A 110,573-nucleotide genomic window follows, 5' to 3' on the forward strand; every position below is an offset into this window, starting at 1 on the left:
GCCCGAGCCGGAGGCCACGATCAGCATCGCGTCCGGGTTGGCCGAAACCAGCTTGAGCGCCTGGCCGGTCACGGCGGTGTCGCTGCGGGCGAAGCGCTCGGTGGCGACGATCTTGATCGGCAGCCCCATCGCGGTGGCTTCGGCCTGGAAGTCCTTCAGCCAGCTCTCGCCGTAGGCGTCGGTGTAGCCGAGGAAGCCGACCGTCTTCACGCCCAGCTTGCTCATGTGCTTGAGCATGGCGTGCGACATCACGGCGTTGGATTGCGGCAGGCGGAAGGCCCAGCCGTCCTTGCCGGCCTGCAGCACCGCGGGCGACAGCATGAAGTGCGGCGTGCCCGATTCGGCCACCGTGTCGGCCATCGCCAGCGCCGCCGGCGTGGCCACCGAGCCGACCACCAGGTCGACCTTGTCGTCGCTGACGAAGCGCTTGGCGTTCTGCACCGCCTTGGTCGGGTCGGTTGCGTCGTCGAGCACGACGACGTTGAGCTTCTCGCCGCCGATGTGGGTCGGCCAGAGCTTGACGCCGTTGTTGGCCGGGATGCCCAGGCCGCTGGCCGGGCCGGTCAGCGGCAGGCTCACGCCGATGGTGATGTCGGCCAGCGCGGCGGTGCCGCTCAGGGTCAGCAGCGCGGCGGCGGCGATCTGTTTGAACACGGTTTTCATCTTGTCTCCTCGGGTGGCGGCAATGTGCCGGTGAAAGGCCAGGGTGGCTATTGGTGTATTTCCGACCGATCGGTCGAATTTGTTGCGTTGGCTCAACATGCGCGGCCGCTTGCCGTGGCTGACGAGCCGGTGATCGGGCATCAGCGCGGCGCCAGGCGCAGTGCGCCGTCGAGCCGGATCACCTCGCCGTTGAGGTGGCCGTTGATCACCACGTGGGCAGCCAGCGCCGCAAATTCTTCCGGGTGGCCGAGCCGCTTCGGGAACGGGATCGAGGCCGCCAGCGACTGCTGCACCGCCTCGGGCAGTTCCTTCATCAGCGGCGTGGCGAACAGCCCCGGCGCCAGCGTGACCACGCGCACGCCCCACTGCGCCAGGTCACGCGCCAGCGGCAGCGTCAGGCTGACCACGCCGCCCTTGGACGCCGCGTAGGCCTCCTGGCCGACCTGGCCGTCGTAGGCCGCGACCGAAGCGGTGTTGACCATCACGCCGCGTTCGCCGTCGGCGAGCGGTTCGAGGCCGACCATGCGTGCGGCGGCGAGCCGGATCATGTTGTAGGTGCCGATCAGGTTGACGCGCACCACGCGCTCGAAGTCTTCGAGCGGCGCCGGGCTGCCGTCGCGGCCGACGATGCGCTTGGCCCCGCCGATGCCGGCGATGTTCATCAGGATGCGTGCCGGGCCGTGGGCGGCTTGCGCTGCATCGAGCGCGGCGGTGACGCTGGCGCTGTCGGTGATGTCGCAGCGCATCGCCACGCCACCGATCTCGGCCGCGACGGCTTGCGCGCCGGCCTCGTTGACGTCGAGCACCGCCACGCGGGCGCCCAGCCGTGCCAGTTCACGCGCCACCGCGGCGCCGAGCCCCGATCCGCCGCCGGTCACGAGTGCGGCTTGTCCCTGAATCTGCATGGTGTCTGTCCTCAGTTCTTGTTGGGCAGGATCACGAACGGGTCGCTCTCGCGGCCTTCGTAGAGCGCGTCGACCAGCGCGGCGCGGTGTTGCAGCACCGCGCGCTGGTTGATCGAGCCCTTGTCGGTGATTTCGCCCTTGTCGATCGACGGCGGCTCGGCCAGCACGTGCAGGCGGGCGACGCGGTTGGCGCTGCCGGTGCCGGCGCGCCACAGCTTGTCGGCCAGCGCCTGGAAGAACGCGCGCACCGTCGGGTGGTGCAGCACCTCGGGCGCGGGCGTGCTGGCGGGCAGGCCGGCCAGGCGGCGGCATTCGTCCAGGCGCGGGATCAGCAGCAGGCCGAGTTCGTCGCGGTTCAGGCCGGTGACGACGGCGTCCTGCACGCACGGATCACCGGCGGCGACCACGCGGCCACGCAGCGGGCCGACGCTGACGAAGGTGCCGGTCGAGAGCTTGAAGTCCTCGGCGATGCGACCGTCGAACACCAGGCCGCGGTTCGGGTGTGCCTCGTCGACGAACTTGACCGCGTCGCCGGTGCAGTAGAAACCTTCGGCGTCGAAGGCCTCGGCGGTCTGCTCGGGCGCGCGCCAGTAGCCGGGCATGACGTGCGGGCCGCGGAAGCGGACCTCGACCTTGTCCCACGGCCCGTCGCCGGTGGGCACCAGCTTGACCTCGCAGCCGGGTGCCGGCAGGCCGATCTGGCCCGATCGCACGTCGGTGCCGAGCGCGAACACGCAGGCCGGCGCGGTTTCGGTCATGCCCAGGCTGGTGATCATGCGCACGCGCTCGCCCACCGTGGCCTGGCCGTGTGCTTCGAGCTTGTCCCAGATCGCCTGCGACAGGCCGGCGCCGGCGTACATGAACAGGTTGACGCGCTCGAACAGGCGCTCGCGCAGGGCGGCATCGCTGTCCATCGCGGTGGCGATTTCCTCGTAGCCCTTGGGCACGTTGAAGTAGACGGTGGGCGAGATCTCGCGCAGGTTGCGCAGGGTTTCGGCGATGCCGGCGGGCGTCGGCTTGCCCTCGTCGATGTAGAGCGTGCCGCCGTTGTAGAGCGCGATGCCGACGTTGTGGTTGCCGCCGAAGGTGTGGTTCCACGGCAGCCAGTCGACCAGCACCGGCGGCTGCTCGGCCAGGAAGGCCAGGCACTGGCGGATCATCTGCTGGTTGGCGCAGAGCATCCGGTGCGTGTTGATCACGCCCTTGGGCTGCTTGGTCGAGCCGGAGGTGAACAGGAACTTGGCGATGGTGTCGGGGCCGACGGCATCGTGTGCCGCCGCACCGCTGGCGCCGGGCGTCGTTTCGAGCAGGGTCGTGAAGGGCGTGACGGCGCGGCCGTCGAGCGTGCCTTCGGTCAGCACCACCTCGACATCGGTGCCGACGCAGGCGGCGATGGCGCGGCCATACGCCGGCCCGCTGGCGAACACCAGACCGGGTTTCAGCGTGTCGAGGATGTGGCGCAGCTTGCCGAAATCCTGCGAGACCAGCGAGTACGCGGCCGAGATCGGCGCGTAGGCGATGCCGGCCCACATCGCACCGAGCGCCAGGCTCATGTGTTCGAGGTCGTTGTCCGACAGGATCACCACCGGCCGCTCGGCGCTCAGGCCGCGATCGGTCAGCGCCTGGCCGACCGACTGCGCGCGCTGCAGCATCTCGCGGTAGCTGACGCGCTGCCAGTCGCCGCGGCTGCCGTCGGCGAGACGCTCGCGGCGGGCGACGAAGGTGCGGTCGGGCGCCTGCTCGGCCCACTGCACCAGTGCGTCGGTGATGCGCTCGGGAAACCAGCGCAAGGCTTCGGTCGAGCGCAGCACGCGGCTGCCGTCCGGGCGCACTTCGAGCGTGGCTTCGAGAGCACCGCCGACCTGGGTCGGCCTGTAGATCGCTTCACTCATGACTTCACCACCTTGCCGGCGCGTTTTTCGAGGAAGGCGCGCAGGCGGTCCTGCGCGTCGGGGGTGCTTTCGGCCACCGCGGCCATCAGCGATTCGGTGAACAGGCCGTCGCTCATCGACTGGTCGGCGATGCGCGGCAGCGCGTGCATCACGGCGTAGTTCGACAGCGGCGCGTTGGTGGCGATGCGCTGGGCCAGCGCGATGGCGCGGTCGACCGAGGTGCCTTGCGGCACCAGGTACTGCGCCAGGCCCGCGGCCACGCCCTCGGCGGCGTCGTAGACGCGGCCGGTCAGCATCAGGTCGGTCATGCGCGCCACGCCCATCAGGCGCGGGATGCGCACCGAGCCGCCGCCGCCCACGAAGATGCCGCGCTGGCCTTCGGGCAGCGCGAAGTAGGTGCTTTCGTCGGCCACCCGCACGTGGCAGGCCGACGCCAGCTCCAGCCCGCCGCCGACCACCGCGCCGTGCAGCGCGGCCACCACCGGCACTTGGCCGAACTGGATCAGGTCGAAGGCGGCGTGCCACATGCGCGAATGCTTGACGCCCGAGCCGATGTCGCGCTCGACCAGCTCCGACAGGTCGAGGCCGGCGCAGAAGTGCTCGCCCGCGCCGCTGATCACCGCCGCGGCCACGCCGTCGGGCAGGTTGACGAAGGCGGTGTGCAGTTGCTGGATCAGCGTGTCCGACAGCGCGTTGCGCTTGGCCGGGCGGTTGATGCAGATGTGCAGCACCTTGCCGTTGCAGCTGATCTGCAGCAGATCGAGCGCGGCCAGCAGGCCGGTGACGGGGGCGAACGGGGCGTTGGAGGGCTGGGTCATGTGCGTGATCGGCTGGGCTTATTTAGTTGCGAAATATAAGTAAATCGTGGCCCGCATCGATCCATGTAAACCCGGATATTTGTGTAATAACGAGTCGTGATTGAGGGTTAACCCTGGATCGAGGCTGCTTATTTACTTTCAAAATGCAATCATCTTGAAGGGCCCCATCATGAACACCGACGACCTCATCGCGATCGACACCCACACCCACCTCGAGGTGTCGTGCCGCAACCCCTTCGACGCCTACGGCGAGGAGTACGACCGCGCCGCCGACAAGTACTTCCGCTCCAGCCGCCGGCCGACGATGCAGGAGACCATCGACTTCTACCGCGAGAAGAAGATCGGCTTCGTCAACTTCACCGTCGACGCCGAGTCGCAGATGGGCCGCCAGCGCATCAGCAACGAGGAGATCGCCGACGCCGCGATGGCCAATCCGGACATCATGATTGCCTTCGGCAGCATCGACCCGCACAAAGGCAAGATGGGCGGGCGCGAGGCGCGCCGGCTGGTCGAGAGCCACGGCGTCAAGGGTTTCAAGTTCCACCCCACGGTGCAGGGGTTCGAGCCGGCCGACAAGATGGCCTGGCCGATCTACGAGGTGATCAACGAGCACAAGCTGCCGGCGATCTTCCACAGCGGCCACTCGGGCATCGGCTCGGGCATGCGTTGCGGCGGCGGCCTGCGGCTGCAGAACAGCAATCCGATGCTGCTCGAAGACGTGGCGATCGCCTTCCCCGACATGCAGATCGTCATCGCCCACCCGAGCTGGCCGTGGCAGGACGAGGCGCTGTCGCTGGCGATGCACAAGCCCAACATCTGGATCGACCTGTCGGGCTGGAGCCCGAAGTACTTCCCGCAGCAGCTGGTGCAGTACGCCAACACCTTGTTGCGCGACCGCATCCTGTTCGGCAGCGACTACCCGCTGATCACGCCCGACCGCTGGATGAAGGACTTCACCGAGGCCGGCTTCAAGCCCGAGGTGCAGCCGCTGATCCTCAAGGAAAACGCCAAGCGGCTGCTGCGGCTGGCCTGAGCCAGGCCTGAACACGCAGCGCTCCGCGCTGGAGCAGGGTTGACCGCACGAGCGTGCGCTGCTCGGGGTTGACCCGCGGCCGCAGCCGGTTTCAAGGCGCTGTCGAGGGCGCTGAGCGTGTCTCGGGGCCGGGCATGTGCATTGCGTTGTGGCAGGTCACCGGGGCGATGTCGCCCCCACAACGGAGCCTCCGATGACCCTTGTTCGCCCCGCCCTGATGGGCCTGTTCGCCGCCGCCTGCCTGACCACCGGTGCAGCCCAGGCCGCCGACGGCCTGACGGTCTACAACCAGAACTGCGCGATGTGCCACGTGCCCGGCCTGGCCAACGCGCCCAAGTTCGGCGACAAGGAGGCCTGGACGCCTCGCGTCAAGACCGGCCGCGACGCCTTGCTGCAGGCGGCGATCAAGGGCAAGGGCGCGATGCCGCCCAAGGGTGGCAACCCCAAGCTGAGCGACGACGAGATCGGCGCCGCGCTTGATCACATGCTGGTGGCGGTGAAGTAAGCGCCTTTCACGCGCCCATGAAAAAACGCGGCCTCGAAGCCGCGTTTTTTGTTTCCCAAGCTCGTTGACAACGCTGGCGTGCCGAGCGCCGGGCCGCCCCAAGCCGGCACGCACCCCCGCGGGGGGTGGTCACGCGTACCCGCGTGACCGGGGGCTGTCATCTACTGCTCGGCAAAGGCCCGCTCGATCACGAAGTCGCCCGGGGTGGTGGTGCTGCCTTCGGTGAAATGGCGCTCCTCGAGCATGTGCTTCAGGTCGCGCAGCATCGCCGGGCTGCCGCAGATCATGGCGCGGTCGCGCGCCGGGTCGAGTGCGGGCAGGCCGAAGTCGTTCCAGAGCCGGCCGTCGTTGATCAGGTCGGTGATGCGGCCCTGGCGCTCGAAGGGCTCGCGCGTGACGGTCGGGCAGTACAGCAGCTTGCCGTTGACCAGCTCGCCGAGGAACTCGTGCTCGGGCAGCTCGCGCTTGATCAGGTCCTGGTAGGCCAGTTCGGCCACCTCGCGGCAGCCGTGCACCAGGATCACCTTCTCGAAGCGCTCGTAGGTGTCGGGGTCGCGGATGATGCTCAGGAACGGCGCCAGGCCGGTGCCGGTGCCGAACAGGTAGAGGTTCTTGCCGGGGTTGAGGTAGTCGATCAGCAGCGTGCCGGTGGGCTTGCGACCCACGATCACCTTGTCGCCCACCTTCAGGTGCTGCAGCCGCGAGGTCAGCGGGCCGTCGGGCACCTTGATGCTGAAGAACTCGAGCTCTTCTTCGTAGTTGGCGCTGGCCACGCTGTAGGCACGCAGCAGCGGCTTGCCGTTGACCGGCAGGCCGATCATCACGAAATGGCCGTTCGAGAACCGGAACGCCGGATCGCGGGTGGTCTTGAAGCTGAACAACCGGTCGGTCCAGTGGTGGACGGACGTGACGGTTTCTTCGTTGAATGGTTTCATCGCAGCGGGCGGTGACAGGGACGGGCGGGGCGCTGGCGGATTCGACGGGGCCCTGGAACCATCGCAGCCGCAGCCGGCTGAGCAGGACGGGCCTGCCTGACCGGTCGAGGGTCATCGATGCAACGGGCCGCCATGAAGATTCATGGCAGGGCCGACGATTGCACAACCCTAGAGGATACCCGCAGTCACGATCGCCGCTCAGAAACCCAGGCTGGCGAGCAGGTCGTCGACCTCGCTCTGGTCGCTGACCACGTCGGTGCGGCCTTCGGGGTTGACGACCGGGCCGTTGAGCACCGAGCTGTCGACCTTGTCGCGCTGGTCGGGCGGCACCACCTGCACCAGCAGCTTGACGAGGCTGTCTTCCAGGTCGATCGCCAGTGCGACCACCTTGGCGACCACCTGACCGGTGAGGTCATGGAAATCCTGCGCCAGCATGATGTCGGTCAGGTGCTGGTCGATGCGTGCGGTCGAGGCCTCGACGTCGTGCGCGAAGTTCAGCACCGCACCGCTGGCCACCGCCTTGACCGGGTCGGCCACCAGCGCGGCGGCCAGCGCCCGCGTGTCGGCCGAGATGCGCAGGTGCTCGCTCTTGGCGTGGTCGACCGAGTTCAGCACCTTGTTGGCGGCGTCGGAGGTCTTGTTGGCGATGTAGTTCAGGCGGCTGCGGGCGTCGGGCAGGCCCTCGGCGGCGGTCTGCAGCTTGGGCATCACGCCCAGCTGCTGCAGCGTGTCGTGCAGCAGGCGGGTGATCTCGCCGATCTGCTGGAACACCTCCGGCGACGTGACGACGCCTTCGGGGGGTGCAAACGCGGCAAAGTCTTCGATCTTCATGTTCGCTCTCCCTGAGGGTTCAGGCCGTCGCAGCCAGCTTCTGCATGATCTTGGTGACTTTTTCTTCCAGCGTGGCCTTGGTGAAGGGCTTGACGATGTAGCCGGCCGCGCCGCTCTGGGCGGCCAGCACGATGTCTTCCTTGCGCGCCTCGGCGGTCACCATCAGCACCGGCAGGTGCTTGAGGGTCTCGTCGGCCTTGACCGCCTTGAGCAGCTCGAAGCCGTTCATGACCGGCATGTTGATGTCGCTGACGACGAAGTCGAAGCGGCTGTTCTTGAGCATGTTGAGCGCGACGTGGCCGTCCTCGGCCTCCTCGACGTTGTTGCAGCCCATTTCCTTGAGCAGCCCGCGCACGATGCGGCGCATGGTCGAAAAATCGTCGACAACCAGAAATTTGAGGTCTGATGAAGTGGTCATGGTCGGTCCTTGGCGTAGCGGGTGAGGACGGTGTGAATGGCGGGGAGGCTGGGTGCAACAGCGCGATCGATGCCTGTTTATCGGTTCGCGTGCGGGGCACTTGAATGCGCGGCGGCGTCAGACCCGGTCGTTTCGCCGGTGGGCGCGGGGGCCTCCGGCTCGACGGGCGGGGCATCGCCCGACTGGAAGAACCGGTCCTGCGCCTCGCGTGTCATCACGATGATGCTGATTCGCCGGTTGATCGGGTTGAGCGGGTCCTGCTGGTCGAACGGCACGCTGGCCGCCAGGCCCTGCACGCGCAGCACCCGCGCGTCGTCGAGTCCGCCGGCGAGCAGTTCGCGGCGCGAGGCATTGGCGCGGTCGCTCGAGAGCTCCCAGTTGCTGTAGCCCGCGCCGCTGCCCATCGGCTTGGCGTCGGTGTGGCCCTCGAGCGTGAGCCGGTTCGGCACCTCGGTCAGCACCGAGCCGATGGCGCGCAGGATCTCGCGCATGTACGGTTTGACCTCGGAAGCGCCGCTGTCGAACATCGGCCGGTTCTGCTCGTCGACGATCTGGATGCGCAGGCCGTCGCGGGTCATGTCCAGGCGGATCTGGTTCTTGAACTCGGCCAGCTTGGGCGAGTTGGCCATCACGTCCTGCACCCGCTGGCGCAGGGTTTCGAGGCGCTCCTGCTCGGCCTTGCGCTGCGAGGTCTTGATGGCTTCGGCGTTGTAGGTCTTCTTGCTCGGCACTTCGCCGCGCTTGACCTGGCCGGAGGTCTGCGAGAGGTCGGTGCCGCCGCCCTTGATCACCGAGGTGGCGTCACCGGCGCCGGCGCCACCCGACATCGCCACCTTGAGCGGGCTCTGGAAGAAGTCCTGGATGCCCTTCTTGTCGCCCTCGGTGGTCGAGCCCAGCAGCCACATCAGCAGGAAGAACGCCATCATGGCCGTGACGAAGTCGGCGTAGGCGATCTTCCAGGCGCCACCGTGTGCCGAGTGGCCGCCCTTCTTGACCCGCTTGATGATGATGGGCTGGAGCTTTTTCGCGTCGCCGGCCATGGTGTGCGCCTCCTTATTTCTTCTTCACGTGCGCTTCGAGCTCGGCAAAGCTCGGGCGCTCGGTCGAATAGAGCACCTTGCGGCCGAACTCGATCGCGATCTGCGGCGCGTAGCCCTGCATGCTGGCCAGCAGCGTGGCCTTGATGCACTGCAGTTCCTTGCCGTCCTCGTCGATCTTCTGTTCGAGCAGGCCGGCCAGCGGCTCGGCAAAGCCGTAGGCCAGCAAGATGCCCAGGAAGGTCCCCACCAGCGCCGAGCCGATCATGCCGCCCAGCACCGCCGGCGGCTGGCCGACCGAGCCCATGGTGTTGACCACGCCCAGCACCGCCGCGACGATGCCGAAGGCCGGCAGCGCGCCGGCCAGCCGGGCGATCGCCGCGGCCGCGCTGTGCGCCTCGTGGTGGTGGGTCTCGAGCTCGCTGTCCATCAGCGATTCGATCTCGTGCGCGTTCAGGTTGCCCGACACCATCATGCGCAGGTAGTCGGTGATGAACTCGGTGACGTGGTGGTCGTTGCCGACCACCGGGAACTTCTGGAACAGCGGCGAGCTGTGCGGATCCTCGATGTCCTTCTCGATCGACATCAGGCCTTCCTTGCGCGACTTCTGCAGGATCTCGTAGATCAGCGCCAGCAGCTCCATCGCCCGTGCCTTCGAGTACTTCGAGCCCTTGAAGCACGCGCCCAGACCCTTCATCGTCGCCTTCAGCACCTTCATCTGGTTGTTGGCCACGAAGGCGCCGAGGGCGCCGCCGAAGATGGTGATCATTTCCCAGGGCAGGGCCTTCAGGATGACGCTGATGTTCCCGCCGTGAATGATGTACACGCCGAAGATGCATCCGATGGCGACGCCCCAGCCGATCAGGACAAACATGGTTCTGCTCTTTCCTATGCGGTGATGGCACGTGACCGGGTGGTGCGCGCCGCGTTCACCATGTTTTGCATATCGGTCATTTCGGGCTTGCACTTGAGGTGCGGTGCGGCCGCGAAAGGGCCTCTGTTCGATAGATCCACACGGGCAGATCGCGTCCTTCGCGCAGCACCGCGTGCGGTGTCCGACCGGGCACCTCGAACGCCAGGCTCACCAGCCAGCTGCCCGGCGCCAGTTCGGCCTGCGCCTTGGCCCAGGCGCGCGGCATGCTCTCGGGGCGCTGGAAGACGTAGACCAGCGCGTGCCCCGACCACGGCTGCGCCCACATGTCGCCCTGGCGGATGCGGGCCCAGCGGCAGCGCAGCGCCGTCGCGATCGACAGCGGCCAGCTCCATTCGATGCCGTGCAGCCGGGCGCGCGGGTACTGGTGCCGCAGCGACCGCAGGCCATGGCCGAGGCCGCAGCCGGCGTCGAGCACGCTGGCCTCGTCGACGGGCAGCGGGGCGGCCTGCGCCAGGCCGCTCAGCGCGTTCTGGGGGGTCGGGAAAACCGGCGCGTCGTGCCAGGCGCGCAGCGGGTAGGCCAGCGCTAGCAGCGCCAGCGGCAGCAGCCAGGCCCAGGCCGGCAGCCCGACCGCCGCGCCGCCGATCAGCGCCGACAGCGGAAACCCGCCGGCGAGCATCCACTGGCGCCAGCGGCTGGCGGCCAGCAGCGCGCCGGCTGCACCGAGCGCGCAAGCGAGCGCAAACGCCACCGCTGCGCCGGCACCCAGGTTCAGCAGCCAGCCGTGCAAGGCCCAGCAGGCCGCCCACAGCACGAGGGCCGCCATCGGCCAGTGCAGGCGCTGCGGCATCGGTTTCGATGCCGCGGTTGCGGGCGAGGCAGGATCGAGCGAGTGGCCGGACATGCCACGTTTATCCGTCCTTCCGGCCTCGGTCGGTGCGTGTTGCAACGCCGGCCGGACCGGCCTGTTCCGGGCTTAGCGTCTCGCCGTCGCCGTCGGCGGGTTGTCGCGTCAGATCAGCTCGAGCAGCTTTTCGTGATGGATCCGCACCCGCACGTCGGCCACGGCCACGGCGCCGGTGACGGCGCGGCCCGTGCGGGAGGTGTCGCGCAGGACCGGATCGGCCAGCGGCAGGCCGCTCGTGCCGACCAGCGCAGCCACCATCGGCTCGTTGGCCTTGCCGCCTCGTGCCAGCACCACGCCGATCTCGCCGGTCGCCAGTTGCACGTAGCTGCCCGGCGGATACATGCCCAGCGTCTTGAGCAGGGCCGACCCCAGCTCGTCGGGTCGCCCGTCGGGGCCGACGCAGGCGTCACGTGCCGCGGCCAGCGGCGACATCGGCGAGCGTGAGGCCCGCCGGCTGACCTTGGCGGTGAAGCGGTCGACCACGCCCAGCAGGCGGGCCAGCCGGCTCGACGAATCGAGCCGGGCGAGCGGCGTCTCGAGCAGGCTGCGGTCGTGGTGCAGGCGCACCACCTTCAACCACCGCGGGTCGCGCACGCCGATCGCCGCCAGTTCGGAGGCCGACCGGAGGGCGTGGCTCTGTATCTGCTCGCGCTGTTCGGGTGTGGGCGGTTCCTTCTGCGTCGCGAGCCGGTCCTGCAGGGCCGTCATCGACAGGTTCATCGTGATCGACGCCAGGCTGAGTGCCTGCACCTCGTCGTCGGTCCACTGCAAGGCGGTGGCCACCCGTGTGCAGATCACCGCGCAGAGTGCGGCGTGGTGGCTGCTGTAGTGGCGAGTCTGGTGCGCGGCGTGCTGGATCATCAGGAACAGCACTTCGTTCGGATGGCTCTCGGCCAGGCTGTTCGAGATCGTCACGGCGAGGTAGAGGCGTTCGAGCCAGCCGCTGTCGCGCTGGCCTTCGCGCAGCAGGGCAGTGACCTGCTGCATCTGGCTCTCCCAGCGCTCGATCAGCGAGATGTTGGTGTCCAGTGCGGACGCGCAGCGCTGCCTCGATGGGCTGTCGCCGCCGGCTCTGCCGAGCGATTCGCGTGTCAGGGCGGCGCCGCTGCCGGTGTCGCGCCAGCGCGCCACGGCGATCTGCTGCAGCGGCGCGTCGTCGAGCATCAGCGCCTGCACCGTCTGGTTGGCCCGCTCCAGCCAGCCTTGGGCCTCGCTGTCATCGGCAAACAGGGCCTTGCTGCGCAGCGTCTGCAGTTGCGCCTCGTGTTCGATCGCAGTGCCGCTGGCGAGCATCAGCATGCCGTTGGCGTCGTAGACCCGGAAGGGCAACGCTGCCCGCAGATGCAGGTGTCGGGGTGACAGTGAGATCAGGGCCATGGTTGTCGCGGTGTGCTGACCTGTCGTATCGGCACGTGCGGGCTCGCGCTTGAGGTGCGGGCCGGCAAAAGAAAACGGGCCTGTGAAGGCCCGTTGAAAGGCATCGCGAAGATGCCGAGGAGGAGATAACCAGAAGAAACCGGGAAACGGCCTGGACGATCCAGGTCAGTGAAGCTGCAGGCCGCCGCTGGCCTTGCCCTTGCCGGCCCGCGCCGGCGGGTTGCACAGGCCGCACACGTAGTGCTTGGCGATCTCGTGCGGGTGGGTCACGAAGTGGCCGCCGCACTTGGAGCAGGCGGTCATCGTGAGCATGCCGTTGTCGACGAACTTGACCAGCCGCCAGGCACGGGTCACCGACAACAGGGGCTCGAGACCCTGCGATTGCGTCTGCTCGAGGTAGAGCTGGTAGGCCTTGATGATGGTGTCGATCTCCTCCATCTCGGCGACCTTGTTCAGGTACTCGTGCGTGTTCAGGAACAGGCTGGCGTGGATGTTGGGCTGCCAGGTCATGAACCAGTCGGTCGAAAAGGGCAGCTGGCCCTTGCTCGGCGACTTGCCGGCGACTTCCTTGTACAGGCGCAGCAGGCGCTCGTAGGACAGGTCGGTCTCCGACTCCAGCACCTGCAGGCGTGCACCGAGCTTGATCAGCGTGATGGCACGCTCGATCTGCTTGGCTTCGGTCAGGATGCTCTTGGCTCGCATGGGGACTCTCCGTCGATGGGGTCCGGTGATTGTCCGTTGCCGTCGTCGAGGGTCAAGTGTTTCAGGCGGCTTCGTGATGGCGGCCGGCCATCAGGATGCTGGCGTGCAGGCGCGAGATGCCGTCGTTGGCGGCGCTCTTGCCGTGGTTGGTGAGCAGGCTCCAGACCAGATCGTCGTCGACGCGCATGCGGCACAGCAGCGTGTTGCCCGAAGCGATCTTCATCATCTGCGACGGCGACAGGGTGTCGAGGATCGTGGCGGTCTCTTCCGACACGCCGAGGCGGAACAGCGCCTGTTCGCGGTCAGCGCGGATCAGGCTCTGAGCGAGCATCAGGTAGGACAGGTTGGCTTCGCGGATTTCGGCAAGGATCTGTTCGGTGTTCATGGCGGGCTCCTGGCGGGGTGGGCTGCAGTTCAGCGATTCGTTTCAACTTGAGATGAAGTGTGAACCGTCGAACTGGCTCGCAACATCAGGTCACTTCTGCCGCTTGAGTCCTTCTTTTTCCATCCGATCTGTCAGGCAAATTCCTACACGGCATCAGCACGGATCGACCGCGGTGACGCCTCGCCCCGTTCTGCCGGGGCCAGTGCTGTCGGTGAATTCAGGCCAGCGCGGTGCTGCGCTGCTGTTGCTGCTGGAGCAGGTGGTGCGACTGCCGCGCCGCGATGGCGGCCAGTTCGGGGTGTTCGGTGCGGAAGCTGCGCGCGCAGTCCGCGTGCATCAGCCCGTCGAACAGGCTCAGCGATTCATGCTGCTCGCCCAGCGCGGCCAGGCTCATCGCGAGGGTGAACTGACTGGCGGCGTGCTGTGGCTCGAGCAGCAGCGCGCGGCGTGCCATCGGCACCGCCGTGGCGAGGTCGCCGCGCTGGAAGGCCAGCGCCGCGGTGTCGGCCAGGATCTCGACATCCTGTGGCGCGGCTTGCACCGCCTGTCGCAGCAAGGCCATCGCCCGGTCGGCATCGCCCGCGCTCAGCGCGCTGCGCGCCTGGTCACGCAAGGATTGCAGGCGAGCGGGCGCGGCCGCCTCGACCCGGCGCGCGTGGCGTGGCGCCGGTTCGCCTTCGGCTCGCGCCAGCAGGGCATCGATCGACGCGACCACGCGCGACAGGCTGGTGGCCATCGGCGTGATCGCCTCGGTCGGGCGCGCGAGTGCTTCGAGGCGCACATAGGGCAGGCCGAACAGGTGCAGCCAGCAGCGTTCGAGCACCCACGGGTAATGCGGGTCGGCCCGGCACAGCGTGGCGATCTGGTCGAGCTGCGGCGCGGCGTCGGCCAGCAGGGCGGCGATCGCCCGGCCGCGTACCGCGAACACGCCACCGTAGGCCATCAGGCCGATGTCGGCGTCGGCCGCGTCTTCGGCCAGGCGCGTCAGGCCGCAGAGTTCGTAGAAATGGGCCGCCAGGTTGGTGCCGTCCGGCAGGTCGTGCTGGCGGCGATGGTGTTCGGCGTGGCGCCAGGCCTGCTCGTCCATGAAATGCACCGAGCCCCAGGTGCACAGGCTGTAGCGCTCCGGGCGTACCGCCATCGCGCCGATCCAGTCGCGCGCGTCGCGCTCGGCCAGCCGATGGGGCGGGATGCCGCGGCCCTGCGCGGTGGTCGGGGCGCCGTGAATCGACAGCGGCTGCACGTCGCCCCAGCGGTGCGGCTTGCGCAGCAGTTCCAGGAAGGCCGGCGCGTGCACGAAGGGATTGCCGGGCGTGAAGACGGTGTGATCGTCCGCGCCGGTGGCGCCGACGGTCTTGAGGTGATGCAGATAACTGGCAGCGCTGGCGCCGCCGCCCTGCATCGGGACGACCTGCGTGCCTTCGGGCAGGCGGCCCGGATCGAGCGGTGCGCCGTGGTTGTAGACCCGCACGCTGCATCGGGCGGGCAGCTGATGCAGCCAGGCCAGGTCTTCGGTGTTGCGAGAGACGACGAGGTGGAGCATGGCGTGACAGGCTGGAAGCGTGAGATCCGTGGGGGCTGCATCGGCAGCCGATGACAGAACTTTAGAGGCGCTACTCCAGCCCGATCATCCGAACAGCGGCACAAAGTGCAACCGACTCGCAACGTTCATGACCGCCCGGATACAGACTCAGGTCGGCGCGTTGTCCAGGTCGACGGCGTCGCCGTCACCGTCGTCGTCCGGCAGACCGCCGAAATCGGCCTGCATCGTGCGGGCGGTCATGCGTTCGGCCAGCGAGGTGGTGGTCCTGGCCAGCCGCACGCGCATGAAGTGGGCGCCCTCCTGTCGGCACGGTTGCAGGCGCGCGTCCAGGTAGATCAGCTCGCGCAGCGCGAAGCGGTGCTCGAACCAGCCGAGATACCAGAACCAGTCGGTGTAATAGAGCCAGGAGTTCTCGTTGAGCGCGCGCACGTGGGTCGGGTCCTGCCACGCGGTGGGCGCGCGCTCGTAGGGCACCTCGATGTCCATCACGCCGCCGTCGGCCAGCAGGCGCAGGCAGTTGCCCATCAGGCGCGGCAGGTCGCTCACGTGTTCGAGCACGTTGTTGGCGTAGATGCGCGTCAGGCCGCCGGCATGCAGCTCGGTCGGGCCGGTCTGCGGGCTGTCGATGTGCAACGGCAGCGACAAGGGTTGAGCCAGGTCGAGCAGGGCGTCGGGCTGCGCGCTGGCGAGGATGTCGACGTTGAGCCAGCCCGGCTTGTAGTCCTTGCCCGAGCCGATGTGCAGGCGGGTCGGTCGCCAGGGCTCGCCCGCCATCTGCTGCTGGTGCACCTGCCGGTAGCCGGCGGCGAAGGCCAGCAGCTCGGCGTAGTCGCCGATCACGTCGTGCGTGGCAAAGGCCGCCAGCTGCTGCGCCGAGGCGGCGTGGAACTGCGGCGTGTCGAACTGCGTGCGCAAGAAGTCGTCGATGCGTTCGACGTCGAGCCAGTGCACGCTGTCCTCGAACTGCGCCGGCACCGCGCTGCCGGGGCCGCGCTCGGAGATCACCGGCGTGCCCAGCGACAGGCACTGGAACACCCGCGCCTGCTCGAAACGCGCGGTCGGATAGAAATGCAGGTTGAGCACAGCCTTGGCGCGCATCACCAGGGCGTCGCGTTCCGGGCCGTAGACGGGGCCGTCGAGCAGCGTGACGCTGCGGCCGCTGCGCTCGAGACGCTCGATCAGCGCGCGCCGGCGTTCGTTCATCGAGCCGAAGAACAGCAGGTCGATCGGTCGATCGGCCAGCGGCAGCACCTCGGCGGGCTGCAGATAGGGCGCGTGGGCGAAGCCGAAGATCGGCACGTCGTCGGCACGCGCCTGGTAGGCGGCGACGTTGTCGGCGTGGTAGTCGACCACCGCCGAGCCGGCCAGCAGCTGCAGGTAGGCGGGCTTGACGGCCGCGCCCTCGGCGCCGAGCTGCTCGAGGTTGACGAAGATGCAGCTGTGGCGCTGGCGCAGGCCGGCATCGAAACCGAGGTGCGCGCCGAACACGAAGTTGACCGCGTCGTGGCGCAGCCGGTTCTTGGCCAGCGTGACGCTGGCACCCATGCGGCGGAACTGGTGCCTGAAGAACCGCGCCTGGTCGATGAAACCGAGCGCATGGACATAGCCCGACGGCTGGACGATGCACAGGTGGACGTGGGGGAGTTGCATGCGGGGCGCTCGTGAAGGTGGGGCGTGGATGCCGGCTCAGCGCGCGGCCGGCTCGGCGGCGGCCAGCGGCACAGGGGGCAGGCCGGCGTCCTGGCGCGCGACCATGCGCTCGATCAGGGCCTGCCAGTCGGTGGCGAAACGGGCGCCGTCGAACAGCGTCGAGGCCTCGCTCGCACGGGCCAGACGGTCGCGCAGATCCTGGCGGGCGGCGTCGCTGCGGCTGAGTTCGATGGCGCGGTCGACGTAGGTCGCGAGGTCGTCGCAGATCAGCTCGTCCAGCCCCAGCGTGTGAACCAGGCTTGCGGCCACCCGTGCCGCGAAGTTGCGGCCCGTCAAGGTCAGCACCGGCACGCCCGCCCACAGCGCATCGCTGGTGGTGGTGTGACCGCTGCAGGGGAAGGTGTCGAGGATCAGGTCGGCCTGCGGCAGACGCGCGCGGTGGGATTCGATGTCGACGAACGGCGCAAAGACGACGCGCTGCGGGTCGACGCCGTGGCCGGCGGCCACCTCGCGCAGGCGCGCCTGGGTGTCGGCGTCGGGCACCAGCATCCACAGCAGCGCGCGCGGCTGCGCGGCCAGGATCCGGCACCAGGCGGCAAACACCTCGGGCGTGGTCTTGTACGACTGGTTGAAGCTCGCCAGCACCAGCGCATCGTCGGGCAGGCCGCAGCGCTGGCGGCTCCAGGCGACGGGGCGCGAGCGCTGGCCGTCGTTGGGCTGATAGCAGTGCGGCATCTGGGCGATCGCCTCGGTGAAGTCGCCCTGGTGCGCGAGCGGCGTGACGATCGGGTCGCCGATCAGGTAGTCGATGCCCGGCTCGCCGCTGGTGCCCGGGTAACCCAGCCACGCGACCTGCAGCGGCGCCGGGCGCTGCGCCATCACGTCCAGGCGGTGCCCGGCGGTGTAGCCCTTGAGGTCGAACAGCACGCCGATGCGGTCCTGCCGGATCTGCTCGACCAGCCGCTCGGTCGACCAGCCGCGCACTTCATGCACCCGGGTGGCGGTGGCCAGCACGCGGGCCCGGGTGGCCGAGCGGTCGTCGGGGCCGCCGCTGTAGAAATGCAGCTCGAAGCGGCTGCGGTCGATGTGTTCGAGCGCCTGCACCAGCAGGAAGCTGGTGGCATGGTGGTGGAAGTCGGACGAGATCAGCCCGAGCCGGATCCGGCCGTCAGCGCGTGGCACCGGCTGGGCGCTGCGCGGCACGGCGGCGGTGCGGCCGGTGGCGCCGGAGTTTTCGGCTGCCCAGCGCAGCAGGGCGGCGTCGTCGCTCAGGCCGAGCAGGCAGAAGGGGCTGAAATCCTGCAGCGGCGTGCCCGGTGGCAGTGCGCGCGCCGCGGTCACGGCCAGCTGCAGGCGCTGCAGGTCGTCGGGCAAGGCCGTCCAGTCGCAGGCCCAGGCGGCGTAGTGCGCCGCATACAGGGCGTTGGCGACGGCCAGCGGATCGGCATCGAGCCCCATGCGGAAACACACCGCCGCTTCGGCGTGGCGCTTGAGGGTGGCCAGGCTGTGCCCCAGCATCAGGCTGGCGCTGCGCCTGAGCATGACGACGTTGCCGTCATCGCGGCGCGCCGCGCTGTTGGCGAGCATCAGGGCCTGCAGGCAGGGCTGGACGGCATCGGCTGCGCGGCCCAGGTGGAACAGCGCCTGGCCACGAGCCAGGTGCCAGGCCGCGGGCAAATCGCTTGGCGCGACGGCGGCGGCATGTTCATCCAGTGCCGCGAGCACCTCCTGGTGGGCGCGCGTGGCGTGCAGGCCGTCGATCAGGAACTGGCAGTAGGCCCACTGCGCCGGGTCGAGCCGGGTGGCCCGGCGTGCGGCGTCGGTGCAGGCCTGGCGGGCGCCGAGCGCCTTTTCGCTGCGCGCCAGATTGATCCAGTAGAGCGCCTCGTCCGGGGCATCCTGCACGGCGCGGGTGAAGGCGGCGCGGGCGGCCTTGTGGCGCGCCTTGGCGTGGTGCTCGCAGCCCTCGCGCCAAGCCCGCTGCGCGCGCTGGCTGCGCGCCGCCACGGCACGCGGGTTCGGGCGGGGCGACTGTGCGGCGGCAGGAGCGGTCATGGCGGGCGATGGCGTGGCGGGCATCGCTTCACTGTATTCAAGTCGGGGCCTGCTGGAACCGATGAAATGGCCTGTGCCAGGGCGGCAGTTCGCGCCTGGGCGCCGCCTTGCGCGGCGCGTCGGCGGGGACGGTCTGCAAGATTTTTACGGGGCCCGGCCTAAAGTTTCCGGGCGCCGGGGCCGAAAACAAAATCAACGGGTCGCAGATCAGATCCGTGGTCCGGTAAGCCGGCTGATGCAGAAAACGACCTCCGGGTCAGAGGCTGCACCCAGGCTGACGAGCGCCGGACAACAGTCCAGACCGAAAGGTCTGGGGCAATCTCAACGGCGCTCAAGGCCGGGTTCACCAACGGTTCGCCGCAACCTTCTTAGGAGTTCAAAATGGCTTCCACGATCAATTCGAACATCATCTCGATGAATGCGCAGCGCAACCAGGCCGCTTCGCAAAGTTCGCTCTCCACCTCGATGCAACGCCTGTCGTCGGGCTTGCGTGTCAACAGCGCCAAGGACGATGCCGCCGGTCTGGCGATCGCCGAGCGCATGAACGCTCAGGTCAAGGGCATGAACGTGGCGGTGCGCAACTCCAACGACGCGATCTCGCTGACGCAGACCGCTGAAGGCGCGCTTGGCAAGGTGGCCGATTCGCTGCAGCGCATGCGTGAACTGGCGGTCCAGTCGGCCAACGCCACCAACAGCGACAGCGACCGCGACTCGCTCGACAAGGAGTTCGGCGAGCTGGCCAAGGAAATCCAGCGCGTGATGGGTGGCACCACCTTCAACGGCAAGGCGGTGCTCGGTGCCGATGCGGGTGACCAGGACTTCCAGGTCGGTGCCAACACCACCAGCGACGACACCATCACGATCACCACCGCCGACATGACCGCCGACGCCAGTCTGACGGCGGTCGCGGGCACCGACAACACCGGCGCCGGCCGCGCGGTGATCGACAGCACCACCAACGGCACGGTCGACACGGTGATCGACGACATCGACGCCGCGCTCGACAAGGTCAACTCCGAGCGCGCCACGATGGGTGCCTCGCAGTCGCGCTTCGACTCGGTGATCTCGAACCTGCAGGTGTCGGTGGAGAACCAGTCGGCGGCCCGCAGCCGCATCATGGACGCGGACTTCGCCTCGGAAACCGCCAACCTGAGCCGTGCGCAGATCCTGCAGCAGGCCGGCAACGCGATGATCGCGCAGGCCAACCAGCTGCCCCAGCAGGTGATGTCGCTGCTGCGCTGACCGACACCGCCCCGGGCCGGCCCGGGGTTGCGGATCCGGCCGCGACCGCGGCCCTCACGACGCCACCACGCGCAAGCGCTGGTGGCGTCGGCCGTTGCGGATCTCGACTTTGCCGGTCTCGGAACTGCCGCCGGTTTTGCCTCTTTCTCGGCGAATTGCCGGGGGGTGGTGCTGCCCACAATCGATCCCACAGAAGTTCACACGTGCTTCTGCCGCACCGGGCGGCGCCCGGCAACGTCACCCCAGTTGCTTGGGGCTGCATCGGCAACACGCCATTGCCGCCATCACGTGGGAATCATTCGGAGTGAATCAGCATGGCCCAGACGATCAACACCAACATGGCATCCCTGAATGCCCAGCGCAACCAGGCGGCCTCGCAGATGTCGCTGGCCACCTCGATGCAGCGCCTGTCTTCGGGCCTGCGTGTCAACAGTGCCAAGGATGACGCCGCCGGCCTGGCGATCGCCGAGCGCATGAACGCGCAGGTCAAGGGCATGAACGTCGCGGTGCGCAACGCCAACGACGGCATCTCGATGGCGCAGACCGCCGAAGGCGGCCTGGGCAAGGCCGCCGATGCCCTGCAGCGCATGCGGGAACTGTCGGTGCAGTCGGCCAACGCGACCAACAGCGACACCGACCGCGATTCGCTCGACAAGGAATTCGGCGAGCTGGCCAAGGAAGTGCAGCGCGTGCTGGGTGGCACCACCTTCAACGGCAAGAACATCCTCGGCGCGAACGCCGGGCAGATGGACTTCCAGGTCGGCGCCAACACCACCACCGACGACACGATCTCGATCACCACCACCGACATGACGACGTCGGCCACCATCACGGCGGTCGCCGGCACCGACAACACGGGCGCCGGCCGGGCCGTGATCGACAGCACCGCGGCGGCCACCATCGGCACGACCATCGACGCCATCGACGACGCACTCGACACGATCAACGCCGAGCGCGCCACGATGGGTGCCTCGCAGTCGCGCTTCGACTCGGTGATCTCGAACCTGCAGGTGTCGGTGGAGAACCAGTCGGCGGCCCGCAGCCGGATCATGGACGCGGACTTCGCCTCGGAAACCGCCAACCTGAGCCGCGCGCAGATCCTGCAGCAGGCCGGCAACGCGATGATCGCGCAGGCCAACCAGCTGCCCCAGCAGGTCATGAAGCTGCTGCAGGGCTGAACCCGGCCGCCGTGGCGGCGGCGGTGCTGCCCATCGGGCTTCCTCAAGTCGGCGCTGCGTGCGTCGATACATCAGTCGTCCGCTGTCGAAAGGCTCCGGGCGACTTTTTTCATCTTTACTTTGATGAGGGGCGAGCATCATGGCCAGCATCAGTTCCGCCGGGATCGGCAGCGGCCTGGACGTCAGTTCGATCGTCACGCAGCTCATGGCGGTGGAGAAATCCCCGCTGCAGCAGATGCAGACGGAGGCCAGCAAGATCCAGAGCAAGCTCAGCGCGTACGGCAAGGTCCAGAGTTACGTGTCGGCGCTGCGCGATGCGGCGCTCAATCTCACCAAGTCGGACACCTGGGGTTCCACCACCGCCAGCTCGGGCGACGCGAGCGTCTTCACCGCCACCACCGCATCCGGGGCCACGGCGGGCAACTACAGCCTGACCGTGCAGCAGATGGCCAGCGCGCAGACGGTGGCGTCGGCGGCCTGGCCGGCCTCGGTGTCGACCGTCGGCTCGGGCGTGCTGCGGCTCGAACTGGGCACCTGGGCGGCCGGGCAGACCGGCTTCACGCCCAAGAGCGGCACCTCCAGCGTCGACGTGACCGTGGCTGCCAGCGACACCCTGGCCGACGTGCGCGACAAGATCAACGCCGCCAAGTCGGGCGTGATGGCGTCGATCGTCAACGACACCTCGGGCTCGCGCCTGGTGCTGCGCTCGAGCGAGACCGGCGCCGAGAACGCGTTCCGCGTCACCGCCACCGATGACGACGGCAACAACACCGACGCCAGCGGCCTGTCCGCGCTGGCGTTCGACCCGTCCGCGGGCGCCAACGCGATGGTGCAGAGCCAGGCGGCGGTCAACGCCCGGGCCACCATCAACGGCCTGAGCGTCAGCTCGGCCAGCAACCTGCTGACCGACGTGGTCGACGGGGTCACGATCAAGCTCGGCAAGGTCAGCAGCACGCCGGTCGACCTGAGCGTGAGCAGCAACACCGAATCGGTCAAGACCGCCGTGACGGCCTTCGCCGACGCCTACAACAACCTGTCGAAGTACCTGGCCGAGCAGACCAAGTACAACGCCGCGGCCAAGTCCGGGGCGACGCTGCAGGGCGATTCGGGCACCAACGCCCTGCGTTCGGCGATGCGCAACATCATCGGCGGCACCAGCGGCGTCACGGGTGCGTTCAATCGCCTGGCCCAGGTCGGGCTCGACCCGCAGTCCGACGGCACGCTCAAGGTCGACAGCACCAAGCTCACCAGCTCGCTGGGCAAGCTGGCCGACCTGAAGGCGCTGTTCGCCAACAAGGACGCCGGCAACGAGGCCAACAACGGCTTTGCCGTCAGCCTGCAGAAGTGGGGTGACTCGCTGCTGAGCTTCGACGGCTCGCTGTCGACCCGCAGCAGCAGCCTGCAGCGGCAGATCGATGCCAACGCGAAGAAGCAGGAAGACTTCAACGAGCGCATGACCGGGGTCGAGGCCCGCATCCGCGCCCAGTACACAGCGCTGGACACGCAGATGGCCAAGCTCAACGGCCTGTCGACCTACATGACCCAGCAGATCACCAACATGAACAAGAGTTCGAGCTGAGATGTCCGGGCCGTGCAGAGCCGGATATGCAGGGCATACAGGCCCCGTTTCAGGGTCTGGCGCAGGTTTCAGGGGCTCAAGTAGCGATACCCGGCGTCGATAACTCAAACAAGCAGTTCACATCACCCCAACAGGATTCAGCCATGTTCAGCCAAGCGTCTTCTTACGGTCGTCCTCAGTTCTCGGCTCACCTCTACCACCAGGTCGGCGTGGAAACCGGTGTGAGTTCGGCCTCGCCGCACGCTTTGACGCTGATGCTCTACGACGGCTTCCTCAATGCCGTCAAGCAGGCCCGCCGCGCACTGGCCGAGGGCCGCACGGAAGACAAGGGCCGCCACGTCCGCCACGCTGGCCGCATCCTCGACGAGGGCCTGAAGGCGGCGCTGAACCTGAAGTTCGGGGGTGAACTGGCTCTCAATCTGCGCGACCTCTACGACTACACCCAGGTGCGCCTGATGCAGGGCCATGCCCGCAACGACGACGCGGCCCTGGCCGAAGCCCAGTCGCTGATCGAACCGCTGCGCGAAGGCTGGGCCGGTATAGCGGCACAGATGCCGCGCTGAGCGCAGAAAACACCGCCGTCCACGCCGGGTCTCTTGCTCCAAACGCAGCCTACCGCCATGTTGTCCACCATGAAAACCGCTTCTGCTCCCAACCAGGCCGTCAACCATGCCCTCCTGCAGTACTACGAGGCCATCGAGACCGCCAGCCATGAAATGCTGGAGGCCGCCCGCGCAGGCGACTGGGATCGTGTGGTCAAGCTCGAAGGCGCTTGCGCGGTGCTGATCTCGCAGCTCAAGCATGCCGCCACCGAGCGCCGGCTCGGCAGCGAGGAGGCGCAGCTCAAGGCCCGCATCATGCAGCGCATCCTGGTCAACGACGCCGAGATCCGCCACCTCGCCGAGCCCTGGCTCGAAGACCTCGACCAGATGATGGCCGGGCGGCCGCGCAACGTGCTGCACTGACACGGCGTCCTTGACTGCATCCTTCACTGACACCTCGGGCTTTCACGATGTCGACCCAACCGATGCCTCTGTCGCTCACCGACGCCAAGCCGGGCCAAGGTGAATACCGTGTGCGCGCCGGCAGCGAGATCCGCGCCCTGTTGCGCCGCTTCGCCGACGAGGAGCTGCCGATCACCCTGGCCACGCCCGATGGCGTGAGCTACACCACCTGTCTGTGGGCCGACGACCCCGAGCGTGCCGTGCTGGTGCTGTCGGCCGACGCCGCCGACGCGCGCGTGCAGCGCCTGATCGAGGCCGAGGAGGCGGTGGCGGTGGGTTATCTCGACAGCGTCAAGATCCAGTTCGACCTGAACGGCCTGATGCTGGTGCACGGCCGTGACGCGAGTGCCCTGCACGCCCAGTTCCCGCGCGAGATCTACCGCTTCCAGCGCCGCGACGGCTTTCGCGTGCGGCCGGTGGGCCATGCCTGCCCCGAGCTGCAGCTGCGCGTGTCCGGGCCGACCGACACCGAACTGACGCTGCGCGTGCTCGACCTGAGCCACGGCGGGCTGGCGCTGTTCCTGCCCGACGATCAGCCTGCGCTGCCGGTGGGCACCAGCGTGCGCGCGGCCCGCCTGGCGCTCGACCCGCTGACGCAGGTGCAGGTCGCGCTGCGGGTGGTGCACGTGGCGCCGCTCAAGGAGTCGGCACACGGCAGCCGGCTGGGCTGCGAGATCGAGGGCCTGTCGGGCGTGGCCTCGCGCACCTTGCAGCGCTACATCGACCAGACCCAGAAACGCCGTCGCCTCCTGGCGGTGTCCTGACCCGGGGGCAGGCGCCCGCCGAGCCGGGCACCGGGCTCAGACCTGCATGTTCATGATGTCGCTGTAGGCCTGGACCAGCTTGTTGCGCACCTGCAGGGTGGCCTGGAAGCCGATCTGCGCGCGCTGCATCGCCACCATGGTTTCCTCGAGGCTGACGGTGGGGTTGTCCAGCGCCACTTCGCGCTGCATGCCCTGGGCCTTCATCTGGGCCTGGCTGACGTTGTTGAGCGCCTGGCTGAAGACCTGCGAGAAACCCGCCTTTTCGACGCCGCCGCTGGCGGCCGGGCCCGCCGCGCCGCTCAGGCCGGCGGCCTGGGCGCTTTCGCGCACCCGCTGGGCAACCTGCGGCATGCCGGCCTTGGTGGCAGCCTGGGCGAAGTCGAAGGGTTTGAGCTTGATGTCCATGGCGCTTGTCGTGGCGCACGAACCATGACGCCACGTTGCCAATGTAGGCCGCCGGCGCGGCCGCGATGGGGGGAACTGAGGCCTTAAGCGTCGGCTGTTCGGTGCATGTGGCGAGGCCGGCTTGCGAATAATCGGTTGCGTGGCATGGCGCATTGCGCGCCCTGCCCGGATCGATCAAAGCTCGCCGCCGAACGGACATGGACAACGCCACCCTGCAGCCTCTGACACCGAACACGGTTGCCGCCGAGGCACCGGCACCCGGTTTCGCCGCCCGTCTCGCCGGCCTGCCCCTGGGCCGCAAGCTGGCGCTGGCCGGCGGCGTGCTGGCGCTGATCGGCCTGCTGGCGATGGCGGTGTTCTGGAACACCGGCAACAACGACAAGGTGCTGTTCGCCAATCTGTCGGACAAGGACGGCGGCGCCATCGTCGCCCAGCTGACCCAGATGAACGTGCCCTACAAGTTCACCGAAGGCGGCACGGCGATCCTGGTGCCGGCCGAGAAGGTGCACGACGTGCGCCTGAAGCTGGCCCAGGCCGGCCTGCCCAAGGGCTCGACGGTGGGTTTCGAACTGATGGACAACGCCCGCTTCGGCACCACCCAGTTCCAGGAACGCCTGAACTTCCAGCGCGGCCTCGAGGGCGAGCTGGTGCGCTCGATCACGGCGCTGTCGGCGGTTGAGGCGGCGCGTGTGCACCTGGCGCTGCCGAACCAGAACGGCTTCTTCCGCGACCAGCAGAAGCCCAGCGCCAGCGTGCTGCTGACGCTGCACCCGGGCCGCACGCTCGACCGCGCCCAGCTCGCCGGCATCGTGCACCTGGTGTCGGCCAGCGTGGCCGAGCTCAACCCGAAGGCGGTCAGCGTGCTCGACCAGAGCGGCAGCCTGCTGGCCGGCCCGCCCGAAGGCATGGCCGGCGCCGCCGGCGGCACCAACGGGCTCGACGCGCAGCAGCTGCAGTACGTCAACCAGATCGAAACCGTCTACACCAAGCGCATCCTCGACATCCTGGAACCCGTGCTCGGGCGCGACAACCTGCGCGCCCAGGTCAGTGCCGAGATCGATTTTTCGCAGACCGAATCGACCTCCGAAGAGTTCAAGCCCAACCAGGGCGACGCGCCGGCCGCCGTGCGCAGCGCCCAGTCGACCGAGCAGAGCAACCCCGGCGCGGCCATGCCCGCCGGCGTGCCGGGCGCGCAGAGCAACCAGCCGCCCACGCCGGCCACCGCGCCGATCAACGGCCAGGCCCAGCAGATGCAGGCCGCGCAAGGTGGCGTCGGCAGCAACGGCACGGCCCGGCGCGAGGCCGTCACCAACTACGAGGTCGACAAGACCGTGCGCGTGACACGCGCCGCCAGCGGCCAGGTCAAGCGCCTGTCGGCCGCGGTGGTGGTCAACAGCCGCAGCGTCACCGACAAGAAGGGCAATGTCCAGGTGGTGCCGCTGACGCCCGAAGAGCTCGACAAGCTGACCGCGCTGGTGCAGGAGACGGTCGGCTTCAGCAAGGACCGGGGCGACTCGGTCAAGGTGATCAACGCGCCGTTCAAGGTCGACAAGCCGGTCGAGGACACCACGCCGCTGTGGAAACAGCCCGAGGTGCAGGACATGGTGCGCACGCTCGCCCTGCCGCTGGGCCTGGCGCTGCTGGCGCTGATCATCGTGTTCGGCGCGATCCGTCCGGCGCTCAAGGCGGCGCAACCGCCCGAGCCGGTGCAGCTGGTGGATGCGGTGGTCGACGACGCGCAGGAGCTGCCCGCCCTCGAAGGCAGCGCCGAAGAGGCCGCGCACCTGGCCGCCGGTCACATGAACGCGCTGCCGGCGCCCGAGGACGACGCCCAGCGCCGCCTCGAGCAGGCCCGCAAGATGGCCAAGGACAACCCCGCGGCGGTGGCCAACATCGTGCGCGGCTGGGTCAGTGGCGCCGCGGCCTGAGGCCGCGAGCAGTAACCCGAGATGAACATGGACGACCAAGGCGTTGAAGACGCAGCCATCTTGCTGATGTCGCTGGGTGAAGAAGAGGCGGCCGAGGTGTTCAAGCACCTCACGCCCAAGGAAGTGCAGCGCCTGGGCGAGACCATCGCGCGCATGAAGACGGTCTCGCGCGAGCGTTTCGACAGCGTGCTCACGCGCTTCGAATCGCAGGCCAACACCCACAGCTCGCTGGTCAACGACACCGACGAATACGTCAAGAACGTGCTGCGCAAGGCGCTCGGCGAGGACAAGGCGAACCTGCTGATCGACCGCATCCTGCAGGGCAGCGACGTCACCGGCATCGAGAGCCTGAAGTGGATGGACTCGGCCGCGATCGCCGAGCTGCTGCGCCACGAGCACCCGCAGATCGTCGCCGCGATCCTGGTGCACCTGGAGTTCGACCAGGTCGCCGACGTGCTCAAGGGCCTGCCCGAGCGCATGCGCAACGAGGTGATGGTGCGCGTGGCCACGCTCGACGGCATCCAGCCGACCGCGCTGAAGGACCTCAACGAGGTGCTGTCGCGCGTGCTGGCCGGCGGCGACCGCATGCGCAAGGCCAACCTGGGCGGCGTCAAGAGCGCCGCCGAGATCATCAACATGATGGGTTCGGCGATCGAGACCTCGGTGCTCGACTACATCCGCGAGGCCGACAACGACCTGGCGCAGAAGATCCTCGACAACATGTTCACCTTCGACGACGTGGTGAAGATCGACGACAAGGGCATCCAGGCGATCCTGAAAGAGGTGCAGAGCGAGTCGCTCATCATCGCGCTCAAGGGCGCGACGCCCGAGATGCGCGACAAGGTGTTCAAGAACATGTCCAGCCGCGCCGCCGAGACGCTGAAGGAAGACCTCGAGTCGCGCGGCCCGGTGCGGGTGTCGGACGTCGAGAGCGAGCAGAAGGAGCTGCTGAAGATCGTCCGTCGCCTGGCCGACGAGGGGCAGATCGTGCTGGGAGGCGGCGGCGATGACCAGTTCCTCTAAGAAGCCCGACGCCCCGGCGCGCCCGGGCCTCTACAGCCGCTTCATCCCGCGCGAGGAACTGAGCGGCTTTGCCGCCTGGAAACCCGGCAGCTTCGGCGACGATCCGTCGCTCAGGCCGCAGGCCGAGCCCGATCCGGAACTGCTGCGGCGCGAGGCCGAGCTGGCCGCGCGACGCGAGGCGCAGCGCAAGCTCGACGAGCTGGCGCAGCTCGAATCGGACCGCATCGAGGCGCTGCGGCTGTCGCGCGAGGGCGGCTACCAGGACGGCTACCGCGACGGCCTGGAGGCGCTTGAGAACTTCAAGCAAAGCTTTGCCAGCCAGACCAGCACCCAGGTCGGTGCGATCGTCAAGCAGCTGCAAGGCCAGTTCGACGCGCTCGAGCAGGACCTGGCACAGCGCCTGGCCGGCATCGCGCTCGACCTGGCCCGCCAGGTGGTGCGCACCGAGCTGCGCATCCAGCCCGCGCTGGTGGTGGCGGTGGCGCAGGACGCGCTGTCGACGCTGCTGGTGTCGGCCCGTCACATCACGCTGCGCCTGAATCCGCAGGATCAGGCGCTGGTCGCCAGCGGCTGCGCCGAGCTGATCGCCGCCCGCCAGGTGCGGCTGGTGGCCGATGCCCAGATCGAGCCCGGTGGCTGCCGGGTCGAATCCGACATCGGCCTGATCGACGCCAGCGTCGCCACCCGCTGGCAACGCGCCGCGGCGGCGATGGGCCGCAACGACGTCTGGCAGGCGCAGGCCGAAGCGCCGGATGGAGAGTCGGCATGACCGAGTTGGCGGGGCGCTGGGTGCGCTACCTCGACGATCTGCAGAATTTCGCCAGCGCGCCGCAGCCGCTGGCCACCCACGGCACGCTGGTGCGGGTGTCGGGCCTGGTGCTCGAGGCCGCGGGCATCCGCATGCCGGTGGGCTCGCTGTGCGAGGTGCAGATGGCCGGCCAGCCGCCGGTGCCGGCCGAGGTGGTCGGCTTCGCCGGCGACCGGGCCTACCTGATGCCCACCGGCGAGGTGCAGGGCCTCGTCAGCGGCGCCACCGTGGTGCCGCTGGAGACGCCGGTGCAGGCGCCGGTGCTCGGCCGCACCGCCCACCCGTGGCGGCGCAACGAAGACCGTTCGCGCCACCTGCCGGTCGGCGACGGGCTGCTCGGCCGGGTGGTCGACGCCAACGGCGAGCCGATGGACCGGCTCGGCCCGCTGCAGGACGTGCACCCGCAGCCGCTGGCGCGCCGCCCGATCAACGCGATGGACCGCGATCCGGTGCGCACCCCGCTCGACACCGGCGTGCGCTCGATCAACGCCCTGCTGACGGTCGGCCGCGGCCAGCGCCTGGGCCTGTTCGCCGGCACCGGCGTGGGCAAGTCGGTGCTGCTGGGCATGATGGCGCGCTACACCGAGGCCGACGTGATCGTGGTCGGCCTGATCGGCGAACGCGGCCGCGAAGTCAAGGAGTTCATCGAGGACATCCTCGGCGAGGAAGGCCGCGCCCGCTCGGTGGTGGTGGCCGCGCCGGCCGATTCGCCGCCGCTGACACGCATGCAGGGCGCCACCTACGCCACCGCGATCGCCGAATACTTCCGCGACCAGGGCCGCCACGTGCTGCTGCTGATGGATTCGCTGACGCGTTTCGCGATGGCGCAGCGCGAGATCGCGCTGGCCATCGGCGAGCCGCCGGCGACCAAGGGCTACCCGCCGAGCTGCTTTGCCAAGCTGCCGCAGCTGGTCGAGCGCAGCGGCAACGGGCAGAAGGGCCAGGGCTCGATCACCGCGTTCTACACCGTGCTGAGCGAGGGCGACGACCAGCAGGACCCGATCGCCGACGCCGCCCGAGGCATCCTCGACGGCCACATCGTGCTGTCGCGCGAGCTGGCCGAGAGCGGCCACTACCCGGCGATCGACATCGAGAAATCGATCTCGCGCGTGATGACCAGCGTGGCCGCGCGCGAGCACATCGAGGCCGCGCGGCGCATGCGCCAGCTGCTGTCGCGTGTCAACAAGGCGCGTGACCTGATCCAGCTGGGCGCCTACGCACCCGGCCACGACGCCGAGCTCGACGCCGCCGTGCGTGCCCAGCCCGCCATCGTGGCGCTGCTGCAGCAGGACACCTGGAGCTGTGCGCCGCTGGCTGACAGCGTGGCGGCGCTGCGCAAGATCACCCGCGCCGCCTGAGCCGCATCCCACCGAACCGCCAGGACACCGGAGCCCCCATGACCCACCCGACGCTGCAACCGCTGTTCGTCCTGCTCGAACAGGCCGAAGGCCACCGTGACGAGGCGCTCGCGCGCCAGGCCAGGGCCGAGAAGGCGCTGGCCGCCGCGCAGGCCCAGCAGGCCCAGCTGCACGACTACCGCATCGAATACGAGAACCGCTGGGGCGCGCAGTTCCGCAAGGGCGTGACGATGACGCTGATGCAGTGTTATCAGGACTTCGTCGCCCGCCTGCACGGCGCGGTCGACCTGCAGGGCCAGCAGGTGCAGCGTCTGACGAATGAATTCGAGCGCATGCGCGGCGAGACCCTGGCCGCCGAGCTGCGCGTGGCGTCGGTCAAGAAGCTGATCGAGCGGCGCGAGACCACGATGGCGCGGCAAACCGAGCGGCGCGACCAGAAATCGCAGGACGAGATGGCTTCGCGGGCGGCCTGGCAGCGCCTGGCCGATCGCGGCCACGTCAGCCTGTCGCAGATGTAAGTCACCCAGGAGCCCGGCATGAACCGCGTCACTGCGTCTTCCCTCAGCGCCGAAACCGCCCGTGCCGATCGCATGGCCGGCGAGCGCCGTGGCCGCGACGACGCGCCGGCCGCCGGCACCGGGACGGGCGGATTTGCCGGCCTGCTGCGTGCCGCCGGTGTGCAGCCAGGCGCGCAGCCTGGCGCCGGCGAAGCGGCACGGGCGGCGCAGGCCAGCGCCCGGCGCACGAATCAGGCCCCGGATCCGCAGCGTGCTGCGCCGCCCGCGGCCACACCGGCCCCGCCGGCGCGCCCGCCCGGCAGCAGTGCCGAGGCGAAATCGGCCGAGACGCGCGCCCGCGCCGATCGCCCGCGTGCCCAGGGGGCCGGTGCGGGTGCGGATTCGGGTGCAACTGCAGGTGCCGACGACAGCCGCGAGACCGACGAAACCCGTGCCCGGGAAACGGCGCCGGAGGAATCCGCACCCGCTGAAGCGGCCCCCTCCGGTGGCGCCACGGTGTCGCACTGGATGATGCAGCTGGCGGCGCAGCGCCACGGCGGCATCGGCGCGGCGCTCGGGCGCGGTGCCGGGCTGTCGGCGGCCGGCGCCCAGGTGGCCGGTGGTGGCGACGCCACCGCGGCTGCGGCGGGCGGCGCTGCCGCGGGGCTCAATCTGCCGAGCTGGGCGCGCCCGGAAGACCCGGGCACGGGGGCCGGCACCGGCGTCTGGGCCGGTGGCGGCCAGATGCAGGGCGGGCGCCTCGGCGCGCACGACAACCCGGCCGCCGGCGCCCGATCGGCGGTGCCGCTCGAAGCGGGCGGCGCCGCGGCGACGCCTGACGCGGGCCCGTCCGCAGCGGTCGGCACCGACGCCGCGCCCGGATTCGCGAGCCAGCTCGCGGCGCTGGTGGGGGGGGCGCCGCCGCCTGCCGCCGCGGCCGGCCCGGCACCGGTCGGCGAGGCCTTCGTGCAGACGCCGGTCGGCGCGCCAGGCTTCGGCGACGAGGTGATGGTGAAGGTGGCGGCCTTCTCGCTCGAGGGCATCCAGGAGGCCCGTCTGGATCTGAATCCGGCCGAGCTGGGCCCGATCCAGGTGCGCATCGCGCTCGACGGCAACCAGGCGCGCATCGATTTCGGCGCCACCGCCGGCAGCACCCGCGAACTGCTCGAACAGGCGCTGCCGGCGCTTGCCCAGGCCTTGCAGGCCGACGGCCTGCAGCTGGCCGCCAGCAGCGTGGTCGGCGAGGTGTCCGACACCGACGCGGCCTTCGGCGGTGCCGGCAACGGCCGTGACGAGGCCGGCGCCGGGGCGGGCCAGGGCGACGCGGGAAGCGGTCGCCCGGGCGGCTGGGGTCAGCAATCGGAGTCCCGCGCGGCCCAGGCCGGGCGCGGCGTGCTGCCGGCGGGCTCGCCGTTGCAGCCCGGCCGAGGCGGCGACACGGCGCCGGGCTGGGGCGGACAGCGCCCTTCGGATGCCCCGTCCGGTCTGCGCGGGCTCGATCTCTACGCCTGATGCCGTGCCCGCCGGCGGTGCGGACTGCGGGTGATTGACGGGCTTTTTCGCGGCTTCGCAGATCGGGTGGATTCCGAATAATCGGATCCAGTGGCCGCCGATGTGCACCCCGTGCGCAGGTGGTCGACGAGACCGGGTCGTGGATCGCCCGCCTCGCTGCCTTTCTGGAGAACACCATGTCCGCAGCTGCCGCCCCCGCCGGCGACGCCCCTGCCAAAAAGGGCTCGAAAAAGCTGATCATCATCATCGCCGCGGTGGTTCTGCTGCTCGTGGTGGGGGGTGGTGCGGCGCTGTTCCTGATGAAGAAGAATGCCGCCGCGGAGGGCGACGAGGCCGACGCCGATGGCGCACACGCGCCGGCGGCCGCCCATGCGCCCGCCCCGAAGCCGCGCAAGCACGATTCGGCACACCCGCCCACCTACGTGGCGCTCGACCCGTTTGTCGTCAACCTGGCCGACCGCGACTCGGAGCGTTATGCGCAGATCGGCATGACGCTGGAAGTCGACGACCCGAAGTTCGCCGAAGAGATGAAGGGCTACATGCCCGCGATCCGCAACGCGGTGCTGATGATCCTGGCGCACAAGACCTCGACCGAACTGCTCGAGCGCGAAGGCAAGGAAAAGCTCGCCGAAGAGGTGATGCGCGAGGCGGTCCGGCCGATGGGCATCGAGATCGACGCCGACGAGCCCGACGACACCGGCGGCAAGAAGAAGCGCCGCCGCGCGCCGGTCTACAACCCGGTGCAGCAGGTGCATTTCTCGGCCTTCATCATTCAATGAGTCGGATTGACGCGCGAGCCTCAAGATGAACCAGCAGATCCTTTCGCAAGACGAAGTCGACGCACTGCTGCAGGGCATCACCGGCGAGAGCCAGAAGCTCGAGCAGGAGGACACGCCCAAGGGCGGCATCCGCGACTACGACCTGGCCAGCCAGGAGCGCATCGTGCGCGGGCGCATGCCCACGCTGGAGATCATCAACGAGCGCTTCTCGCGCAACATCCGCATCGGCCTGTTCAACTTCATCCGCAAGACGCCCGAAGTGAGCGTGGGCGGCATCAAGGTGCAGAAGTACAGCGCCTTCCTGCGCGAGACGGTGGTGCCGACCAACTTCAACATCGTCAGCGTGCGGCCGCTGCGCGGCAGCGGCATGATCGTGTGCGACCCGACGCTGGTGTTTTCGGTGATCGATGCGCTGTTCGGCGGCAGCGGCAAGTTCCACACCCGCATCGAGGGGCGCGATTTCTCGCCCACCGAGCAGCGCGTGATCTCGCGCATCGTCGAGGTCATCGCGACCGAATACAAGAAGGCCTGGCAGGGCATCTATCCGCTCGAGCTGGAATACCAGCGCTCGGAGATGCAGCCGCAGTTCGCCAACATCGCCGCACCGGGCGAGATCGTGGTCACGACCTCGTTCACGCTGGAGATCGGCGACGCCACCGGCACGATCCACTTCTGCATTCCCTACGCCACGCTGGAGCCGATCCGCGACGTGCTGTATTCGAGCACGCAGGGCGATTCGGCCGAGCCGGACCGGCGCTGGGTCAAGCTGATGACGCACCAGATCCAGGCCGCGCAGGTGCAGCTGGTGGCCGAGCTGGCGCATGCGCCGGCCACCGTCGAGCAGTTGCTCGCGCTCAAGGCGGGCGACTTCATCGAGCTCGACCTGATCAAGTCGATCGAGGTCAAGGTGGACGGCGTGCCGGTGATGGAAGCGCAATACGGAACCTCGAACGGCAAGTACGCCCTCAAGGTCGATCGCATGTTGACCAACCAGAACATGGGTTGGATAGGAGAAAGCAATGCCGGCTGACAACACCGCCGCGGACCTGACCTCGGAACAGGACGCGATGGCGGCCGAATGGGCCGCCGCTCTGGAAGAGCAGACCCAGCACCCCGGCGGCGCGATGGCCGAGGTGCTGCCGTCGCCCGACCACGGCGCGCCGGCCGCGTTCGCCAATTTCACCAGCAGCGCCGGCAGCGTCAACCAGCCGGGCAACGACATCAACCTGATCCTGGACATCCCGGTCCAGCTGACGGTCGAGCTGGGCCGCACGCGCATCCCGATCAAGAACATCCTGCAGCTGGCGCAGGGTTCGGTGGTCGAGCTCGACGCGCTGGCCGGCGAGCCGATGGACGTGCTGGTCAACGGCTACCTGATCGCCCAGGGCGAGGTGGTGGTGGTCAACGACAAGTTCGGCATCCGGTTGACCGACATCGTGACGCCGAGCGAGCGCATGCGCCGGCTGTCGCGCGGCAATTGAAGGTACGTGATGACGCCGTCCTGGATGTCCCTGTTGTGGTTCGCGCTGATCGTGGCGCTGATACCGGCCGCGCTGTGGCTGTTCAAGCGCTCGGGCATGGCCGGCGCGATGACGCGCTCGCAGGCGCTGGCGTTGCGCCAGGTCGGCTCGCTGGGCCTGGGGCCGCAGCAGCGCATCGTGGCGGTCGAGGTGGGCGAGGGCGAGGCCCGCCGCTGGCTGCTGCTGGGCGTGACGCCGCAGCAGATCAATGCGCTGCATGTGCTCGACCAGTGGCCGGGCACATCGGGCGAGCCGTCCGCCGGCCAGTCGGCCAAGGGCGGCTCAGGCGGCCGCGACGGCGGATTCGGCGCCGAACTGGCGCAGCGCCTGCGCGCGGGCCTGGGTGCGCCGGTGTCGACACCGTCGGGCAAGCCGACGGCAGACCGGACCTGATCATGAAGACTCGACACGACGCCGCCCGTTTCCTGCGCCGCAACGCGCACGCCGGGCTGATGCTGGGCTTGACGGTGATATCGGCCTGGCCTGCAGTAGCTTTAGCCCAGGGCGCACCGGCGGCCCTGCCGCTGATGGTCGGCCAGGGTGGCAGCGGCACGACGTTTTCGGTGCCGATCCAGACGCTGCTGTTCTTCACCGCGCTGTCGTTCCTGCCGGCGGTGCTGCTGATGATGACGGGCTTCACCCGCATCGTCATCGTGCTGGGCCTGCTGCGCCAGGCGCTGGGCACGCAGGCGGCGCCGCCGAACCAGGTGATCGTCGGGCTGTCGCTGTTCCTGACCTTCTTCGTGATGGCGCCGACGCTCGACCGCGTCTATGCCGATGCCTACAAGCCCTACGCGGCCAACCAGATCGGCTTCGAGGAAGCGATCGCGCGTGGCGAGGTGCCGATGCGCCAGTTCATGCTCAAGCAGACGCGGCAGTCGGACCTGGCGCTGTTCGCCCGGCTGGCCAAGCTCGATCCGGCGGTGAAGTCCGAGCAGGCGCCGCTGCGGGTGCTGGTGCCGGCGTTCGTGACCAGCGAGCTGAAGTCGGCGTTCCAGATCGGTTTCCTGATCTTCATCCCGTTCCTGGTGATCGACATGGTGGTGGCCAGCGTGCTGATGAGCCTGGGCATGATGATGTTGTCGCCGGTGCTGGTGGCGCTGCCGTTCAAGCTGATGCTTTTTGTGCTGGCCGACGGCTGGAACCTGTTGCTGGGTTCGCTGGCGGCGAGTTTTGCGGTCTGAGACGGGTCACGACACCCGGTTGATTGGAGTACGAATGGACGCGACCCAGGTTCTCACGCACGGCCAGGAAGGCCTCGGCATCTTGCTGATGGTGGCCGCGCCGATGCTGCTGACGGTGCTGCTGGTGGGGCTGACGGTGAGCATCTTCCAGGCGGCCACGCAGTTGCACGAATCGACGTTGTCGTTCGTGCCTAAGATGGTCGCTGCCGTCACGGTGATGGCGATCGCCGGGCCGTGGATGCTGTCGACGCTGGTCGAGTATCTGCAGCGCGTGCTGCAGTCCATCCCGGGCGCGGTGGGCTGAGCCGGTCGATCCATGATCGGGTTCGACGAAGCCCAGCTGCTGGAGTGGCTGACGCCGCTGCTGTGGCCGTTCCTGCGCACGCTGGCGCTGTTCAGCGCCGCGCCGGTGCTGTCGATGCGCATCGTGCCGGTGCGGCTCAAGGTGGGCCTGGCACTGCTGGTGGCCGTGAGCGCGCAGGCCAGTCTGCCGCCGATGCCGTCGCTGCCGCTCGACAGCCCGGGCGCGCTGATGATGGGGGCGCAGCAGGTGGTGATCGGCGTCACGCTGGGGTTCTCGGCCCGGGTGGTGTTTGCCGCCGTCGAGTTCGCCGGCGAGTTGATCGGGCTGCAGATGGGCCTGAACTTCGCCGGCTTCTTCGACCCCGCCACCGGCAGCCAGGGCACCGCAACGGCGCGCTTCTTCAGCACCATCGGCTCGCTGCTGTTCGTGGTGATGAACGGCCACCTGCTGCTGGTGATGGCGGTGGTGCACAGCTTCAATGCGTTTCCGGTCAGCGACCAGCCCTTGTCGGTGATCACGACGCTGCAGCCGCAGGTCTGGGGCGCCGAGATCTTCCGGCTCGGCCTTTGGATCGCGCTGCCGATCATCGCCATGCTGCTGTTCGTCAATCTGGTGCTGGGCGTGATCTCGCGGGTGGCGCAGCAGATCCAGATCTTCTCGGTGGGTTTCGGCATCACGGTGTCGGTCGGGCTGTTCGGCGTGCTGCTGACGCTGCCGATGCTGCAAGGCCCGCTGATGGCGGCGCTGGAGCGCATGCTGGCGCTGTTCCAGTGACGGCGCGGCCCGGTGGCCGCCGCCATGACCCGCGTCGATAATCCGGCGATGCAATGTCGTTCGATGTCCTGGGCCGCGATGGGGTTGACCGCCTGCCTGATGGTGGCGTGCAGCCCGACGCTCGATTGGCGCGATGTGCGCCTGGGCCCGGACACCCGGCTGCAGTTTCCCTGCAAGCCCGATCGGCTGGAGCGCAAGCTGCCGCTGCTCGAACGCGTGGCAGCGGCGCAGATGCTGGTCTGCGACGGTGGCGGGCTGACCTGGTCGGCCACGGTGTTCGACCTCGGCGATCCCACGCTGGCGCCTGCCGCGCTGCTTGAACTGCGTCAGCGCCTGCTCGCCAACATGCAGGGCACCGAAGAAGCCTCGGAGCACGTGGCGGTGCCCGGCATGACGGTGGGCACGCTGGCGCAGCGCAGCCGCATGCGCGGTGCGCGGCCCGACGGCAGCACGACGGTGGCGCAGGCGCTGTTCGTGGCGCGCGGCCCGCGGGTCTATCAGCTGGTCGTGATGGCACGCCCGGATGCGCCCGAGCAATGGTCGGCGCAAGCGGCTGAATTTCTCGATGCCTTGAGTTGGCGGAACTGATGCGGATGGTCTCGCCGGTCCTGCCGCCATAATTCGCCGCCATGGCCCGCCTGCTGATCCTTGCCCACGCACCGCTCGCGTCCGCGCTGAGGGCTGTCGCGGAGCACACGTTTCCCGAACTGGTGGAGCGGGTGTTTGCGCTCGATGTCGTTCCGCACGAGCCGCCGGAGCAGGTCGAGGCGCGCGCGCGCGAGTTCCTCGCGGCCGGCGCCGATGCGGATCCGGACGTGCTGGTGCTGACCGACGTGTTCGGCGCCACGCCGGCCAATGTCGCGCAACGCCTGGCCGACGGCAGCCGGATCCGCGTGCTGGCCGGCGTCAACGTGCCGATGCTCTGGCGTGCCCTCAACTACGCACGGCTGCCGCTCGACGAGCTGGTCAGCCGGGCCATGATCGGCGCCACGCAAGGCGTGCTGCCGGTGGCTTCGACCCGACCCCAGAACCAGGTGCTACAGACCAAATCCCATGATTCGCTCGACCATCAACATCAGCAATAAATTGGGTTTGCACGCGCGGGCCTCGGCCAAGCTCACCAAGCTGGTCGGCAGTTTCCCGTGCGAGGTGTTCCTCTCCCGCAGTGGCCGGCGTGTCAATGCCAAGAGCATCATGGGCGTCATGATGCTGGCCGCCGGAATCGGCAGCGAGATCGAGATCGAGGTCGACGGCGAGCGCGAGCAGGAAGCCATGACGGCCCTGCGCGCGCTGATCGACGACAAGTTCGGCGAAGGCGAATAGGTCTTCGCACCCCGCACGGCCGCGGCGTGAGCCCCGGCCTGTGGTTTCCGGATCAGGCTGTCGCGGCGCCCATGAAGTGGCGCTGGTAGCGGCTTGGCAGGTCGCACAGGCGCAGCATCATCGGCAGGTCGGCGGTGTTGAAGTCGGGATCCCAGGCCGGCGGGCCCAGCACCTTGGCGCCGCAGCGCAGGTAGCCCTTGATCAGGGCCGGCGTCTCGACCTGCAGGCGCTTGTTCAGTTCGTCGACCGGCAGGGGCAGCCGCGGCTGCACATGGTGTTCGATCGGTGCCAGGTGCGTCTGGCGCAGTTGCTCCCAGACGCTCGCCGCCACATGGCCGCCGTCGCGCATGCTGATGCTGGCGCAGCCGACCATGGTGTCGAGCTGGTTGCGCCGCATGAAGTCACCCAGTGCGGCCCACAGCGTCATGATCACGCCGCCGTTGCGGTGGTCCGCATGAACGCAGGAGCGGCCGAGTTCGGCCATCGTCGCGGTGTGATGGCGCAGGCGCGTGAAGTCGAATTCGGTCTCGCTGTACCAGCCACCCATGCGGCGCGCGGCGGTCGGCGTCATGACGCGGTAGGTGCCGATCACGTCGCCGGTGCTGCTGCGCACCAGCAGGTGCTCGCAGTGGGCGTCGAAGATGTCTCGGTCCAAGCCGGGCGGCGTGCCGGGGATGTTGTTGAGCCGCGCGCCCATTTCTCCGACGAACACCTGGTGGCGCAGGCGCTGGGCCTGTTCGACATGCTGCGGCGTGGTGGCCCATGCGGCGGTCATGGCAGCCTGGGGGACGGGCGCCGGCGCCGGGATGCTGTCCGGGACGATCGGCAGAACCGCTTGACGCGTTGGCATCAGCCGCCGAGGCGGCATCCGCAATTCGGCCAGCGCGAAGGTGGGTTGGGGCAGATCCCTCATGAATGACTCCATGTGTGCATGAAGTCATCGTCGTGGTCGGCCGTGACACGAACGTGTCGTTTCGGTGACCGCTTGACGACGCCGGCGAGGCCGGGTTTCTGGGGTCAGACCCGACCAGGGGCAGGCATGCGGACTGCTAGCATGAAAGCATGAGCCTGCAAGTATTCGGTTTGCCTGTTTCTCGGGGTGTAGCGATCGGGCGCGCGGTGCTGGTGGCGTCCAGCCGCATCGACGTGGCGCATTACTTCATCGATCCGGTTGACGTTCCGGCCGAGATATCGCGCCTGCGACTGGCGCGCAAGCAGGTCAGCGGCGAGCTCGAGGATCTCAAGCGCGACCTGCCCCCCAATGCGCAGACCGAGATCCTGGCGCTGCTCGATGTCCACCTGATGCTGTTGCACGACGAGGCACTTGCGGAGGCCACCTGTGCCTGGATCGTCGAGCGGCACTACAACGCCGAGTGGGCGATGGCCGCGCAGCTCGAAGTGGTCGCGCGCCAGTTCGACGAGATGGAGGACGAATACCTGCGCGAACGCAAGGCCGACCTCGAACAGGTGGCCGAACGCGTGCTGCGTGCACTGGGCGATCCGTCCAACGGTTCGGCAATCACCGAACGTGTGGGAGCACGCGACTTCGGCGGAGAAGATCCGCTCGTGCTGGTCGCCAACGACATCTCGCCGGCCGACATGCTGCAGTTCAAGGGCAGCGTGTTCACCGGGTTCATCACCGATGTCGGCGGCAAGAACTCGCACACGGCCATCGTCGCCAGAAGCCTCGATATCCCGGCGGTCGTGGGCGCCCGAGACGCCAGTCGGCTGATCCGTCAGGACGACTGGGTGATCATCGACGGCGATGCGGGCCTGGTGATCGTGGAGCCTTCGTCGATCGTGCTCGAGGAGTACCGCTTCCGTCAGCGCCAGATTCAGGTCGAGCGCGAGCGCCTGACCCGTTTGCGCCACAAGCCGGCGGTGACGCTGGACGGTGAACGGGTGGAACTGCTCGCCAACATCGAGTTGCCTGGCGACGGGGTGGCTGCGCTGGCCGGCGGTGCCGAGGGTGTCGGACTGTTCCGCAGCGAGTTCCTGTTCATGAACCGCGACGGGGCCTTGCCTGACGAGGAGGAGCAATATCAGGCCTATCGCGATGCGGTCACCATCATGCAGGGGCTGCCGGTCACGATACGAACGGTCGACATCGGCTCGGACAAGCCGCTCGATCGCATGTCGGTGCACGAGTTGCGGCACGAGCACACCTTGAATCCGGCGATGGGCCTGCGGGCGATCCGCTGGAGCTTGTCGGATCCGGCCATGTTCGAGGTGCAGCTGCGCGCCATCCTCCGTGCGGCCTCGCACGGGCCTGTCCGCCTTCTGGTGCCGATGCTGACTCACCTCAGCGAAATACGAGCCACCTTCGACGCGCTCCGGCGTGTGCGGGCTCAACTCATGCGCGAAAGCATTCCGCACGGATCGGTGGAAATCGGGGCCATGGTCGAGGTGCCCGCGGCGGCACTCACCATGCCGATCTTCCTGCGCTACTTCGACTTTGTCTCCATCGGCACAAACGATCTGATCCAGTACACGCTGGCGATCGATCGCGCCGAAGAGGCAGTGGCCCATCTCTACGACCCCTGGCATCCCGCGGTGCTCCGGTTGATTGCCGACACCATCAGTCAGGCTCACGCTGCAGGCAAGGGCATCTCTGTCTGTGGCGAGATGGCGGGCGACATCGAGTTCACCGAGTTGCTCCTTGGTCTGGGGTTGCGTTCTTTCAGCATGCACCCGGCGCAGATCCCTGCCATCAAGCAACGCATTCTTCGATCGGACAGCAAACGGTTGCGTGCTTATGCGGCAGCTGTGATGTCGTCGGACGAGCCCCGTTCCGTGGGAAAGGACGTTTCGGTTGCCGGAGCAAAGGTGGACGCTGGCGAACAGGTGCAAAAGACACCTCGAGAAGCTGCCTGAAGAATTTCTCCCCAGCCACTTGCGCGCCGATGAAGTTCCGGTGCATAATTGCGGTCTTCGCTGCTCACCACCTAGTTGGCTTGCAGCAAGACCGGCGGCGATGCCAAAATGATTCAGGTTCTGACCTGCGTCGTGTTGGCGATCAAACAGTCGGTTGGTGATGTTAAAAACTTCTTCGAAAGTTGTTGACGAAACCAAAAAGACGGTTGATAATCTCGCCTCTGCGCTGTTTGCAACAAGTTGCTGACAGCAAGCGCAAGAAGTGGTCTGCAAAGACGGCGGCTTGCGATGTTCTTTAAAAATATACAGCCGATAAGCGTGGGCGTTTGAAGGCGAGTGCCAAGGGTTCTGTAGGCAACTGCGGGCTCGAGGTCTTATGGACTTTAAACGCTCATGGATAGAGAAGTGAAGTTCACTTCGATTCCTTAGAGCAAATCAAGATCGAACTGAAGAGTTTGATCCTGGCTCAGATTGAACGCTGGCGGCATGCCTTACACATGCAAGTCGAACGGTAGAGGAGCAATCCTCGAGAGTGGCGAACGGGTGAGTAATGTATCGGAACGTGCCCAGTAGTGGGGGATAGCCCGGCGAAAGCCGGATTAATACCGCATGAGACCTGAGGGTGAAAGCGGGGGACTCGCAAGAGCCTCGCGCTACTGGAGCGGCCGATATCAGATTAGGTAGTTGGTGGGGTAAAAGCCTACCAAGCCTGCGATCTGTAGCTGGTCTGAGAGGACGACCAGCCACACTGGGACTGAGACACGGCCCAGACTCCTACGGGAGGCAGCAGTGGGGAATTTTGGACAATGGGCGAAAGCCTGATCCAGCCATGCCGCGTGCGGGAAGAAGGCCTTCGGGTTGTAAACCGCTTTTGTCAGGGAAGAAATCCTTTGAGTTAATACCTCGGAGGGATGACGGTACCTGAAGAATAAGCACCGGCTAACTACGTGCCAGCAGCCGCGGTAATACGTAGGGTGCAAGCGTTAATCGGAATTACTGGGCGTAAAGCGTGCGCAGGCGGTTGTGTAAGACAGATGTGAAATCCCCGGGCTCAACCTGGGAACTGCATTTGTGACTGCACAGCTAGAGTACGGTAGAGGGGGATGGAATTCCGCGTGTAGCAGTGAAATGCGTAGATATGCGGAGGAACACCGATGGCGAAGGCAATCCCCTGGACCTGTACTGACGCTCATGCACGAAAGCGTGGGGAGCAAACAGGATTAGATACCCTGGTAGTCCACGCCCTAAACGATGTCAACTGGTTGTTGGGAGGGTTTCTTCTCAGTAACGAAGCTAACGCGTGAAGTTGACCGCCTGGGGAGTACGGCCGCAAGGTTGAAACTCAAAGGAATTGACGGGGACCCGCACAAGCGGTGGATGATGTGGTTTAATTCGATGCAACGCGAAAAACCTTACCTACCCTTGACATGTCAAGAATCTTGCAGAGATGTGGGAGTGCTCGAAAGAGAACTTGAACACAGGTGCTGCATGGCCGTCGTCAGCTCGTGTCGTGAGATGTTGGGTTAAGTCCCGCAACGAGCGCAACCCTTGTCATTAGTTGCTACGAAAGGGCACTCTAATGAGACTGCCGGTGACAAACCGGAGGAAGGTGGGGATGACGTCAGGTCCTCATGGCCCTTATGGGTAGGGCTACACACGTCATACAATGGCCGGTACAGAGGGCTGCCAACCCGCGAGGGGGAGCCAATCCCAGAAAACCGGTCGTAGTCCGGATCGCAGTCTGCAACTCGACTGCGTGAAGTCGGAATCGCTAGTAATCGCGGATCAGCTTGCCGCGGTGAATACGTTCCCGGGTCTTGTACACACCGCCCGTCACACCATGGGAGCGGGTTCTGCCAGAAGTAGTTAGCCTAACCGCAAGGAGGGCGATTACCACGGCAGGGTTCGTGACTGGGGTGAAGTCGTAACAAGGTAGCCGTATCGGAAGGTGCGGCTGGATCACCTCCTTTCTGGAAACAAGCATTCAAATTCTTGCGCCCACACTTATCGGCTGTACAAACGACAGTGACAGAACAGAATTGGGGTCTGTAGCTCAGTCGGTTAGAGCACCGTCTTGATAAGGCGGGGGTCGTTGGTTCGAATCCAACCAGACCCACCACCAATCAGACACGGGGGATTAGCTCAGCTGGGAGAGCACCTGCTTTGCAAGCAGGGGGTCGTCGGTTCGATCCCGTCATCCTCCACCATCCATTCTGTTCTTGCTGTTCGATGCAAACCAAAGTCTCGCGATTGTCGGTCGTGATTTTGGTTTGCCATCGAAAGTTGGCTGTTGTTCTTTAAAAATTCGTAGAGTCGAATCAGATTCACTGGCGGAAAGCGTTCAGCGTGTAAAGTGCTGGGCGCACCGTGCCGTCAGTGATAATTGATTGCGTCACCAGACATCAATACCGTGGAGCAATCTGCGGGAGTTGAAAGTACGGCGAAAACGTAAATACTCAAAATTTGGTCCTGGCCTAGTCCGCTGGGATCGAATCATTCCTTGACGATGTCTGCGAGAGTGGATGTCAAAGTTATAGGGTCAAGTGAATAAGTGCATGTGGTGGATGCCTTGGCGATTACAGGCGATGAAGGACGTGATAGCCTGCGAAAAGCTTCGGGGAGCTGGCAAATTAGCTTTGATCCGGAGATATCCGAATGGGGAAACCCACCCGCAAGGGTATCGCATGCTCAATACATAGGCATGCGAGGCGAACCCGGCGAACTGAAACATCTCAGTAGCTGGAGGAAAAGACATCAACCGAGATTCCGAGAGTAGTGGCGAGCGAAATCGGAAGAGCCTGCACGTTTTAGCAGTCGACTTATCAGAACGGAATGGAAAGTCCGGCCACAGCGGGTGATAGCCCCGTATGGAAAAAGTTGACTGTGGAACTGGGCGTGCGACAAGTAGGGCGGGACACGTGAAATCCTGTCTGAAGATGGGGGGACCATCCTCCAAGGCTAAATACTCGTAATCGACCGATAGTGAACAAGTACCGTGAGGGAAAGGCGAAAAGAACCCCGGGAGGGGAGTGAAATAGATCCTGAAACCGCATGCATACAAAAAGTAGGAGCCTCGCAAGGGGTGACTGCGTACCTTTTGTATAATGGGTCAGCGACTTACATTCAGTGGCAAGCTTAACCGTGTAGGGAAGGCGTAGGGAAACCGAGTCCGAATAGGGCGATTGAGTCGCTGGGTGTAGACCCGAAACCAAGTGATCTATCCATGGCCAGGATGAAGGTGCGGTAACACGCACTGGAGGTCCGAACCGACTAGTGTTGCAAAACTAGCGGATGAGCTGTGGATAGGGGTGAAAGGCTAAACAAACTTGGAAATAGCTGGTTCTCTCCGAAAACTATTTAGGTAGTGCCTCAAGTATTACCGTCGGGGGTAGAGCACTGTTATGGCTAGGGGGTCATGGCGACTTACCAAACCATTGCAAACTCCGAATACCGACGAGTACAGCTTGGGAGACAGAGCACCGGGTGCTAACGTCCGGACTCAAGAGGGAAACAACCCAGACCGCCAGCTAAGGTCCCTAAGATTGGCTAAGTGGGAAACGAAGTGGGAAGGCTAAAACAGTCAGGATGTTGGCTTAGAAGCAGCCATCATTTAAAGAAAGCGTAATAGCTCACTGATCGAGTCGTCCTGCGCGGAAGATGTAACGGGGCTCAAGCCAGTCACCGAAGCTGCGGATTTGCAATTTATTGCAGATGGTAGGAGAGCGTTCTGTAAGCCTGTGAAGGGAGCTTGTGAAGGCTGCTGGAGGTATCAGAAGTGCGAATGCTGACATGAGTAGCGTTAAAGGGGGTGAAAAGCCCCCTCGCCGTAAGCGCAAGGTTTCCTACGCAACGTTCATCGGCGTAGGGTGAGTCGGCCCCTAAGGCGAGGCAGAGATGCGTAGCTGATGGGAAACAGGTCAATATTCCTGTACCGATGTGTAGTGCGATGTGGGGACGGAGAAGGTTAGCTCAGCCAACTGTTGGATATGTTGGTTCAAGCCTGTAGTCATGGCCCTTAGGCAAATCCGGGGGTCTTAGATGAGGGGTGATAAGGAGTCTGCTTGCAGACGAACTGAGTGATACCCTGCTTCCAGGAAAAGCCACTAAGCTCCAGCTACACACGACCGTACCGCAAACCGACACTGGTGCGCGAGATGAGTATTCTCAGGCGCTTGAGAGAACTCTGGAGAAGGAACTCGGCAAATTGACACCGTAACTTCGGAAGAAGGTGTGCCTTTAGTAGGTGAACCATTGACTTGGGGAGCCCAATGAGGTTGCAAAGAATCGGTGGCTGCAACTGTTTAATAAAAACACAGCACTCTGCAAAGACGAAAGTCGACGTATAGGGTGTGACGCCTGCCCGGTGCTGGAAGATTAAATGATGGGGTGCAAGCTCTTGACTGAAGTCCCAGTAAACGGCGGCCGTAACTATAACGGTCCTAAGGTAGCGAAATTCCTTGTCGGGTAAGTTCCGACCTGCACGAATGGCGTAATGATGGCCACACTGTCTCCTCCAGAGACTCAGCGAAGTTGAAATGTTTGTGATGATGCAATCTCCCCGCGGAAAGACGGAAAGACCCCATGAACCTTTACTGTAGCTTTACATTGGACTTTGAACAGATCTGTGTAGGATAGGTGGGAGGCTTTGAAACCTGGTCGCTAGATCAGGTGGAGCCAACGTTGAAATACCACCCTGGTGTGTTTGAGGTTCTAACCTTGTCCCGTTATCCGGGATGGGGACAGTGTATGGTGGGCAGTTTGACTGGGGCGGTCTCCTCCCAAAGTGTAACGGAGGAGTTCGAAGGTACGCTAAATACGGTCGGAAATCGTGTTGATAGTGCATTGGCATAAGCGTGCTTGACTGCGAGACTGACAAGTCGAGCAGGTACGAAAGTAGGACAAAGTGATCCGGTGGTTCTGTATGGAAGGGCCATCGCTCAACGGATAAAAGGTACTCTGGGGATAACAGGCTGATACCGCCCAAGAGTTCATATCGACGGCGGTGTTTGGCACCTCGATGTCGGCTCATCTCATCCTGGGGCTGTAGCCGGTCCCAAGGGTATGGCTGTTCGCCATTTAAAGAGGTACGTGAGCTGGGTTTAAAACGTCGTGAGACAGTTTGGTCCCTATCTTCCGTGGGCGCTGCAGATTTGAGGAAGCCTGCTCCTAGTACGAGAGGACCGGAGTGGACGCACCTCTGGTGTACCGGTTGTCACGCCAGTGGCATCGCCGGGTAGCTATGTGCGGAAGAGATAACCGCTGAAAGCATCTAAGCGGGAAACTCGTTTCAAGATGAGATCTGCCGGGGCCTTGAGCCCCCTGAAGAGTCGTTCTAGACCAGGACGTTGATAGGCTGGGTGTGGAAGCGCAGTAATGCGTTAAGCTAACCAGTACTAATTGCTCGTGAGGCTTGACCCTATAACTTTGAGATCACTAACCTGATCGTCAAAGATGGAGTAATACGTGAACCGTACTGCTCTGGCAACGCAATCAATTATCGATTCGACTCTATGAATTCGCCAATGACCCGAGGAATCTCATTCCGTCTGGTCTTGGCAGCCCGTTACGCCTGACGACCATAGCGAGGTGGTCCCACTCCTTCCCATCCCGAACAGGACAGTGAAACGCCTCAGCGCCGATGATAGTGCGCATTCGCGTGTGAAAGTAGGTCATCGTCAGGCTTCTATTAATCCAAGCCCCCTTCCTCTCGCGAGGTAGGGGGCTTGGTATTTTGGGCGGCAGAATTCGTCTTCAATTGGTGAGCGTCCAGCCACACCACCGTGAGCGTCTGGCGGCGCCATCTTGACGCGCTGTCTGATTGCTGGAAGATGTTCGGCCGTTGCCGGTCGCTGTGCTGCGGCCGGGCTGGGCGATCAGGCTGGTTGCCCGCGATGAGACAGCAGGTCTTCGATGCGCGAAGCTGGGTGGCGATGGATGCGCGCCAGCAAGTCGCGCAGGTAGGTCCAGGGATCGATTTTGTTGAGCTTGGCCGACGTACGTATTCACCCCCCGGTATTGCCCCCTCCCGTCAAGCCGGTGAAGTTCGGATGAGCGGCGGGGCCAAGCGCGGCAAAGTGGCGAGATGGATTCGCAACCCACGCCCGACGAGCCCGGCAACACCACCGTGCCCCCGAAGCCGCAGACGCTGGCGCAATGCCACGCGGTGATCGACGCGCTGGGCCTGCAGATCGCGCAGTTGCGTGAGCACATGAACGCGCTGCAGGAGCCCCCTCTGTCAGGATAGATGTCGCGTCGAGTGAGGCGACGATTGATAACCGCAGGGGGCAAGCAGAGGACGGGAATGCCAAGGTATTCGAAAGAGAAGAAGGAACACGCGCTGTCGCTGATGAGTGCGCCACACAACCTGGTGGTGGCGGAGGTGGCCAAGCGCACGGGGGTGACGGAGCCCACGCTTTACGCGTGGCGAAACCAGGCCCGTGGAGCGGGTCGAGCCGTGCCTGGAGACGGCAGCAACCCCGAAGACTGGAAGCCTGAGGACAAGTTCGCCGTCGTGGTCGAGACCCTGGGGCTGGCGCAGGCCGAGCTGGGCGAGTACTGCCGCAAGAAGGGGCTGCACGTCGAGCAGATCGCCCGCTGGCGGGGCGCGTGCCTGCAGGCCAATGCGGCCGGGGCCGAGCGGGTCAGCCCGGCGGCGCTGGCCGAGGAGCGCAAACGCAGCCGGGAGCTGGAGAAGGAGTTGCGCCGCAAGGAGCGCGCGCTGGCCGAAGCCGCTGCGCTGCTGATCCTGTCGCGAAAACTCGAGGCGTTCCAGAACAGAGACGAGGACGCATGACTGCGTTGCTGGAACGCCAGGGGCTCGTGGAGATGGTCAAGACCGCACAGGCCAGCGGCGCGCGCCTGCACAGCGCGTGCGCGGAGGTGGGCGTGTCGGTGCGCACGTACCAGCGCTGGATCGACGGTAAGTATTCACCCCCCGGTATTGCCCACACAGTGAACACCACGCTGCGCGCGCTCAGCGGACTGATGCCCAAGCGCACCGGAAGGTGAGTCAGGGTTGTCGGCGAGAGAGCGCCGAATGGCAGAGCAGCCTCAGCCGCTGGGCACCAGCGACGGCACGGCGATGCCGCCGAAGTGCGCCTGCAGGGCCTGGCGCAGGAAGTCCAGCGCATCGCGGCCTTGGCGACGGCAACTCTCGAGCACCGTGTAGCCCCGGGCGAGGAACTCCTCGCCGCGGCGCGAACGCGTCAGCCCCGAGATCTTGCGCTTGAGCACCAGCGTGCGCAGCGCCTGCTCGGCGGCGTTGTTGGTGGGCTCGACCCCGCTTTGACGCAGGAAGCCCCACAGCGCGGGCCACAGGTCCAGCAGATTGGCGCAGGTCGCGGCGCTGCGCTTGCACAGCGTCTGCGCCACCCCGGCCTCAATCGCCTGGCGGACGCGCCGCTGCAGCGGCGCGAACTCGGCTTCGCTGCGCCGACCCCGATCGCGCCAGCGGAACATCACGCACCCGAGCCCGAGCAGGCGCCGCCCGATCCGACCGGCTCGCCCAGCGCGCTCTCCCATGTGCGTATTTCGGATCAACGTGACCGCCCGTTTCGGCAACGTGACCGGTCATTTCGGCGATCGTGACCGGTCGAGGATCTCGGACCATCGTGACCGATGATTTCGGCATCGTGACCGCCCGTTTCGGCCATCGTGACCGACGCTGGACAGGCTTGTAAGAGCCGCCCTGGACAGGCGGCGGTGTTGCGTAGAACCCAACCCGTTTGGGCACCTATCGTCGTTGGCTTTGCCGACGAAGGAAGTGGATGCCCAAGCAACGAATGGATCTACGCATGATCAAGGACATCATCCGCCTGAAGTGGCTTGTCGCAGCTCTCGCACGAGCAGATCGCCAAGGCGCTCAACATCTCCAAGGGCGTCGTCTCGAAGTACGTCGGCCTGGCCAACAACGCCGGTCTGGACTGGGAGGCCGCACAGGCGCTCGACGAGCGCCAACTCACGGTCTTGCTGCTGCCACGCGCCGCGGCGGCCGGTCGCTTCGTCGAGCCCGACTGGGCCGCCGTGCACCGCGAGCTCGACCGCAAGGGCGTCACCCTGGTGCTGTTGTGGCAGGAGTACCGGGCCGCGCATGCCGAGTGCCGCACCTGGGGCTACACGCAGTTCTGCGCGCACTACAAGGACTTCGTCGCCCGCCTGAAGCGCTCGATGCGCCAGCACCGGCGCGCCGGCGAGAAGCTGTTCATCGACTTCGCGGGATCGACCATCGCGCTGGTGGACGGCAGTCGCGCGCAGGTCTTCGTGGCGGCGATGGCCGCGTCGAGCTGCGTGTTTGCCTGCGCCACGCTGGCGCAGCGCCTGGAGGACTGGATCGAAGGCATCGTGCGCGCGTTGGCCTTCTACGGCGGGGTGCCTCAGCTCATCGTGCCGGACAACCCGCGTGCGCTGATCGCCGAGCCCGACCGCTACGAGCCACGCGCCAACGCCACCGTGCAGGACCTGTGCCGCCACTACGGATGCTCGGTGCTGCCGGCGCGACCGCGTTCACCCAAGGACAAGGCCACGGCGGAGAGCGCCGTCCAGGTCGTGACCCGATGGGTGCTGGCGCGCCTGCGGCATCAGACGTTCGCGACGGTGGCCGAGGTCGATGCCGCGATCGCCGCGCTGTTGCCGTCGGTCAACGAGCGGCCCTTCCAGCGGCTCGCCGGCAGCCGCGCCAGCGTCTTCGCCGAGCTGGACGCGCCGGCCCTGATGCCGCTGCCGGCGCAGCGCTACGAGCTCGCGCGCTTCAAGACGGTCAAGGTCCACATCGACTACCACGTCGAGATCGAGGCCCACCGCTACTCCGTGCCGCACGCCCTGGTCGGACAAGCGCTGGAGGCACGTCTGACTCGGGCCTGCGTTGAGCTGCTGTTGCGCGGTCAGCGAGTGGCCAGCCACGCCCGCAACGAACGCCGCGGCGGCTACACCACCGTCGACGCCCACATGCCCGCGGCGCACCGCGCCCACAAGGAATGGACCCCCGATCGCCTCATCGAATGGGGCCAGCGCATCGGCGTCTCGACCGGCGAGGTCGTCACCCGGCAGCTGCAGCTGTTCAAGCATCCCGAGCACGGCTACCGCTCCTGTCTGGGCCTGCTGAGCCTGGCCAAGCGCTACGGCGCGGCTCGCCTGGAGGCGGCCTGCGAGCGCGCCCTGGTCCTGGGCACCGTCAAGTACCGCCACGTGCGCGATCTGCTGGCCAACAACCGCGATCGGCTCCAGAACCCCGATCAGTCCGACTGGGTCAGCCCGACGCACGCCAACGTGCGTGGCCCCGGCTACTACCAATGACGCCCACCACCCCAGACGATCTGACGGACCTCATCATGCTCAACAACGCCACCCTGGGCCATCTGCGCGCGCTCAAGCTGCCCGGCTTCGCCGACGCCTTCGAGCAGCAACTCGTCCAGCCCGACATCCAGGGCCTGTCCTTCGAGGAGCGCCTGGCCCTGCTGGTCGACCGCGAGGTGCAGGCCCGCGACGACCGCAAGCGAGTCCGCTTGCTGCAGCGCGCCGCGCTCAAGTACACCACCGCCACGCTCGAAGACGCCCGCTTCGAGGGCGTGCGCGGCATGGACCGCGCCACGCTCATGAGCCTGGCCCTGTCGAGCTGGATCACGCAGGGTCAGACCATCACGCTCAGCGGTGCCACCGGTCTGGGCAAGACCTGGCTGGCCTGTGCGCTGGGTCAGTACGCCTGCCGCCAGGGCCACTCGGTGCAGTACCTGCGTGTGCCCCGGCTGGCCGAGGAGTTGCGCATCCTGCACGCCAGCGGCGAGTTCCGGCGCTGGCTGACCCAGTTGGCCAAGACCGACGTCGTGATCCTCGACGACTGGGCCACCGGCAGCATCGACGCGGCCACACGCGCCGACTTGCTGGAGATCATCGACGACCGCGCCAGCGTGCGCGCCACGATCATCACGCACCAGTTGCCCATCGAGCACTGGCACGGCTGGATCGGTGACCCGACCGTGGCCGACGCGATCCTGGATCGGCTGCTGCAGCGCTGCCGGCGCTTCGACCTGCAAGGGCAATCCCGCCGAACCCCGCGTGAGCCTCAGGACGGCGCCCCCCGGTCCGCCAAGACATCCAGAAAGGAGGCCTCGGCATGACCGCAAACTGACCACTCCAACCCTAAACTCCTACCCACGCAACACCGCCACCAAACCGGCGGTCACGATACCGAAACGGCCTCGGATCCACTCGCCTGGGCCGTCGGTCACGATGGCCGAAATGACCGGTCACGTTCGCCGAAATACGCACCCAGATCACCGGCGGGACAGATGGGATGGCTGGACGCTCACAGGGCAACTGCTGGGACAACGCGGTGATGTAGCACTTCTTCCTGAGCCTCAAGACCGAGCGCGTCTGGCAGCGCGACTACGCCAACCATGCCGAGGCCATGACGGACATCGCCGACTACATCGTGGGCTTCTACAACAGCGTGCGGCTGCACTCCAAACTGGGCAACCTGCCACCCAATGCCTTCGAGCAGCAATCGGCAATCAAACTACCTATCGCAGTGTCCGAAAAAACTTGACCATGACAACGCCTCATGACGGACACCACCGTGAGCTCACGCCCAAGAGGCGGGCAAATCAGGGGTCGATGTCCAGCGCCATCCGAGGGCGTTTAGTACACTTTTAGGACACTAGAAACGAAAACGCCACCCGAGGGTGGCGTAAATCGTTGATTTCATTACGAAATCCTGGTGGGCGGTGCAGGGTTCGAACCTGCGACCCCTGCCGTGTGAAGGCAGTGCTCTACCGCTGAGCTAACCGCCCGATTTTTGTGCTTGCTGTATTGACTTGCAGACACTTTGATCGGGTTTGTCGACCGTGTTGCGGCGACAAGAGTTAGATTATGCCATCACTTCAAACTTGAACGCTAGCCCCTATCGAGCGCCAAAGGGTTTTTCCGCCGCTGGATTTGTCGAGCCCGGACAACACCGCCTCGTGAGCGGCGATCTCTTCGTCTTCAGCGACCAGCACAGGCAGCACGAAAGCCGTCAGATCGACAGCGATCAGCGGTTGTTCGACTTGTTGTTCAGATTGCACCGGACTGTCGTCGATCACCAGCGAGTTCTGCCCGCGGGTCATCCGGATGTAGACCTCGGCCAGCAGGCCGGCGTCGAGCAAGGCGCCGTGCACCGTGCGGCTGGTGTTGTCGACTTCGAGTCGCCTGCACAAGGCGTCCAGCGAGTTGGCCTTGCCAGGAAACTGCTCGCGCGCCATCACCAGCGAGTCGGTGACCTTGTCGACCAGTTGCTTGAGCGGCGGGTGGCCGATGCGCTTGAGTTCGGCATCGAGGAAGCCGACGTCGAAGTTCGCGTTGTGGGCAATGATTTCCGCATCGCGCACGAAGTCGACGAACTCCTGCGCCACGGCGCTGAACAACGGTTTGTCCGCCAGGAACGCGTCCGTCAGGCCGTGGACACGCACGGCCTCTTCGTGGTTGGCACGCTGCGGGTTGAAATAGTGGTGCAGGTTGCGCCCGGTCAGGCGGCGGTTGACCATCTCCACGCAGCCCAGTTCGACGACACGGTCGCCGCTCTCATGGCTCAGGCCGGTGGTTTCGGTGTCGAGAAAGATCTGGCGCATGGCGGGCGACGACTCAGTGGTTTTCGCTGGCGTGGTTGATGGTGTAGCGCGGGATCTCGATCAGCAGGTCCTGCTGCGCCAGGATGGCCTGGCAGCTCAGGCGCGAGTTGGGCTCGAGGCCCCAGGCGCGGTCGAGCAGGTCTTCTTCGGTTTCGTCGATCTCCCCGAGCGACGCCAGCCCCTGGCGCACGATCACGTGGCAGGTGGTGCAGGCGCAGCTCATCTCGCAGGCGTGTTCGATCTTGATGCCGTTTTCGAGCAGGGCCTCGCAGACCGAGGTGCCGGGCGCAGCGGTGATCGAGGCGCCCTCGGGACAAAGGCTCTGATGGGGCAGGATTTTGATGATGGGCATGGCCACGGGCTGGGTTCAGATTTCGTCGAGACGGCGACCGGTCAGGGCTTGACGGATGCCGCGGTTCATTCGTTCGGCCGCAAACGATTCGGTGCCGTGGGCCAGCGCTTCGGTCGCGGCCTCGATGGCGCGTGTGTCGTCACCTTGGACGCTGGTGCGAATGTCTTGCACCAGACGCTGGATGTCGGCGTATTCGTCGGCGTCGAGCAGGTCGCCGTCGGCAGACAACGCCGCGTCGGTCGCCAGGGCCAGACGCTCGGCTTCGACGCGGGCCTCGTTCAGGGCGCGGCGGGTGATGTCGCCCTCGGCCTGGGCAAAACCGTCGCGCAGCATGCCGGCGACCTGGTCATCGGTCAGGCCGTAGCTGGGCTTGACGACGATGGCCGCTTCGACGCCCGAGATCTGCTCCTTGGCTGTCACCGACAGCAGCCCATCGGCATCGACCTGGAAGGTGACGCGGATGCGCGCCGCACCGGCCACCATCGGCGGAATGCCGCGCAGCTCGAAGCGCGCCAGCGAACGGCAGTCGGCCACCAGCTCGCGCTCGCCCTGGATGACGTGGACGGCAATCGCGGTCTGGCCGTCCTTGTAGGTGGTGAAATCCTGCGCCTTGGCGGTCGGGATGGTCGAGTTGCGTTCGATGATGCGCTCGACCAGGCCGCCCATGGTCTCGAGGCCGAGCGACAGCGGCGTGACATCGAGCAGCAGCAATTCGCCACCGCTGTCGTTGCCGGCCAGGGCGTTGGCCTGCACGGCTGCGCCGAGCGCAACCACCTCGTCCGGATTCAGGTTGATCAGCGGCTCGCGACCGCAGAACGCTGCCACCGCCGCGCGCACCGCCGGCATGCGGGTCGAGCCGCCCACCATCACCGTGCCCTGGACTTCGTCGGCGCGCACCTTGGCGTCGCGCAGCACGCGTTTCATCAGCGTGAGGGTGCGGGCGGTGAGGTCGGCGGTGGCGGCGTCGAAATCGCTGCGCTGGACGTCGAGCATCACGACGCCGGACGACAGGCTCAGTTCGACGCGGGTGCTGTCCGTCGAGGTGAGCTGCTCCTTGGCGTGGCGCGCCTGCGTCAGCACACCGCGCTTGTCGTGCGCGCTCAAGCCGTCGAGCGAGCCGAGGCCGGCGCGCTGCAGCAGCAGCGCGGCCAGGCGGGCGTCGTAGTCGTCGCCGCCGAGGGCCGAATCGCCGCCCACGGCCACCACCTCGAACACGCCCTTCGAGAGCCGCAGCAACGAGATGTCGAAAGTGCCACCACCCAGGTCGAACACCGCGTAAAGGCCTTCGACGGCGTTGTCCAGGCCGTAGGCGATGGCCGCGGCGGTGGGCTCGTTGAGCAGACGCAGCACGTTGATGCCGGCGAGCTGCGCCGCGTCCTTGGTGGCCTGGCGCTGGGCGTCGTCGAAATAGGCCGGCACCGTGACGACCGCGCCGAACAGATCGGCGTCGAAGCTGTCCTCGGCACGCTGGCGCAGGCTGGCAAGGATCTCGGCCGACACTTCCACCGGCGACTTGATGCCCGCGCGGGTCTCGATCGCCACCATGCCGGGCTGGTCGATGAAGTGATACGGCAGATGGTCGTGATCGGCGATGTCGGCCAGTGCGCGGCCCATGAAGCGCTTCACCGACACCAGCGTGTTGTGCGGATCCTCGGCCTGCGCGGCCAGCGCCTGCGCGCCGATCTGGCGTTTCTGGCCATCGAGATAACGCACGGCCGACGGCAGGATGACGCGGCCCTGCTCGTCGGGCAGGCATTCTGGAACGCCGTGGCGCACCGCGGCCACCAGCGAGTGCGTGGTGCCCAGGTCGATGCCGACCGCGATGCGGCGCTGGTGGGGGTCCGGCGTCTGGCCGGGCTCGGAGATCTGCAGGAGTGCCATGTGTGTGCGCTGTGATTGCTTCTATTGTCCCAGGGCGTCGAGACGTCGATCGACGTCGGCGACAAAGCGCGCAACGAACATGAGGGCTCGCACCTGCGCGGCCGCGGCCGGCCAGTCCTGTCGCTGGTCGATGACGGCGGCCAATTGCGCGATCAACTGGCGTTCGTGCGTGGCCACGTCATCGGCAAGCGCCTCGACCTGCTCGAGCGTGTGGGCGTCTTCGAGCTCTTCGCGCCAGCTCATCTGCTGCATCAGGAACGCCGCCGGCATCGCCGTGTTGTTCTCGGCCTGGACGGGCTCGCCATGCAGCTCGCACAGATACGCGGCCCGCGACAGCGGCTGCTTCAGGCGCCGATAGGCCTCGTTGACACGCACGGCCCATTGCATGGCCAGGCGCTGCGCGGCGACGCCTTCGGACGCGAACCGGTCCGGATGCACCTCGGCCTGCAGCGCCTTCCAGCGTTGGTCGAGCAGTTGCACGTCCAGCGCCTGACGCCGGGGCAGATCGAACAGGGTGAAATCGTCGTCGCTGAGCTTCATGGATCGGGTCGGCCGCAAGCGCAGCCAAGAAAAAAGCGCGGACTGAGCCGCGCCTGGCTGGTGTCGGACGTGCGCGTCAGACCCGGAAGGATTCGCCACAGCCGCAGCGGTCCTTCTCGCGCGGGTTGTGGAACTTGAAGCCCTCGTTGAGGCCTTCGCGCACGAAGTCGAGCTCGGTGCCGTCGATGTAGGGCAGGCTCTTCGGGTCGACCAGCACCTTCACGCCGTGGCCTTCGAACACGTGGTCATCGGGCGTGATCTCGTCGGCGTATTCGAGCTTGTAGGCCAGCCCGGAGCAGCCGGTGGTCTTGACGCCCAGGCGCACGCCCACGCCCTTGCCCCGACGGGCGATGTAGCGCGAAACGTGCTTGGCAGCGGCTTCGGTGAGGGTGACGGCCATGGTGGTCATGCGGGGTTCCAGCTATCGAATTCAGCCCTCACTGGGCGTGTTTGGCCTTGTAGTCGTCCACGGCGGCCTTGATCGCGTCTTCGGCAAGGATCGAGCAGTGGATCTTCACCGGCGGCAGCGCCAGTTCTTCGGCGATGTGGGTGTTCTTGATCGTTAGCGCCTCGTCGAGCGTCTTGCCCTTGACCCATTCGGTGACGAGCGACGACGATGCGATCGCCGAGCCGCAGCCGTAGGTCTTGAAGCGTGCATCGGCGATCTTGCCGGTGGCCGGATCGACCTTGATCTGCAGTTTCATCACGTCGCCGCAAGCGGGCGCGCCGACCATGCCGGTGCCGACCGATTCGTCGCCCTTTTCGAAGGCGCCGACGTTGCGCGGATGTTCGTAATGGTCAATGACCTTGTCGCTGTATGCCATGGTGTACTCCTGTGACCCTCTCTCTCAATGTGCCGACCACTGGATGGTGCTGAGGTCGACACCGTCCTTGTACATGTCCCACAGCGGCGACAACTCGCGCAGCTTGGCGACGCGGTCTTTGAGCGTCGACACCGCGTAGTCGATTTCCTCGACCGTCGTGAAACGACCGATCGTCATGCGCAGGCTGGAATGCGCCAGCTCGTCGCTGCGGCCCAGCGCCCGCAGCACATAGCTGGGCTCCAGGCTGGCCGAGGTGCAGGCCGATCCGGACGAGACCGCGATGCCCTTGACGCCCATGATCAGCGATTCACCTTCCACGAAGTTGAACGACGCGTTGACGTTGTGCGGCACGCGGCGCTCGAGGTCGCCGTTGATGAAGACCTGCTCGATGTCCGACAAGCCGGCCAGCAGACGCTGCTGCAGACCGCGGATGCGTTCGCGCTCGGCGCCCATCTCGGCTTGTGCGATCTGGAAGGCCGCGCCCATGCCGACGATCTGGTGCGTGGGCAGTGTGCCCGAGCGCATGCCGCGCTCATGGCCACCACCGTGCATCTGAGCCTCCAGCCGCACGCGCGGCTTGCGGCGCACGTAGAGCGCGCCGATGCCCTTGGGGCCGTAGGTCTTGTGCGAGGCCAGGCTCATCAGGTCGACCGGCAGGTGGGCCAGATCGATGTCGACCTTGCCGGTGGCCTGCGCCGCATCGACGTGGAAGATGATGCCGCGTTCGCGGCAGATCGAGCCGATCGCGGTGATGTCCTGGATCACGCCGATCTCGTTGTTGACGAGCAGCACCGAGACCAGGATCGTGTCGGGGCGCAGCGCGTCCTTGAAGCGATCGAGGTCGATCAGGCCGTTTTCCTGCACGTCGAGATAACTGGCGTCGAAGCCCTGGCGCTCGAGTTCGCGCACCGAGTCGAGCACGGCCTTGTGCTCGGTCTTGAACGTGATGATGTGCTTGCCGCGGCTCTTGTAGAACTGCGCCGCGCCCTTGAGCGCGAGGTTGATCGACTCGGTGGCACCCGAAGTCCAGACGATCTCGCGCGGGTCGGCGCCGACCAGAGCCGCGACCTGCGCACGCGCCTTCTCGACCGCCTCTTCTGCCTCCCAGCCCCAGGCGTGGCTGCGCGAGGCCGGGTTGCCGAAGTGCTCGCGCAACCAGGGCACCATCTGGTCCACGACGCGCGGATCCACCGGGGTGGTTGCGCCATAGTCCATATAGATCGGGAAGTGGGGTGTCATATCCATTTTGCTAAACCACATGCGTCACCAAGCACCGGGAGGCATCCCGGATGCCAAGTCGACAATTTCATCTCAGGTCACTTCGACAGCGCGATGCCGAGCGCGAACACCGAATTCGGTGCCGTGATCTTGATCGGCTTGACCACCGGCTGGGTCGAGATCGCACGCTTGATGGGCGCTTCTTCCACCGAGACGCCGCGCGAGAGCTGGTCCTGGACCAGGCTTCGCAGCGAGATGGAGTGCAGGTACTCCAGCATCTTGGCGTTCAGGCTGGTCCAAAGATCGTGGGTCATGCAGCGACCGGTGTCGTCGCCCATGCAGTTTTCGCCACCGCCGCAACCGGTCGAGTCGATCGCCTCGTCGACCGCCACGATGATGTCGGCCACCGTGATGTCTTCGGCCTTGCGGCCAAGCGAATAACCACCACCCGGCCCCCGCGTACTCTCGACCAGCTCATGGCGCCGAAGCTTGCCAAACAGCTGCTCGAGGTAGGACAGAGAAATCTGCTGTCGCGCACTGATCGCAGCCAAGGCCACAGGCCCCGTGTGCTCGCGCAAAGCCAGATCGATCATTGCAGTGACTGCAAATCGTCCCTTGGTCGTCAATCTCATTGCCATGTACTCCTGTGACTCGCGATCTCGGATGCGCTCGGTCAGCGCGCCCGGGGCAGCCAGTCGGGTTTGACCCTCGCCCTCTTTCCCGAGTGTTTTACTCGATTATAGCGAACAGCTTGCTTCTTTGCTCGTTCACCTGTTCGGGAAACCCGATGATGCACCCAGCTCGACGATCAAGCCATCGCATGCGGCCTCGATCAGGTCCAGCACCCACTCGAAGCCGGCGGCTGCGCCGTAGTAGGGGTCGGGGATCACGCGCGGCGCACGCGCCGGGGCGTAGCTCATCATCAGCCGGAGCTTGTGGCGGTGTTCGGGCGGACAGGTGCTCCGGAGGTTGGACAGGTTGTCCTCGTCCATCGCCAGGATCAGGTCGAAAGTCTCGTAGTCGGCCGACGTGACACGCCGCGCCCGCACCGACAGCAGGTCGTAGCCGCGCCGCGCCGCATGGGCGACGCTGCGCTCGTCGGGCGGCTGTGCGGCACTGTTCGAGGCGTGCGTGCCGGCCGAGTCGATCTCGATGCGATGGCTCAGCCCGGCCTGCTCGACGCGCTGGCGCAGCACCACCTCGGCGGTCGGCGAGCGGCAGACGTTGCCCATGCACACCATCAGGATGCGCGTGACCCCGCTCATGAGCCGCCCTTCGCCACCAGCGCGTCGATGTTGTCGCTGCCGGCCGCACCGAAGGCCTGCTCACGCAATTGCGCCAGCTGATCGCGGATGCGGGCGGCTTTCTCGAACTCGAGGTTGCGGGCATGTTCGAGCATCTGTTTCTCCAGTTGCTTGATGCGTTTGCCGAGGTCCTTTTCGGACAGCGCCTCGACTTCGGCCACGGAATGCATGATCGCCAGGTCGTCCTTGCCCGACTTCTCGCCGTAGACGCCGTCGATCAGCTCCTTGACGTGCTTGCGGATGCCGCGCGGCGTGATGCCGTGCAAGGTGTTGTGCTCGACCTGGCGGGCGCGGCGGCGCTCGGTTTCGCCGATCGCCTTGCGCATCGACTCGGTCATCTTGTCGGCATACAGGATGGCCTTGCCGTTGACGTTGCGCGCCGCGCGGCCGATGGTCTGAATCAGGCTGCGCTCGGCGCGCAGGAACCCTTCCTTGTCGGCATCGAGGATGGCCACCAGCGAGACCTCGGGAATGTCCAGCCCCTCGCGCAGCAGGTTGATGCCCACCAGCACGTCGAAGGTGCCCAGCCGCAGGTCGCGCAGGATCTCGACCCGCTCGACGGTGTCGATGTCCGAGTGCAGGTAACGCACCTTGACGCCGTTTTCGGCCATGTAGTCGGTCAGCTGCTCGGCCATGCGCTTGGTCAGCGTGGTGATCAGCACCCGTTCGTTGATCGCCACCCGCAGGCGGATCTCCTGCAGCACGTCGTCGACCTGGGAGCCGGCCGGCCGTACCTCGATGAGCGGATCGACCAGCCCGGTGGGGCGCACCAGCTGTTCGACCACCTGGCCGGCATGCTGCTTTTCATAGTCGGCCGGCGTGGCCGACACGAACACCACCTGGCGCATCTTGCGTTCGAATTCTTCGAAGCGCAGCGGCCGGTTGTCCATCGCGCTGGGCAGGCGGAAACCGTAGGCCACCAGCGTGGTCTTGCGCGCCCGGTCGCCGTTGTACATGCCGCCGAGCTGGCCGATCAGCACGTGGCTTTCGTCCAGAAACATCAGCGCATCGGACGGCAGGTAGTCGACCAGCGTCGACGGCGGCTCGCCCGGCGCGGCGCCCGAGAGGTGACGGCTGTAGTTCTCGATGCCCTTGCAGTGGCCGACCTCCTGCAGCATCTCGAGATCGAAGCGCGTGCGCTGCTCGACCCGCTGCGCCTCGACCAGCTTGCCGTCGGCGACGAATTCGGCCAGACGCTCGCGCAATTCGAGCTTGATGCCCTCGATGGCGGCGAGCACCCGTTCGCGCGGCGTCACGTAGTGGCTCGACGGATAGACCGTGAAGCGCGGCACCTTCTGGCGCACGCGGCCGGTCAGCGGGTCGAACAGCTGCAGCGACTCGACCTCGTCGTCGAACAGCTCCAGGCGGATCGCCAGCTCGGAGTGTTCGGCCGGAAAGATGTCGATCGTGTCGCCGCGCACGCGGAAGGTGCCGCGCGCGAACTCGGTGTCGTTGCGCGTGTACTGCATGCGGATCAGCTGCGCGATGACGTCGCGCTGGCCGATCGTGTCGCCCACGCGCACGATGAAACGCATCTGCGTGTAGTCCTCGGGCTTGCCGATGCCGTAGATCGCGCTGACGGTGGCCACGATGATCGTGTCGCGGCGCTCGAGCACGCTCTTGGTCGCCGACAGCCGCATCTGCTCGATGTGCTCGTTGATCGAGCTGTCCTTCTCGATGAACAGGTCGCGCTGAGGCATGTAGGCCTCGGGCTGGTAGTAGTCGTAGTAGCTGACGAAATATTCGACCGCGTTCTTCGGAAAGAACTCGCGGAACTCGGCGTACAGCTGTGCCGCCAGCGTCTTGTTGGGCGCAAAGATGATCGCCGGGCGGCCCATGCGGGCGATCACGTTGGCCATCGTGAAGGTCTTGCCCGAGCCGGTCACGCCCAGCAGCGTCTGGTAGGTCAGGCCGTCCTGGATGCCCGAAACCAGTCCCTCGATCGCCGTGGGCTGGTCGCCAGCCGGCGGATAGGGCTGGAACAGCTGGAAGGGGGAACCCTCGTAACTGACGAACTGACCCGCGGTCGCTGCCGCCGGCTCGATCACGGCCTCCTGAAGCTCACCCATCGTCCACATTCCTCGCCGCTAAAATTCTCGCAATCTGCCAGAGTAACTCAGGGTGGAGATCCTTTCCAACACACGCCCACAGGCCAAACCATGTCCCTCTTCTCTTCCATCGAGATGGCTCCCCGCGACCCGATCCTCGGGTTGAACGAACAATTCGCCACCGACCCCAATCCGGCCAAGGTCAACCTGGGTGTGGGCGTCTATTTCGACGAAGACGGCAAGCTGCCGCTGCTCAAGTGCGTCGTCGCGGCCGAGCGGCTGATGTTCGAGGCGCCCAAGGCGCGCGGCTACCTGCCCATCGACGGCATCGCCGCCTACGACAAGGCGGTGCAGGGTCTCGTTTTCGGTGCTGACAGCGCGGCGGTCAGCGGCGCGCGCGTCGCCACCGTGCAGGCCATCGGCGGCACCGGCGGCCTGAAGATCGGCGCCGACTTCCTCAAGCGCGTCAACCCGTCGGCCAAGGTGCTGATCTCCGACCCGAGCTGGGAAAACCACCGCGCGCTGTTCACCAACGCCGGCTTCGAGGTCGACAGCTACCCGTACTACGACGCCGACGCCAAGGGCATCAACTTCGCCGGCATGCTGGCCGCGCTCGAGGCAGCGCCGGCCGGCACCATCGTGCTGCTGCACGCCTGCTGCCACAACCCGACCGGCTACGACATCACCCCGGCGCAATGGCAGCAGGTGGTCGCCGTGATCCGGCAGCGTGACCTGGTCGCCTTCCTCGACATGGCCTACCAGGGCTTCGGCGACGGCATCGCCGAAGACGGCGCGGCCGTGCAGCAGTTCCTGGCCGCCGGCATCGACTTCTTCGTCTCGACCTCGTTCTCCAAGAGCTTCTCGCTCTACGGCGAGCGCGTCGGCGCGCTGTCGGTGGTGTGCGAGAGCAAGGACGAGGCCGCGCGCGTGCTGTCGCAGCTCAAGATCGTGATCCGCACCAACTACTCGAACCCGCCGATCCACGGTGCCCAGGTGGTGGCCAGCGTGCTCGGCACGCCCGAGTTGCGCGCGATGTGGGAGTCGGAGCTGGCCGGCATGCGCGTGCGCATCAAGGAAATGCGGGTCGCGCTGGTCGACAAGCTCAAGGCCGCCGGCGTCGAACGCGACCTGAGTTTCATCTCGCGCCAGAAGGGCATGTTCAGCTACTCGGGCCTGACCAAGGAGCAGATGGTGCGCCTGCGCAACGAGTTCGGCGTCTACGGCGTCGACTCGGGTCGCATCTGCGTGGCCGCGTTGAACAACAAGAACCTCGACTACGTGGTGAGCTCGATCGTCAAGGTGCTCTGAACCACGCGCCCGACCGGGTGTCGGGCGTTGCGGGTCTCAGTGCTCGACAACGGCGCCTGCGGGCGCCGTTGCCGTTTGTCCGTGGCTTGCGCGTTTCAGCGCGACACGTCCACCACCGTGCGGCCGCGCACCTCGCCGGCCAGCAGGCGCGGCGCGTAGGCGATCGCCTCGCTCAGGCCGATCTCGGTCGTCAGGCTCTGCAGTCGGGCGGGCGTGATGTGTTGGGCCAGCAGCGCCCAGGCCAGGGCACGCTGGTCGTTGGGCGTGAAGACGCTGTTGATGCCGTAGAGCGTGACGCCGCGCAGGATGAACGGCATCACGGTCGACGGGAAATCGCCGCCCTGCGCCAGGCCGCAGGCCGCCACGGCGCCGTGGAAGCGGGTCTGCGCGCAGGCGTTGGCCAGCGTGTGGCTGCCGACCGTGTCGACCACGCCGGCCCAGCGTTCGGCCTGCAGCGGCTTGCCGGGCTCGCCGAGCGGCTGGCGGTCGATCACCTCGGCGGCGCCGAGGTCGCGCAGGTAGTCGCTCTCCTGCGGGCGGCCGGTCGAGGCGACGACGCGGTAGCCCAGGCTCGCCAGCAGCGCGATCGCGATCGAGCCGACGCCGCCGGCCGAGCCGGTGACCAGCACCTCGTCGCCCGCCTGCAGGCCGTGCTTGCGCAAGGCCATCACGCACAGCGCGGCAGTGAAGCCGGCGGTGCCGAGCGCCATGGCGTCGCGGGTGCTGAGGCCCGGTGGCAGCGCGAGCAGCCAGTCGGCCTCGACGCGGGCGCGCTGGCCGAGGCCACCCCAATGTCTTTCGCCCAGTTCCCAGCCGGTGACGACGACGCGCTGGCCGGGCTGCCAGAGCGGGTCGCTGCTGGCGTGGACCACGCCGGCCAGGTCGATGCCGGGCACCAGCGGCCATTGCCGCACCACGGCGCCGCGGCCGGTGATGGCCAGCGCGTCCTTGAAGTTCAGGGTGGAGTACTCGACCTGCACCGTCACGGCGCGGTCGGGCAACTGGCTGTCGTCCAGATCCTGGAGCTGCGCCAGGGTGGACTTGTCTTGCGCTCGCTGGAGCAGGATGGCTTTGAACATCGGAGGTCTCCTCGGGATGCGCACAGGCGGCATGTCGGCCTGTGTCGGTGGGAAATGCATCCTACGTGGAGACCTGACCACCCGCTGGCAGCGGGTGTGTCGAGCCGGTGCTGCGTGTCAGCGCAGTTCGCGCGCCTGGCCTTCGACCACGCCGGCATCGCCGCCACGGGCGCTGAAACCGGTGTGCGCGGCGGTCGACCAGTGCTGGCGGCGCTGCATGTGCTGCAGCGGGCCCATGAAGACCTTCGGCCACTGCGGGCGCTGACCGCGCAGCAGGCACCACAGCGAGTAAGCCAGCGCCACCACCGCACCGGCAACCAGCAAGCTGCCCATGAAGACAGTGGCCGCGATGACGAGAACAGCGCGAAACAGAATACGCATGAAGGTCAACATCAGGGATCCGGACATGGTTTGAAGATTAGCGCAAAACGCGTCGATTCAAGGCCGCAGGGTTGAGGCCGATCATGCCGCCGCACCCCGCAAACGCATGGCCATGACGAGCTGATTTCGCATCGCCTTGAGCAGCGTCAGTTCGGCGTCGCCCACCTGCAGGCTGTTGGCATGGGCGCGGTCGCCGTAGATCAGGCCCAGCGGCTGCTGGCCGAGCGTCAGCGGCAGCAGCAGGAAGGTCGGTGCCTTGACCTGCTGATGAAACCAGCCCGGCAGGCTTCTCGCGATCAAGGCGTCGCTGGCGTCCGAGATCAGGGTGTCGGCGCCCTTGGTGCACAGCAGGCCGAACAGATCGCCCGGCGGGCGCATCGGCACACGGAACATCGGCGCCAGCTGCATGGCGCGGTCCCCGCTGCCCAGGCGCCCGCGCAGTTCGCCGCTGGCGCTGTCGCGCAGGCAGACCACCACCCGCTGCAGTTGCAGCGACTGCTGCAGCTGGGCCATCACGAACTGCAGCACCTCGCCCAGCGGCGCATCGGACATCGCCCGCTGGCTGATCGCCTCCAGCGCCACCGACAGGGCCGCGCCGACCGCCGCCGGCACCGGCGCACGCGGGCGCATCGGGGCCGGTGGCCTGACCGGCTGCGGCGACTGGGCCGGGCCGCCCGCGGCGGGCTTGACCGGGGCTGCAGCGCCGGGCCGGGCCGGCGTCTTCGACGCGGGAGCGGCACCGCCGACCTTGTTGTTCGCGCCGGCCTTGGCGATGCCGGGCACCGACATGCCGAGCATCACGGCCAGATCGGCCCATTGCTGGCGGGAGCGTTCGACGATCGGCGTCAGGTGCTCCACGTCCAGGCCGAGCGGGACGCCGTAAGCCTCGGTGAACCGGGCCAGGCAGGCTTCCAGCGCCTGCGGATCCTCGATCTCCAGCATCTGGCGGGCCAGGTGATTGGCGGCGGTGCAGGCCACCCGCAGCCGTTCGTCGTGGCCGACCGGCTGTTCCGGGTCGCGCGGTTCGAGCCGGCGCAGGGCCAGCTGCAGGTCTTCCGGCCAGCCCCACTGGCCGGCCACTTCGACGCCCAGGTCCTCGTAGCCCATGCCGAGCACGTCGCGCGAGGTCTTCTGCAGCGCCGCGTGGTCGCTGCCGTCGACCGGCGTGCCGGCTTCGGCGAGCTGGGCCTCGATCTGGGTGGCCTCGTCGCGGAAATGCATCCACGCCAGCATCGGGCCGAGGTTCTGGAACAGCGCGGCGAGGTAGGCGTTTTCCTGCAGCTTGTGGGTCGGGCAGAGCTCGCTGGCCAGCATCGCGGCCAGCAGCGCGCGGCGGAACTCGGCCCGCACGCGTTCGCCGTCCGGCCCCTTGGGCAGCTTGTCGAACAGCGTCAGCGAGGCCGCGAGCATGCCGATCGACTGGAAGCCCATCAGCGCCACCGCCCGCTTGATGCTGGTGATGCCACCACCGCCCACCGAGCTGTAGAAGGCGGTGTTGATCAGCCGCAGCAGCTTGTTGGTCAGTGCCACGTCGCCCAGCACCTCGTCGGTCAGCGCGCGCAGGTGGGCGGTCTCCGAGCGCGAGACCTTCTGGATGCTGCGGATCGAGTCCTTCAGCGACGGGAAATCGGCCGATTTCTGCATGCGCTGCAGCAGGCGCTGGAGCTGCGCCTCGCGCTCGGCCGCCTCGACGGCGGCGGCGTCGTGTTCGGCCTGGGCGCAGGCCGCGGCGTCCTGCGCGGCCTGTTCCTCGGCGCTGAGCGGCGCCGCGGCTTCGGTCGGGGCGGGATCGGCTGCGGGCGACGGGGCGGGGCTGGCGGTTGCGCTCATTGGGCCTGATTCTGCGCAGCCGCCCGCCTGTCGGAGCCGCGAACAGAGGCTCGAATCAGCCCCAGTCTTTGCCTCCCTCTTGCCTGCCGCCCGTCAGCGCCGCGGCTTCAGCCGCGCAGCGCGCGTGCGCACTCGGGCACCAGCGCCGGGCCGCGGTAGATCAGGCCGGTGTAGACCTGTACCAGGTCGGCCCCGGCGGCGCGTTTGCTGCGCGCGTCGGCGCCGCTGAGCACACCGCCCACACCGATGATCGGGTAGGCGCCACCCAGCTCGGCGCGCAGCTGGGCGATGACGCGGTTGCTCGCCGCCAGCACCGGCGCGCCCGACAGGCCGCCGGCCTCGTCGGCATGTGCCAGGCCGGCCACGGCGTCGCGCGCCAGCGTGGTGTTGGTGGCGATCACGCCGTCGATGCCGTTGTGGCGCAGCGTGGCGGCGATCACGCGCACCTGGGCCTCGTCGAGGTCGGGCGCGATCTTGACGAACATCGGCACGCTGCGGCCGTGTTCGGTGGCCAGCGCGAGGCGGCGTGTCTGCAGTGCGCCGAGCAGGGCGTCGAGCGCCGCGTCGCTCTGCAGCGCGCGCAGGTTCTTGGTGTTGGGGCTGGAGATGTTGACCGTCACGTAGTCGGCGTGCGGATAGACACCGGCCAGCGCGATCAGGTAGTCGTCGGCGGCGTTCTCGATCGGCGTGACCGCGTTCTTGCCGATGTTCAGGCCCAGCAGCCCGCCGTTGCGGCGAAACGAGGTGGCGCGCTGCACGTTGGCCAGGAAGCTCGCCAGGCCCTCGTTGTTGAAGCCCAGCCGGTTGATCAGCGCGTTCTTCTCGGGCAGGCGGAACATGCGCGGCTTCGGGTTGCCGGGCTGGCCCAGCGGCGTGACGGTGCCGACCTCGATGAAGCCGAAGCCCATCGCGCCCAGGCCGTCGATGCAGCGGCCGTTCTTGTCGAGCCCGGCGGCCAGGCCGATGCGGTTCGGGAAGCGCAGGCCGGCCACCGTCACCGGGTCGGCGATGCGGCTTTGCGACCACAGGCACTGCAGCGGCGTGTTCTGGAAACGCGCGATCGAGCCGAGGGTGAGTTCGTGTGCCGCTTCCGGATCCATGCCGAACAGGAAGGGGCGGGTGAGGGGGTAGGGGACTAGAGCCATAATTTTGGATTGTCCCGCAGCACGAACTTCCTCGACATGACTCAAGACGAACTCAAGGCCCTGGTGGGCCAGGCCGCCGTGGCCTACGTGCCCGATGGCAGCGTGGTCGGCGTGGGCACCGGCTCCACCGTCAACTGCTTCATCGACGCCCTGGCCGCCATCAAGGACCGCATCGCCGGCGCGGTATCGAGCTCGGTGCGCAGCACCGAACGGCTGCAGGCGCTGGGCATCCCGGTGCTCGACCTCTCGCAGGTCGAGCGCATCCCGGTCTACATCGACGGCGCCGACGAGATCGACCCGCGCGGCCACATGATCAAGGGCGGCGGCGCCGCACTCACGCGCGAGAAGATCGTCGCCGACCTGGCCGAGCGCTTCGTCTGCATCGCCGACGCCAGCAAGCGGGTCGACGTGATGGGGCGCTTTCCGCTGCCGGTCGAGGTGATCCCGATGGCGGCGGCGCAGGTGGCACGGCGCTTCGGTGCGGCCTACGGCGGCCTGGCCCGGGTGCGCGAGGGCGTGGTCACCGACAACGGCAACCTGATCCTCGACGTCACCGGCCTGCACATCGCCGACCCGCTGGCGATGGAGACCGAGGTCAACCAGTGGCCGGGCGTCGTCTGCGTGGGCATCTTCGCCCGCCACAAGGCCGCGGTCTGCCTGCTAGGCACGCCTGAAGGCGTGCGCACGCTCAACTTCTGAGTGCCCCCAAGGCCGCCGCTTGGCGGCGGCCGCCTGACGTCACCAGACGAAGCTGTAGCTCGCCATCAGCAGGGTGGATTTCAGGTCGGGCGAGACCGGCACCGTGGCCAGATAGCCCGGCGCGCCGGCCGGCTGCTTGAGCTTCTGCCGGTAGCTCTCCAGCCGCACGCTGAATTCACCGCCGGTGCCCACCGGCAGGCCGACCTTCAGGCCCACCGTCTGCGCGCTGAACGCCGCCAGCCGCTGGTCGGCCGATGCGTACGCCAGTCGCGCCTGGTGCGTGGTGCTGTCGTGATCGACGCCATCGACCAGCCAGCCGCGGTAGAACTCGGCCGCGCCCTGCTTGTAGAGCCGCAGATGCGGTTCGACGTAGATGCCGCCGCTGTACTGATGGCGCCATTTGCCGTCGACGGTGTTGGCGCGCACGCCCCAGTCGTCGCGGTAATGGCGCAAGGACAGCTCCAGCACCTCGGTGCCGAGGTGCAGCTTGTTGAGCCAGAACAGGCTGGTGCGGCTGCGCGTGTCGGGGCGGTTCTCGCTCAGGTACTGGTCGCCGCTCAACAGGCCGCTGCTGCCGTTGACCACCGACAGCAGCTTGTACGGATCGCTGTGATAGCCGGTGCTGCGGCCCAGGCCGAGGTTGAACTGCATCAGCCAGCGCCGGTTCATCACCTGCGTCAGGCCGAACAGCAGGTCGCCGATCTGGCGGTTCTGGTTGGCTTCGATGCGCGCGCGCGCCGAGTGAACGCCGAGGCCCAGCGGCGTGCCGCCGACCGCGTTGACGAGGTTGTATTCGCCCGCCAGGCCCACGCTCAGCGTGGTGTTCTTCTGGTTGAAATCCTGCGACAGCGAGGTGTTGAAGCCGAACGACTTGAAGTCGTATTCGGCCGACACGTTGGCGCCCACGCTCAGGCGCCGGTTCTCGCCCCACGGGCGGTCGTAGCTGACGTTGACGGCGCCGCGGGTGTCCTTGAAGCTGCTGTCGAGCGGCGCCTGGCCGGCCGGCACCGAGTAGCTGCCTTCACCCGACGGGCTGGTGAAGGTCTGCGCGGCGGGCTGTGGCGTGGCGCCGTTGGGCGAGGCGCCGGTCAGCGTGTCGAGCGTCAGACGCACCGCCAGCGTGCGGTCGTCGGCGTCGGTGCGGCGCATGCCGATCATCGGCTCGACCGCGCGCACGCGGTTGTCGCCCTCGGCGTACAGCAGCACGGCGCTGTCGATCTGCCACGGCACGGCGGCCGGCTTGGCGGGCTTGGCCGGCGTCGTCCCGGTGGCACTGGCCGGCTGGGGCACGTTCTGGGCCATCGCCGGATGGGCGGCGACACCCGCGAGCAGGCAGCCGGTGGCCGCCGCCAGCGCCAGGCGCAGCGCGCCGGTGCCGGTCGACGGTGGTGCCGAGGGAGGGGTGAGGGTGGGGTGGCCGGTCAGTTGCATCCGCAACCTCCGCCGCCGAAGCTGCGGCCGCCGGTGGCGGCCTCTTTGCTGAAGTAGGTGTGGTCGTCGGCGGCGCTGTCGAGCGCGACACCGCCGGGGGCCATCGACGGCTGCGCCAGCAGGTCGCGCTCCCAGGGCTGCACGCCGAGCTGGCTCAGGCTGCCGCAGCCTGACAGCGCGGCGCACAAGAGCGGCACGGCGCAAGCGGCGCGCACGATGCGGGCACGCCGGCTCGGCGAGTGGTCGGATGCGCCGGCATCGCTGCCGGGCACGGTTCGGGTGGGGGATCGGGTGAGGCGATGCATGATGGCAGTGCTGGGTCGACGCCAATGTCGACCATCCTGCCCCAGCATAGAGACCCGACCTGAAGCCTGGCTGTAGCGCAGCGTCGCGGCGCTGCAGCTCAGGTGTCGGGGTGTATCAGGCGTCTCGGTTGCCTGGTGTCTGATCCTGGTCGAGCGCGTCACCGAAATCGATGCAGCCGTGCACGCTCGCATGCAGCGAGGCGTAGAACGCGGCCGAGAACAGCATCGCCACCGGCACCGCGAGCAGCAAGGCCAGCTGCGGCAGCCCGAGCGCGCCCAGCAGCACGCCGAGCACGGCCGACAGCAGCAGATCGGCCAGCAGCCAGCTCAGACCGTAGACCACGAAGGAGCCGAGGTTGCGCAGGCTCGCCAGCGTACTGCCGAACAAGGCCTTGGCGACGCCCGCGCCTTCGCGGTGCACCAGCACCGGCGCGTGCCAGAACAGCAGCGCCACCGGCGTCAGCAGCGCCACGCGCAGGACCATGCCGCCGCGCAAGGCCTGCAAGGCGTCGGCAGTGGCCTGGTCGTCGGTGGCTGAATGCAGCCTCTCCCACAGGTCGCCCAGGCCGGGGTCGATCAGATCGGCCAGGCCGAGCGCCAGCATCACGGCCAGCGCATGGGCGCCACCGAGCATCAGCAAGGACTTGCGCTGCGGCGAGCGCAGCGGCTCGAACAGCAGTGCCGGCGACGGCCGGGCGTCGAGTTGCACCCGCTCGACAGTGTGGACCCAGCCGGCGGTCAGCGCCGGCAGCAGCACCGACACCAGCAGCGGGCCGATCCACGGCAGCATCAGCAGCAGGCCGAGGCCGAACACCATGATGCCCAGCAGCGCGGCCAGGCCGAGCGGTTGGCGCTGCACCAGGCGCAGGCCGCTGCGCATCCAGGCGACGCCGTCGAGGGCACGAGCCGAGCGGAGTTTCATCGCGGCCTCACTCGGCGCGCAGCCAGTGCCACGGGTTGTTCACCCGTTCGCGCAGCACGCGCTCGAAATGGCCCGGGTCGTGCGCCTTGAGCATGCTGGCCTCGCGCGGCAGGTGGTAGTCCCACAGCCGCGAGGTCCAGAAGCGCAAGGCGCCGGCGCGCAGCAGCGCCGGCAGCAGGCGGATCTCGTCGTGGCCGAGTTCGCGCTCGGCGTCGTAGGCGCTGACGAAGGCCTGGGCGCGGGCCTCGTCGAGGCGTCCGCTGTCGAGGTCGATGCACCAGTCGTTCAGGCACACCGCCAGGTCGAACAGCCAGGTGTCGACGCCGGCGAAGTAGAAGTCGAAGAAGCCGGTGAGCTTCTCGTGGCCGGGCAGGCCGTCGAACATCACGTTGTCGCGGAACAGGTCGGCGTGGATCGGGCCACGCGGCAGCGCCGCGAAGGCCGGGCTGTGCGCCAGATCCTGCTGGAAATGCAGCTCCGACTCGATCAGCGCGCGCTGTTCGGGTGTCAGGTAGGGCGCGACCACGGGAACCGTCTCCGTCCACCAGGCCAGGCCCCGCAGATTGGGCTGATGCAGCGCGAAATCGCGCGCCGCCAGGTGCATGCGCGCCAGCATCGCGCCGACCTGCTGGCAGTGCCAGACCGAGGGCGCGAGCTGATGGCCACCGGCCAGCTTGTCGACCACCGCGGCCGGCTTGCCGCACAGGCTGTGCAGGATCTCGCCGTTGATGTCGGCCTGCGGATCGGGCACCGGGATGTCGCGCTGCGCCAGGTGCTTCATCAGCTGCAGGTAGAACGGCAGCTGCTCGGCGCTCAGTCGTTCGAACAGCGTCAGCACCCACTCGTGCGCACCGTCGCCCGGATCGGTGGTCAGGAAGTAGTTGGTGTTCTCGATGCCCGAGCTGATGCCGCGCAGCTCGGTCACGGTACCCAGGCCCAGGCGCTCGGACAGCGCGGCGGCAGCGTCCGCGGACACTTCAGTGAAGACAGCCATCGTCAGCTCAGAATTTCAGTACCGACCAGACACGCTGGCCGGCGGTACCGCGGCTGTTGCTGTGGCTGTTGGAGAGGTCGCGGCCGCCGGTGGCGGGCATGATTTCGTAGGCCTTGCCACCGTTCTTGGGCTGCACCTGGATGCTGCGCACCTCGCCGCCGACGTGCAGCTCGTCGATGCGGCTGCCTTTTTCGTCGATCACCACGTGCTCGGCACGCGGTTCGGGCCAGGCGCCGGCCTGCGGCTGGGCGAGCACGGGAGGGGCCGGAACCGCCGTTTGGGCAGCCAGCGGAAGGGTCGCTGCGGCGAGCAGCAGGCCGACGAGGGCGGGGCGCGGTGACATGGGCCGGATTGTAGGTGCGGTGCAGCAAGCCCCCTTCCCTGACAATCGCCGCCATGAATCCAGACCGCGCCCGCCCCACCCTCCTGCTGGTCGACGGCTCCAGCTACCTCTACCGCGCCTACCACGCGATGCCCGACCTGCGCGGCCCCGACGGCCAGCCCACCGGTGCCATCCACGGCCTGGTGGCCATGCTCAAGCTGCTGCGCAGCCAGATCGGCGCCGAACACGCGGCCTGCGTCTTCGACGCCAAGGGCCCGACCTTCCGCGACGACTGGTACCCGCTCTACAAGGCCCAGCGCCCGCCGATGCCCGACGACCTGCGGCTGCAGATCGAGCCGATCCACGAGGTCGTCCGGCTGCTCGGCTGGCCGGTGCTCGAGGTGCCCGGCATCGAGGCCGACGACGTCATCGGCACGCTCGCCCAGCTGGCCGAAAAGTCCGGCCACCGGGTGGTGATCTCCACCGGCGACAAGGACCTGGCGCAGCTCGTCACCGAGCACGTCACGCTGATCAACACCATGAGCCGCGAGTCGCTCGACATCGAGGGCGTCAAGGCCAAGTTCGGCGTGCCGCCGGACCGCATCGTCGACTACCTGACGCTGATGGGCGACACGGTCGACAACGTGCCCGGCGTCGAGAAGGTCGGCCCCAAGACCGCCGCCAAGTGGATCGCCGAACACGGCTCGCTCGACGGCGTGGTGGCCGCCGCCGGCTCGATCAAGGGCGTGGCCGGCGAGAACCTGCGCCGCGCGCTCGACTGGCTGCCGACCGCGCGCAAGCTCGTCACCGTCAAGACCGACTGCGACCTGAGCGGCCACGTGCCCGCGTGGCCGGCGCTCGAGGCGCTGGCGCTGCGCGAGGTCGATCCCGACGGCCTGAGGGCGTTCTACATGCGCAACGGCTTCAGGACCTGGACCCGCGAGCTGGAGGCGCAGGCCCCGAGCGCCCCCGTCATCGCTTCTGCCGCAGCCCCCGCGCTCGACGACATGGCGCAGGCCTCGGGCAACGGCGATGCGCCGGCCCAGGCTCCGGCGCCGGCCGCCGATGGTGCGGCGGGTCGCTACGAAACCATCTTCACCACCGAGCAGCTCGATGCCTGGATCGCGCGACTGCAGGCCGCGCCGCTGGTGGCGATCGACACCGAGACCGACTCGCTCGACCCGATGCGTGCCCGCATCATCGGCATCAGCTTCGCGGTGCAACCGCTGGAGGCGGCCTACGTGCCGGTCGGCCACGACTACCCCGGCGCGCCCGACCAGCTGCCGCTCGACGAGGTGCTGGCGCGCCTGCGTCCCTGGCTCGAAGACGCCGGCACGCGCAAGGTCGGCCAGAACATCAAGTACGACAGCCACGTCTTCGCCAACCACGGCGTCACGGTGCGCGGCTACGCCCACGACACCATGCTCGAAAGCTACGTGCTCGAAGCCCACAAGCCGCACGGCCTGGCCAGCCTGGCCGACCGCCACCTCGGCCGCAGCGGCATCAACTACGAAGACCTGTGCGGCAAGGGCGCCGGCCAGATCCCGTTCAGCCACGTGGCGGTCGACCAGGCCAGCACCTACTCGGGCGAAGACAGCGAGATGACGCTGCAGGTGCACCAGACGCTGTGGCCGCAGCTCGAAGCCGAACCGCGCCTGCGCGAGCTCTACGAAACCATCGAGATGCCGAGCGCCGAGGTGCTGGTGCGCATCGAGCGCAACGGCGTGCTGATCGACGCGGGCGTGCTGGCGCGCCAGAGCCACCAGCTCGCGCAGCGCATGCACACGCTCGAACAGGAGGCCCATGCGATTGCCGGCCAGCCCTTCAACATGAGCAGCCCCAAGCAGATCGGCGAGATCCTGTTCACCAAGCTCGGCCTGCCGGTCAAGAAGAAGACCGCCAGCGGCGCGCCCAGCACCGACGAGGAAGTGCTGCAGGAACTCGCCGCCGACTACCCGCTGCCGGCGCGCATCCTCGAACACCGCAGCCTGGCCAAGCTCAAGGGCACCTACACCGACAAGCTGCCGCTGATGGTCAACCCGTCGACCGGCCGCGTGCACACCAATTACGCGCAAGCCGTGGCGATCACCGGGCGGCTGTCGAGCAACGATCCGAACCTGCAGAACATCCCCATCCGCACCGCCGAGGGCCGGCGCGTGCGCGAGGCCTTCGTCGCCGCGCCCGGCCACAAGCTGGTCAGCGCCGACTACTCGCAGATCGAGCTGCGGCTGATGGCGCACATCTCGGGCGACGCCAACCTGCTGAAGGCCTTCGCCGACGGCATGGACGTGCACCGCGCCACCGCCGCCGAGGTCTTCAACATCGCCGCCGCCGACGTCACCAGCGAGCAGCGCCGCTACGCCAAGACCATCAACTTCGGCCTGATCTACGGCATGGGCGCGTTCGGCCTGGCGGCCAGCCTGGGCATCGAGCAGAAGGCGGCGCGTGACTACATCGAGCGCTACTTCGCGCGTTACCCGGACGTCAAACGCTACATGGACGAGACCAAGGCCGGCGCGGCGCAGCTCGGTCATGTCGAGACGCTGTTCGGCCGCCGCATCGTGCTGCCCGAGATCAAGGGCGGCAACGGCCCGCGCAAGGCCGCCGCCGAACGCCAGGCCATCAACGCGCCGATGCAGGGCACCGCGGCCGACCTGATCAAGCTGGCGATGATCGCGGTGCAGAAGGCCATCGACGACGAAGGCCGCGCCAGCAAGATGATCATGCAGGTGCACGACGAACTGGTGCTCGAGGTGCCCGAGGCCGAACTCGGCTGGGCGCGTGAGGCGCTGCCGCGGCTGATGGCCGGCGTGGCGCAGCTCAAGGTGCCGCTGGTGGCCGAGGTGGGCGAAGGGGCCAATTGGGAGGAAGCCCATTGAAGCACGCATGGCGGCGCTGGCTGGCGCCCCCGGCCGTCGAGGGTGACGAGGACAAGCGCCGGCGTGCCGCCGTGGTCAACACCGTCGTGCTCGGCAGCATCGCCTTCATGCTGATCGTCCTGCTCGGCATGCTCCTGGGCGGCAAGGCCCCCCGGAGCGTCCTCTGGATGGATGTCGGGCTGCTGGCCGCCTATGTGCTGATGCACCGGCTGCTGCATCGCGGTCATGTCGGGCTGGCGGCGATGGGCCTGACACTGATCGGTTTCACCGGCCTGACCCTCATCAACATGCGCCTGGGCACCATCCGCACGCCCACGGCCTCGATCTACCTCTTCATCGTGCTGATGGCGGGAGCCGTCTTCCAGCTCCGTGGGCTGCTGACCGCAGCAGCCGCCAGTTCCCTGGCGGTGCTGGGCCTGATCCAGGCTGAAAACGCCGGCCTGCTGCCGCGTCCGGACTACTCGGTCGGACTGATGCAGTGGGTGACCTACACCGCCTTGTTCGGGCTGGCGTCGTTCCTGACCTACCAGGGCAACCAGGTCGTCCGCCGCGCGCTGGCGCGCGCCGAAGCCGAAATCGAGCAGCGCAAGCTCGTCGAGGCCGAACTGTCGCGCATCGCCATCACCGACGCGCTGACGGGCGTCTGGAACCGGCGTCATTTCGAGCAGACCATCGGCGCCGAGCGCGCCAAGGCGCAGCGCCATCACACGCCGCTGTCGCTGCTGTTGTTCGATGTCGATCATTTCAAGGCGCTCAACGACCAGTTCGGCCACCAGGCGGGCGACCAGGTGCTGACCGAGCTGGCACGGCTGGTCGGCCGGTCGCTGCGTGACGGCGACGTGCTGGCGCGCTGGGGCGGCGAGGAGTTCGCCGTCATCCTGCACCACTGCCCGGCGGCCGACGCGCTGCGGCTGGCCGAGAAGCTGCGCGGCCTGGTTGCCGGCCATGCCTTCGACCGCGTCGGCACGGTGACCGCCAGCTTCGGCGTGGCCGAACTGCAGCCGGACGAGACGCTCGACGCCTGGTTCCGGCGCGTCGACCTCGCGCTCTACGCGGCCAAGTCCGGCGGCCGCAATGCCGTGCGCCTGGGTGCGTGACACTTCATTGCCCGCTTCCTCTCTCGCTGCCCCGTTCCGCCATGCCGACCTCGCCCGCCCACCTCTCGCGCCTCGACCTCGAACTGCGCCGCCTGCTCGCCGAGCGGCCGGTGGCCGTGCTCGGCACGCTCGACGAACACGGCGCGCCGTTTGTCTCGATGGTGCCGTTTGCGGTCGAGCCGGCATCGGGTGCGCTGGTGCTGCATGTCAGCGCGCTCGCGGTCCACACCCGCCAGATGCAGGCCGAGCCACGTGTCTCGCTGCTGGTGATGGGTGCCGACGACTGGGCCGAATCGCCGCAGGCACTGCCACGCGTGACGATCGCGGCGCGCGCCGAATTCACGCCGCGTGACAGCGCGGCCGAACGCCCGCTGCGCGCCGCCTACCTGGCCCGCCACCCGCAGGCCGAGCTGATGACGCAGCTGCCCGACTTCACCTTCGTGCGTCTCGTGCCGATCTCTGCGCGCCATGTGGCGGGCTTCGGCGCGGCGCGTTCGGTGGCTCCCGACGATCTGGCTCGGGTGCTGGCGGGCATCGCCGCTGTGCCGCCGATGTAATCGCTCTCGGCCGACCCGGTCGATACTTTGCCGCCGTGATCGCAGTCCGGCGTCGTCGGGCTGCCTGCGTGCATCCACAACGAACGCGAGAGACAACCATGCGCAAAGTCATCTGGGGCGTACTCAGCACCGCCAAGATCGGTCTGACCAAGGTGCTGCCCGGCATGCTCAAGAGCGATCGGATCGAGCTGCGCGCGATCGCCTCGCGCTCGCTGCCGGCAGCCCGCGAGGCGGCAGACAAGCTCGGCATCCCGGTCGCCTACGGCAGCTACGACGAACTGCTGGCCGACCCCGCGATCGAGGCGATCTACAACCCGCTGCCCAACCACCTGCACGTGCCGATGACGCTGGCTGCCGCACGCGCCGGCAAGCACGTGCTGTGCGAAAAGCCGATCGCACTCGATGCCGACGAGGCCGCGCAGCTGCGCGAGGTGGCCGGCCAGGTGCACATCATGGAGGCCTTCATGGTGCGCTTCCATCCGCAGTGGCAACGTGCCCGCGAGCTGGTGCGCAGCGGCGCGATCGGCGAGCTCAAGGCGATCCAGGTGTGGTTCTCGTACTTCAATGCCGACCCGGCCAACATCCGCAACCAGCCCGACATCGGCGGCGGCGCGCTCTACGACATCGGCTGCTATCCGATCGTCGCCGGGCGCTGGTTCTTCGAGGCCGAGCCGCAGCGCGTGGTCGCGCTGGCCGACCGCGATCCGGCCTTCGGCACCGACCGCCTGTTTGGCGCGATGCTCGATTTCGGCGCCGGCCGGCAGCTCAATTTCAGCGTCTCGATGCAGTGCGTGCCGTATCAGCGCGTGCAGTTGATGGGCAGCACGGGCCGCATCGAGATCCAGATCCCGTTCAACGCGCCGCAGGGCGCGGCCACGCGCCTGCTGATCGACGACGGCAGCGCGCTCGACGGCGGGGGCCTCCGCATCGAAACCCTGCCCGAGAGCGACCAGTACCAGCTGCAGGGCGAGGCGTTTTCACGCGCGGTGCGCGGCGAGATCGCGCTGCCTTACGGCGTGGAGGACGCGGTGCAGAACATGCGGATCATCGATGCGCTGTATGCGAGCGAGCGCAGCGGCGCCTGGGTCGGTGTCGGGCCGGCGTGATCGACGGCGTGCCCTGTCCTGGGGCACAGGCATCAGACGATCTGCAGCGCCTTGAGTGGGGCGATGCCGTGTTCCGAGAAGCCGGCAGCCATGGCCTTGAGTTCGGCCAGGGTCGCCTGCGCAGACTCGATCGTCTTGCCGTCCTTGACCATTTGGTGACCGAGCGCTGTCCACTGTTCCGATGCAAATTGCGCCCACTCAGCCGGCTGCTTCAAGCCCTTGCTGCGCGCCAGCAGAAACAGCTGGATGTGCCACGGAACGCGGACACCGCCGCCGGTCACCGCGCTGGCGAGGCAGGTGATCGGCCGGTTGGAGCGGGCCAGTTGCAGGAGGTGTGCGTTGAGCCGGTCGCTGGTCTTGCGTGAGGCGGTGATGCTGCTGTCGTCCTGAGCCGGCGCCAGATGGTTTTCGTGCGTGAGCACGACGACCGCCTGGATGATCTTCGGCAGATCGACGCCCTGCGGCGCCAGCGCGGCCTCGATTGCTCCGATCGACTTTGGCTTGTGGTCGGCCAGCGCGGCCAGCAGCGGTCGATAGATCGCCTCGCTCAAGGCGGCGGTGCCGAGCCGGCCGCTGACCTTGAGCGGCACCCGCTCGGCCGGTGTCAGCAGCACCAGGCGCAACCTGCGCATGGCTTCGAGCTGCTCGATCGCCGACAGCCTGCGCGCACCCTTGACCCAGTAGTCGCGCCGGAACTGCTGGTTGACGATGAAGTCGAGCATCGACTCGCGGTAGTGCGCGTCGCCGATGCCGGCCAGCATCGCCATCTGCTCGGCGTTCAGATTGAGCGGATAGACCTGTTCGAGCAGCGTGGCCGAGCAGGCAAAACTCAGTTTGGCCGGCGCCAGATCCCGCACCACGTCGCTGAAGTACATCGGCTTCCAGTGGTCGTTGAAATACTCGTGCGCCACGTAGACCGGATCCTTCGTCTTCAGCTCCGCCAGCCACTCGGCGGCCTGGGGCGTGGCGCGCTTGTATTGCGAGGGCAGGCCGAGAAACTGTTCGGCGAACTCGAGCGCACCCTGCACCCGCTTGACGGTGCCTTCGCCCGGGCTGCGCATCGTGTGTGCGTGTTCCTTGATCAGTTGGCGCATCGGCGCGATGTGCGCCCAGCCGGGCAGGGTGTTGTAGCTGACGTAGACCACGCCGCCCGGCGCGAGCTTGCGGCGGATGAAATCGACGATCAGCGTGCGGTTGGTGTCGGACACCCAGCTCCAGATGCCGTGCAGCGCGATGAAGTCGAACGCCGGCAGATCGGGCCGTTCGAGCAGCTCGGCGAACGACTCCTCGGTCAGCTGGGCGTTGCTGCCGGCGGCCTGTGCCAGCTCCTGCGCATAGGCCGCCTGGGCCGGCGCGAAGTCGTTGCCGAACCAGCGTGTGGGCGAAGCTGCAGCGTGGATGTTGACGCTGATGCCGTGGCCGAAGGCCATCTCGAAAGCATTGCGCACCGCCGGAAAGGCGAGCCCGGCATTCAGGAAGGCGAGCTGCGCGCGCAGCGGGTTCAGCTCGCCGAAATAGCTGGCGGTGTAGTCGATGTCGGCCACATACCCTTCGCTCCAGACGCTCATGTGGCGTGCTCCCGATGAAACATGTGTAGATCCGTGCGATCCATCTTAGACGGCGTGTGGCGAGGTCGATGCAGACCGGAAAGCGAAAGGGCAATCCATCCGGATTGCCCCTGCACATGCTCACGGCGCCGGGATGTCGGCCGGGCGCCCGGCCGACGTCATTTCATCTTGCGGCGGCGACCGAGGTAGCCGATCGCCCCCAGGCCGGCCAGCATCATCGCGTAGGTCTCGGGTTCAGGGACCGGGGTGACATTAGTGCCGACGGCCGAGAAGGTGTCGACGCGGAAATCTCTGTTGGAGTTTGAATCGATCCTGAACGTGTAGGTGCCCGCTGCGAGGCCTGTTGCGTTGTAGGTGGCCAGATCTCCGGCCGGGCTCGGCGCCACGCCGTCGATGAACGATGGCGAGAACGTCAGCACAGACGAGCCGCCGGCGAGCGTCACCGCGTCGTCCAGCGAATCGAGCCAGGACACGGTCAGGCTGCCCAGCTTGTCCTTGTTGGAGCTGCCCGACCAGAACTTGATGGCGACGTCCGTTGCCGACGCGATCGAGAACGTGTAAGTCAGGAAGTCGTTGGCGTTGTTGAACAGCGCAAAGGAATCGCCGCCCTTGGTGAGGGTGTCGGTGGTGACCGCTGCGTCCTTGGTTCCGGTGGCGAACCCGGTGAGATCACTGAACTCGGAGGTAAACGAAAACGTATCGGCCTGCGCAGCCATTGAAGCCGTGGCGAGCAGTGCCGCACCGGTGGCGTGAATCAGCGTCTTCATGGATCTTCCCTCTACTACGGCACGAGGACCGGATGTGGTTGCCGTGCCACGACCTTGAAGCACGTGGCCGTAGTGTTAAGGGTCGGTTAAGTACCAACCATCCCGCGATCGCGGGGAGGGACTTGCGCAATGACCATCACTTGTGGATGGATTTTCGATTCGGGTTCGGTTTGATCAGCTTGCCAGCCCGTCATGCAGCGCCACGAACTCCTGCGTCAGCTTGTGCTTCGCATCCAGGTGGATCATCGGCAGCGCACGCTCGTGCGACTCCTTCATCTTCACCGACGACGACAGGTAGGGTTGCAGCACCGGCAGGCCTTCGGCGATCAGTTCGGCCACCACCTTCTGCGGCAGGCTGGCGCGCGGCTGGAACTGGTTGACGACGATGCCCTCGACCTGCAGCTCGCGGTTGTGGTCGGCCTGGATTTCCTTGACGTTGTCCATCAGCGCATACAGCGCGCGGCGCGAGAAGTCGTCGCAGTCGAACGGGATCAGGCAGCGCTGCGAGGCGATCAGCGCGCTGCGGGTGTAGAAATTCAGCGCCGGCGGGGTGTCGATGTAGATGCGGTCGTAATTGGCCGCCAGCGCGTCGAGCGCATCGCGCAGCTTGTAGATCTTGTAGCGCGACTCGAGCTTGCCGTGCAGCTCGTCGAGCGCCGGGCTCGAGGGCATCAGGTGCAGGTTCTCGAACGGCGTCTCGTAGATGAACTCGCCGGCGTTCTTCGGGTTGAAGGTGAAGCTCAGCGTCTGGTTGAAGAAATCGGCCACCGAGGTTTCGAGCCCGTCGGCGCCGTTGCCCAGCAGGTAGCGGGTGGTATTGCCTTGCGCGTCGAGGTCGAGCACGAGGGTGCGCAGGCCCTGGCTGGCGCTGATGGCGGCCAGGTTGGCCGTGATCGTGGACTTGCCCACGCCACCCTTCTGGTTGAAAACGACTCGGCGCATGGCGGATCCTTGAGGCTTGAATGGTCAGAAACGCCCGCAGGCGCCAAGCGCGATTGTGCCGGGTCTGCTGCAGTGCAGCATCTAGGGTGCAGGCTCTAAGGATCAGCGATCGTGACCGGGTGGCAGCAGCGCGCCCCGCCGCCACAGCGCCGGGAAGATCTTCACCCACAGCCCCGCCACCAGCAGCACGCCCACGCCGCCCAGCACCACCGAGCCGACCGGCCCGAGCAGCGCCGCGGTGGCGCCCGACTCGAACTCGCCTAGCTGGTTGCTCGCGCCGATGAACACCGAATTGACCGCGCTGACCCGGCCGCGCATCGCGTCGGGGGTTTCGAGCTGCACCAGGGTCTGTCGGATCACCACGCTGACCATGTCGACTGCGCCCGAGAGCGCGAGCGCGGCGATCGACAGCCACAGCGAGGTCGACAGCCCGAACACCAGCATGCAGACGCCGAAGATCGCCACCGAGCCGATCAGCCAGCGCCCGGCGTGCTGCATCGCCGGGCGGCTCGACAGCCAGGCCGACATCAGCAGCGCGCCCGCGGCGGGTGCGGCGCGCAGCAGGCCCAGGCCCCAGGGGCCGGTGTGCAGGATGTCTTTCGCGAACATCGGCAGCAGCGCGGTGGCTCCACCCAGCAGCACCGCGAACAGGTCGAGCGAGATCGCGCCCAGCAGCACCGGCTGGCCGCGCAGGTAGTGCACGCCCGCGAACACGCTGGCCCAGCTGCGGGCCTCGGTGGAGGCGACCGGGTCGGCGTGGCGGATGCCGATCGCCAGCCCGCTGCCGGTGATGAACAGCGCGCCGCACAGCGCGTAGACCACCGCCGCGCCGGCGGTGTAGAGCAGGCCGCCGATGGCCGGGCCGGCAATGATCGCCAGCTGCATGCCGCTCGAACTCACCGCCACCGCCCGCGCCAGCAGCGCGCCCGGCACGAGCAGCGCCGGCAGCGCCTGGCTGGCCGGCATCTGGAAGGCCTTGGCCACGCCCAGCGCCACCGACAGCAGCAGGATCAGCTCGCGGTTGATCCACAGATCGTGGCTGGCCAGCACCAGCATCAGCGCCACCAGCCCCTGCGCCAGCGTGGTGGCCTGCAGGATGCGCGCACGGTGCAGGCGGTCGGCCATGTGGCCGGCCGGCAGCGTCAGCAGCAGGGCCGGCAGAAACTGCGCCAGCCCGACCAGGCCGAGATCCCAGGCGCTGCCGGTCAGGTCGTACATCTGCCAGCCCAGCGCCACCATCATCATCTGGTTGGCGAGCTGGGTGGTCAGGCGCGTGAACCAGAACATCCGGTAGGGCCGGATGCGCAGCAGCGCGGCGAACGAGGTGTCGGCCGCTTCGGCCTCAGGGGTGGGGGCGGGTGTCGTCACCGTTTCGAGAATAGCGGCCTGTTGCCTCAGGACCGGAACAGCCGCGAGTACTGCGCCTCGTGCTGCGCCGACAGGATCGCCAGCATCGGCGTGTGCGCCTGGCGCTGCTCGTCGCCGAGTGCCAGGGCGCTGTCGATTGCCGCCGGCAATGCCTCGACCAGCACCGCCAGGATGCGCTGGCCGGCGCTCTGGCCCAGCGGCACGGTTTTCAGCGCGGCCTGCACCATGTTCTCGGCCCAGCCGAAGCCGTGCGCCAGCAGCGCCTCGCGCAGCGGCGAGCCGGTGCGCGCCAGCGCCAGCGCATGCGCCACCGGCCAGGTCGGCGCGGGCTTGAGCGCGGCGAGCTGGGCCAGCCGCGGGTCGACGGCAACGTCCGCATGGGCGGCCACATGCGCGGCATCCCGCGTGCGCAGCCATTCGAGCAGCGAGCGGCCCATCTGCTCGGTCTGCTGACGGAACTCGCTGCTCTCGCGCGTCACGCGCACCCAGCTGTTGAGGGCTTCGATGCGGTCGATGTCGACCGAGCCCGTCTCACTGTCACCGCGCCAGGCCGGGATCGCCTGCGCCACCACTGCCAGGTCGGCCCGCGCCAGCGCCAGGTGCAACTGGTCGACCAGCCAGGTGCGGGCCTGCGCCTCGGTGGTGACCAGGCCGGCGTCGACCGCCGATTCGAGCCCTTCGGAGTAGCTGAAGCCGCCCACCGGCAGCGCCGGCGAGGCCAGCCACATCAGCTGCAGCAGGGCGCTGGCGCTCAGGCCGGCATCGCTGGGTGCGGCCATCAGTGCTTGCCGTGATCGTGGCCGTGGTGGCCGCAACCGGGGCCGTGCACGTGCGGCTTGGCGGGCGCGGCGCTGACGGGGATCGACAGCGGCTTGCCGCGTGCGGCGGCCTGTGCCACGGTCTCGTGCGTGTGGTCCGAACCATGGGCGTGATCGTGATGATCGTGCGCGTGGTCGTGTGCGTGCGCGTGGTCATGACCGTGTTCATGCGCCGGCGCAGGCTTGTGCTCATGGCCGTGCGCGTGGCCGGCATTGGCGTAGGCGCCGGCTTCGGGCTCGAACGGGGCCTGTGCCTCGGTCACGATCAGGTGCATCTGGCGCAGCATGTCGGCCAGCACGTGGTCGGGTTCGAGCTGCAGCTGATCGGGCTGCAGTTCGAGCTGCACGTGGCGGTTGCCCAGGTGATAGGCGGCGCGCAGCAGGTCGAACGGCGAGCCGTGCTGGGTGCAGGCGCGCACCACCAGCACGGCCTGCGGCGCGGCGACGACGCGGATCAGGCTGCCGTCTTCGGCCACCAGCACGTCGCCACCGCGCACGGCGGTGCCGCGCGGCAGGAACACGCCGACGTGGCGGGCCTGGCTGTCGGTGGCGTCGAAACGGCTTTTCTGGCGGGTGTCCCAGTCGAGCTCGACGCTGGCGGCACGCTTGAGCAGCACCGCGGCCAGGCCGCGGCCTTGCGGGATCAGTTTGTTGACGGTCAGCATCGGGGCAACCTCAGGTGGGAATGCATCGGTTCGGCACGAGCGCCGGGGTGGGTGCGGATTGTCCACGAGCGCGCCGACACGCACGAGCGTGTGGCTGCGGCGTGACCCGGCGCCGCGGCGTCAGCGCAGCACCGGCGCGTCGGGCAGCTCGTTGACGTCGGCAGCGCCTTCGCCGCGCGGGAAATGCGTGGCCAGCAGGTGATCGACCGCCGCCACCGCCGCCTGCAGGCCGGCGTCGAACCGGCCGGCCTGAAAGGCGTCGTGCATCTGCGCCACGATGGCCTGCCACTGCGCCGCGCCGACCTGCCGGTCGAGGCCCCGATCGGCCACGATCTCGATCGCGCGGTCGGCCAGCAGCAGGTAGATCAGCACGCCGTTGTTGGCCTCGGTGTCCCAGACACCGAGTTCGCCGAACAGCTCGACGGCGCGCTCGCGGGCGCTGGCGTTGCGCCACAGGTCGGCCAGCGGCAGGCCGGCCTCGATGCAGACGCGGATCTCGCCGTGGTGGCGGCCTTCGCTGGCGCGCACCTGCGCCTGCACGTGGTCGATCGTGTCGCGGCCGAGGCGGCGCGGCACGTCGGCGGGGTCGCTCCAGAGGTGTCGAACGAAGCGCACGAGGCGCTGCCACGGGGTGCGTGCCATCACCAGCTCCCGGAGGCGCCGCCGCCGCCAAAATTGCCGCCGCCGCCCGAGCGGAAGCCGCCGCCGCCCCCGCCTCCACCCCAGCCACCACCGCCGCCGAGGCCGCCACCCGGGCCACCCCAGCCGCCGCGTCGACCGCGTCCGCCGGCCGACTGCAACGTGCTGAAGGCGCCGGCAAACAGCGCCACCAGCAGGCCGAGCAGCCCGGCCACCACCGCCAGCACCAGGCTGGTCGACAGGATCCAGGCGAGCGTGCCGACACCCCCGGCCGTCAGCACCGGGCCGAGCTTGCGGCCGAACAGGTCCGACAGCGTCTTGGCGATGATCGGCACGCCGACGAAGGCCAGCATCGCCAGCGACTCCCAGTCGATGCCGGCGTTGCCTTCGGCGCCACGCGGTTGCGGTGCCGGCAGTGCCTCGCCCTTGACCAGCGCGCGCAGCTGCTCGATGCCCTGGCCGATGCCGCCGGCGAAGTCGCCGCGCTTGAAGGCCGGCGTGAGCGCGCTGTCGATCACCCGCCTGGCCGCCAGGTCGGGGATCGCGCCTTCGAGCGTCTTGGCGACCTCGATGCGCATGCGCCGGTCGGCGCTGGCGACCACCAGCAGCAGGCCGTCGCCGATGTCGCGGCGGCCGATCTTCCAGCTGTCGGCCACGCGCTGGGCGTAGCTGGCGATGTCCTCGGGCTGCGTGGTGGCGACGATCAGCACCACCATCTGGGTGCCGAGCTCGGTCTCGATGGCCGTGAGCCGGGCCTCGATGGCGCTGCGCTGCTGCGGGTCGAGCAGCGCCGCCTGGTCGATCAGGTGGCCGGTCAGCGCGGGCACCGGCTGCACGTCCTGCGCGCGTGCGGGCGTGCTGTCGAGCGTCAGCCAGAGGCTCAGCAGCAGGGCCAGCCAGGTGGCGAGTCGGCCGGACCGATCGAACCGACGATGGGCCGTCATCGCAGCGTCCGGCTCACTTGGCGGGGGGGGCGGGCTTGTCGAAGCTGATCGTCGGCGGGGCCGAGATCTGCGCCTCGTTCTGCACCGTGAAACCGGGCTTGACGTCGTAGCTGAACATCATCGCCGTCAGGTTGGTCGGGAAGCTGCGCGCCAGCACGTTGTAGTCGGTCACCGTCTTGATGTATCGGTTGCGCGCCACGGTGATGCGGTTCTCGGTGCCTTCGAGCTGCACCCGCAGGTCCTGGAAACCCTGGTTGGCCTTCAGGTTGGGGTAGTTCTCGGTCACGACCAGCAGCCGGCTCAGCGCGCCCGACAGCTCACCCTGCGCGGCCTGGAATTTCTGGAACGCCGCCGGGTCGTTGATCAGCTCCGGGGTGGCCTGGATGCTGGTGGCCCTGGAGCGCGCCTCGATCACCCGGGTGAGCGTCTCCTGCTCGAAGTTGGCCTCGCCCTTGACGGTGGCGACCAGGTTGGGCACCAGGTCGGCGCGCCGCTGGTACTGGTTGAGCACCTCGGCCCAGCCGGCCTTGACCTGCTCGTCCAGGCGCTGGAATTCGTTGTAGCCGCAGCCGGTCAGGCTGGTGGCAAGCAGCAGCGCGAACAGGCTGCGGATCAGGCGTTGCGACATCGGTTCTCTCCCGTCTCGAGGGCCGCACGGATGGGCGCCCTCATGGCAAGTGAGGCGGTGTACCACAGCTTCAAGACGGTGCCCGGCGCCGCTGCGGGACAATGCCGGCCACACGAGACCGGCCGCATCAGGCGCGCCGGCTCATCCGCCTGGAGCCCCCATGAACTTGCCCGACGCCGCCGCCGTGCAGCAGGAACAGCTTGAAATCACCCTCGCCACCGCCACCGAGCTGTGCGAGTTGGGCCTGGGTTGCATGGTCGACATCCGCCAGGGTTTCGAGATCGAGCTCAAGGGCGCGATCCCCGGCACCACCCACATCCCGCTGTGCGAGGTCAAGCTGCTGCTCGGCCACGCGCTCAACGAGGACGAGCAGGACACGCTCGACGCCGGCACGCCCAGCGCGATCGACGTGCAGGCCTTCATCCGCATGGTCAACCAGATCCACCATGTGCGCGATTGCATCCTGCTGTGCGTGTGCAACAGCGGCCGGCGCAGCCTGGTGGCCGCGCGCATGCTGAGGTCGCTCGGCTACGCGCGGGCGTATTCGGTGCAGGGCGGCTTCCAGGCCTGGAAGGCCGTCAAAGCCCAGGCCGAAGCCCAGGCCCAAGGCGACGCGCAGCCGGATCAGAACAGGAAATAACGCTGCGCCATCGGCAGCACCTGGGCCGGTTCGCAGGTCAGCAGCTGGCCGTCGGCGCGCACGCTGTAGGTCTGCGCGTCGATCTCCATCACCGGCGTGGCGCCGTTGTGGATCATGTCGGCCTTCTTGACGCTGCGGATGCCACGCACCGCGGCGAGCCGCTTGTGCAGGCCGTAGCGCGTGCCCACGTCGTCGGCCAGTGCGGCCTGTGACAGGAAGGTCAGCGAGGTGCGCGCCAGCGCGCCGCCGAAACTGCCGAACATCGGCCGGTAGTGCACCGGCTGCGGCGTCGGGATGCTGGCGTTGGGGTCGCCCATCGCGGCCAGCGCGATGAAGCCGCCCTTGAGCACCAGGCTGGGCTTGACGCCGAAGAACGCCGGTTTCCAGAACACCAGGTCGGCCCACTTGCCGACCTCGATCGAGCCGACCTCGTGGCTCATGCCGTGAGCCAGCGCCGGGTTGATCGTGTACTTGGCGATGTAGCGCTTGATGCGTGCGTTGTCGTGGCGGTCGGTGTCACCCGGCAGCTTGCCGCGCTGCACCTTCATCTTGTGCGCCGTCTGCCAGGTGCGGATCACCACCTCGCCGACCCGGCCCATCGCCTGGCTGTCGCTGCTCATCATGCTGATGGCGCCCAGGTCGTGCAGGATGTCCTCGGCGGCAATCGTCTCGCGGCGGATGCGGCTTTCGGCAAAGGCCAGGTCCTCGGCGATGCCGGCGTCGAGGTGGTGGCACACCATCAGCATGTCGAGGTGTTCGTCGAGCGTGTTGACCGTGTACGGTCGCGTCGGGTTGGTCGACGACGGCAGCACGTTGGCCTCGCCGACCACCTTCATGATGTCGGGCGCGTGGCCGCCACCGGCGCCTTCGGTGTGGAAGGTGTGGATGGTGCGGCCCTTGAACGCGGCCACGGTGTCCTCGACGAAGCCCGATTCGTTGAGCGTGTCGGTGTGGATCGCGACCTGGATGTCGGTCTGCTCGGCCACGCTCAGGCAGCAGTCGATCGCCGCCGGCGTGGTGCCCCAGTCCTCGTGCAGCTTGAGCGCGATCGCGCCGGCGTCGACCTGCTGGCGCAGCGCCTCGGGCCGGCTGGCGTTGCCCTTGCCGAAGAAGCCCAGGTTCATCGGGAAGGCGTCGGCCGCCTGCAGCATGCGCGCGATGTTCTCGGGGCCGGGCGTGCAGGTGGTGGCGAAGGTGCCGGTGGCCGGGCCGGTGCCGCCGCCGAGCATGGTGGTCACGCCCGAGGCCAGCGCCTCGTCGATCTGCTGCGGGCAGATCCAGTGGATGTGGCTGTCGATGCCGCCGGCCGTGACGATCAGCCCCTCGGCTGCGATCACCTCGGTGCCCGGGCCGATGACGATGTCCACGCCGGGCTGGATGTCCGGGTTGCCGGCCTTGCCGATGGCGGCGATGCGGTTGCCACGCAGGCCGATGTCGGCCTTGACGATGCCCCAGTGGTCGACGATCAGCGCGTTGGTGATGACGCAGTCGACCGCGTCGGCGGCGCCCGGTCCGTTGACGCGCTGGCCCTGGCCCATGCCGTCGCGGATGGTCTTGCCGCCGCCGAACTTGACTTCTTCGCCGTAGCCGCCGGCGCGCAGCGTCAGATCGTCCTCGACCTCGAGGATCAGCTCGGTATCGGCCAGCCGCAGACGGTCGCCGATCGTGGGGCCGAACATCTCGGCATAGGCGCGGCGGGGGATCGTTGCCATTTATGTTGTCCCTCAATCATCCAAGCAACTGGCTCGACGAAGTCATCCAGCAATGTCCAGCAGCGGCAGGCGCTACGTGGGGGTGGGTCAAAGACGGCCTTGCACCAGGCCGCGGAAGCCCCAGACCTGGCGGTCGCCGGCCAGGTCGACCAGCTCGATCGTGCGCTGCTGGCCGGGCTCGAAACGCACCGCGGTGCCGCTGGCGATGTTGAGCCGCATGCCGCGAGCCGCAGCGCGGTCGAAGCTCAGGCCGGCGTTGGTCTCGGCAAAGTGGTAGTGCGAGCCGACCTGGATCGGCCGGTCGCTGGCGTTCTCGACCACCAGCGTGAGCGTGCGGCGACCGGAGTTGATGACCAGGTCGGCGCCGTCGGTGAGCAGTTCGCCGGGCGTCATCACTTCCTCCGTGCCAGCCAGATCGCACCCGCGAACACCGCCAGGAACAGGTAGAGGCTGGCATCACCCGAGTGCCAGTGGCTGATGCCGGGCAGGCCGTGGCCTTCATGGGCAGCGGCGGGCAGGGCCGACAGCAGGGTGGACAGGAGCAGGGCGCAGCGGGTGGCGGAACGGGTCATCAGGTGTCTCCGAAGTGGGGCGTCAGTTCACGAGGTGGTGCGGAACGGATTCTTCATGCAATGGGCTGGTGCACCGTGACCAACTTGGTGCCGTCGGGGAAGGTGGCCTCGATCTGGATGTCGGGGATCATCTCGGCCACGCCGTCCATCACCTCGTGGCGGGCCAGCACCCGCTTGCCGTCGCTCATCAGTTCGGCGACGGACTTGCCGTCGCGGGCGCCCTCCATGATGGCGGCGCTGATCAGCGCGACGGCTTCGGGGTAGTTGAGCTTGAGTCCGCGGGCCTTGCGGCGCTCGGCCAGCAGGGCGGCTGTGAAGATGAGGAGCTTGTCCTTCTCGCGGGGGGTGAGTTCCATGGGCAGGCGCTTGGGTTGGGCGGGTCACGCGAGTGTGACTCAGGCGCAAGCGGCGTGCCATAGGGGCGCCCGCAGGCGCACCGTCGCCGGCAACCGGTGTCAGAAACGCGCGACCAGCCCGGCGCTGACCAGCCCGTAGCGCTGCGAGAAGCGCGCCGCGGTCTGCGTGTTGTAGGCCAGCGGCAGCTCGCCCAGGAACTGGTGCTGCAGGTACTGGGCACGCAGCAGGGCGCTGAGGTGCTCGGTCAGGTCCAGGCGCAGCTCGCCGATCAGGATGTGGTTGCGCTGGTAGCCGGCCTCGCCGCGCTGGCGCAGCAGGGCGTCGATGTCGCGCCGCCAGGTCTGAGCGAACTCGTAGCCGATCGCCGCCGACCAGCCGCTGCGCTCGAGCCGCAGCGAGCCGCCGAGGTGGGCGAGGCGGGCGCGGTAGTTCGACTCGCGCAGCGCGTCGTACGGCAGCAGGGCGTTGGGCACGCTGAGGGTCAGCGCGTCGGTGCAGCTGCCGGCGGGCCGCGCCACCAGGCGTTCAGCGCCGAAGTCGAGCCCGTACGGGCAGCCGGCGACGCTGGCGCTGCCGGTCACGCCGCGGTTGCCGACGCGGCTGTGGCCCAGCCCGACGAACGCCGACGCGCTCAGGCCGGCGGCCGGCAAGGGCCTGCTGGCGATCAGGTCGAGCTGCAGCTGCCGATCGCGCGGCTGCAGGATCTGCAGCTCGCCGAGCTGCGAATCCAGGCTGCCGGCGACCAGCGGGCGACGGGTCGCGCGGGTCAGGCGGTGGGCCTGGTTGCCCCAGGCGCTGGCCCGCACGGCCCAGCGGGCGGCGTGCTCGTGTCGATCGGGTTGATCGAGCTGCCACTGCGCGGCGGTCTGCCAGGTGGTGAGCCGATGGGTGTCGCTGCGGTCTTCGATGGCGCGTTTCCAGAGCGCGAACTCGCCGCTCAGTCGGCCCTGGCGGGCCTGCAGGCGCAGGTGCTGGCCGGCGTAGTCGCCGATCGAGGTGCCGGCGTAGGCGCTCGACGCGCGCAGGCCCAGCACGTCGAGGCGCTCGTTGGCGAGATCGCGCGCCAGCTCGAACTGCCAGGCGATCCGGCCGGGCCGTTCGGTCGACAGCCGCACCGGCTCGGCGCTCAGCAGGGCGTCCAGCGGTGCGGCGGTGACGCCGGCGCAGGCCGGCAGCAGCGCGCACAACGCGGCGCGGCGCAATCCCGTGATCAGAACGTCACCCGGCCCAGCACCGCGGTGCCGGTGATGCGCTCGGCCGTGCGGCCGCTTCCGTCCGGCATCTTCACGCTGATCTTGCGCAGCCCGAAGCGCGAGCCGTCGGCATGGCGCAGATCGAGTTCGTTGACGACCAGCCGCACGTTGAACGTGCCGGTGGCGTCGAGCAGGTTGTCGAGCAGGGGGATCTGGTTCGGGTACTTGCCCTTCATGCGCGCGGCCAGCACCTGCAGGTCGAGTGCGACGCCGCTCTGGCTGCTGGTCAGCATGCTGCCGTCCAGATCTTCGAAGGCGACCCGGCCGGTGCCGATCTCGACGCCGCTCGATGAGCGGGCATAGAAATACAGCTCGGACTTGTCGGTGATGCTGGCGCTGACGATGCCGGTGACCTTGTCGCGCTTGAGCACCAGGCGGTCGATCAGCACCTGCAGCAGCCGGTCGCCGCCGCCGGCGACCTCCTCGACCTCCAGCGCCACCGCGATGCGCGAGCCGTTTTTCGGCAGCGCCAGCGTGCTGGCCTGCAGCGGCAGTTCCAGGCGCGTCAGGCTGCCCAGGCTGTGGCCGGTGAGGTCGATGCCGGCGCCGAACGCCGTCAGGTCGTAGCTGGTACGGCCGCCGGCCAGGCTGGGGCCGACCAGCGTGAAGCTGTCGTCGCTGGCGTAGACGTACTGGGCGCGGCCGATGTTGTCGTTGTCGCGGCAGCGGCCGCGGGCGATCTCGACCTCGTTGTCGTCGTCGAGGTTGGTGTCGGAAATGATGCCGTTGACCGCGCCGTTGTTGAAGTCGTCGCGGATGTCCGCATAGCTGTTCTTGCCCTTGATCGACTTGACCAGCAGCACCAGGCCTTCGCGCGCCAGGCGGGCGGCGTTGGCGCGGGCCGTGTCGGTCCAGGTGGCGGTGGGCACGCTGGCAAAACCGGCCGTGGCGGCGGCTTCGATCAGGTCGCCCAGGTCGAGGTCGCGTTCGAGGATCGAGCCGCTGGTGGTGTGCGCGTTCACGTAGCTGACGATCGCGCCCGCCGCCGCCTCGAACGCCACGGCCGGGTCGCCGCCGGCGGATTCGACGATCTCGGCGATCTCGTTGAGGATCTTGATCACCGCCGCGGCGGTCGGGCCGAGTCGGGTGTGCGTGGCCGGGTTGAAGGTGCTCGCATCGACGTTGTCGAGCCCGAGCTTGGCCAGCACGGTGCGGAACTGGGTCTCGCTCAAGCCGCTGGCGAGCTGCATGGTGGTGAAGGGCGACACCACCGGCGCGTGCGCGCGGGCCCGGAAATGGCCACGCGGCGCCTTCAGCGTGGTCTTGTCGTAGCCGGTGCCGGCCAGCGACACCACCGGCGCCTCGCAGGCCGGGCTGAAGGTGAAGGCGCCGCTGTCGTCGGTGCTGGCCTGCGCCTCACCGCTCTGCCATGTGCCGTTGCTGTTGCTGTCGCAGAACACGGTGGCGTCGACCACCAGGTCGTCGACCAGCACGCCGCTCGACGAGGAGGTCGAGCCCCCGCCGCAAGCGGTCAGGCCGAAGGCGATCAGGATGGCGGCAGACAGTGCACGCAGATTGGGCATGGATGAGGCTCCGTCAGAAGGTGTGGCCCGAGGCGGCCACGGCAGGTGGGGATGGTTGCCCGGCGATGCGCTGGCATCGCGGGCTGGAACGCCGGTCACTCTAGGTGCCGTCCCGACGCCGGCAAGGACTGAATATGTGCGGGATTCACTCCCTTGATCGCGGGCCTGTGAGCGCTGGTATCGGATACAAGCCCGATGTGACGTGTGTATCCGGACGGCATGCGGCCGGTCTGGTGGCCCGATGTCGGGGCGTCGTGCTCGCATCTGGGTCGATGTGCACTACGGTGGTGCCTTGATGATCTCGGGTTGGTGCGGCGGCGGCGCCGCGGCCCGACGGGCGGGTGGTGCGGTTCTTGTTACTCAGCACGGTCCACCATGTCTGCGTCCAACCCCTCCATGTCCCTGCCGCTGCCGGCCGCGCCCGATTCGAACGCGGCGCCCGAGCCCTTGTCGCCTGAAGCACCGGCGGCGCCGCAGCGTGTCATCAAGGTCCGGCGCGACTACAACAGCTGGGTCGCCAGCGAGACCAAGGAGGACTACGCCTTGCGTTTCGCGCCGCGCTCGTTCCGGCGCTGGAGCGAATGGCGGGTGGCCAACACGGCGCTCGGCGGCGCCTCGTCGTTCCTGGTGCTGGAGGCGGTGGGCGCCACGCTGCTGGTGCAGTACGGCTTCGTCAACGCCGCCTGGGCGATCCTGGCCACCGGGCTGGTGATCTTCCTGGCCGGGCTGCCGATCAGCTACTACGCCGCGCGCTACGGCCTCGACATGGACCTGCTGACACGCGGCGCCGGTTTCGGCTACATCGGCTCGACGCTGACCTCGCTGATCTACGCCAGCTTCACCTTCATCTTCTTCGCCCTTGAAGCGGCGGTGATGGCCTATGCGCTCGAACTCGCGTTCGACATCCCGCCCGCCTGGGGCTACCTGGCCTGCGCGCTGGTGGTGATCCCGCTGGTCACGCACGGCGTCACGCTGATCAGCCGGCTGCAGGTCTGGAGCCAGCCGCTGTGGCTGGTGATGCTGGTGCTGCCGTATGTCTACGTGTTCGACCGCAACCCCGGCGTGCTCGACGAACTGGTGACCTACGGCGGCGAGCACGGCATCACCGGCTTCGACGGGCTGGCCTTCGGCGCGGCCATGACGGTGGGCATCGCGCTCATCACGCAGATGGGCGAGCAGGCCGACTACCTGCGGTTCATGCCCGAACGCCGGCCGGGTCGGCGCGGGTCGTGGTGGCTGGGCACGCTGGTGGGGGGCTCGGGCTGGGTCATCCCGGGGGTGCTGAAGATGCTCGGCGGCGCGCTGCTGGCGTACCTGGCGATCAGCCACATGGTGCCGCTCGACCGCGCGGTCGACCCGAACCAGATGTACCTGGCGGCCTACGAGTACGTGTTCCCGAACTACGGCTGGGCGGTGGCGGCCACGGCGCTGTTCGTGGTGGTGTCGCAGCTCAAGATCAACGTCACCAACGCCTACGCCGGCTCGCTGGCCTGGAGCAACTTCTTCTCGCGGCTGGCGCACAGCCACCCGGGGCGGGTGGTGTGGATGCTGTTCAACATCCTGATCGCGCTGGTGCTGATGGAGCTCGACGTGTTCCAGGCGCTCGGCGGCGTGCTGGGCCTCTACAGCAACCTGGCGATCAGCTGGATCATGGCGGTGGTGGCCGATCTGGTGATCAACAAGCCGCTCGGCCTGTCGCCCAAGGGCATCGAGTTCCGGCGCGCCTATCTGTACGACATCAACCCGGTCGGCGTGGGTGCGATGGTGGCGGCGTCGCTGCTGTCGGTGGCGGCCTACCTCGGGCTGTTCGGCGCGATGGCGCAGGCCTGGTCGGCGCTGATCGCGCTGGTCACCGCCTTCATCGCCTCGCCGCTGATCGCCTGGGCCACCCGCGGGCGCTACTACCTGGCGCGCACGCCCGAGGTGCCGGTCGGGCAGGGCTGCGCGGGCGTCGTGATCCCGATCCGGCCTGTGGTCGAAGGCCCGGGCCGCTACGTCCGTCTGGGCCAGGGTCCGAGTGCTGACGGCGCGCTGCAGCTGGCGGTGTGCTGCATCTGCGAGCGCGAATACGAGTGCGACGACATGGCCGGCTGTCCGGCCTACGGCGGGCCGATCTGCTCGCTGTGCTGCACGCTCGACGCCCGCTGCAACGACCTGTGCAAGCCGCACGCGCGCCTGTCGGTGCAATGGAGCGCGGCCTTGCAGCGCCTGCTGCCGAGCCGCGTCTGGCCTTATCTGGACAAGGGCCTGGGCCATTTCGTGCTGCTGATGCTGGTCGTCACGCCGCTGATGGCGCTGATGTTCGGCGTGCTGTTCCACCAGGAGCTGCGCTCGCTCGCCGCGCGCGGCCTGCAGGAGGACGCCTTCCTGTGGCCGGTGCTGGCCGAGGGCCTCAAGTCCGGTTTCATCAAGGCCTACGCCACGCTGCTGCTGACCGCCGGCGTGGTCGCCTGGTGGCTGGTGCTGGCGCACAAGAGCCGGCTGGTGGCGCAGGAAGAATCGAACCGCCAGACCCAGGCGTTGAACGAGCAGGCGCAGGCGCTCAACGAGCAGGCGCTCGCACTCAAGCGCGAGATCGAATCGCACCGCCAGACCGACCTGCAGCTGCAGGAGGCCAAGCGCGTGGCCGACGCCGCCAACCAGGCCAAGAGCCGCTACATCACCAGCATCAGCCACGAGCTGCGCACGCCGCTGAACTCGATCCTCGGCTACGCGCAACTGCTCGAGGAAGACGACGCCATGCCGGCGCACCGCAAGCAGGCGGTCAGCGTGATCCGGCGCGGTGGCGACCACCTGCTGTCGCTGATCGAGGGCACGCTCGACCTGGCGCGCATCGAGAGCGGCAAGCTCGCGCTGGCGATCAAGCCGATGCGTTTTGCCGACGCGCTGCACGAGATGGCGCACCTGTTCGCGCTGCAGGCCGCCGCCAAGGGCATCGGCTTTCGCAGCGAGTTCGACCCCCACCTGCCCGAGGCGGTGCGCGCCGACGAGAAGCGGCTGCGCCAGATCCTCATCAACCTGCTGGGCAACGCGGTCAAGTTCACCGTCTCCGGCGACGTGATCCTGCGGGTGCAGTACGCCCGCGAGATCGCCCGCGTCGAGATCATCGATTCCGGCCCCGGCATGGACGCGGCCGAGCTCGAGCGGGTGTTCGAGCCCTTCGTGCGCGGCTCCTCGGCCGGCGCCACCGCGGGCGGCGGCACCGGCCTGGGCCTGACCATCAGCCGCATGCTGTGCGACCTGATGGGCGGCGAGATGACGGTGGAAAGCACGCCCGGCGTGGGCAGCACCTTCCGGCTCAAGCTCTTCCTGCCGGCGGTGCACGGCAGCCGCGCCGAGCACAAGATCAGCCCGCCCAACCGCAGCGGCTACGAAGGGCCGCGCCGGCGCATCCTGGTGGTCGACAACGAGGAGGCCGACCGCGGCCTGCTGCTCAGCGTGCTCGAACCGCTGGGCTTCGAGCTGCTTCAGGCGGCCAGCGGCGAGGACTGCCTGGCGCTGCTGCAGGGCCTGCCCGAAGCAACCCGCCCCGACGCGATCTTCATGGACCTGGCGATGCCCGGCATCGACGGCTGGGAGACGCTGCGGCGCATCCGCGCGCTCGGCCTGAGCGAGGCCGGCGCGGCGATCGTGTCGGCCAATGCCTTCGATCAGGCGCTGGAAAACGACGTCGGCATCACGCCGGCCGATTTCTTCGTCAAGCCGGTGCGGGTGCCCGACCTGCTCGACTGGCTCGGCCAACGCCTGCGCCTCGCGTGGATCGAGGGCGCGCGCGCGCCGGTGCCGCCGTCCGCGCCGTCGGGCCCGCCGGGCGCCGCCGCGTGGGTGCTGCCGCCGGCGGCGCTGCTGCGCGAGCTCGACGAACTGGCCACGCTCGGCTACCAGCGCGGCATCCTGCGCAAGCTCGACGAGATCGAACGCGGCCATGCCGACTGCCGCGGCTTCGTCGACCACCTGCGCCAGCTGGCCCGGCAGTTCCAGCTTGATACCCTCGCGGCCCTGCTGCGCCGCGCCCTGGATGAACAGCCCCATGCTTGATCGCAACAACAACGACCTGGTGCTGATCGTCGACGACGTGCCCGACAACCTGGCGGTGCTGCACGATGCGCTCGACGAATCCGGCTACACCGTGCTGGTGGCCACCAACGGCGCCGATGCGATCGCGCGTGCATCGCAGGCGCAGCCGCACATCGTGCTGCTCGACGCGGTGATGCCGGGCATGGACGGCTTCGAGGTGGCGCGCCGGCTCAAGGCGCTGCCGGCCACGGCGCACATTCCGATCGTCTTCATGACCGGCCTGACCGAAACCGAACACGTGCTGGCCGCCTTCGCCGCCGGCGGCTGCGACTACGTCACCAAGCCGATCCGTGCCCGCGAGGTGCTGGCGCGCATCGCCGCCCACATGCACACCGCGCGCGAGCAGCAGCTGGCGCGCAACGCGCTCGACGCCTTCGGCCATGCCAGCCTGGTGGTGCGGCTGATCGACGGCCGCATCCTGTGGCAGACCGCGCTGGCGCGCCAGCTGCTGGCGCCCGCCGATGCCGAGCCGGGCTGGGAGAGCCGGCGCGCGCCCACGCCGGTGCTGGCCTGGCTGCAGCGCGAGACCACCCGCCTGGCGGCGCAGCCGGTGCCGTCGAACGCCCAGGCCGCGTCGGTCGAGCTCGACGTCGGCGGGCGCCAGCTGCGCTGCACGTTGCAGGAATCGACCGGCGACGGCGAGTGGCTGGTGGTGCTGCGCCAGGCCGACGACGCCGCCACGCTCGAGGCCCTGGTGCTGGCCTTCCGCCTGACCCCACGCGAGGCCGAGGTGCTGTACTGGCTGGCCAAGGGCAAGACCAACCGCGACATCGGCGAGATCCTCGGATCGAGCGCCGCCACGGTGAAGAAGCACCTCGAACACGTCTACGAGAAGCTGGGCGTCGAGACCCGCAACGCGGCGGCGGCGGTGGCGATCGGCAAGGTGGCGCAGCTGGGGCGATGAACGGCTACGCCATCTGGCGTATGTGAGATTTCACCGCCCGTGCCGACACTGGGTCATCCCGTTAGCGCCTTGCCTCAACGGTTTCATCTCAGCCCAGGAGTCACTCGCATGAAGTCTTCCCGTCGCACGTTTGCCCAACGCCTGACCGCCGTCACGCTCGGCGTGGCCGCCATCAGCCTGCCCCTGCTCGCCCAGGCCGCCGACACCATCAAGGTGGGCGTGCTGCACTCGCTGTCGGGCACGATGGCGATCTCGGAAACGGTGCTCAAGGACACCGTGCTGATGGCGATCGACGAGATCAACGCCAAGGGCGGTCTGCTCGGCAAGAAGCTCGAGCCGGTGGTGGTCGACCCCGCATCCAACTGGCCGCTGTTCGCCGAAAAGGCCAAGCAGCTGCTGACGCAGGACAAGGTCGCCGTGACCTTCGGCTGCTGGACCTCGGTGAGCCGCAAGTCGGTGCTGCCGGTCTATGAAGAATTGAACGGCATGCTGTTCTACCCCGTCCAATACGAGGGCGAAGAGCTCAGCAAGAACGTGTTCTACACCGGTGCTGCGCCGAATCAGCAAGCGATCCCCGCGGTCGAGTACCTGATGAGCAAGGACGGCGGCTCGGCCAAGCGCTTCGTGCTGCTGGGCACCGACTACGTCTACCCGCGCACCACCAACAAGATCCTGCGCGCCTTCCTGAAAGCCAAGGGCGTGAAGGAAGAAGACATCATCGAGGAGTACACCCCGTTCGGTCACTCCGACTACCAGTCGATCATCGCCAAGATCAAGAAGTTCGCTTCCGAAGGCAAGAAGACTGCCGTGGTGTCGACCATCAATGGCGACTCCAACGTGCCCTTCTACAAGGAACTCGGCAACCAGGGCCTGAAGGCGACCGACGTGCCGGTGGTGGCTTTCTCGGTGGGTGAAGAAGAGCTGCGTGGCGTGGACACCAAGCCGCTGGTGGGCCACCTGGCTGCATGGAACTACTTCATGAGCGTGAAGAACCCGGCCAACACCGAGTTCGTCAAGAAGTGGAGCGAGTACGCCAAGGCCAAGAAGATCCCCGGCCACATGGACAAGCCGCTGACCAACGACCCGATGGAAGCCACCTACATCGGCGTGCACATGTGGGCCCAGGCCGTCACCAAGGCCAAGAGCACCGACACCGACAAGGTGATCGCGGCGATGGCCGGCCAGACCTTCAAGGCGCCGGGTGGTTTCACCAGCACGATGGATAAGGAAAACCATCACCTGCACAAGCCCGTGTTCATCGGCGAAATCAAGGCCGACGGCCAGTTCAACGTGGTGTGGAAGACCCCGGGCCCGGTCGTGGCCGACCCGTGGAGCGACTACATCGCCGAGAACAAGGGCAAGAAGAACGTGCCGGAAAAGAAGTAAGTCGAACGGGCGGCGCACTCACCTGATGTGCCGCCCCTTCTTGGGCCTGCAATGGCTGCCGCGCGTGTGTGCGGTGGCGCGTCTCGTCCCAACCTCGGCCGGCCGGCATCGGTGCTCGCAACCGCTTGCCGCCGGCTTTCAGGGTTTCTCATGCTGATTCGATTCTTGATGGCCGTGGTGATGGCAGCCGGACTTCTGGCGCCCGCCCACGCATTCACTCCCGAACAGGCCCATGCGATTGCCGCCGGCGAGACCGACGACCGCATCCAGGCCCTGAACCAGGCCGCCGCCACCGGCGATGCCGCACTGGCCGCCTACGTGCAGGCGGTGCTCGACGATGCCGTCAAGGTGGCCGGTGGCAAGGCCTATCTGCAGCGCGACGGCAAGGTGCTGATCGCGGGCACCGACACCGAAGCCGCGCTGCCCGATGACGCCGAAGACGTCGTCAACAACAACCGCATGCGCGGTGCGCTCGAAGCGTCGCTCGGCACGCTCAAGCTGGTGTCGCCTGACGTGAACGTGCGCCGCGCCGCACTCACCGAACTGGCCAAGCAGCAGCTCGACGAAGCCCAGCTGCCGATGATCGACAAGGCCTGGGCGGCCGAGACCGACACGGCGCTGAAGTCGCAGCTCGAGAGCATGCGCGCCACCATCCTGATCACCTCCACCGACCAGGCCAAGCGCCTCGAAGCCGCGCAGCTGCTCGAAGGCAGCCGGCTCGCTTCGGTCAAGAGCCTGCTGCAGGAGCGCCTGGCCGCCGGCGGCGAAACCGATGGCGAAGTGCGTGCCGCGCTGATGAAGGCGCTGTCAGCGGTCGAAGGCCGGCTGGCCTGGGGCGAGCGCCTGGGCGTGCTGTTCACCGGCATCAGCCTGGGCTCGATCCTGCTGCTGGTGGCGCTCGGCCTGGCCATCACCTACGGCCTGATGGGCGTCATCAACATGGCGCACGGCGAGCTGATGATGATCGGCGCCTACGCCACCTGGCTGGTGCAGAACCTGTTCCGCCAGCACCTGCCGGGGCTGTTCGACTGGTACATCGCGTTCGCGATCCCCGCCTCGTTCCTGGCCGCCGCGCTGGTCGGCGCCGCGCTCGAACGCAGCGTGATCCGCTGGCTCTACGGCCGCCCGCTCGAGACCCTGCTGGCCACCTGGGGCATCAGCCTGGTGCTGATGCAGGGCGTGCGCAGCCTGTTCGGCGCGCAGAACGTGCAGGTCGAAAATCCGTCGTGGCTGTCGGGTGGCGTGGTCGCGCTCGACAACCTCACGCTGCCGTACAACCGGCTCGCCATCATCGCCTTCGCCTTCATGGTGCTGGCCGGCGTGGCGCTGCTGATCGCCCGCACCCGGCTCGGCCTGTTCGTGCGCGGCGTTACTCAAAACCGCCGCATGGCCGCCTGCATGGGCGTCAACACCGCGCGCATCGACACCTATGCGTTTTCGCTGGGCGCCGGCATCGCCGGGCTGGCGGGCTGCGCGCTCAGCCAGGTCGGCAACGTCGGGCCGGATCTCGGCCAGAGCTACATCGTCGACGCCTTCATGGTGGTCGTCACCGGCGGTGTCGGGCAGCTGGCCGGCACGGTCTACGCCGGCCTGGGGCTGGGCGTGTTGAACAAGTTTCTCGAGGGCTATTCGGGTGCGGTGCTGGCCAAGATCATGGTGCTGGTGTGCATCGTGGTCTTCATCCAGAAGCGCCCGCAAGGCATGTTTGCGATGAAGGGCCGGAGTGCTGAAGCATGAGCGCAGTCTTGAACAACCCGATGCTGATGCCGCGCAGCGGCTTGTTGCTGGGCCCGCGGGGCTGGGCCGGCGTGATGGCCGCGCTGGCCACCGTGCTGGTGCTGGTGCCGCTGCTCAACCTGGCGGTGCCCGATGGCCATCCGCTGCACTTCAGCGACTACTACGTGCAGCTCACCGGCAAGATCATGTGCTACGCGATCTGCGCGTTGGCGATGGACCTGATCTGGGGCTACACCGGCATCCTGTCGCTGGGCCACGGCCTGTTCTTCGCGCTCGGCGGCTACGGCATGGGCATGTACCTGATGCGCCAGATCGGGCTCGACGGCAACTACAAGAGCACGCTGCCCGACTTCATGGTCTTCCTCGACTGGAAGACGCTGCCCTGGCACTGGAGCTTCAGCGAGAGCTTCTTCGGCCAGATGCTGCTGGTGGTGCTGGTGCCCGGCCTGCTGGCGCTGGTGTTCGGCTTCTTCGCTTTCCGCTCGCGCATCAAGGGCGTGTACTTCTCGATCATCACGCAGGCGATGACGTTCGCGGCGATGCTGCTGTTCTTCCGCAATGAGACCGGCTTCGGCGGCAACAACGGCTTCACCGACTTCAAGCGCATCCTCGATATCCCGCTGGCCCAGCCGAGCACGCGCATGACGCTGTTCATGCTGACCGGCGTGGTGCTGGTCGGCTTCTTCCTGATGGCGCGTGCGATCGTCAACAGCAAGTACGGCCGCGTGCTCCAGGCGATCCGCGATGCCGAGAGCCGCGTCATGTTCACCGGCTACGACCCGCTGGCCTACAAGCTCAGCATCTGGACGCTGAGCGCCGTGATGTGCGCGGTGGCCGGCGCCTTGTACGTGCCGCAGGTCGGCATCATCAACCCGGGCGAGATGAGCCCGGCGGCATCGATCGAGATCGCGATCTGGGCCGCAGTCGGTGGCCGGGCCACGCTGATCGGGCCGATCCTCGGCGCCTTCTTCGTCAACGGCGCCAAGAGCTGGTTCACGCAGGTGTTCCCGGAGTTCTGGCTGTACTTCCTGGGCGCGCTGTTCATCGCGGTGACGCTGTTCCTGCCGCACGGCATTGTGGGCCTGTTCAAGAAGCGCAAGGAGGGCAAGGCATGACGCCCGACCTGATGGAAGACCGCGCGATCGCGCGCATCGAGCACGAGGCCAAGGTTGCCGCCACGCAGGGCAAGACTGAATCGGGTGGGCGCAGCGCTTCCTACGGCCGCCTGCTGCGCCACGGCCAGCCCGATTTCACGCACGGCGTGGCGCTGTACCTCGATGACATCACCGTCAGCTTCGACGGCTTCAAGGCCTTGAACAGCCTGAGCCTGGCGATCAACGTGGGCGAGCTGCGCTGCATCATCGGCCCCAACGGCGCCGGCAAGACGACCATGATGGACGTCATCACGGGCAAGACCCGGCCCGATGCGGGCAGGGCGTCGTTCGGCTCGACCATCGACCTGCTGCGCATGCGCGAGAACGAGATCGCGCAGATCGGCATCGGCCGCAAGTTCCAGAAGCCCACCGTGTACGAAGAACTGAGCGTGTTCGAGAACCTCGAACTCGCGCTCGCGGCCGACCGGCGCGCGCGCGCCAGTCTGTTCCATCGGCTGAGCGGCGAACAGCTCGACCGCATCGGCGAGATCATCACGCTGATCCACCTGAAGCAGGACGCGCAGCGCACCGCCGGCCTGCTGAGCCATGGCCAGAAGCAGTGGCTCGAGATCGGCATGCTGCTGATGCAGGACCCCAAGCTGCTGCTGCTCGACGAGCCGGTGGCGGGCATGACGGACGAAGAGACAGAGCGCACCGCCGAGCTGTTCCTGTCGCTCGAAGGGCAGCATTCATTGGTGGTGGTGGAGCACGACATGAAGTTCGTCGACCAGCTCACCGAAGGCCGCAAGAAGGTCACGGTGCTGCACGAAGGCAGCGTGCTGGCCGAGGGCCTGTTGTCTGAAGTGCAGGCCAATGAAAAGGTCGTCGAGGTCTACCTCGGCCGCTGAGGAAAGAAGATGCTCAAAGTCTCAGGCCTGAACCAGTATTACGGCGGATCGCACATCCTGCGCGGGCTGGAATTCGAAGCCAAGCTCGGTGAAGTCACCGTCGTGCTCGGCCGCAACGGCGTCGGCAAGACGACGCTGCTCAAGAGCCTGATGGGCGTGGTGCCGATCAAGGCCGGCAGCGTCCAGCTCGACGGTCAGGACATCTCGAAGGACACGCCCTACGAGCGCGTGCGCAAGGGCGTCGGCTACGTGCCGCAAGGGCGCGAGATCTTCGGCCGCCTGACGGTGGAAGACAACCTGCGCATGGGCCTGGCCTACAAGAGCGGCAGCACGCCGATCCCGGCCGAGCTGTTCGAGCTGTTCCCGGTGTTGAAGCAGATGATCAACCGGCGTGGCGGCGACCTGTCGGGCGGTCAGCAGCAGCAGCTGGCGATCGCGCGTGCGCTGGCCGCGGGGCCGAAGCTGCTGATCCTCGACGAGCCGACCGAGGGCATCCAGCCCAGCATCATCAAGGACATCGGCCGCGTGATCCGCATGCTGGCCGATCGCAAGACGATGGCGATCGTGCTGGTCGAGCAGTTCTACGACTTTGCTGCCGAGCTGGCCGATCAGTACCTGGTGATGGAACGCGGCGAGATCATCGCGCGCGGCCGCGGTCATCAGATGGAAGCCGATGGCGTACGCCAGCTGATGTCGATCTGATCGTGTGTCGGGGCGGGTGGCGCGTAGACTCGCGCCGCTATGTCGAACCCCCAAGATCTGATGGATTCCCCCGCCCCGAAACGCGTGCTCGTCATCGGCGCGGGCCCTGCCGGGCTGATGGCCGCCGAGGCGTTGGCCGAGGCCGGCGTGCAGGTCGATGTCTGCGATGCCATGCCGTCGGTGGGTCGCAAGTTCCTGCTCGCCGGCAAGGGCGGGCTGAACCTCACGCATGCCGAGAACGCCGAGTCGTTTCTCGGCCGCTATCGTGAACATGCGTCGGCGGTCGCGCCCTGGCTCGAAGCCTTCGGGCCGGCTGCCATCCGTGACTGGGCCGCCGGGCTGGGTGTGAGCACCTTCGTCGGCAGCTCTGGCAAGGTCTTTCCCGAAGGCATGAAAGCCGCACCCTTGCTGCGCGCCTGGCTGCGCCGCCTGCGCGCCCAGGGCGTGCGCCTGCACATGCGGCATCGCTGGACCGGCGGGCTGGCGGTTCGACTCGCACCACCCGACGGGCCTGATGCCACCGACGCCGTGCAGGGCTGGACGGTCGATTTCGAGACGCCGAAAGGGCCGGTGCAACGGCATGCCGACGCGGTGCTGCTGGCGCTGGGGGGTGGCAGCTGGGCCCGGCTCGGGTCCGATGGTGCGTGGGTGCCGTGGCTGCGCCAACGCGGCGTGGCCGTGGCAGCGTTGCAGCCCGCCAATTGCGGTTTCGACATCGGCTGGAGCGCGCATGTCGCCGAGCGTCACGCCGGCACGCCGTTGAAGAACGTCGTGCTGCGACTGGCCTCCGAAATGGCTGCGGAGGGTGGCACGACTGCACCACGATTCGAGCGCCTGGGCGAGGCCGTGATCACGGCCACCGGCATCGAAGGCAATCTCGTCTATGCCGCATCCGGCCTGTTGCGCGAGGCCATCGCGGCGCACGGCCATGTCGATGTCAGGCTCGATCTGCTGCCGCAGCGCAGTGAAGCCGACCTGGTCACCGCGCTGGCTCGCGGCCGTGGCAGCCGCTCGTGGCCGAACCATATGCGTGAACAGACCGGCCTTGCCGGCGCTCAGGCGGCGCTGCTGCGTGAAGGGCTCGATGCTGCCGCCTGGATGCGACTTCAGCACGATGCTGCGGCGCTGGCGCACCGCATCAAGGCCCTGCCGCTGCGACTGCTCGCGCCACGCCCGATCGACGAGGCGATCAGCACGGCGGGTGGCGTGGCACTGCCGCCCGAAGCCGCTGGCGTCGACGAGCGCCTGATGCTGAGTGCCCTGCCGGGCGTGTACTGCGCCGGCGAGATGCTCGGCTGGGATGCGCCGACGGGTGGCTATCTGCTCACCGCCTGTCTGGCGAGCGGTCGCTGGGCGGCGCGCTCGATGCTGGCGCGCTGGGGCCTGTCCGTGCCGGCCATTGCCGTGTCGAGCTGAAATGAAAAACGCCTCCCGAAGGAGGCGTTGCTGTCAGAGCGAGGGCTTCGGGCCGACGATCAGGCAGCGGATGCGACGGTCTTGCCCTGGCGGCGACGCGACATGAAGCCGATGGCGCCGAGGCCTGCGAGCAGCATGGCGTAGGTTTCGGGTTCGGGGACCGGGGCTGCGAAGCTCGTCACGCTGGTGTTGTCGATGACGGACCAACGCTCGTTGTTGACGCTGGAGAAGGCGTCGAAGGCGATGCGGTAGGTGTCGGTTGCCGACGTGGTGGTCAGGGTCGCCCCATAAATGGTCATGTCAGTGTCGGTGCCTTTGATCACTCCGCTTGCGCCACCCACCCACGACCAGCCTGCACCACTGTTGACCTGGAAGCCGTACTGAAGGATGTCCGCTGACGAACGAACCAGTTCCTGTGCTGCATTGGCGCTAGGGGTGTAGAACGAGTCCACGAGCAGGAACGAGAACACCAGGTCGGTGCCGCTTGCGAAGGATCCGAGGCCTTGACGCAGGAAGTCATCGCCCGAGTTGAATTGGACTGCTGTGTTCACAGCAGTGCCCGGGTTGAGATCAACGGCTGCAAGCCCGCCGTTGGACGCCCAGCCTGCCAGGAAGGTCTGGTTGGTGAAGTTGCGATTCGCCAGTTCTTCGGTCTGAGCCAATGCAGACGTGCCGACCACGGCCAGGGCTGCGGCCAAGAGGGTGGTGCGGAAAGAAGTGAGAAGTTTCATGCTGTCCCTATGTCGGTTGAGGTGCCGCGGGCTGTCGCGACGGTGGGTTCATGCATCCCTTGAAGCTGAAGCCGGCTTCAGGAAAGCGATGAATGAAGCTTAGGGACAGGGCGTCGTTGCGACCAGCACCGGACGGGTGGCGCAGCCCCCGTGTTCACAGGGGAATTGGCGGTGTTTGCGACGTTCACCCCCGCGATCACGGGGGTTGGAAGATGAAAGCGCGCAGTCCGGGACGGCTCGATCGAGCCGCGTCGCGACCGCATCACGCACGCACCGCTTCCCAGCGGGCGTCGGAGCGGGAGGAGGCTTACAGCTTTTCGGATTGAGTCTGGTGCTGCCGCCGCCGGCGGCCCATCACGCCGATCACGCCCAGGCCGGCCAGCAGCATGGCGGTCGTGTGGGGTTCAGGCACCGCCGTGACCGATCCCGCAGCCGTTGCGTCGATGCGGAACCGGAAGTTGTCCATCGCCAGATGGTCGTAGTCGTCGTTGTCGAAGGCGAAGGCGATCGCGTCGATCGGCGTTCCGGCTGCGACGCTCATGAAGCTGGCCGTCCCCTTGAACACCCTCTTGTCCTTCAGCGCAACCCCGTCGTAGACCACCTTGCCGTCGTTGTAGAGCATGAAGTGGAAGTCGCCGGTGCTGTCGACGCTGCGCCGGCTCCAGAAGTCCGCGCCGTCGAAGAAGAAGTCACCGTGGTCGCTGCGGGTGATCCGCGTGCTGCCCGCAAGGCTCGTCGCCAGGAACGTTTCGCCAGGCGCTCCGGCTGTGGTCATCGAGAACCACTGGCTGCCCCAGTCGAAACCCCCGTGTCCGGCAGGAACCGGCACACCCAAGGTGCTGGCACCGAGGCTGTCGAATGACAGCGTGGACGAAACGAGTTCGGCCTGCGCCGCAGTGGCACCGACACCGAGGGTGAATGCCAGGGCGATCGTCCGACCCACCTTGGCGCCGATCGACCGGGACGGCTCGCGACGGGCTGGACGCGGGATGCTCATGGAAACCTCACTCGGTGGAACGGGATCGACGCGTCAAATGACCCAGATCATTCTGCGAGATCCTGCCTGTTGACTGTTTTACAGCGGAATGAGGGCAGTGTAACCCCGTGTTTTGGGGGGTGTTTGATGAAATTTGGGATGTCTTCCCATTTATTAACCCTTCCTGAAGTCCCGGGTTCCTGCGCACGTGGCGTCGGTCCGGCCGGCTTCAGGTGCGCCAGATCCTCGGGACGCAGGGGTCGAGATGCCAGGCGATCGATCGCCAGGCCGCGCGGATCGCGCCGAGCAGGTGCATCGCCGGCTCGACCCGGGGTGCCAGCACGCGCAACACCACGGTATTGGCGTGAGGCGCACTGACGCCGGCGGTGGCGGCGAGCGCCGAGTCGCCGATCAGGGCGCGGGCGCTTTCGATCAGGGCGTCGCTCAGCCCCTTGGGCAGGGCGTCGCCGCCGGCCAGCCAGAAGGTGCCGAGCACGCGCTGGCCGGCCCATCCGAGCGGGCTGTCGAGCAATCGGGCATCGGCGGCGTCGATGCGGGCGCGCTCGAGCCAGATGCCGGGCAACTCGAGTTGTTGTAGATAGCTGCCCCGCTGCCAGGGCTTGCCGGCGGCGGGCAGGCCCAGCGCGAGCAGGTCCCAGCCCATCATCATGGCGCCGGGTGCGATCTCGAAGCGCAGGCTGTTTTCTGCGATGCAGGCGTCGTAGGCGATGGTTTCCAGAGGCAGCCATTCGAGCCGGCTGCCTTCGGCCAGTCGGGCGCGCACTTGCTGGCGGGCGACTTCCCCTGCGCTGCGGTAATAGCGCGTGGCGCCGGGTGTCGTGATCAGGGCGTGGCTGCCGGGGGCGAGATCCAGATCGACTTCGAGCGTGTCGCCGCCGACGATGCCGCCCGGTGGATGAACCAGCACGTGGTGGCAGATCGACGGTCCCTCGGGATAGAGCCGCTGCAGCACCCGCAAGGGGCCGTGGTGACGGTCATGTGCGACGGTGCGATCCTCGTTCGGATCATGTCGGTAATGGAGTTGCAGGTGGCCGTGCCAGCTCATCAGGAGTCAGAGTCGTCGCCTAGGAAGGCCGGCAGTGTAGGCGGGCCGACCGTTTGTGGATGCCGGCGGGGCGGTTGCCGCCCGGCAGTGCCTCGGCGTTGTGGACAAGATGACTTTTCCCTGCGGTTTTCCACAGCGCCGGAACCGCCGGACTCGAACTTGTCCACAGGCCGGAAAAGATGCTCGCGATTCCACAGGGAGGTGGGACAAGGTTGTGGACAGTGGCGGGACTCGACTCGCAAACCCGCGCCAATGCTCACTTTCCCCTGGATTGCTGCACGATGAGGCAGGGGGGTGGCAGACCCCTCGACCTGCCTCGCGAGGGTGTTTTGTCAAGGCCCTTGCAGCGAGAAATGCCAGCGGATGGGTCGGGGTCGAACGACTTGTCCACGTGCACTGTCCACAACCCTCATCGTGCACAACATGCGGACTTCGCGGTGTCCCTGACGCATCGATGACGATGTCTCGGGGCCTCGCGGTTCGGCGGTGCTGGGCGCCGACCACGACACGCGTCACGTGCCCGATGCAGCGCTGCCCCGCGTGATCGGAATCGCACAGGCGAAAAAAAACCGTCGCACAAGGCGACGGTTTCACGTGAGATGCAGAGCGCTCAGGGCGCTCGATGCATCACAGCGGGCGGATGTTCGCTGCTTGCAGACCCTTGGGGCCTTGCTTCGTTTCGAACTCGACGCGCTGGTTTTCCTGCAGGCTGCGGAAACCGCCACCGTTGCGGATTTCGCTGTGGTGAGCGAACAGGTCCTTGCCGCCGTCTTCCGGCGTGATGAAGCCGAAGCCCTTGCCGTCGTCAAACCACTTCACGATGCCAGTCTGGGTGGGAGTACTCATGGATGATGTTCCTTGTTGAGTGTTGAAAGATGAAAACACCCCGCCGATACGCACCAGCAGGAACAGAAACACTCAAGAAACGTCAAACCGGGAGATTTGGAACCTGGCCGGCCGAGCCGGCAAGCCAGCAAGGCGGTATAAGGAGCAAGACCTTGAAAAAACGGTCTTGGTATGTCTGTACGTTCAGTGTAGTCGGGAAACGGGCGAAAGCCCAGACATATTCATGGCCGCATGCACCGGCTCACCGCGTGAGCCAGAAATGCCGGTGCAGTTCGGCAATCTCGTCGTGCACCTCGGCCACCGGGCCCCAGATACGCACCGGCTTCTGGCCATGCACGAACACATCGCGGCACGGCAGGTTCAGGGTCGGGTTCTCGGGGTGAGATCCGGTCAGGCTCAGCAGATCGGCCTCGCTCATGCCGAAGACCAGCCGACCGATGTGAGCCCAGTACTGCGTGCCGGCACACATGCAGCACGGCTCGACGGTGGTGTAGAGCGTGCAGTCCCACAACTCGGCAGGACTGAAGCGCCGGGCGGCCTCGCGCGCCAGCACCGCTTCGGCGTGATTGACGCTGTCCAGATTGCCCTGGCTGAGCAGCACGGTCCGATGGTCTGCCGCAACCAGCAGTGCGCCGAAGGGGTGGTGGCCCGCGGCCAGCGCCGCGCGGGCGATCTGGTTGGCGCCACGCAGATGCAGGAGCATCTGCGCAGGCGTCGGGTCCGGATGACGAAACGTGCTCATGGTGCACCTGACCTCGTGTATGCCCAGGCGCCAGTATCAACCGTTGTGCGAGCCACGGTGAGCCCAGCCGGTGGTGCGCTTTTCCACCACCGAGAAGAACTCGTACATCAACATCGCCATCGCACCGACCACCACCAGGCCGGCAAACGCCAGGCCCATCTGCATGGAGCTGCCGGCGCTGATCAGCAGATAGCCGATGCCTTCGTTGGCGGCGGTCATCTCGCTGACGGTGGTGCCGACAAACGCCAGCGTGATCGCCACTTTCAGCGAGCCGTAGAAATACGGCAGCGACCGCGGCAGGCCGACCTTCATCAGCACATCCCAGCGCCTGGCGCCCAGCACCCGCAGCACGTCTTCGAGTTCGGGCTCGAGCGTGGCCAGGCCGGTGGCGATGTTGACCATGATCGGGAAGAAGCTGATCAGGAACGCCGTCAGGATCGCCGGCCCCGCGCCGATGCCGAACCACACCACCAGGATCGGCACGAACGCGGCTTTGGGCAGGGCGTTGAAGGCCGTCATCAGCGGGTAGACGGCGGTATAGGCCACACGCGAACTGCCGATCAGGAAACCCAGCAGCACCCCCACCACGATCGACAGACCGAAGCCCGCCATCGTCACCCAGAACGTGCGCCAGGCGTGGCCGGCCACCAGCGCGCTGTGTTCGACCAGCGCTGCGGCGATGTCGGCCGGGCTCGGGAAGATGAACGCCGAGACCTTGAATCCGGTGCACAGCATCTGCCAGACCAGCAACGTGAAGACCAGCAGGATCCACGGCGATGCCTGTTCGAGTCGGCGTTGTTTCATTGCGCGATCTCCACGCGGTTGGCGGGCTTGCGCATGGCGCCGATGTGGCCACGCAACTCGTGCACGATGGCGGTGAACTCGGGGCTGTAGGTCACCTCGAGGTCGCGCGGGCGCGGCAGGTCGATCTCGCGCCGCACCACGAAACGCCCCGGGCTCTTGCTCATCACGTACACCGTGTCGGCCAGGAAGACGCTTTCGCGCAGGTCGTGCGTGACCAGGATGACGTTGAACTTCTGCGCCGCCTGCAGGTCGCGCAGCGTGCACCACAGTTCCTCGCGCGTGAAGGCATCGAGCGCGCCGAAGGGCTCGTCGAGCAGCAGCATCCTGGGCTCGTGGATCAGCGCGCGGCAGATCGAGGCCCGCTGCTGCATGCCGCCGGACAGCTGCCACGGGAACTTGTCCTCGTAACCACCGAGCCCCACGCTCTGCAGCAGCCGGCGCGCCTTGTCCTCGTACTCGGCCTTCTTCTGCTTGAAGTTCGACCGATAGGGCTCGACGATCTCCAGCGGCAGCAGCACGTTCTCGAGCGTGGTGCGCCACGGCAGCAGGCTCGATGCCTGAAAGGCCATGCCGGTGATCTTCAGCGGCCCCTTCACTTCATGGCCACCGATGATCACCGTGCCCTTGCTCGGGCGCTTGAGACCGGTGGCCAGTTTCATGAAGGTCGACTTGCCGCAGCCCGACGGCCCGACGATGGCGATGAATTCACCCTCGTCGACCTTCAGGTTGATGTCCTCGACGGCGTACTGGCCCTGCGCCATCAACTCGTCGTTGTAGGCCAGCCAGACACCGTTGAAATCAACGAATGCACTCATGAGTGGCTCACTTCTTCACGGCGGGGAAGATCGCGCGCTCGGCCGCCGTGGGCAGGTAGGCGCCGTTCCACACGGCATCGGCCTTGACACGGTCCTTGGTCGCGAAGGCATCGGACACCTGGCTCGCCATCAGCGACAGGCGAGGGCCGTTGATCGCGCCGAAACCTTCGGCGCGTGCATCGGGTGTCAGCACGGTGGCGTCGAGTGCGAGCTGCAGGCGGCGCAGTTCGAGGTCGGCATTGATGATGCCGTCACGCTCCTTGACGATCGCCACCGAAGCCTTCGGATCCGCGATCACGTCCTTCATGCCCTTGGTGAAGGCGCGCAGAAAACCTTTGACGGCTTCGGGGTTCTTCTTGAGGAACTCCTCGCCCACGATGATGGCGTTGCCATAGAGCTTCACGCCGTATTGCGGGTACGGCAACACCACCACGTCTTCTGCCTTGACGCCACGCGATTCGAGGTTGAGCAGCGAAGTGAACGAGAAGCCGGTGATCGCATCGATGTCGCCGCGCACCAGCATGGTCTCGCGCAGCGGCGGGTCCATCGCGGTCCAGGTCACGTTGGTGACGCCGTTGGCCTTGGCGAAGATGGGCCAGGCCTTGCGGCCGGCATCGAATACCGGCGCGCCCATCTTCTTGCCGGCCAGGTCGGCGGGCTTCCTGATGCCGCTCTTCTTCAATGCCAGCACGGCGGCGGGCGTGTTGTTGTAGACCATCATCACCGCCACTGGCTTGTTCGGCGCGGTCGGGTTGTTGGCGTGAAACTCCATCAGCGCGGCCAGATCGGCAAAGCCCATGTCGTAGCTGCCCGACGCCACACGTGTCACGGTGCCGCCCGAGCCATTGCCGGCGTCCACCGTGACATTGAGCTTCTCGGCCTTGAAATAGCCCTTGTTCACCGGCAGCAGGAACAACGCCGCAGGGCCTTCGAAACGCCAATCGAGCTGGAACTTGATGGCCGATTCCTGTGCCTGCACGGGCAGGCTGAAGCTGCTCACGGTCAGGCCGGTGGCCAGCGCCAGAAGTGCACGCCGGGCGACATCGGCCCCTTTGAATTTCTGGCCGGAAACGATCTGAGTGAACGGGGTGGACATGCACGACTCCTGCTGAATGCCGATGGTGAATGCCGCGTCAAGGCGCGGCGATGGATCTCGGAGGATTCAGCAAGAAGTGTGCGCAGAACCGATGGCACCCGTGTCGTGCCGGCCGGAAAGAGGATGCACTGCTTTCGCGCAGACGCGACAAGGCCCCGACCCGCCATCGACGCGGGCCGGGGCCAGTGCCTCGGCATGGATTCAGGACATCAGTTCGCAGAGCGAGCGGGCCACCACCTTGGTGGCGCGGCGCAGGTCTTCGAGCACCAGATGCTCGTCGGCACGCTTGGCATTGCTCTCCAGAACAGTGCGTGGCCCCGCACCATAAATGACCGCCGGAATGCCCTCGGCGCAATACAGCCGGACGTCGGTGTAGAGGGGCGTTCCCGACGTCGGCAAAGGCTCGCCGAACACGACCTCGCCATGCTTCTGCAATGCCGTCACCAGCGGCGCGTTGCCGGGCAGGGGG

The 110,573-nt window shown here is 67.4% G+C and carries 107 protein-coding genes, 3 tRNA genes, 3 rRNA genes and 2 pseudogenes (2 of these 115 running past the window's edge); 51 read left to right on the plus strand and 64 right to left on the minus strand.

The window, feature by feature from the left end; translation table 11 throughout:
- The 4 genes from LCHO_RS04940 to LCHO_RS04955 form a co-directional block, all read right to left on the minus strand.
- Positions 1 to 663 carry the 5' portion of an ABC transporter substrate-binding protein gene (locus LCHO_RS04940; protein ID WP_012346024.1) on the minus strand. It extends 480 nt beyond the left edge of the window, so the window shows 663 of its 1,143 coding nt (coding positions 1-663); the start codon lies at positions 661 to 663; its stop codon lies beyond the left edge, outside the window.
- Between the two features lie 140 nt (positions 664 to 803).
- On the minus strand, positions 804 to 1,568 hold the full coding sequence (locus LCHO_RS04945; protein WP_012346025.1) for an SDR family NAD(P)-dependent oxidoreductase: 765 nt from the start codon (positions 1,566 to 1,568) through the stop codon (positions 804 to 806).
- A gap of 11 nt (positions 1,569 to 1,579) precedes the next feature.
- Positions 1,580 to 3,460, minus strand: a complete 1,881-nt coding sequence (locus tag LCHO_RS04950) for a feruloyl-CoA synthase (protein WP_012346026.1) — start codon at positions 3,458 to 3,460, stop codon at positions 1,580 to 1,582.
- Positions 3,457 to 4,278 (minus strand): crotonase/enoyl-CoA hydratase family protein, encoded by an 822-nt coding sequence (locus tag LCHO_RS04955; protein ID WP_012346027.1) that lies wholly within the window; start codon positions 4,276 to 4,278, stop codon positions 3,457 to 3,459. The genes LCHO_RS04950 and LCHO_RS04955 overlap by 4 nt, the downstream gene beginning before the upstream one ends.
- 169 nt (positions 4,279 to 4,447) lie before the next feature.
- Between LCHO_RS04955 and LCHO_RS04960 the strand changes: the two genes are divergently transcribed.
- Both LCHO_RS04960 and LCHO_RS04965 read left to right on the plus strand, forming a co-directional pair.
- Entirely contained in the window at positions 4,448 to 5,311 is an 864-nt protein-coding gene (locus LCHO_RS04960) for a 4-hydroxyphenyl-beta-ketoacyl-CoA hydrolase (protein ID WP_012346028.1), read from the plus strand.
- A gap of 193 nt (positions 5,312 to 5,504) precedes the next feature.
- Positions 5,505 to 5,816, plus strand: a complete 312-nt coding sequence (locus LCHO_RS04965; RefSeq protein ID WP_012346029.1) for a c-type cytochrome — start codon at positions 5,505 to 5,507, stop codon at positions 5,814 to 5,816.
- A gap of 161 nt (positions 5,817 to 5,977) precedes the next feature.
- Here the strand turns inward: LCHO_RS04965 and LCHO_RS04970 are convergent, their stop codons facing one another.
- The 12 genes from LCHO_RS04970 to LCHO_RS21955 form a co-directional block, all read right to left on the minus strand.
- Entirely contained in the window at positions 5,978 to 6,751 is a 774-nt protein-coding gene (locus tag LCHO_RS04970; protein WP_012346030.1) for a ferredoxin--NADP reductase, read from the minus strand.
- A gap of 198 nt (positions 6,752 to 6,949) precedes the next feature.
- Positions 6,950 to 7,582 carry a protein phosphatase CheZ gene (locus tag LCHO_RS04975; RefSeq protein ID WP_012346031.1) on the minus strand — a complete coding sequence of 211 codons (633 nt, stop codon included), beginning with the start codon at positions 7,580 to 7,582 and terminating at the stop codon, positions 6,950 to 6,952.
- Positions 7,583 to 7,601: 19 nt separating this feature from the next.
- Positions 7,602 to 8,000, minus strand: coding sequence for a chemotaxis response regulator CheY (gene cheY, locus LCHO_RS04980; protein ID WP_012346032.1), 399 nt, complete (start codon positions 7,998 to 8,000; stop codon positions 7,602 to 7,604).
- Positions 8,001 to 8,077: 77 nt separating this feature from the next.
- Positions 8,078 to 9,040: a flagellar motor protein MotB gene (gene motB / locus LCHO_RS04985; RefSeq protein WP_012346033.1), complete on the minus strand. Its 963-nt coding sequence runs from the start codon at positions 9,038 to 9,040 to the stop codon at positions 8,078 to 8,080.
- A 13-nt stretch (positions 9,041 to 9,053) separates the two neighbouring features.
- Positions 9,054 to 9,911 carry a flagellar motor stator protein MotA gene (motA, locus tag LCHO_RS04990; RefSeq protein ID WP_012346034.1) on the minus strand — a complete coding sequence of 286 codons (858 nt, stop codon included), beginning with the start codon at positions 9,909 to 9,911 and terminating at the stop codon, positions 9,054 to 9,056.
- A 76-nt stretch (positions 9,912 to 9,987) separates the two neighbouring features.
- On the minus strand, positions 9,988 to 10,761 hold the full coding sequence (locus LCHO_RS04995) for a class I SAM-dependent methyltransferase (protein ID WP_012346035.1): 774 nt from the start codon (positions 10,759 to 10,761) through the stop codon (positions 9,988 to 9,990).
- A gap of 162 nt (positions 10,762 to 10,923) precedes the next feature.
- Positions 10,924 to 12,195, minus strand: coding sequence for an HD-GYP domain-containing protein (locus tag LCHO_RS21950; protein WP_012346036.1), 1,272 nt, complete (start codon positions 12,193 to 12,195; stop codon positions 10,924 to 10,926).
- A gap of 165 nt (positions 12,196 to 12,360) precedes the next feature.
- Positions 12,361 to 12,897 carry a flagellar transcriptional regulator FlhC gene (gene flhC, locus LCHO_RS05005; RefSeq protein WP_012346037.1) on the minus strand — a complete coding sequence of 179 codons (537 nt, stop codon included), beginning with the start codon at positions 12,895 to 12,897 and terminating at the stop codon, positions 12,361 to 12,363.
- 61 nt (positions 12,898 to 12,958) lie between these two features.
- Positions 12,959 to 13,282: a flagellar transcriptional regulator FlhD gene (gene flhD / locus LCHO_RS05010; RefSeq protein ID WP_012346038.1), complete on the minus strand. Its 324-nt coding sequence runs from the start codon at positions 13,280 to 13,282 to the stop codon at positions 12,959 to 12,961.
- Positions 13,283 to 13,499: 217 nt separating this feature from the next.
- A complete protein-coding gene (locus LCHO_RS05015; RefSeq protein ID WP_012346039.1) occupies positions 13,500 to 14,825 on the minus strand; it encodes a tetratricopeptide repeat protein in 1,326 nt (441 codons plus the stop codon).
- A gap of 147 nt (positions 14,826 to 14,972) precedes the next feature.
- On the minus strand, positions 14,973 to 16,475 hold the full coding sequence (locus LCHO_RS05020) for a class I SAM-dependent methyltransferase (RefSeq protein WP_012346040.1): 1,503 nt from the start codon (positions 16,473 to 16,475) through the stop codon (positions 14,973 to 14,975).
- 36 nt (positions 16,476 to 16,511) lie between these two features.
- A complete protein-coding gene (locus LCHO_RS21955; RefSeq protein ID WP_012346041.1) occupies positions 16,512 to 18,530 on the minus strand; it encodes an O-linked N-acetylglucosamine transferase, SPINDLY family protein in 2,019 nt (672 codons plus the stop codon).
- Between the two features lie 381 nt (positions 18,531 to 18,911).
- Here LCHO_RS21955 and LCHO_RS05030 point away from each other — a divergent pair, with 381 nt between their 5' ends.
- The 6 genes from LCHO_RS05030 (at position 18,912) to LCHO_RS05055 (ending at position 24,297) form a co-directional block, all read left to right on the plus strand.
- Entirely contained in the window at positions 18,912 to 19,772 is an 861-nt protein-coding gene (locus LCHO_RS05030; protein ID WP_012346042.1) for a flagellin N-terminal helical domain-containing protein, read from the plus strand.
- 314 nt (positions 19,773 to 20,086) lie between these two features.
- A complete protein-coding gene (locus tag LCHO_RS05035; protein ID WP_012346043.1) occupies positions 20,087 to 20,950 on the plus strand; it encodes a flagellin domain-containing protein in 864 nt (287 codons plus the stop codon).
- Between the two features lie 139 nt (positions 20,951 to 21,089).
- Entirely contained in the window at positions 21,090 to 22,529 is a 1,440-nt protein-coding gene (gene fliD / locus LCHO_RS05040; RefSeq protein ID WP_012346044.1) for a flagellar filament capping protein FliD, read from the plus strand.
- Positions 22,530 to 22,672: 143 nt separating this feature from the next.
- Positions 22,673 to 23,092 (plus strand): flagellar export chaperone FliS, encoded by a 420-nt coding sequence (gene fliS, locus LCHO_RS05045; RefSeq protein ID WP_012346045.1) that lies wholly within the window; start codon positions 22,673 to 22,675, stop codon positions 23,090 to 23,092.
- Positions 23,093 to 23,161: 69 nt separating this feature from the next.
- On the plus strand, positions 23,162 to 23,494 hold the full coding sequence (locus LCHO_RS05050; protein WP_043704857.1) for a flagellar protein FliT: 333 nt from the start codon (positions 23,162 to 23,164) through the stop codon (positions 23,492 to 23,494).
- 47 nt (positions 23,495 to 23,541) lie between these two features.
- Positions 23,542 to 24,297 carry a flagellar brake protein gene (locus LCHO_RS05055; protein ID WP_012346047.1) on the plus strand — a complete coding sequence of 252 codons (756 nt, stop codon included), beginning with the start codon at positions 23,542 to 23,544 and terminating at the stop codon, positions 24,295 to 24,297.
- A 36-nt stretch (positions 24,298 to 24,333) separates the two neighbouring features.
- On the opposite strand, the gene fliE is transcribed toward LCHO_RS05055, so the two are convergent.
- Entirely contained in the window at positions 24,334 to 24,702 is a 369-nt protein-coding gene (gene fliE, locus LCHO_RS05060) for a flagellar hook-basal body complex protein FliE (protein ID WP_012346048.1), read from the minus strand.
- 197 nt (positions 24,703 to 24,899) lie between these two features.
- On the opposite strand from fliE, the gene fliF reads away from it, so the two are divergent.
- The 16 genes from fliF (at position 24,900) to LCHO_RS05140 (ending at position 37,712) form a co-directional block, all read left to right on the plus strand.
- Entirely contained in the window at positions 24,900 to 26,630 is a 1,731-nt protein-coding gene (gene fliF / locus LCHO_RS05065) for a flagellar basal-body MS-ring/collar protein FliF (RefSeq protein WP_012346049.1), read from the plus strand.
- A gap of 27 nt (positions 26,631 to 26,657) precedes the next feature.
- A complete protein-coding gene (gene fliG, locus LCHO_RS05070) occupies positions 26,658 to 27,653 on the plus strand; it encodes a flagellar motor switch protein FliG (protein WP_043703881.1) in 996 nt (331 codons plus the stop codon).
- Positions 27,637 to 28,422 carry a flagellar assembly protein FliH gene (locus LCHO_RS05075; RefSeq protein ID WP_012346051.1) on the plus strand — a complete coding sequence of 262 codons (786 nt, stop codon included), beginning with the start codon at positions 27,637 to 27,639 and terminating at the stop codon, positions 28,420 to 28,422. Before fliG ends, LCHO_RS05075 begins: the two co-directional genes overlap by 17 nt.
- The gene (gene fliI, locus LCHO_RS05080; RefSeq protein ID WP_012346052.1) at positions 28,419 to 29,819 is read left to right on the plus strand and encodes a flagellar protein export ATPase FliI; all 1,401 of its coding nucleotides are present in this window, start codon (positions 28,419 to 28,421) and stop codon (positions 29,817 to 29,819) included. Before LCHO_RS05075 ends, fliI begins: the two co-directional genes overlap by 4 nt.
- Positions 29,820 to 29,857: 38 nt before the next feature.
- Complete coding sequence (gene fliJ / locus LCHO_RS05085) at positions 29,858 to 30,337, plus strand: flagellar export protein FliJ (protein ID WP_012346053.1); 480 nt, start codon at positions 29,858 to 29,860, stop codon at positions 30,335 to 30,337.
- Between the two features lie 18 nt (positions 30,338 to 30,355).
- On the plus strand, positions 30,356 to 31,828 hold the full coding sequence (locus LCHO_RS05090; protein ID WP_012346054.1) for a flagellar hook-length control protein FliK: 1,473 nt from the start codon (positions 30,356 to 30,358) through the stop codon (positions 31,826 to 31,828).
- A gap of 176 nt (positions 31,829 to 32,004) precedes the next feature.
- Entirely contained in the window at positions 32,005 to 32,607 is a 603-nt protein-coding gene (locus tag LCHO_RS05095; RefSeq protein ID WP_012346055.1) for a flagellar basal body-associated FliL family protein, read from the plus strand.
- Between the two features lie 25 nt (positions 32,608 to 32,632).
- Positions 32,633 to 33,637 carry a flagellar motor switch protein FliM gene (gene fliM / locus LCHO_RS05100; RefSeq protein ID WP_012346056.1) on the plus strand — a complete coding sequence of 335 codons (1,005 nt, stop codon included), beginning with the start codon at positions 32,633 to 32,635 and terminating at the stop codon, positions 33,635 to 33,637.
- Positions 33,627 to 34,088 carry a flagellar motor switch protein FliN gene (gene fliN, locus LCHO_RS05105; protein ID WP_012346057.1) on the plus strand — a complete coding sequence of 154 codons (462 nt, stop codon included), beginning with the start codon at positions 33,627 to 33,629 and terminating at the stop codon, positions 34,086 to 34,088. Before fliM ends, fliN begins: the two co-directional genes overlap by 11 nt.
- Positions 34,089 to 34,097: 9 nt before the next feature.
- Positions 34,098 to 34,520: a FliO/MopB family protein gene (locus tag LCHO_RS21960; RefSeq protein WP_012346058.1), complete on the plus strand. Its 423-nt coding sequence runs from the start codon at positions 34,098 to 34,100 to the stop codon at positions 34,518 to 34,520.
- A 59-nt stretch (positions 34,521 to 34,579) separates the two neighbouring features.
- Positions 34,580 to 35,311: a flagellar type III secretion system pore protein FliP gene (gene fliP / locus LCHO_RS05115; protein ID WP_085986864.1), complete on the plus strand. Its 732-nt coding sequence runs from the start codon at positions 34,580 to 34,582 to the stop codon at positions 35,309 to 35,311.
- Between the two features lie 34 nt (positions 35,312 to 35,345).
- Positions 35,346 to 35,615 (plus strand): flagellar biosynthesis protein FliQ, encoded by a 270-nt coding sequence (gene fliQ, locus LCHO_RS05120; protein ID WP_012346060.1) that lies wholly within the window; start codon positions 35,346 to 35,348, stop codon positions 35,613 to 35,615.
- A gap of 12 nt (positions 35,616 to 35,627) precedes the next feature.
- On the plus strand, positions 35,628 to 36,389 hold the full coding sequence (fliR, locus tag LCHO_RS05125) for a flagellar biosynthetic protein FliR (RefSeq protein WP_012346061.1): 762 nt from the start codon (positions 35,628 to 35,630) through the stop codon (positions 36,387 to 36,389).
- Positions 36,390 to 36,413: 24 nt separating this feature from the next.
- Positions 36,414 to 36,977, plus strand: coding sequence for a hypothetical protein (locus LCHO_RS05130; RefSeq protein ID WP_012346062.1), 564 nt, complete (start codon positions 36,414 to 36,416; stop codon positions 36,975 to 36,977).
- Between the two features lie 41 nt (positions 36,978 to 37,018).
- The gene (locus tag LCHO_RS05135) at positions 37,019 to 37,474 is read left to right on the plus strand and encodes a PTS sugar transporter subunit IIA (RefSeq protein ID WP_012346063.1); all 456 of its coding nucleotides are present in this window, start codon (positions 37,019 to 37,021) and stop codon (positions 37,472 to 37,474) included.
- Positions 37,443 to 37,712, plus strand: coding sequence for an HPr family phosphocarrier protein (locus LCHO_RS05140; protein ID WP_012346064.1), 270 nt, complete (start codon positions 37,443 to 37,445; stop codon positions 37,710 to 37,712). Before LCHO_RS05135 ends, LCHO_RS05140 begins: the two co-directional genes overlap by 32 nt.
- A gap of 52 nt (positions 37,713 to 37,764) precedes the next feature.
- Here LCHO_RS05140 and LCHO_RS05145 read toward each other — a convergent pair whose 3' ends face one another.
- Positions 37,765 to 38,625 carry a GNAT family N-acetyltransferase gene (locus LCHO_RS05145; protein ID WP_012346065.1) on the minus strand — a complete coding sequence of 287 codons (861 nt, stop codon included), beginning with the start codon at positions 38,623 to 38,625 and terminating at the stop codon, positions 37,765 to 37,767.
- 149 nt (positions 38,626 to 38,774) lie between these two features.
- Between LCHO_RS05145 and ptsP the strand changes: the two genes are divergently transcribed.
- From ptsP to rrf, 6 genes are all read left to right on the plus strand, one after another.
- Positions 38,775 to 40,586, plus strand: coding sequence for a phosphoenolpyruvate--protein phosphotransferase (gene ptsP / locus LCHO_RS05150; protein WP_012346066.1), 1,812 nt, complete (start codon positions 38,775 to 38,777; stop codon positions 40,584 to 40,586).
- 443 nt (positions 40,587 to 41,029) lie between these two features.
- Positions 41,030 to 42,556, plus strand: a 16S ribosomal RNA gene (locus tag LCHO_RS05155).
- A 72-nt stretch (positions 42,557 to 42,628) separates the two neighbouring features.
- A tRNA-Ile gene (locus tag LCHO_RS05160) sits at positions 42,629 to 42,705 on the plus strand.
- A 12-nt stretch (positions 42,706 to 42,717) separates the two neighbouring features.
- Positions 42,718 to 42,793, plus strand: a tRNA-Ala gene (locus tag LCHO_RS05165).
- Between the two features lie 330 nt (positions 42,794 to 43,123).
- Positions 43,124 to 46,004, plus strand: a 23S ribosomal RNA gene (locus LCHO_RS05170).
- Positions 46,005 to 46,154: 150 nt separating this feature from the next.
- Positions 46,155 to 46,267: ribosomal RNA gene (gene rrf, locus LCHO_RS05175) — 5S ribosomal RNA — on the plus strand.
- The 16S, 23S and 5S rRNA genes sit together here with 2 tRNA genes alongside, the layout of an rRNA operon.
- A 192-nt stretch (positions 46,268 to 46,459) precedes the next feature.
- Here rrf and LCHO_RS24295 read toward each other — a convergent pair.
- On the minus strand, positions 46,460 to 46,588 hold the full coding sequence (locus LCHO_RS24295; RefSeq protein ID WP_083772794.1) for a transposase domain-containing protein: 129 nt from the start codon (positions 46,586 to 46,588) through the stop codon (positions 46,460 to 46,462).
- Positions 46,589 to 46,668: 80 nt separating this feature from the next.
- Between LCHO_RS24295 and LCHO_RS23630 the strand changes: the two genes are divergently transcribed.
- The 3 genes from LCHO_RS23630 to LCHO_RS05185 are packed head-to-tail and all read left to right on the plus strand — an operon-like array spanning position 46,669 to position 47,594.
- Positions 46,669 to 46,830 carry a hypothetical protein gene (locus tag LCHO_RS23630; RefSeq protein ID WP_012346067.1) on the plus strand — a complete coding sequence of 54 codons (162 nt, stop codon included), beginning with the start codon at positions 46,669 to 46,671 and terminating at the stop codon, positions 46,828 to 46,830.
- Positions 46,831 to 46,887: 57 nt separating this feature from the next.
- Positions 46,888 to 47,379 (plus strand): transposase, encoded by a 492-nt coding sequence (locus LCHO_RS05180; protein ID WP_012346068.1) that lies wholly within the window; start codon positions 46,888 to 46,890, stop codon positions 47,377 to 47,379.
- On the plus strand, positions 47,376 to 47,594 hold the full coding sequence (locus tag LCHO_RS05185) for a hypothetical protein (RefSeq protein ID WP_012346069.1): 219 nt from the start codon (positions 47,376 to 47,378) through the stop codon (positions 47,592 to 47,594). Before LCHO_RS05180 ends, LCHO_RS05185 begins: the two co-directional genes overlap by 4 nt.
- A 42-nt stretch (positions 47,595 to 47,636) precedes the next feature.
- On the opposite strand, the gene LCHO_RS05190 is transcribed toward LCHO_RS05185, so the two are convergent.
- Positions 47,637 to 48,107 carry an IS66 family transposase gene (locus tag LCHO_RS05190; RefSeq protein WP_083772682.1) on the minus strand — a complete coding sequence of 157 codons (471 nt, stop codon included), beginning with the start codon at positions 48,105 to 48,107 and terminating at the stop codon, positions 47,637 to 47,639.
- 245 nt (positions 48,108 to 48,352) lie between these two features.
- Here LCHO_RS05190 and istA point away from each other — a divergent pair.
- From istA to LCHO_RS22655, 3 genes and pseudogenes are all read left to right on the plus strand, one after another.
- Positions 48,353 to 49,877 (plus strand): annotated as a pseudogene (gene istA, locus LCHO_RS05195) (IS21 family transposase).
- Positions 49,878 to 49,912: 35 nt separating this feature from the next.
- Positions 49,913 to 50,698, plus strand: coding sequence for an IS21-like element helper ATPase IstB (istB, locus tag LCHO_RS05200; RefSeq protein ID WP_043704865.1), 786 nt, complete (start codon positions 49,913 to 49,915; stop codon positions 50,696 to 50,698).
- 191 nt (positions 50,699 to 50,889) lie between these two features.
- Positions 50,890 to 51,126: pseudogene (locus LCHO_RS22655) on the plus strand (IS3 family transposase); the annotation flags it as partial.
- A 169-nt stretch (positions 51,127 to 51,295) separates the two neighbouring features.
- Here the strand turns inward: LCHO_RS22655 and LCHO_RS05205 are convergent.
- The 11 genes from LCHO_RS05205 to uvrB all read right to left on the minus strand — a co-directional run bounded on the left by LCHO_RS05205 (position 51,296) and on the right by uvrB (position 60,374).
- Positions 51,296 to 51,370 (minus strand) — tRNA-Val (locus tag LCHO_RS05205).
- A 90-nt stretch (positions 51,371 to 51,460) separates the two neighbouring features.
- Positions 51,461 to 52,186, minus strand: a complete 726-nt coding sequence (gene dnaQ, locus LCHO_RS05210; RefSeq protein ID WP_012346072.1) for a DNA polymerase III subunit epsilon — start codon at positions 52,184 to 52,186, stop codon at positions 51,461 to 51,463.
- A 13-nt stretch (positions 52,187 to 52,199) separates the two neighbouring features.
- Positions 52,200 to 52,538: an ISC system 2Fe-2S type ferredoxin gene (fdx, locus tag LCHO_RS05215; protein WP_012346073.1), complete on the minus strand. Its 339-nt coding sequence runs from the start codon at positions 52,536 to 52,538 to the stop codon at positions 52,200 to 52,202.
- Between the two features lie 15 nt (positions 52,539 to 52,553).
- On the minus strand, positions 52,554 to 54,419 hold the full coding sequence (gene hscA, locus LCHO_RS05220) for a Fe-S protein assembly chaperone HscA (RefSeq protein ID WP_012346074.1): 1,866 nt from the start codon (positions 54,417 to 54,419) through the stop codon (positions 52,554 to 52,556).
- A gap of 21 nt (positions 54,420 to 54,440) precedes the next feature.
- Positions 54,441 to 54,959 (minus strand): Fe-S protein assembly co-chaperone HscB, encoded by a 519-nt coding sequence (gene hscB / locus LCHO_RS05225; protein ID WP_012346075.1) that lies wholly within the window; start codon positions 54,957 to 54,959, stop codon positions 54,441 to 54,443.
- A 76-nt stretch (positions 54,960 to 55,035) separates the two neighbouring features.
- Complete coding sequence (gene iscA / locus LCHO_RS05230; RefSeq protein WP_043704866.1) at positions 55,036 to 55,359, minus strand: iron-sulfur cluster assembly protein IscA; 324 nt, start codon at positions 55,357 to 55,359, stop codon at positions 55,036 to 55,038.
- Between the two features lie 37 nt (positions 55,360 to 55,396).
- A complete protein-coding gene (gene iscU / locus LCHO_RS05235; RefSeq protein ID WP_012346077.1) occupies positions 55,397 to 55,783 on the minus strand; it encodes a Fe-S cluster assembly scaffold IscU in 387 nt (128 codons plus the stop codon).
- Positions 55,784 to 55,807: 24 nt separating this feature from the next.
- Complete coding sequence (locus LCHO_RS05240) at positions 55,808 to 57,028, minus strand: IscS subfamily cysteine desulfurase (protein ID WP_043703891.1); 1,221 nt, start codon at positions 57,026 to 57,028, stop codon at positions 55,808 to 55,810.
- 71 nt (positions 57,029 to 57,099) lie between these two features.
- The gene (locus LCHO_RS05245) at positions 57,100 to 57,633 is read right to left on the minus strand and encodes an Rrf2 family transcriptional regulator (protein ID WP_012346079.1); all 534 of its coding nucleotides are present in this window, start codon (positions 57,631 to 57,633) and stop codon (positions 57,100 to 57,102) included.
- Between the two features lie 135 nt (positions 57,634 to 57,768).
- Positions 57,769 to 58,266: a low molecular weight protein-tyrosine-phosphatase gene (locus LCHO_RS05250; RefSeq protein WP_012346080.1), complete on the minus strand. Its 498-nt coding sequence runs from the start codon at positions 58,264 to 58,266 to the stop codon at positions 57,769 to 57,771.
- Complete coding sequence (uvrB, locus tag LCHO_RS05255; RefSeq protein WP_012346081.1) at positions 58,263 to 60,374, minus strand: excinuclease ABC subunit UvrB; 2,112 nt, start codon at positions 60,372 to 60,374, stop codon at positions 58,263 to 58,265. The genes LCHO_RS05250 and uvrB overlap by 4 nt, the downstream gene beginning before the upstream one ends.
- Positions 60,375 to 60,464: 90 nt before the next feature.
- Here uvrB and LCHO_RS05260 point away from each other — a divergent pair, with 90 nt between their 5' ends.
- Entirely contained in the window at positions 60,465 to 61,661 is a 1,197-nt protein-coding gene (locus LCHO_RS05260) for an amino acid aminotransferase (protein WP_012346082.1), read from the plus strand.
- A gap of 95 nt (positions 61,662 to 61,756) precedes the next feature.
- Here the strand turns inward: LCHO_RS05260 and acuI are convergent, their stop codons facing one another.
- The 4 genes from acuI to LCHO_RS05280 form a co-directional block, all read right to left on the minus strand.
- Complete coding sequence (acuI, locus tag LCHO_RS05265) at positions 61,757 to 62,740, minus strand: acrylyl-CoA reductase (NADPH) (protein WP_012346083.1); 984 nt, start codon at positions 62,738 to 62,740, stop codon at positions 61,757 to 61,759.
- A gap of 117 nt (positions 62,741 to 62,857) precedes the next feature.
- Positions 62,858 to 63,148, minus strand: coding sequence for a hypothetical protein (locus tag LCHO_RS05270; RefSeq protein ID WP_150105418.1), 291 nt, complete (start codon positions 63,146 to 63,148; stop codon positions 62,858 to 62,860).
- Between the two features lie 54 nt (positions 63,149 to 63,202).
- A complete protein-coding gene (locus tag LCHO_RS05275; protein WP_012346085.1) occupies positions 63,203 to 64,951 on the minus strand; it encodes an HDOD domain-containing protein in 1,749 nt (582 codons plus the stop codon).
- 107 nt (positions 64,952 to 65,058) lie between these two features.
- The gene (locus LCHO_RS05280) at positions 65,059 to 66,096 is read right to left on the minus strand and encodes a quinone-dependent dihydroorotate dehydrogenase (protein WP_012346086.1); all 1,038 of its coding nucleotides are present in this window, start codon (positions 66,094 to 66,096) and stop codon (positions 65,059 to 65,061) included.
- Between the two features lie 36 nt (positions 66,097 to 66,132).
- Between LCHO_RS05280 and rpiA the strand changes: the two genes are divergently transcribed.
- On the plus strand, positions 66,133 to 66,795 hold the full coding sequence (gene rpiA, locus LCHO_RS05285) for a ribose-5-phosphate isomerase RpiA (protein ID WP_012346087.1): 663 nt from the start codon (positions 66,133 to 66,135) through the stop codon (positions 66,793 to 66,795).
- Positions 66,796 to 66,834: 39 nt separating this feature from the next.
- Here the strand turns inward: rpiA and LCHO_RS05290 are convergent, their stop codons facing one another.
- From LCHO_RS05290 to LCHO_RS21965, 5 genes are all read right to left on the minus strand, one after another.
- Positions 66,835 to 68,226, minus strand: coding sequence for a DUF3570 domain-containing protein (locus tag LCHO_RS05290; RefSeq protein ID WP_012346088.1), 1,392 nt, complete (start codon positions 68,224 to 68,226; stop codon positions 66,835 to 66,837).
- Positions 68,217 to 68,531 (minus strand): DUF4266 domain-containing protein, encoded by a 315-nt coding sequence (locus LCHO_RS05295; protein WP_012346089.1) that lies wholly within the window; start codon positions 68,529 to 68,531, stop codon positions 68,217 to 68,219. Before LCHO_RS05295 ends, LCHO_RS05290 begins: the two co-directional genes overlap by 10 nt.
- 115 nt (positions 68,532 to 68,646) lie before the next feature.
- Positions 68,647 to 69,453, minus strand: a complete 807-nt coding sequence (locus tag LCHO_RS05300; RefSeq protein ID WP_012346090.1) for a BPSS1780 family membrane protein — start codon at positions 69,451 to 69,453, stop codon at positions 68,647 to 68,649.
- 7 nt (positions 69,454 to 69,460) lie between these two features.
- On the minus strand, positions 69,461 to 70,447 hold the full coding sequence (locus LCHO_RS05305) for a homoserine kinase (RefSeq protein ID WP_012346091.1): 987 nt from the start codon (positions 70,445 to 70,447) through the stop codon (positions 69,461 to 69,463).
- A gap of 7 nt (positions 70,448 to 70,454) precedes the next feature.
- Positions 70,455 to 70,790 carry a DUF2782 domain-containing protein gene (locus LCHO_RS21965; RefSeq protein ID WP_012346092.1) on the minus strand — a complete coding sequence of 112 codons (336 nt, stop codon included), beginning with the start codon at positions 70,788 to 70,790 and terminating at the stop codon, positions 70,455 to 70,457.
- A gap of 53 nt (positions 70,791 to 70,843) precedes the next feature.
- Between LCHO_RS21965 and polA the strand changes: the two genes are divergently transcribed.
- The 4 genes from polA (at position 70,844) to LCHO_RS05330 (ending at position 76,408) form a co-directional block, all read left to right on the plus strand.
- Complete coding sequence (gene polA / locus LCHO_RS05315) at positions 70,844 to 73,648, plus strand: DNA polymerase I (protein WP_012346093.1); 2,805 nt, start codon at positions 70,844 to 70,846, stop codon at positions 73,646 to 73,648.
- Positions 73,645 to 74,745 (plus strand): GGDEF domain-containing protein, encoded by a 1,101-nt coding sequence (locus LCHO_RS21970; RefSeq protein WP_012346094.1) that lies wholly within the window; start codon positions 73,645 to 73,647, stop codon positions 74,743 to 74,745. Before polA ends, LCHO_RS21970 begins: the two co-directional genes overlap by 4 nt.
- Before the next feature lie 41 nt (positions 74,746 to 74,786).
- Entirely contained in the window at positions 74,787 to 75,302 is a 516-nt protein-coding gene (locus tag LCHO_RS05325) for a HugZ family pyridoxamine 5'-phosphate oxidase (RefSeq protein WP_012346095.1), read from the plus strand.
- Between the two features lie 98 nt (positions 75,303 to 75,400).
- A complete protein-coding gene (locus LCHO_RS05330) occupies positions 75,401 to 76,408 on the plus strand; it encodes a Gfo/Idh/MocA family protein (protein ID WP_012346096.1) in 1,008 nt (335 codons plus the stop codon).
- Positions 76,409 to 76,440: 32 nt separating this feature from the next.
- Here LCHO_RS05330 and LCHO_RS05335 read toward each other — a convergent pair whose 3' ends face one another.
- From LCHO_RS05335 to LCHO_RS05375, 9 genes are all read right to left on the minus strand, one after another.
- Positions 76,441 to 77,976 (minus strand): methyltransferase regulatory domain-containing protein, encoded by a 1,536-nt coding sequence (locus tag LCHO_RS05335; protein WP_012346097.1) that lies wholly within the window; start codon positions 77,974 to 77,976, stop codon positions 76,441 to 76,443.
- Positions 77,977 to 78,134: 158 nt separating this feature from the next.
- Positions 78,135 to 78,743: an FxDxF family PEP-CTERM protein gene (locus tag LCHO_RS21975; RefSeq protein ID WP_012346098.1), complete on the minus strand. Its 609-nt coding sequence runs from the start codon at positions 78,741 to 78,743 to the stop codon at positions 78,135 to 78,137.
- A 174-nt stretch (positions 78,744 to 78,917) separates the two neighbouring features.
- A complete protein-coding gene (locus LCHO_RS05345; protein WP_012346099.1) occupies positions 78,918 to 79,685 on the minus strand; it encodes a ParA family protein in 768 nt (255 codons plus the stop codon).
- Between the two features lie 102 nt (positions 79,686 to 79,787).
- On the minus strand, positions 79,788 to 81,053 hold the full coding sequence (locus tag LCHO_RS05350) for an MFS transporter (protein ID WP_012346100.1): 1,266 nt from the start codon (positions 81,051 to 81,053) through the stop codon (positions 79,788 to 79,790).
- A gap of 26 nt (positions 81,054 to 81,079) precedes the next feature.
- Entirely contained in the window at positions 81,080 to 81,832 is a 753-nt protein-coding gene (locus LCHO_RS05355; RefSeq protein WP_012346101.1) for an urease accessory protein UreF, read from the minus strand.
- A complete protein-coding gene (gene ureE / locus LCHO_RS05360; RefSeq protein WP_012346102.1) occupies positions 81,832 to 82,536 on the minus strand; it encodes an urease accessory protein UreE in 705 nt (234 codons plus the stop codon). The genes LCHO_RS05355 and ureE overlap by 1 nt, the downstream gene beginning before the upstream one ends.
- 120 nt (positions 82,537 to 82,656) lie before the next feature.
- Complete coding sequence (locus LCHO_RS05365; RefSeq protein ID WP_012346103.1) at positions 82,657 to 83,178, minus strand: TPM domain-containing protein; 522 nt, start codon at positions 83,176 to 83,178, stop codon at positions 82,657 to 82,659.
- Entirely contained in the window at positions 83,178 to 84,119 is a 942-nt protein-coding gene (locus LCHO_RS05370) for a TPM domain-containing protein (RefSeq protein WP_012346104.1), read from the minus strand. The genes LCHO_RS05365 and LCHO_RS05370 overlap by 1 nt, the downstream gene beginning before the upstream one ends.
- Positions 84,120 to 84,132: 13 nt before the next feature.
- Entirely contained in the window at positions 84,133 to 84,747 is a 615-nt protein-coding gene (locus tag LCHO_RS05375; protein ID WP_012346105.1) for a LemA family protein, read from the minus strand.
- 160 nt (positions 84,748 to 84,907) lie between these two features.
- Here LCHO_RS05375 and LCHO_RS05380 point away from each other — a divergent pair, with 160 nt between their 5' ends.
- Positions 84,908 to 85,387, plus strand: coding sequence for a rhodanese-like domain-containing protein (locus tag LCHO_RS05380; RefSeq protein WP_012346106.1), 480 nt, complete (start codon positions 84,908 to 84,910; stop codon positions 85,385 to 85,387).
- Here the strand turns inward: LCHO_RS05380 and ureC are convergent.
- From ureC to LCHO_RS05410, 6 genes are all read right to left on the minus strand, one after another.
- Positions 85,372 to 87,099: an urease subunit alpha gene (gene ureC, locus LCHO_RS05385; protein ID WP_012346107.1), complete on the minus strand. Its 1,728-nt coding sequence runs from the start codon at positions 87,097 to 87,099 to the stop codon at positions 85,372 to 85,374. The genes LCHO_RS05380 and ureC overlap by 16 nt on opposite strands.
- An 87-nt stretch (positions 87,100 to 87,186) precedes the next feature.
- Positions 87,187 to 87,492 (minus strand): urease subunit beta, encoded by a 306-nt coding sequence (locus LCHO_RS05390; protein WP_012346108.1) that lies wholly within the window; start codon positions 87,490 to 87,492, stop codon positions 87,187 to 87,189.
- A complete protein-coding gene (locus tag LCHO_RS05395) occupies positions 87,492 to 87,671 on the minus strand; it encodes a hypothetical protein (protein ID WP_012346109.1) in 180 nt (59 codons plus the stop codon). The genes LCHO_RS05390 and LCHO_RS05395 overlap by 1 nt, the downstream gene beginning before the upstream one ends.
- Positions 87,672 to 87,724: 53 nt before the next feature.
- Positions 87,725 to 88,027, minus strand: coding sequence for an urease subunit gamma (gene ureA / locus LCHO_RS05400; protein ID WP_012346110.1), 303 nt, complete (start codon positions 88,025 to 88,027; stop codon positions 87,725 to 87,727).
- 99 nt (positions 88,028 to 88,126) lie between these two features.
- Positions 88,127 to 89,230 carry a hypothetical protein gene (locus LCHO_RS05405; RefSeq protein ID WP_012346111.1) on the minus strand — a complete coding sequence of 368 codons (1,104 nt, stop codon included), beginning with the start codon at positions 89,228 to 89,230 and terminating at the stop codon, positions 88,127 to 88,129.
- An 8-nt stretch (positions 89,231 to 89,238) separates the two neighbouring features.
- Entirely contained in the window at positions 89,239 to 90,804 is a 1,566-nt protein-coding gene (locus LCHO_RS05410) for a hypothetical protein (protein WP_012346112.1), read from the minus strand.
- 396 nt (positions 90,805 to 91,200) lie between these two features.
- On the opposite strand from LCHO_RS05410, the gene LCHO_RS05415 reads away from it, so the two are divergent.
- The 8 genes from LCHO_RS05415 to LCHO_RS05450 all read left to right on the plus strand — a co-directional run bounded on the left by LCHO_RS05415 (position 91,201) and on the right by LCHO_RS05450 (position 103,028).
- The gene (locus tag LCHO_RS05415) at positions 91,201 to 94,842 is read left to right on the plus strand and encodes a hybrid sensor histidine kinase/response regulator (RefSeq protein ID WP_150105420.1); all 3,642 of its coding nucleotides are present in this window, start codon (positions 91,201 to 91,203) and stop codon (positions 94,840 to 94,842) included.
- Positions 94,835 to 95,785: a response regulator transcription factor gene (locus LCHO_RS05420; RefSeq protein WP_012346114.1), complete on the plus strand. Its 951-nt coding sequence runs from the start codon at positions 94,835 to 94,837 to the stop codon at positions 95,783 to 95,785. Before LCHO_RS05415 ends, LCHO_RS05420 begins: the two co-directional genes overlap by 8 nt.
- 108 nt (positions 95,786 to 95,893) lie before the next feature.
- Positions 95,894 to 97,171: an urea ABC transporter substrate-binding protein gene (gene urtA / locus LCHO_RS05425; RefSeq protein ID WP_012346115.1), complete on the plus strand. Its 1,278-nt coding sequence runs from the start codon at positions 95,894 to 95,896 to the stop codon at positions 97,169 to 97,171.
- A 150-nt stretch (positions 97,172 to 97,321) separates the two neighbouring features.
- Positions 97,322 to 98,908, plus strand: a complete 1,587-nt coding sequence (gene urtB / locus LCHO_RS05430; protein ID WP_012346116.1) for an urea ABC transporter permease subunit UrtB — start codon at positions 97,322 to 97,324, stop codon at positions 98,906 to 98,908.
- Positions 98,905 to 100,023 carry an urea ABC transporter permease subunit UrtC gene (gene urtC, locus LCHO_RS05435; protein WP_012346117.1) on the plus strand — a complete coding sequence of 373 codons (1,119 nt, stop codon included), beginning with the start codon at positions 98,905 to 98,907 and terminating at the stop codon, positions 100,021 to 100,023. Before urtB ends, urtC begins: the two co-directional genes overlap by 4 nt.
- Positions 100,020 to 100,910: an urea ABC transporter ATP-binding protein UrtD gene (gene urtD, locus LCHO_RS05440; protein WP_012346118.1), complete on the plus strand. Its 891-nt coding sequence runs from the start codon at positions 100,020 to 100,022 to the stop codon at positions 100,908 to 100,910. The genes urtC and urtD overlap by 4 nt, the downstream gene beginning before the upstream one ends.
- 9 nt (positions 100,911 to 100,919) lie before the next feature.
- On the plus strand, positions 100,920 to 101,612 hold the full coding sequence (gene urtE / locus LCHO_RS05445) for an urea ABC transporter ATP-binding subunit UrtE (RefSeq protein WP_012346119.1): 693 nt from the start codon (positions 100,920 to 100,922) through the stop codon (positions 101,610 to 101,612).
- 60 nt (positions 101,613 to 101,672) lie between these two features.
- Positions 101,673 to 103,028 carry a TIGR03862 family flavoprotein gene (locus LCHO_RS05450; RefSeq protein ID WP_190274836.1) on the plus strand — a complete coding sequence of 452 codons (1,356 nt, stop codon included), beginning with the start codon at positions 101,673 to 101,675 and terminating at the stop codon, positions 103,026 to 103,028.
- Positions 103,029 to 103,087: 59 nt separating this feature from the next.
- On the opposite strand, the gene LCHO_RS23870 is transcribed toward LCHO_RS05450, so the two are convergent.
- From LCHO_RS23870 to LCHO_RS05495, 9 genes are all read right to left on the minus strand, one after another.
- Positions 103,088 to 103,759: a PEP-CTERM sorting domain-containing protein gene (locus LCHO_RS23870; protein ID WP_012346121.1), complete on the minus strand. Its 672-nt coding sequence runs from the start codon at positions 103,757 to 103,759 to the stop codon at positions 103,088 to 103,090.
- 307 nt (positions 103,760 to 104,066) lie between these two features.
- Positions 104,067 to 104,756, minus strand: coding sequence for a PEP-CTERM sorting domain-containing protein (locus tag LCHO_RS05460; RefSeq protein ID WP_012346122.1), 690 nt, complete (start codon positions 104,754 to 104,756; stop codon positions 104,067 to 104,069).
- A gap of 208 nt (positions 104,757 to 104,964) precedes the next feature.
- The gene (locus tag LCHO_RS05465) at positions 104,965 to 105,801 is read right to left on the minus strand and encodes an urease accessory protein UreD (protein WP_012346123.1); all 837 of its coding nucleotides are present in this window, start codon (positions 105,799 to 105,801) and stop codon (positions 104,965 to 104,967) included.
- Between the two features lie 627 nt (positions 105,802 to 106,428).
- Complete coding sequence (locus LCHO_RS05470; protein WP_012346124.1) at positions 106,429 to 106,647, minus strand: cold-shock protein; 219 nt, start codon at positions 106,645 to 106,647, stop codon at positions 106,429 to 106,431.
- A 241-nt stretch (positions 106,648 to 106,888) separates the two neighbouring features.
- Positions 106,889 to 107,389, minus strand: coding sequence for a nucleoside deaminase (locus LCHO_RS05475; RefSeq protein ID WP_012346125.1), 501 nt, complete (start codon positions 107,387 to 107,389; stop codon positions 106,889 to 106,891).
- A 36-nt stretch (positions 107,390 to 107,425) separates the two neighbouring features.
- Positions 107,426 to 108,193: an ABC transporter permease gene (locus tag LCHO_RS05480; protein WP_012346126.1), complete on the minus strand. Its 768-nt coding sequence runs from the start codon at positions 108,191 to 108,193 to the stop codon at positions 107,426 to 107,428.
- Positions 108,190 to 109,008, minus strand: coding sequence for an ABC transporter ATP-binding protein (locus LCHO_RS05485; protein WP_012346127.1), 819 nt, complete (start codon positions 109,006 to 109,008; stop codon positions 108,190 to 108,192). Before LCHO_RS05485 ends, LCHO_RS05480 begins: the two co-directional genes overlap by 4 nt.
- Positions 109,009 to 109,015: 7 nt before the next feature.
- Positions 109,016 to 110,104, minus strand: coding sequence for an ABC transporter substrate-binding protein (locus tag LCHO_RS05490; protein WP_012346128.1), 1,089 nt, complete (start codon positions 110,102 to 110,104; stop codon positions 109,016 to 109,018).
- Positions 110,105 to 110,305: 201 nt separating this feature from the next.
- Positions 110,306 to 110,573: the 3' end of a M20 family metallopeptidase gene (locus LCHO_RS05495; protein WP_012346129.1), read on the minus strand. The gene runs 968 nt beyond the window's last position; the window shows 268 of its 1,236 coding nt (coding positions 969-1,236); its start codon lies beyond the right edge, outside the window; its stop codon occupies positions 110,306 to 110,308.

The sequence above is a fragment of the Leptothrix cholodnii SP-6 genome (assembly GCF_000019785.1).
Classification (GTDB): domain Bacteria; phylum Pseudomonadota; class Gammaproteobacteria; order Burkholderiales; family Burkholderiaceae_C; genus Sphaerotilus; species Sphaerotilus cholodnii.

Bases quoted from the DNA above. Each gene is read 5' to 3' on its own strand.
- LCHO_RS05075 (WP_012346051.1), top strand. From the start codon at position 27,637: ATGACCAGTTCCTCTAAGAAGCCCGACGCCCCGGCGCGCCCGGGCCTC.
- LCHO_RS05240 (WP_043703891.1), bottom strand. From the start codon at position 57,028: ATGGATATGACACCCCACTTCCCGATCTATATGGACTATGGCGCAACC.
- urtD (WP_012346118.1), top strand. From the start codon at position 100,020: ATGACGCCCGACCTGATGGAAGACCGCGCGATCGCGCGCATCGAGCAC.
- fliF (WP_012346049.1), top strand. From the start codon at position 24,900: ATGGACAACGCCACCCTGCAGCCTCTGACACCGAACACGGTTGCCGCC.
- LCHO_RS05280 (WP_012346086.1), bottom strand. From the start codon at position 66,096: ATGGCTCTAGTCCCCTACCCCCTCACCCGCCCCTTCCTGTTCGGCATG.
- LCHO_RS05145 (WP_012346065.1), bottom strand. From the start codon at position 38,625: ATGAGGGATCTGCCCCAACCCACCTTCGCGCTGGCCGAATTGCGGATG.
- LCHO_RS23630 (WP_012346067.1), top strand. From the start codon at position 46,669: ATGGATTCGCAACCCACGCCCGACGAGCCCGGCAACACCACCGTGCCC.
- LCHO_RS04965 (WP_012346029.1), top strand. From the start codon at position 5,505: ATGACCCTTGTTCGCCCCGCCCTGATGGGCCTGTTCGCCGCCGCCTGC.
- urtA (WP_012346115.1), top strand. From the start codon at position 95,894: ATGAAGTCTTCCCGTCGCACGTTTGCCCAACGCCTGACCGCCGTCACG.
- fliM (WP_012346056.1), top strand. From the start codon at position 32,633: ATGAACCAGCAGATCCTTTCGCAAGACGAAGTCGACGCACTGCTGCAG.
- ureA (WP_012346110.1), bottom strand. From the start codon at position 88,027: ATGGAACTCACCCCCCGCGAGAAGGACAAGCTCCTCATCTTCACAGCC.
- LCHO_RS21975 (WP_012346098.1), bottom strand. From the start codon at position 78,743: ATGAAGACGCTGATTCACGCCACCGGTGCGGCACTGCTCGCCACGGCT.
- cheY (WP_012346032.1), bottom strand. From the start codon at position 8,000: ATGACCACTTCATCAGACCTCAAATTTCTGGTTGTCGACGATTTTTCG.
- fliE (WP_012346048.1), bottom strand. From the start codon at position 24,702: ATGGACATCAAGCTCAAACCCTTCGACTTCGCCCAGGCTGCCACCAAG.
- fdx (WP_012346073.1), bottom strand. From the start codon at position 52,538: ATGCCCATCATCAAAATCCTGCCCCATCAGAGCCTTTGTCCCGAGGGC.
- flhC (WP_012346037.1), bottom strand. From the start codon at position 12,897: ATGCGAGCCAAGAGCATCCTGACCGAAGCCAAGCAGATCGAGCGTGCC.
- fliG (WP_043703881.1), top strand. From the start codon at position 26,658: ATGGACGACCAAGGCGTTGAAGACGCAGCCATCTTGCTGATGTCGCTG.
- LCHO_RS04995 (WP_012346035.1), bottom strand. From the start codon at position 10,761: ATGCCGCAGCGCCTGCACTGGCCGATGGCGGCCCTCGTGCTGTGGGCG.
- fliS (WP_012346045.1), top strand. From the start codon at position 22,673: ATGTTCAGCCAAGCGTCTTCTTACGGTCGTCCTCAGTTCTCGGCTCAC.
- rpiA (WP_012346087.1), top strand. From the start codon at position 66,133: ATGACTCAAGACGAACTCAAGGCCCTGGTGGGCCAGGCCGCCGTGGCC.
- LCHO_RS04945 (WP_012346025.1), bottom strand. From the start codon at position 1,568: ATGCAGATTCAGGGACAAGCCGCACTCGTGACCGGCGGCGGATCGGGG.
- LCHO_RS05275 (WP_012346085.1), bottom strand. From the start codon at position 64,951: ATGAGCGCAACCGCCAGCCCCGCCCCGTCGCCCGCAGCCGATCCCGCC.
- LCHO_RS05020 (WP_012346040.1), bottom strand. From the start codon at position 16,475: ATGCAACTCCCCCACGTCCACCTGTGCATCGTCCAGCCGTCGGGCTAT.
- fliR (WP_012346061.1), top strand. From the start codon at position 35,628: ATGATCGGGTTCGACGAAGCCCAGCTGCTGGAGTGGCTGACGCCGCTG.
- LCHO_RS05250 (WP_012346080.1), bottom strand. From the start codon at position 58,266: ATGAGCGGGGTCACGCGCATCCTGATGGTGTGCATGGGCAACGTCTGC.
- LCHO_RS05380 (WP_012346106.1), top strand. From the start codon at position 84,908: ATGAACTTGCCCGACGCCGCCGCCGTGCAGCAGGAACAGCTTGAAATC.
- LCHO_RS05390 (WP_012346108.1), bottom strand. From the start codon at position 87,492: ATGACGCCCGGCGAACTGCTCACCGACGGCGCCGACCTGGTCATCAAC.
- LCHO_RS05135 (WP_012346063.1), top strand. From the start codon at position 37,019: ATGGCCCGCCTGCTGATCCTTGCCCACGCACCGCTCGCGTCCGCGCTG.
- LCHO_RS05450 (WP_190274836.1), top strand. From the start codon at position 101,673: ATGGATTCCCCCGCCCCGAAACGCGTGCTCGTCATCGGCGCGGGCCCT.
- LCHO_RS05130 (WP_012346062.1), top strand. From the start codon at position 36,414: ATGACCCGCGTCGATAATCCGGCGATGCAATGTCGTTCGATGTCCTGG.
- LCHO_RS04960 (WP_012346028.1), top strand. From the start codon at position 4,448: ATGAACACCGACGACCTCATCGCGATCGACACCCACACCCACCTCGAG.
- LCHO_RS05325 (WP_012346095.1), top strand. From the start codon at position 74,787: ATGCCGACCTCGCCCGCCCACCTCTCGCGCCTCGACCTCGAACTGCGC.
- ureC (WP_012346107.1), bottom strand. From the start codon at position 87,099: ATGGCAACGATCCCCCGCCGCGCCTATGCCGAGATGTTCGGCCCCACG.
- LCHO_RS05365 (WP_012346103.1), bottom strand. From the start codon at position 83,178: ATGGCACGCACCCCGTGGCAGCGCCTCGTGCGCTTCGTTCGACACCTC.
- fliI (WP_012346052.1), top strand. From the start codon at position 28,419: ATGACCGAGTTGGCGGGGCGCTGGGTGCGCTACCTCGACGATCTGCAG.
- LCHO_RS05485 (WP_012346127.1), bottom strand. From the start codon at position 109,008: ATGAGTGCATTCGTTGATTTCAACGGTGTCTGGCTGGCCTACAACGAC.
- LCHO_RS05185 (WP_012346069.1), top strand. From the start codon at position 47,376: ATGACTGCGTTGCTGGAACGCCAGGGGCTCGTGGAGATGGTCAAGACC.
- iscA (WP_043704866.1), bottom strand. From the start codon at position 55,359: ATGGCCGTCACCCTCACCGAAGCCGCTGCCAAGCACGTTTCGCGCTAC.
- fliN (WP_012346057.1), top strand. From the start codon at position 33,627: ATGCCGGCTGACAACACCGCCGCGGACCTGACCTCGGAACAGGACGCG.
- LCHO_RS05190 (WP_083772682.1), bottom strand. From the start codon at position 48,107: ATGGGAGAGCGCGCTGGGCGAGCCGGTCGGATCGGGCGGCGCCTGCTC.
- LCHO_RS05420 (WP_012346114.1), top strand. From the start codon at position 94,835: ATGCTTGATCGCAACAACAACGACCTGGTGCTGATCGTCGACGACGTG.
- LCHO_RS05415 (WP_150105420.1), top strand. From the start codon at position 91,201: ATGTCCCTGCCGCTGCCGGCCGCGCCCGATTCGAACGCGGCGCCCGAG.
- LCHO_RS05030 (WP_012346042.1), top strand. From the start codon at position 18,912: ATGGCTTCCACGATCAATTCGAACATCATCTCGATGAATGCGCAGCGC.
- fliQ (WP_012346060.1), top strand. From the start codon at position 35,346: ATGGACGCGACCCAGGTTCTCACGCACGGCCAGGAAGGCCTCGGCATC.
- istB (WP_043704865.1), top strand. From the start codon at position 49,913: ATGCTCAACAACGCCACCCTGGGCCATCTGCGCGCGCTCAAGCTGCCC.
- LCHO_RS05355 (WP_012346101.1), bottom strand. From the start codon at position 81,832: ATGGCCGCACCCAGCGATGCCGGCCTGAGCGCCAGCGCCCTGCTGCAG.
- LCHO_RS21950 (WP_012346036.1), bottom strand. From the start codon at position 12,195: ATGGCCCTGATCTCACTGTCACCCCGACACCTGCATCTGCGGGCAGCG.
- LCHO_RS05305 (WP_012346091.1), bottom strand. From the start codon at position 70,447: ATGGCTGTCTTCACTGAAGTGTCCGCGGACGCTGCCGCCGCGCTGTCC.
- LCHO_RS05295 (WP_012346089.1), bottom strand. From the start codon at position 68,531: ATGCATCGCCTCACCCGATCCCCCACCCGAACCGTGCCCGGCAGCGAT.
- LCHO_RS05140 (WP_012346064.1), top strand. From the start codon at position 37,443: ATGATTCGCTCGACCATCAACATCAGCAATAAATTGGGTTTGCACGCG.
- polA (WP_012346093.1), top strand. From the start codon at position 70,844: ATGAATCCAGACCGCGCCCGCCCCACCCTCCTGCTGGTCGACGGCTCC.
- LCHO_RS05460 (WP_012346122.1), bottom strand. From the start codon at position 104,756: ATGAGCATCCCGCGTCCAGCCCGTCGCGAGCCGTCCCGGTCGATCGGC.
- LCHO_RS05245 (WP_012346079.1), bottom strand. From the start codon at position 57,633: ATGAGATTGACGACCAAGGGACGATTTGCAGTCACTGCAATGATCGAT.
- fliJ (WP_012346053.1), top strand. From the start codon at position 29,858: ATGACCCACCCGACGCTGCAACCGCTGTTCGTCCTGCTCGAACAGGCC.
- LCHO_RS23870 (WP_012346121.1), bottom strand. From the start codon at position 103,759: ATGAAACTTCTCACTTCTTTCCGCACCACCCTCTTGGCCGCAGCCCTG.
- LCHO_RS04950 (WP_012346026.1), bottom strand. From the start codon at position 3,460: ATGAGTGAAGCGATCTACAGGCCGACCCAGGTCGGCGGTGCTCTCGAA.
- urtC (WP_012346117.1), top strand. From the start codon at position 98,905: ATGAGCGCAGTCTTGAACAACCCGATGCTGATGCCGCGCAGCGGCTTG.
- LCHO_RS05055 (WP_012346047.1), top strand. From the start codon at position 23,542: ATGTCGACCCAACCGATGCCTCTGTCGCTCACCGACGCCAAGCCGGGC.
- LCHO_RS05475 (WP_012346125.1), bottom strand. From the start codon at position 107,389: ATGAGCACGTTTCGTCATCCGGACCCGACGCCTGCGCAGATGCTCCTG.
- motB (WP_012346033.1), bottom strand. From the start codon at position 9,040: ATGGCCGGCGACGCGAAAAAGCTCCAGCCCATCATCATCAAGCGGGTC.
- LCHO_RS05300 (WP_012346090.1), bottom strand. From the start codon at position 69,453: ATGAAACTCCGCTCGGCTCGTGCCCTCGACGGCGTCGCCTGGATGCGC.
- fliP (WP_085986864.1), top strand. From the start codon at position 34,580: ATGCTGGGCTTGACGGTGATATCGGCCTGGCCTGCAGTAGCTTTAGCC.
- acuI (WP_012346083.1), bottom strand. From the start codon at position 62,740: ATGTTCAAAGCCATCCTGCTCCAGCGAGCGCAAGACAAGTCCACCCTG.
- LCHO_RS05270 (WP_150105418.1), bottom strand. From the start codon at position 63,148: ATGTCCGGATCCCTGATGTTGACCTTCATGCGTATTCTGTTTCGCGCT.
- LCHO_RS05465 (WP_012346123.1), bottom strand. From the start codon at position 105,801: ATGAGCTGGCACGGCCACCTGCAACTCCATTACCGACATGATCCGAAC.
- urtE (WP_012346119.1), top strand. From the start codon at position 100,920: ATGCTCAAAGTCTCAGGCCTGAACCAGTATTACGGCGGATCGCACATC.
- LCHO_RS21965 (WP_012346092.1), bottom strand. From the start codon at position 70,790: ATGTCACCGCGCCCCGCCCTCGTCGGCCTGCTGCTCGCCGCAGCGACC.
- LCHO_RS05335 (WP_012346097.1), bottom strand. From the start codon at position 77,976: ATGAGCGTCTGGAGCGAAGGGTATGTGGCCGACATCGACTACACCGCC.
- LCHO_RS21955 (WP_012346041.1), bottom strand. From the start codon at position 18,530: ATGACCGCTCCTGCCGCCGCACAGTCGCCCCGCCCGAACCCGCGTGCC.
- LCHO_RS04975 (WP_012346031.1), bottom strand. From the start codon at position 7,582: ATGAAGATCGAAGACTTTGCCGCGTTTGCACCCCCCGAAGGCGTCGTC.
- LCHO_RS05180 (WP_012346068.1), top strand. From the start codon at position 46,888: ATGCCAAGGTATTCGAAAGAGAAGAAGGAACACGCGCTGTCGCTGATG.
- fliD (WP_012346044.1), top strand. From the start codon at position 21,090: ATGGCCAGCATCAGTTCCGCCGGGATCGGCAGCGGCCTGGACGTCAGT.
- LCHO_RS05345 (WP_012346099.1), bottom strand. From the start codon at position 79,685: ATGCGCCGAGTCGTTTTCAACCAGAAGGGTGGCGTGGGCAAGTCCACG.
- motA (WP_012346034.1), bottom strand. From the start codon at position 9,911: ATGTTTGTCCTGATCGGCTGGGGCGTCGCCATCGGATGCATCTTCGGC.
- LCHO_RS04955 (WP_012346027.1), bottom strand. From the start codon at position 4,278: ATGACCCAGCCCTCCAACGCCCCGTTCGCCCCCGTCACCGGCCTGCTG.
- LCHO_RS05470 (WP_012346124.1), bottom strand. From the start codon at position 106,647: ATGAGTACTCCCACCCAGACTGGCATCGTGAAGTGGTTTGACGACGGC.
- urtB (WP_012346116.1), top strand. From the start codon at position 97,322: ATGCTGATTCGATTCTTGATGGCCGTGGTGATGGCAGCCGGACTTCTG.
- LCHO_RS05090 (WP_012346054.1), top strand. From the start codon at position 30,356: ATGAACCGCGTCACTGCGTCTTCCCTCAGCGCCGAAACCGCCCGTGCC.
- LCHO_RS05330 (WP_012346096.1), top strand. From the start codon at position 75,401: ATGCGCAAAGTCATCTGGGGCGTACTCAGCACCGCCAAGATCGGTCTG.
- LCHO_RS05375 (WP_012346105.1), bottom strand. From the start codon at position 84,747: ATGTCGCAACGCCTGATCCGCAGCCTGTTCGCGCTGCTGCTTGCCACC.
- ptsP (WP_012346066.1), top strand. From the start codon at position 38,775: ATGAGCCTGCAAGTATTCGGTTTGCCTGTTTCTCGGGGTGTAGCGATC.
- hscA (WP_012346074.1), bottom strand. From the start codon at position 54,419: ATGGCACTCCTGCAGATCTCCGAGCCCGGCCAGACGCCGGACCCCCAC.
- ureE (WP_012346102.1), bottom strand. From the start codon at position 82,536: ATGCTGACCGTCAACAAACTGATCCCGCAAGGCCGCGGCCTGGCCGCG.
- LCHO_RS05410 (WP_012346112.1), bottom strand. From the start codon at position 90,804: ATGCCCAATCTGCGTGCACTGTCTGCCGCCATCCTGATCGCCTTCGGC.
- LCHO_RS05290 (WP_012346088.1), bottom strand. From the start codon at position 68,226: ATGCAACTGACCGGCCACCCCACCCTCACCCCTCCCTCGGCACCACCG.
- LCHO_RS05015 (WP_012346039.1), bottom strand. From the start codon at position 14,825: ATGCTCCACCTCGTCGTCTCTCGCAACACCGAAGACCTGGCCTGGCTG.
- LCHO_RS05370 (WP_012346104.1), bottom strand. From the start codon at position 84,119: ATGACGGCCCATCGTCGGTTCGATCGGTCCGGCCGACTCGCCACCTGG.
- LCHO_RS05095 (WP_012346055.1), top strand. From the start codon at position 32,005: ATGTCCGCAGCTGCCGCCCCCGCCGGCGACGCCCCTGCCAAAAAGGGC.
- uvrB (WP_012346081.1), bottom strand. From the start codon at position 60,374: ATGGGTGAGCTTCAGGAGGCCGTGATCGAGCCGGCGGCAGCGACCGCG.
- LCHO_RS04970 (WP_012346030.1), bottom strand. From the start codon at position 6,751: ATGAAACCATTCAACGAAGAAACCGTCACGTCCGTCCACCACTGGACC.
- LCHO_RS05050 (WP_043704857.1), top strand. From the start codon at position 23,162: ATGAAAACCGCTTCTGCTCCCAACCAGGCCGTCAACCATGCCCTCCTG.
- flhD (WP_012346038.1), bottom strand. From the start codon at position 13,282: ATGAACACCGAACAGATCCTTGCCGAAATCCGCGAAGCCAACCTGTCC.
- LCHO_RS05480 (WP_012346126.1), bottom strand. From the start codon at position 108,193: ATGAAACAACGCCGACTCGAACAGGCATCGCCGTGGATCCTGCTGGTC.
- LCHO_RS21960 (WP_012346058.1), top strand. From the start codon at position 34,098: ATGACGCCGTCCTGGATGTCCCTGTTGTGGTTCGCGCTGATCGTGGCG.
- LCHO_RS05260 (WP_012346082.1), top strand. From the start codon at position 60,465: ATGTCCCTCTTCTCTTCCATCGAGATGGCTCCCCGCGACCCGATCCTC.
- LCHO_RS05035 (WP_012346043.1), top strand. From the start codon at position 20,087: ATGGCCCAGACGATCAACACCAACATGGCATCCCTGAATGCCCAGCGC.
- iscU (WP_012346077.1), bottom strand. From the start codon at position 55,783: ATGGCATACAGCGACAAGGTCATTGACCATTACGAACATCCGCGCAAC.
- LCHO_RS05395 (WP_012346109.1), bottom strand. From the start codon at position 87,671: ATGACCCGTTCCGCCACCCGCTGCGCCCTGCTCCTGTCCACCCTGCTG.
- dnaQ (WP_012346072.1), bottom strand. From the start codon at position 52,186: ATGCGCCAGATCTTTCTCGACACCGAAACCACCGGCCTGAGCCATGAG.
- hscB (WP_012346075.1), bottom strand. From the start codon at position 54,959: ATGAAGCTCAGCGACGACGATTTCACCCTGTTCGATCTGCCCCGGCGT.
- LCHO_RS05490 (WP_012346128.1), bottom strand. From the start codon at position 110,104: ATGTCCACCCCGTTCACTCAGATCGTTTCCGGCCAGAAATTCAAAGGG.